Source organism: Microbacterium sp. NPDC059771 (assembly GCF_042732495.1).
Lineage (GTDB): Bacteria > Actinomycetota > Actinomycetes > Actinomycetales > Microbacteriaceae > Microbacterium > Microbacterium sufflavum.
On sequence record NZ_JBHWHK010000001.1, the window covers coordinates 1350845 to 1463856 of the forward strand.

101 protein-coding genes, 1 pseudogene and 1 riboswitch (2 of these 103 running past the window's edge) are annotated in these 113012 nt (G+C 72.4%); of the genes and pseudogenes, 43 read left to right on the top strand and 59 right to left on the bottom strand.

All coding sequences use genetic code 11. The features are described from left to right. Positions 1-2071 carry the 3' portion of an NADP-dependent isocitrate dehydrogenase gene (locus ACFV3I_RS06480; RefSeq protein WP_136030999.1) on the top strand. 149 nt of this gene lie to the left of the window's left edge, so the window shows 2071 of its 2220 coding nt (coding positions 150-2220); the start codon falls outside the window, past its left edge; the stop codon is at positions 2069-2071. A gap of 66 nt (positions 2072-2137) precedes the next feature. Here the strand turns inward: ACFV3I_RS06480 and ACFV3I_RS06485 are convergent, their stop codons facing one another. Beyond that, positions 2138-3628, bottom strand: a complete 1491-nt coding sequence (locus ACFV3I_RS06485) for a L,D-transpeptidase family protein (RefSeq protein WP_247638477.1) — start codon at positions 3626-3628, stop codon at positions 2138-2140. A gap of 121 nt (positions 3629-3749) precedes the next feature. Next, complete coding sequence (locus ACFV3I_RS06490; RefSeq protein WP_136030997.1) at positions 3750-4154, bottom strand: RidA family protein; 405 nt, start codon at positions 4152-4154, stop codon at positions 3750-3752. Between the two features lie 25 nt (positions 4155-4179). Between ACFV3I_RS06490 and ACFV3I_RS06495 the strand changes: the two genes are divergently transcribed. The 5 genes from ACFV3I_RS06495 (at position 4180) to nagB (ending at position 11693) form a co-directional block, all read left to right on the top strand. Then, positions 4180-5397: an alanine racemase gene (locus tag ACFV3I_RS06495; protein ID WP_136030995.1), complete on the top strand. Its 1218-nt coding sequence runs from the start codon at positions 4180-4182 to the stop codon at positions 5395-5397. After that, on the top strand, positions 5388-8657 hold the full coding sequence (locus ACFV3I_RS06500) for a family 20 glycosylhydrolase (RefSeq protein WP_378822574.1): 3270 nt from the start codon (positions 5388-5390) through the stop codon (positions 8655-8657). The genes ACFV3I_RS06495 and ACFV3I_RS06500 overlap by 10 nt, the downstream gene beginning before the upstream one ends. Before the next feature lie 79 nt (positions 8658-8736). Then, on the top strand, positions 8737-9924 hold the full coding sequence (locus ACFV3I_RS06505) for an ROK family protein (protein WP_378822575.1): 1188 nt from the start codon (positions 8737-8739) through the stop codon (positions 9922-9924). A 31-nt stretch (positions 9925-9955) separates the two neighbouring features. Continuing rightward, a complete protein-coding gene (locus tag ACFV3I_RS06510) occupies positions 9956-10921 on the top strand; it encodes an ROK family protein (protein WP_378822576.1) in 966 nt (321 codons plus the stop codon). Further along, positions 10914-11693, top strand: coding sequence for a glucosamine-6-phosphate deaminase (gene nagB / locus ACFV3I_RS06515; RefSeq protein ID WP_378822577.1), 780 nt, complete (start codon positions 10914-10916; stop codon positions 11691-11693). The genes ACFV3I_RS06510 and nagB overlap by 8 nt, the downstream gene beginning before the upstream one ends. 7 nt (positions 11694-11700) lie before the next feature. Here the strand turns inward: nagB and ACFV3I_RS06520 are convergent, their stop codons facing one another. The 6 genes from ACFV3I_RS06520 to ACFV3I_RS06545 all read right to left on the bottom strand — a co-directional run bounded on the left by ACFV3I_RS06520 (position 11701) and on the right by ACFV3I_RS06545 (position 19184). Further along, the gene (locus ACFV3I_RS06520; protein WP_378822578.1) at positions 11701-12108 is read right to left on the bottom strand and encodes an NUDIX domain-containing protein; all 408 of its coding nucleotides are present in this window, start codon (positions 12106-12108) and stop codon (positions 11701-11703) included. After that, complete coding sequence (locus ACFV3I_RS06525; protein ID WP_378822579.1) at positions 12101-13465, bottom strand: FAD-binding oxidoreductase; 1365 nt, start codon at positions 13463-13465, stop codon at positions 12101-12103. Before ACFV3I_RS06525 ends, ACFV3I_RS06520 begins: the two co-directional genes overlap by 8 nt. Positions 13466-13489: 24 nt before the next feature. Then, on the bottom strand, positions 13490-13861 hold the full coding sequence (locus ACFV3I_RS06530; protein ID WP_136030984.1) for a YrdB family protein: 372 nt from the start codon (positions 13859-13861) through the stop codon (positions 13490-13492). Between the two features lie 9 nt (positions 13862-13870). Beyond that, on the bottom strand, positions 13871-15910 hold the full coding sequence (locus ACFV3I_RS06535) for a sigma-70 family RNA polymerase sigma factor (protein ID WP_378822580.1): 2040 nt from the start codon (positions 15908-15910) through the stop codon (positions 13871-13873). Between the two features lie 593 nt (positions 15911-16503). Next, complete coding sequence (locus tag ACFV3I_RS06540) at positions 16504-17676, bottom strand: N-acetylglucosamine-6-phosphate deacetylase (protein ID WP_378822581.1); 1173 nt, start codon at positions 17674-17676, stop codon at positions 16504-16506. After that, a complete protein-coding gene (locus ACFV3I_RS06545; protein ID WP_378822582.1) occupies positions 17673-19184 on the bottom strand; it encodes a beta-N-acetylhexosaminidase in 1512 nt (503 codons plus the stop codon). Before ACFV3I_RS06545 ends, ACFV3I_RS06540 begins: the two co-directional genes overlap by 4 nt. Before the next feature lie 116 nt (positions 19185-19300). Further along, positions 19301-19385: riboswitch (ZMP/ZTP riboswitch) on the top strand. A 35-nt stretch (positions 19386-19420) separates the two neighbouring features. Between ACFV3I_RS06545 and glyA the strand changes: the two genes are divergently transcribed. After that, the gene (gene glyA / locus ACFV3I_RS06550) at positions 19421-20695 is read left to right on the top strand and encodes a serine hydroxymethyltransferase (RefSeq protein ID WP_136033951.1); all 1275 of its coding nucleotides are present in this window, start codon (positions 19421-19423) and stop codon (positions 20693-20695) included. A 117-nt stretch (positions 20696-20812) separates the two neighbouring features. Further along, positions 20813-21691: a bifunctional methylenetetrahydrofolate dehydrogenase/methenyltetrahydrofolate cyclohydrolase gene (locus ACFV3I_RS06555; RefSeq protein WP_136033953.1), complete on the top strand. Its 879-nt coding sequence runs from the start codon at positions 20813-20815 to the stop codon at positions 21689-21691. A 122-nt stretch (positions 21692-21813) separates the two neighbouring features. Here the strand turns inward: ACFV3I_RS06555 and ACFV3I_RS06560 are convergent, their stop codons facing one another. Genes ACFV3I_RS06560 through ACFV3I_RS06595 form a run of 8 tightly spaced genes read right to left on the bottom strand, consistent with a single transcriptional unit; the run spans position 21814 to position 30319 of the window. Next, entirely contained in the window at positions 21814-22533 is a 720-nt protein-coding gene (locus ACFV3I_RS06560; protein WP_136044387.1) for a DUF6882 domain-containing protein, read from the bottom strand. Between the two features lie 22 nt (positions 22534-22555). Further along, a complete protein-coding gene (locus ACFV3I_RS06565; protein ID WP_378822583.1) occupies positions 22556-23806 on the bottom strand; it encodes an MFS transporter in 1251 nt (416 codons plus the stop codon). Between the two features lie 59 nt (positions 23807-23865). Beyond that, on the bottom strand, positions 23866-24666 hold the full coding sequence (locus ACFV3I_RS06570) for an HpcH/HpaI aldolase/citrate lyase family protein (protein WP_136036959.1): 801 nt from the start codon (positions 24664-24666) through the stop codon (positions 23866-23868). Continuing rightward, complete coding sequence (locus ACFV3I_RS06575; RefSeq protein ID WP_247638483.1) at positions 24651-25436, bottom strand: fumarylacetoacetate hydrolase family protein; 786 nt, start codon at positions 25434-25436, stop codon at positions 24651-24653. Before ACFV3I_RS06575 ends, ACFV3I_RS06570 begins: the two co-directional genes overlap by 16 nt. A gap of 9 nt (positions 25437-25445) precedes the next feature. Further along, positions 25446-26612, bottom strand: a complete 1167-nt coding sequence (hpaD, locus tag ACFV3I_RS06580) for a 3,4-dihydroxyphenylacetate 2,3-dioxygenase (RefSeq protein WP_136036961.1) — start codon at positions 26610-26612, stop codon at positions 25446-25448. Positions 26613-26640: 28 nt separating this feature from the next. Beyond that, complete coding sequence (gene hpaE, locus ACFV3I_RS06585; protein ID WP_136033965.1) at positions 26641-28140, bottom strand: 5-carboxymethyl-2-hydroxymuconate semialdehyde dehydrogenase; 1500 nt, start codon at positions 28138-28140, stop codon at positions 26641-26643. Then, on the bottom strand, positions 28137-28823 hold the full coding sequence (locus ACFV3I_RS06590; RefSeq protein ID WP_136033966.1) for a GntR family transcriptional regulator: 687 nt from the start codon (positions 28821-28823) through the stop codon (positions 28137-28139). The genes hpaE and ACFV3I_RS06590 overlap by 4 nt, the downstream gene beginning before the upstream one ends. Next, a complete protein-coding gene (locus tag ACFV3I_RS06595; RefSeq protein ID WP_378822584.1) occupies positions 28820-30319 on the bottom strand; it encodes a fumarylacetoacetate hydrolase family protein in 1500 nt (499 codons plus the stop codon). Before ACFV3I_RS06595 ends, ACFV3I_RS06590 begins: the two co-directional genes overlap by 4 nt. Positions 30320-30444: 125 nt before the next feature. Here ACFV3I_RS06595 and ACFV3I_RS06600 point away from each other — a divergent pair, with 125 nt between their 5' ends. Next, the gene (locus tag ACFV3I_RS06600; protein WP_136036963.1) at positions 30445-31824 is read left to right on the top strand and encodes an MFS transporter; all 1380 of its coding nucleotides are present in this window, start codon (positions 30445-30447) and stop codon (positions 31822-31824) included. Positions 31825-32173: 349 nt separating this feature from the next. Here ACFV3I_RS06600 and ACFV3I_RS06605 read toward each other — a convergent pair whose 3' ends face one another. Further along, on the bottom strand, positions 32174-32884 hold the full coding sequence (locus tag ACFV3I_RS06605; RefSeq protein ID WP_378822585.1) for an IclR family transcriptional regulator: 711 nt from the start codon (positions 32882-32884) through the stop codon (positions 32174-32176). A gap of 149 nt (positions 32885-33033) precedes the next feature. On the opposite strand from ACFV3I_RS06605, the gene ACFV3I_RS06610 reads away from it, so the two are divergent. The 6 genes from ACFV3I_RS06610 (at position 33034) to ACFV3I_RS06635 (ending at position 39071) form a co-directional block, all read left to right on the top strand. After that, the gene (locus tag ACFV3I_RS06610) at positions 33034-34905 is read left to right on the top strand and encodes an FAD-dependent monooxygenase (protein ID WP_136028479.1); all 1872 of its coding nucleotides are present in this window, start codon (positions 33034-33036) and stop codon (positions 34903-34905) included. Positions 34906-34987: 82 nt separating this feature from the next. Further along, positions 34988-35986, top strand: coding sequence for an ABC transporter ATP-binding protein (locus ACFV3I_RS06615; RefSeq protein ID WP_378822586.1), 999 nt, complete (start codon positions 34988-34990; stop codon positions 35984-35986). A 2-nt stretch (positions 35987-35988) separates the two neighbouring features. After that, positions 35989-36744 (top strand): ABC transporter permease, encoded by a 756-nt coding sequence (locus tag ACFV3I_RS06620; protein ID WP_378822587.1) that lies wholly within the window; start codon positions 35989-35991, stop codon positions 36742-36744. Positions 36745-36773: 29 nt separating this feature from the next. Then, the gene (locus tag ACFV3I_RS06625; protein WP_378822588.1) at positions 36774-37970 is read left to right on the top strand and encodes a sensor histidine kinase; all 1197 of its coding nucleotides are present in this window, start codon (positions 36774-36776) and stop codon (positions 37968-37970) included. Then, positions 37964-38599, top strand: coding sequence for a response regulator transcription factor (locus tag ACFV3I_RS06630; RefSeq protein ID WP_136028503.1), 636 nt, complete (start codon positions 37964-37966; stop codon positions 38597-38599). Before ACFV3I_RS06625 ends, ACFV3I_RS06630 begins: the two co-directional genes overlap by 7 nt. A gap of 91 nt (positions 38600-38690) precedes the next feature. Next, on the top strand, positions 38691-39071 hold the full coding sequence (locus tag ACFV3I_RS06635; RefSeq protein ID WP_136045970.1) for a VOC family protein: 381 nt from the start codon (positions 38691-38693) through the stop codon (positions 39069-39071). A gap of 121 nt (positions 39072-39192) precedes the next feature. Here ACFV3I_RS06635 and ACFV3I_RS06640 read toward each other — a convergent pair whose 3' ends face one another. Both ACFV3I_RS06640 and ACFV3I_RS06645 read right to left on the bottom strand, forming a co-directional pair. Then, positions 39193-40041: a PhzF family phenazine biosynthesis protein gene (locus ACFV3I_RS06640; RefSeq protein ID WP_247981371.1), complete on the bottom strand. Its 849-nt coding sequence runs from the start codon at positions 40039-40041 to the stop codon at positions 39193-39195. Between the two features lie 25 nt (positions 40042-40066). Further along, complete coding sequence (locus ACFV3I_RS06645; RefSeq protein WP_378822589.1) at positions 40067-41791, bottom strand: thiamine pyrophosphate-binding protein; 1725 nt, start codon at positions 41789-41791, stop codon at positions 40067-40069. Positions 41792-41956: 165 nt separating this feature from the next. Between ACFV3I_RS06645 and ACFV3I_RS06650 the strand changes: the two genes are divergently transcribed. After that, positions 41957-42466 (top strand): phosphoribosyltransferase, encoded by a 510-nt coding sequence (locus ACFV3I_RS06650; protein WP_136035815.1) that lies wholly within the window; start codon positions 41957-41959, stop codon positions 42464-42466. A gap of 1 nt (position 42467) precedes the next feature. On the opposite strand, the gene ACFV3I_RS06655 is transcribed toward ACFV3I_RS06650, so the two are convergent. From ACFV3I_RS06655 to ACFV3I_RS06690, 8 genes are all read right to left on the bottom strand, one after another. Then, complete coding sequence (locus tag ACFV3I_RS06655) at positions 42468-43991, bottom strand: ATP-dependent DNA ligase (RefSeq protein ID WP_378822591.1); 1524 nt, start codon at positions 43989-43991, stop codon at positions 42468-42470. A gap of 75 nt (positions 43992-44066) precedes the next feature. Continuing rightward, positions 44067-44837 carry an enoyl-CoA hydratase/isomerase family protein gene (locus ACFV3I_RS06660; RefSeq protein WP_378822592.1) on the bottom strand — a complete coding sequence of 257 codons (771 nt, stop codon included), beginning with the start codon at positions 44835-44837 and terminating at the stop codon, positions 44067-44069. Positions 44838-44850: 13 nt separating this feature from the next. Further along, positions 44851-46011 (bottom strand): 1,2-phenylacetyl-CoA epoxidase subunit PaaE, encoded by a 1161-nt coding sequence (gene paaE / locus ACFV3I_RS06665; protein WP_378822593.1) that lies wholly within the window; start codon positions 46009-46011, stop codon positions 44851-44853. Further along, positions 46011-46511, bottom strand: coding sequence for a 1,2-phenylacetyl-CoA epoxidase subunit PaaD (gene paaD, locus ACFV3I_RS06670; RefSeq protein ID WP_136035818.1), 501 nt, complete (start codon positions 46509-46511; stop codon positions 46011-46013). Before paaD ends, paaE begins: the two co-directional genes overlap by 1 nt. After that, positions 46508-47362 (bottom strand): 1,2-phenylacetyl-CoA epoxidase subunit PaaC, encoded by an 855-nt coding sequence (gene paaC / locus ACFV3I_RS06675; protein ID WP_366627194.1) that lies wholly within the window; start codon positions 47360-47362, stop codon positions 46508-46510. Before paaC ends, paaD begins: the two co-directional genes overlap by 4 nt. Beyond that, positions 47359-47664, bottom strand: a complete 306-nt coding sequence (paaB, locus tag ACFV3I_RS06680) for a 1,2-phenylacetyl-CoA epoxidase subunit PaaB (RefSeq protein ID WP_042539384.1) — start codon at positions 47662-47664, stop codon at positions 47359-47361. Before paaB ends, paaC begins: the two co-directional genes overlap by 4 nt. After that, positions 47664-48641, bottom strand: a complete 978-nt coding sequence (gene paaA, locus ACFV3I_RS06685) for a 1,2-phenylacetyl-CoA epoxidase subunit PaaA (RefSeq protein WP_136030268.1) — start codon at positions 48639-48641, stop codon at positions 47664-47666. Before paaA ends, paaB begins: the two co-directional genes overlap by 1 nt. Positions 48642-48729: 88 nt before the next feature. Further along, positions 48730-49149 (bottom strand): pilus assembly protein CpaE, encoded by a 420-nt coding sequence (locus tag ACFV3I_RS06690; protein ID WP_378822594.1) that lies wholly within the window; start codon positions 49147-49149, stop codon positions 48730-48732. An 89-nt stretch (positions 49150-49238) separates the two neighbouring features. Here ACFV3I_RS06690 and ACFV3I_RS06695 point away from each other — a divergent pair, with 89 nt between their 5' ends. The 4 genes from ACFV3I_RS06695 to ACFV3I_RS06710 all read left to right on the top strand — a co-directional run bounded on the left by ACFV3I_RS06695 (position 49239) and on the right by ACFV3I_RS06710 (position 53323). Continuing rightward, positions 49239-51422, top strand: coding sequence for a DEAD/DEAH box helicase (locus ACFV3I_RS06695; protein ID WP_378822595.1), 2184 nt, complete (start codon positions 49239-49241; stop codon positions 51420-51422). 103 nt (positions 51423-51525) lie between these two features. Next, on the top strand, positions 51526-51879 hold the full coding sequence (locus ACFV3I_RS06700) for a 4-fold beta flower protein (RefSeq protein ID WP_378822596.1): 354 nt from the start codon (positions 51526-51528) through the stop codon (positions 51877-51879). 118 nt (positions 51880-51997) lie between these two features. Further along, entirely contained in the window at positions 51998-52147 is a 150-nt protein-coding gene (locus ACFV3I_RS06705; protein WP_247638492.1) for a hypothetical protein, read from the top strand. Positions 52148-52513: 366 nt separating this feature from the next. After that, positions 52514-53323 (top strand): hypothetical protein, encoded by an 810-nt coding sequence (locus ACFV3I_RS06710; protein WP_247638493.1) that lies wholly within the window; start codon positions 52514-52516, stop codon positions 53321-53323. Between the two features lie 31 nt (positions 53324-53354). Here ACFV3I_RS06710 and ACFV3I_RS06715 read toward each other — a convergent pair whose 3' ends face one another. Continuing rightward, entirely contained in the window at positions 53355-54314 is a 960-nt protein-coding gene (locus ACFV3I_RS06715; RefSeq protein ID WP_378822597.1) for an IclR family transcriptional regulator, read from the bottom strand. A gap of 147 nt (positions 54315-54461) precedes the next feature. Here ACFV3I_RS06715 and dhaK point away from each other — a divergent pair, with 147 nt between their 5' ends. From dhaK to ACFV3I_RS06755, 8 genes and pseudogenes are all read left to right on the top strand, one after another. Then, on the top strand, positions 54462-55454 hold the full coding sequence (dhaK, locus tag ACFV3I_RS06720) for a dihydroxyacetone kinase subunit DhaK (RefSeq protein ID WP_136030276.1): 993 nt from the start codon (positions 54462-54464) through the stop codon (positions 55452-55454). Then, positions 55454-56095 (top strand): dihydroxyacetone kinase subunit DhaL, encoded by a 642-nt coding sequence (dhaL, locus tag ACFV3I_RS06725; protein ID WP_247638494.1) that lies wholly within the window; start codon positions 55454-55456, stop codon positions 56093-56095. Before dhaK ends, dhaL begins: the two co-directional genes overlap by 1 nt. Further along, positions 56095-56904 (top strand): annotated as a pseudogene (locus ACFV3I_RS06730) (HPr family phosphocarrier protein); the annotation flags it as partial. The gene dhaL and the pseudogene ACFV3I_RS06730, both read left to right, overlap by 1 nt. Before the next feature lie 267 nt (positions 56905-57171). Next, entirely contained in the window at positions 57172-58824 is a 1653-nt protein-coding gene (gene ptsP, locus ACFV3I_RS06735; RefSeq protein ID WP_378823205.1) for a phosphoenolpyruvate--protein phosphotransferase, read from the top strand. 180 nt (positions 58825-59004) lie between these two features. Continuing rightward, positions 59005-60288, top strand: a complete 1284-nt coding sequence (locus tag ACFV3I_RS06740; protein WP_136044817.1) for a sensor domain-containing protein — start codon at positions 59005-59007, stop codon at positions 60286-60288. A gap of 114 nt (positions 60289-60402) precedes the next feature. Continuing rightward, a complete protein-coding gene (paaI, locus tag ACFV3I_RS06745) occupies positions 60403-60831 on the top strand; it encodes a hydroxyphenylacetyl-CoA thioesterase PaaI (RefSeq protein WP_136035418.1) in 429 nt (142 codons plus the stop codon). A 24-nt stretch (positions 60832-60855) separates the two neighbouring features. After that, positions 60856-62181, top strand: coding sequence for a phenylacetate--CoA ligase PaaK (paaK, locus tag ACFV3I_RS06750; protein ID WP_378822599.1), 1326 nt, complete (start codon positions 60856-60858; stop codon positions 62179-62181). A 62-nt stretch (positions 62182-62243) separates the two neighbouring features. Next, positions 62244-62858 (top strand): TetR/AcrR family transcriptional regulator, encoded by a 615-nt coding sequence (locus tag ACFV3I_RS06755; protein WP_136032119.1) that lies wholly within the window; start codon positions 62244-62246, stop codon positions 62856-62858. Between the two features lie 37 nt (positions 62859-62895). On the opposite strand, the gene paaZ is transcribed toward ACFV3I_RS06755, so the two are convergent. The 8 genes from paaZ to pdhA form a co-directional block, all read right to left on the bottom strand. Further along, positions 62896-64977, bottom strand: a complete 2082-nt coding sequence (gene paaZ / locus ACFV3I_RS06760) for a phenylacetic acid degradation bifunctional protein PaaZ (RefSeq protein WP_136032117.1) — start codon at positions 64975-64977, stop codon at positions 62896-62898. Between the two features lie 14 nt (positions 64978-64991). Then, entirely contained in the window at positions 64992-65891 is a 900-nt protein-coding gene (locus tag ACFV3I_RS06765) for a 3-hydroxyacyl-CoA dehydrogenase family protein (RefSeq protein ID WP_378822600.1), read from the bottom strand. Further along, a complete protein-coding gene (locus ACFV3I_RS06770; RefSeq protein ID WP_378822601.1) occupies positions 65888-66655 on the bottom strand; it encodes an enoyl-CoA hydratase/isomerase family protein in 768 nt (255 codons plus the stop codon). Before ACFV3I_RS06770 ends, ACFV3I_RS06765 begins: the two co-directional genes overlap by 4 nt. Next, entirely contained in the window at positions 66652-67845 is a 1194-nt protein-coding gene (locus ACFV3I_RS06775; protein WP_136045811.1) for an acetyl-CoA C-acyltransferase, read from the bottom strand. Before ACFV3I_RS06775 ends, ACFV3I_RS06770 begins: the two co-directional genes overlap by 4 nt. A 123-nt stretch (positions 67846-67968) precedes the next feature. Beyond that, a complete protein-coding gene (locus ACFV3I_RS06780; protein WP_206251595.1) occupies positions 67969-69288 on the bottom strand; it encodes an MFS transporter in 1320 nt (439 codons plus the stop codon). Between the two features lie 134 nt (positions 69289-69422). Beyond that, entirely contained in the window at positions 69423-70988 is a 1566-nt protein-coding gene (locus tag ACFV3I_RS06785; protein WP_378822603.1) for a dihydrolipoamide acetyltransferase family protein, read from the bottom strand. After that, entirely contained in the window at positions 70985-71956 is a 972-nt protein-coding gene (locus ACFV3I_RS06790) for an alpha-ketoacid dehydrogenase subunit beta (RefSeq protein ID WP_378823207.1), read from the bottom strand. The genes ACFV3I_RS06785 and ACFV3I_RS06790 overlap by 4 nt, the downstream gene beginning before the upstream one ends. Before the next feature lie 131 nt (positions 71957-72087). Further along, positions 72088-73206, bottom strand: coding sequence for a pyruvate dehydrogenase (acetyl-transferring) E1 component subunit alpha (gene pdhA, locus ACFV3I_RS06795; RefSeq protein ID WP_378822604.1), 1119 nt, complete (start codon positions 73204-73206; stop codon positions 72088-72090). A 150-nt stretch (positions 73207-73356) separates the two neighbouring features. Between pdhA and ACFV3I_RS06800 the strand changes: the two genes are divergently transcribed. The 4 genes from ACFV3I_RS06800 to ACFV3I_RS06815 all read left to right on the top strand — a co-directional run bounded on the left by ACFV3I_RS06800 (position 73357) and on the right by ACFV3I_RS06815 (position 78787). Continuing rightward, positions 73357-73794 carry an Lrp/AsnC family transcriptional regulator gene (locus tag ACFV3I_RS06800; protein ID WP_205812604.1) on the top strand — a complete coding sequence of 146 codons (438 nt, stop codon included), beginning with the start codon at positions 73357-73359 and terminating at the stop codon, positions 73792-73794. A gap of 204 nt (positions 73795-73998) precedes the next feature. Continuing rightward, entirely contained in the window at positions 73999-75576 is a 1578-nt protein-coding gene (locus ACFV3I_RS06805) for a DUF222 domain-containing protein (RefSeq protein WP_378822605.1), read from the top strand. 47 nt (positions 75577-75623) lie between these two features. After that, positions 75624-77102: an aldehyde dehydrogenase family protein gene (locus tag ACFV3I_RS06810; protein WP_247981381.1), complete on the top strand. Its 1479-nt coding sequence runs from the start codon at positions 75624-75626 to the stop codon at positions 77100-77102. A 218-nt stretch (positions 77103-77320) separates the two neighbouring features. Beyond that, a complete protein-coding gene (locus tag ACFV3I_RS06815; protein ID WP_378823209.1) occupies positions 77321-78787 on the top strand; it encodes a GMC family oxidoreductase in 1467 nt (488 codons plus the stop codon). 20 nt (positions 78788-78807) lie between these two features. Here the strand turns inward: ACFV3I_RS06815 and ACFV3I_RS06820 are convergent, their stop codons facing one another. Then, positions 78808-79419, bottom strand: coding sequence for a TetR/AcrR family transcriptional regulator (locus tag ACFV3I_RS06820; RefSeq protein ID WP_136045854.1), 612 nt, complete (start codon positions 79417-79419; stop codon positions 78808-78810). A 151-nt stretch (positions 79420-79570) separates the two neighbouring features. Between ACFV3I_RS06820 and ACFV3I_RS06825 the strand changes: the two genes are divergently transcribed. From ACFV3I_RS06825 to ACFV3I_RS06845, 5 genes are read left to right on the top strand one after another with little or no spacing between them, the layout of a single operon-like run. Then, positions 79571-80581, top strand: a complete 1011-nt coding sequence (locus tag ACFV3I_RS06825; RefSeq protein ID WP_136035329.1) for an ABC transporter substrate-binding protein — start codon at positions 79571-79573, stop codon at positions 80579-80581. 5 nt (positions 80582-80586) lie between these two features. Further along, positions 80587-81366 carry an ABC transporter permease gene (locus ACFV3I_RS06830; protein ID WP_136029132.1) on the top strand — a complete coding sequence of 260 codons (780 nt, stop codon included), beginning with the start codon at positions 80587-80589 and terminating at the stop codon, positions 81364-81366. Then, positions 81366-82202, top strand: a complete 837-nt coding sequence (locus tag ACFV3I_RS06835) for an ABC transporter permease (protein WP_136029135.1) — start codon at positions 81366-81368, stop codon at positions 82200-82202. The genes ACFV3I_RS06830 and ACFV3I_RS06835 overlap by 1 nt, the downstream gene beginning before the upstream one ends. Further along, positions 82199-82984, top strand: coding sequence for an ABC transporter ATP-binding protein (locus ACFV3I_RS06840; protein WP_136029137.1), 786 nt, complete (start codon positions 82199-82201; stop codon positions 82982-82984). The genes ACFV3I_RS06835 and ACFV3I_RS06840 overlap by 4 nt, the downstream gene beginning before the upstream one ends. Further along, entirely contained in the window at positions 82985-85297 is a 2313-nt protein-coding gene (locus tag ACFV3I_RS06845) for an arylsulfatase (protein WP_378822607.1), read from the top strand. Positions 85298-85431: 134 nt separating this feature from the next. On the opposite strand, the gene ACFV3I_RS06850 is transcribed toward ACFV3I_RS06845, so the two are convergent. From ACFV3I_RS06850 to ACFV3I_RS06870, 5 genes are read right to left on the bottom strand one after another with little or no spacing between them, the layout of a single operon-like run. Next, positions 85432-85803, bottom strand: coding sequence for a DUF202 domain-containing protein (locus ACFV3I_RS06850; RefSeq protein WP_136029140.1), 372 nt, complete (start codon positions 85801-85803; stop codon positions 85432-85434). 16 nt (positions 85804-85819) lie between these two features. Beyond that, complete coding sequence (locus tag ACFV3I_RS06855; RefSeq protein ID WP_136029142.1) at positions 85820-86176, bottom strand: YidH family protein; 357 nt, start codon at positions 86174-86176, stop codon at positions 85820-85822. A gap of 28 nt (positions 86177-86204) precedes the next feature. Continuing rightward, on the bottom strand, positions 86205-87848 hold the full coding sequence (locus ACFV3I_RS06860) for an amidohydrolase (protein ID WP_378822608.1): 1644 nt from the start codon (positions 87846-87848) through the stop codon (positions 86205-86207). Position 87849: 1 nt separating this feature from the next. Next, positions 87850-88692 carry a molybdenum cofactor biosynthesis F family protein gene (locus ACFV3I_RS06865; protein WP_378822609.1) on the bottom strand — a complete coding sequence of 281 codons (843 nt, stop codon included), beginning with the start codon at positions 88690-88692 and terminating at the stop codon, positions 87850-87852. 38 nt (positions 88693-88730) lie between these two features. Then, entirely contained in the window at positions 88731-90185 is a 1455-nt protein-coding gene (locus tag ACFV3I_RS06870; RefSeq protein WP_136029148.1) for an APC family permease, read from the bottom strand. 177 nt (positions 90186-90362) lie between these two features. On the opposite strand from ACFV3I_RS06870, the gene ACFV3I_RS06875 reads away from it, so the two are divergent. Together ACFV3I_RS06875 and ACFV3I_RS06880 are read left to right on the top strand one after the other, a co-directional pair. Next, a complete protein-coding gene (locus tag ACFV3I_RS06875) occupies positions 90363-91190 on the top strand; it encodes an SDR family NAD(P)-dependent oxidoreductase (RefSeq protein ID WP_247638504.1) in 828 nt (275 codons plus the stop codon). A gap of 58 nt (positions 91191-91248) precedes the next feature. Further along, positions 91249-92064: an SDR family NAD(P)-dependent oxidoreductase gene (locus ACFV3I_RS06880; protein WP_136034199.1), complete on the top strand. Its 816-nt coding sequence runs from the start codon at positions 91249-91251 to the stop codon at positions 92062-92064. A gap of 35 nt (positions 92065-92099) precedes the next feature. Here the strand turns inward: ACFV3I_RS06880 and ACFV3I_RS06885 are convergent, their stop codons facing one another. The 8 genes from ACFV3I_RS06885 to ACFV3I_RS06920 all read right to left on the bottom strand — a co-directional run bounded on the left by ACFV3I_RS06885 (position 92100) and on the right by ACFV3I_RS06920 (position 99916). Beyond that, positions 92100-92750, bottom strand: a complete 651-nt coding sequence (locus ACFV3I_RS06885) for an HAD-IA family hydrolase (RefSeq protein WP_136034197.1) — start codon at positions 92748-92750, stop codon at positions 92100-92102. A gap of 29 nt (positions 92751-92779) precedes the next feature. Next, positions 92780-93472, bottom strand: a complete 693-nt coding sequence (locus tag ACFV3I_RS06890; protein ID WP_378822611.1) for an ABC transporter ATP-binding protein — start codon at positions 93470-93472, stop codon at positions 92780-92782. Then, positions 93469-95241 (bottom strand): ATP-binding cassette domain-containing protein, encoded by a 1773-nt coding sequence (locus tag ACFV3I_RS06895; RefSeq protein ID WP_136034193.1) that lies wholly within the window; start codon positions 95239-95241, stop codon positions 93469-93471. Before ACFV3I_RS06895 ends, ACFV3I_RS06890 begins: the two co-directional genes overlap by 4 nt. After that, positions 95228-96088: a branched-chain amino acid ABC transporter permease gene (locus ACFV3I_RS06900; protein WP_136034191.1), complete on the bottom strand. Its 861-nt coding sequence runs from the start codon at positions 96086-96088 to the stop codon at positions 95228-95230. The genes ACFV3I_RS06895 and ACFV3I_RS06900 overlap by 14 nt, the downstream gene beginning before the upstream one ends. An 81-nt stretch (positions 96089-96169) precedes the next feature. Next, positions 96170-97339, bottom strand: coding sequence for an ABC transporter substrate-binding protein (locus ACFV3I_RS06905; protein ID WP_136034190.1), 1170 nt, complete (start codon positions 97337-97339; stop codon positions 96170-96172). A gap of 50 nt (positions 97340-97389) precedes the next feature. Next, positions 97390-97779, bottom strand: a complete 390-nt coding sequence (locus ACFV3I_RS06910) for a nuclear transport factor 2 family protein (protein WP_136034188.1) — start codon at positions 97777-97779, stop codon at positions 97390-97392. Positions 97780-97794: 15 nt separating this feature from the next. Beyond that, positions 97795-98583, bottom strand: coding sequence for a MoaF C-terminal domain-containing protein (locus ACFV3I_RS06915; RefSeq protein WP_136044488.1), 789 nt, complete (start codon positions 98581-98583; stop codon positions 97795-97797). Positions 98584-98959: 376 nt separating this feature from the next. Beyond that, positions 98960-99916: a helix-turn-helix domain-containing protein gene (locus ACFV3I_RS06920; protein WP_136034184.1), complete on the bottom strand. Its 957-nt coding sequence runs from the start codon at positions 99914-99916 to the stop codon at positions 98960-98962. Positions 99917-100019: 103 nt separating this feature from the next. Between ACFV3I_RS06920 and ACFV3I_RS06925 the strand changes: the two genes are divergently transcribed. Continuing rightward, entirely contained in the window at positions 100020-101210 is a 1191-nt protein-coding gene (locus ACFV3I_RS06925; protein ID WP_378822612.1) for a DUF998 domain-containing protein, read from the top strand. A 15-nt stretch (positions 101211-101225) separates the two neighbouring features. Here ACFV3I_RS06925 and ACFV3I_RS06930 read toward each other — a convergent pair whose 3' ends face one another. Next, positions 101226-102083: a MurR/RpiR family transcriptional regulator gene (locus tag ACFV3I_RS06930; RefSeq protein WP_136034182.1), complete on the bottom strand. Its 858-nt coding sequence runs from the start codon at positions 102081-102083 to the stop codon at positions 101226-101228. Between the two features lie 135 nt (positions 102084-102218). On the opposite strand from ACFV3I_RS06930, the gene ACFV3I_RS06935 reads away from it, so the two are divergent. Beyond that, the gene (locus ACFV3I_RS06935; protein ID WP_366626952.1) at positions 102219-103112 is read left to right on the top strand and encodes a BadF/BadG/BcrA/BcrD ATPase family protein; all 894 of its coding nucleotides are present in this window, start codon (positions 102219-102221) and stop codon (positions 103110-103112) included. After that, positions 103102-104037 (top strand): N-acetylmuramic acid 6-phosphate etherase, encoded by a 936-nt coding sequence (murQ, locus tag ACFV3I_RS06940; RefSeq protein WP_378822614.1) that lies wholly within the window; start codon positions 103102-103104, stop codon positions 104035-104037. The genes ACFV3I_RS06935 and murQ overlap by 11 nt, the downstream gene beginning before the upstream one ends. Before the next feature lie 38 nt (positions 104038-104075). Here murQ and ACFV3I_RS06945 read toward each other — a convergent pair whose 3' ends face one another. Beyond that, on the bottom strand, positions 104076-106064 hold the full coding sequence (locus ACFV3I_RS06945; protein ID WP_205828207.1) for a primary-amine oxidase: 1989 nt from the start codon (positions 106062-106064) through the stop codon (positions 104076-104078). A gap of 94 nt (positions 106065-106158) precedes the next feature. Next, positions 106159-106743, bottom strand: coding sequence for a TetR/AcrR family transcriptional regulator (locus ACFV3I_RS06950; protein ID WP_136029017.1), 585 nt, complete (start codon positions 106741-106743; stop codon positions 106159-106161). 65 nt (positions 106744-106808) lie between these two features. Here ACFV3I_RS06950 and ACFV3I_RS06955 point away from each other — a divergent pair, with 65 nt between their 5' ends. Next, positions 106809-107348, top strand: coding sequence for a hypothetical protein (locus ACFV3I_RS06955; protein WP_378822615.1), 540 nt, complete (start codon positions 106809-106811; stop codon positions 107346-107348). Positions 107349-107388: 40 nt separating this feature from the next. Here the strand turns inward: ACFV3I_RS06955 and ACFV3I_RS06960 are convergent, their stop codons facing one another. From ACFV3I_RS06960 to ACFV3I_RS06985, 6 genes are all read right to left on the bottom strand, one after another. Continuing rightward, positions 107389-108567: a multidrug effflux MFS transporter gene (locus ACFV3I_RS06960; RefSeq protein ID WP_366626950.1), complete on the bottom strand. Its 1179-nt coding sequence runs from the start codon at positions 108565-108567 to the stop codon at positions 107389-107391. 29 nt (positions 108568-108596) lie between these two features. Further along, positions 108597-109580, bottom strand: a complete 984-nt coding sequence (locus tag ACFV3I_RS06965) for an alpha/beta hydrolase (protein WP_136029021.1) — start codon at positions 109578-109580, stop codon at positions 108597-108599. Continuing rightward, positions 109577-110575: an alpha/beta hydrolase gene (locus tag ACFV3I_RS06970; RefSeq protein ID WP_136045575.1), complete on the bottom strand. Its 999-nt coding sequence runs from the start codon at positions 110573-110575 to the stop codon at positions 109577-109579. Before ACFV3I_RS06970 ends, ACFV3I_RS06965 begins: the two co-directional genes overlap by 4 nt. Positions 110576-110656: 81 nt before the next feature. Further along, positions 110657-111616 (bottom strand): aldo/keto reductase, encoded by a 960-nt coding sequence (locus ACFV3I_RS06975; protein WP_378822616.1) that lies wholly within the window; start codon positions 111614-111616, stop codon positions 110657-110659. A gap of 8 nt (positions 111617-111624) precedes the next feature. Further along, positions 111625-112740 carry a zinc-binding dehydrogenase gene (locus ACFV3I_RS06980; protein ID WP_136029027.1) on the bottom strand — a complete coding sequence of 372 codons (1116 nt, stop codon included), beginning with the start codon at positions 112738-112740 and terminating at the stop codon, positions 111625-111627. A 94-nt stretch (positions 112741-112834) separates the two neighbouring features. After that, positions 112835-113012, bottom strand: partial view of an SDR family NAD(P)-dependent oxidoreductase gene (locus tag ACFV3I_RS06985; RefSeq protein WP_378822617.1) — the 3' portion only. The gene runs 557 nt beyond the window's last position; the window shows 178 of its 735 coding nt (coding positions 558-735); its start codon lies off the right edge, out of view; the stop codon is at positions 112835-112837.

A 113012-nucleotide genomic window follows, 5' to 3' on the forward strand; every position in this document is an offset into this window, starting at 1 on the left:
CGCCTTCCCGCAGAAGCTCGCGCCGGAGCAGCAGGTCGGCGACGCGCTGGCCGAGCTGGGTGGCCTGGCCACTCTTCCCGAGGCCAACATCATCAAGCTGCCGAACATCTCGGCGTCGATCCCGCAGCTCAAGGCCGCCATAGCCGAGCTGCAGCAGCAGGGATACGACATCCCCGACTTCCCCGACGAGCCCACGTCGCTCGAGGAGAAGGACGTGCGGGCGCGGTACGACCGCATCAAGGGTTCCGCGGTGAACCCGGTGCTGCGCGAGGGCAACAGCGACCGCCGCGCCCCGCTGGCCGTGAAGAACTACGCCAAGAAGCACCCGCACCGCAACAAGCCGTTCGCGGAGGGGTCGAAGACTCGTGTGGCCACGCTCGGTCACGACGACTTCAAGCACAACGAGCGCTCGTGGGTCGCCGCCCACGACGACGTCCTCTCGTTCCGTCACACCGCGAAGGACGGCACCGTCACGGTCCTGAAGGAAGGCCTCAAGGTCCTCCCGCGCGAGATCATCGACGCCACCTTCCTGTCCGCGAAGGAGCTCGACGCCTTCCTCGCCGAGACGCTCGAGGCCGCCAAGGCGGACGACGTGCTGTACTCGGTGCACCTCAAGGCCACCATGATGAAGGTCAGCGACCCGATCATCTTCGGCCACGTCGTGAAGGCGTTCTTCAAGGACGTCTTCGACCAGTACGGCACGCAGCTGGCCGAGGCGGGCCTCAGCGCGAACGACGGCCTCGGCTCGATCCTCGCGGGGCTGGCCGACGTCGCGAACGGCGACGAGATCGCCGCCGCGTTCGACAAGGCCATCGCCGAGGGGCCGCGCCTGTCGTACGTGAACTCCGACAAGGGGATCACGAACCTCCACGTGCCGAGCGATGTCATCGTCGACGCGTCCATGCCCGCGCTGGTCCGCAACGGCGGGAAGCTGTGGGGCAAGGACGGCGAGGAGGCCGACACGATCGCCGTGATCCCCGACTCCTCCTACGCCAGCGTCTACCAGGCGGTCATCGACGACGTGATCGCGAACGGCCCGCTCGACCCGGCCACGATCGGCACCGTCCCGAACGTCGGGCTCATGGCGCAGGCGGCCGAGGAGTACGGCAGCCACGACAAGACCTTCGAGATCGCGGAGGACGGCATCGTCCAGGTGCTCGACAGCGAGGGCACCGTGCTCATCGAGCACGAGGTCGGCAAGGGCGACATCTGGCGCGCGACCCAGACGAAGCACATCCCGGTCATGGACTGGGTGAAGCTCGCGGTCTCTCGCGCCCGTGCGACCGGAGCGCCCGCCGTGTTCTGGCTCGACGCCAACCGCTCGCACGACGCGCAGATCATCGCGAAGGTGCACCAGGGTCTGGCGACGCTCGACACCAAGGGGCTCACGATCACGATCCTCGCGCCGGAGGAGGCGACGCGCTACACGCTCGCCCGCATGCGTCATGGCCTGGACACCATCTCGGTGACCGGCAACGTGCTGCGCGACTACCTGACCGACCTGTTCCCGATCCTCGAGGTCGGAACGAGCGCCAAGATGCTCTCGATCGTCCCGCTGCTCGCGGGCGGCGGGCTGTTCGAGACCGGCGCCGGCGGCTCCGCCCCGAAGCACGTGCAGCAGCTCGTCGAGGAGAACTACCTGCGCTGGGACTCGCTGGGCGAGTTCTTCGCGCTCGCGGCCTCGCTCGAGCACTTCGCCGACCGCACGGGCAACGAGAAGGCCCGCGTGCTCGCCGAGACGCTCGACGCCGCGACCGGTACCTTCCTGGAGGAAGACCGTTCGCCCGGTCGGGCGCTCGGCACGATCGACAACCGGGGCAGCCACTTCTACCTCGGCCTGTACTGGGCGCAGGAGCTGGCGAAGCAGACGAAGGACCCCGAGCTGGCCGCGGCATTCGCCCCGGTCGCCGAGAAGCTCGCCGCGAACGAGGAGGCCATCGTCTCCGAGCTCAACGCGGTGCAGGGCAAGCCGGCCGAGATCGGCGGCTACTACCGTCCGGACGAGAAGCTCGTGGCCGCTGTCATGCGCCCGTCCGCGACGCTGAACGAGATCGTCGACGCCCTGCGCTGAGATGACGAGAAGGGGGCGGATGCTGCGGCATCCGCCCCCTTCTCGTATCCGCCGGCCCGAGGTGCGTCAGTTGTGGACGGAGACCTCGAGGCCCACGGGCGACCAGTCGTAGACGTACTTCGCGAGGTCGATCGGCAGGTTCACGCAGCCGTGGCTCATGCGGTTGCCGAAGTTGTTGTGCCAGTACGTGCCGTGGAAGCCGATGTTCGTGGTGAACCAGGTGATCCACGGGACGTTCTCGGTGCAGTACGGGGCGCCGGGGTAGCAGCCCATGTCCTGCATGCGCGTGTGGGCGAAGACCTTGAAGTTGCCCGTCGGCGTCGGAGTGCCGGGCAGCCCGGTCGAGACGGCCCACGACTTCACGACCGCATTGTTCTCGTACAGCGTGGCCCGCTGCGAGCTCAGGTCGATGTCGATGCGACGGAACAGGTTGACCGTCTCGAACGGCGTCTCGGTGACGGTCAGCGCGAACACACCGTCGCCGGCGGCGAGCTGGGTCGCGAACTGCTCCGCGATCTGGGAGGTGTCACCCAGCGCGCGTCCGGTGACGCCCTCCTGCTCGGCGCGCAGCACGGTGCCGGCCGAGTCGACGATGACGGTCGCATTGACCGGGGCGCGGTCGACCGCGGCCGGAAGCGCGTCGACGGTCGCCTGGATCGCCTGCGGGTCGGCCTGGATGCGCAGCTGACCTTCGTCGTCCACGACGGTCAGCCAGGAGGCGGCCGTGGCGGGGTCGATCGGGACCGTGCGCTCCTCGCCGACGTAGAAGCCGATCGTGGCGAGCATGGTGTTGAGTTCGCTCGCCGTGGCGGTCGCGTCGGCGTCGCTCACGGAGGGAAGGGCCTCGGCGGGGCCGCCCGGATACTCGAAGGAGGTGCGACCGTCGCCGACCGCGTCGACGAACGCCGTGCCGAGGTCGCCGAGGTCGATGCCGGTGCCGGCTTCCGAAGGCGTGATCGTGTACGCGCCGGTCGCGGCGTCGAACACGACTCCCGCATCGACCGGGTCGACGAAACTCGCGGGAACGGCGTCCCGCAGGGCGGCCGTGGCCTTCTCGGGGTCGAGGGTGATGTCGGCCGGTACCGGGTCTCCCATCCAGGACCCGAGGTTCCAGAGCGGGTGGGCGGCGAAAGCGGCATCGGCCAGGGCGGTGGCATCGGCCGTGGCGCCCAGGTCGGCGCCCGTGAGGACCGCGCCGTCGCCCTCACCCGTGAGCGTGACCTCCGTCTGCGCCAGGTGCGTGCTGATCGCGTCGGCGGCGGCGCCCGGCGTCATCCATCCGACGGGGATGCCCGCGACGGTCGTCCCCGGTGCGATGAGGATCGCGGAGGCCGCTCCCGCGCCGAGCAGGACGACTCCGACGCCGAGACCGATCCACAGGCCGAGGCGGCGCTTCTTGGGAGACGGTTCGATCGGAGCCCAGGCCAGGGGCTGCTCACCGGTGTGCGGCGGAACCGTCTCGGTGGGCGCATCCGCGGGCGCGAGCACGCTGGTGGGCGTGCCGTCGTCGGCAGGAGCTCCCGTCGCAGCGCCCGGTACGGAAATCACATCGGTCACGAACTACACCCCCCGCGGTTCTGACGCATCCAGTCTCTCAATGGTACGGGATGGCAGGTAACGGGGAGGCAACGGTCTGCTACCCTGCCTCCCCGTTCTCCGGACACGTCCGGCTGCGCGGTCAGTCGATGACGGCGAGACCGTCGATCTCGACGAGCATCTCCTCGCGCGGAAGGCCGGTGAAGACGGTGGTGCGCGAGGGCAGGACCCCGCTCGTCGTGTGCGCCTCGACGAACGCGCCGTAGGCCTCGTTCATGATGGGGAAGTCCTCGCGCTTGGTCAGGTAGACGCGGAGCATCACGACGTCGTCGAACGTGGCGCCGGACGCCTCGACGATCGCCTTGACGTTCTCGAGCGTGCGGGTGGTCTGTGCCGCGACATCGCCGGGGTGGAGGTACTCGTTCGTGACGGGGTCGACCGGGCCCTGGCCGGAGACCTGCACGATCGGGCCCTTGCGCACTCCCTGCGAGAAGGTGTGGGCGGGGGCGGGGGCGGCGTCGGTCGAAACTCGTGTCTTCGCGGTCATGCCGCCAGCCTAGTAGCCTTGTTAGATGCCTCTACAAATTCCGGATCCCGTTCTCGGCGCCTGGGCGAAGGGGTTCCCGGCGCGCGCCGCAGGGCTGCGGCTCTCCGAGGTCGGGCAGGCCGGACTGCACCTCTCCGACCTGGTCACGCCGGTGCTCACGGTGCACGCCGACGCGCTGACGCACAACGAGCAGACCGTGTTCGCGTGGGCCGCACAGCAGGGCGTGGGCCTGGCCCCGCACGGCAAGACCACGATGGCCCCCGCGCTGTGGCAGCGGCTGCTCGACGCGGGCGCCTGGGGCATCTCCGTCGCGACGCCCTGGCAAGCGGAAGTGGCCGTGACCGCCGGAGTGCCGACCGTCCTGATCGCCAACGCGGTCACGGATGCGGCCGCCGCCCGTCGCCTCGGCGAACTGCTCGCCGCCGACCACGACCTGCGGATCCTGTGCTGGGCGGACGCGGTCGACGGCGTCCGCATCCTCGCCGATGCCCTCTCCGATGCTGCCCGCCCCCTCGACGTGCTCGTGGAGCTGGGCGGCGCGCACGGACGCACGGGTGCCCGCAGCGTGGAGGAGGGCGAGCGCATCGCCGCCGCGATCACTGCCGCACCGGGCCTGCGCCTCGCCGGAGTGACCGGATACGAGGGGCCGTTCGGGCCGGATCGGTCCGCGGCGTCGGTCGCCGCGGTCGACGCCTACCTGGACACCCTGGTCGAGCTGCACCGCCGACTCGACTACCCGGAGGGGCCTCGTCCGGTCGTGAGCGCGGGCGGGAGCTCCTTCCCCGACCGGGCCGCCGCCGTGCTGTCGCCGCTCGCTCCCGAAGCCGACGTGGTGCTGCGCTCCGGAGCGTTCCAGATCCACGACGACGGGTTCTACGCCCGCATGTCGCCCTTCGGCCCGCTGACCGGTACGGCACCGCTGCGGTCGGCCATGCACGCCTGGTCGCGCGTGGTCTCCCAGCCCGAGGACGCCCTGGCGCTGCTCGACGCCGGACGCCGTGACGTGCCGTTCGACCTCGACCTGCCGGTGCCGCAGAGCGTCGAGGGCGAGATCACGGCGCTCAACGATCAACATGCTTTCCTGCGGCTCGCGGACGGCGCCGCGGTCGCGGTCGGCGAGGTCGTGCGGCTCGGGCTCTCGCACCCGTGCACCGCGTTCGACAAGTGGCGGGTGGTCGCGGTGATCGACGATCCCGACGCGGACGACCCTCGAGTGATCGGAGCGGTGGCGACGTGCTTCTGAGTGCGGAGAAGGCAGCGGCCGGGCTGGTCAGGGTCTACCGCTCGGCCACGGTCGTCGACGGCTCCGGTGCGCCGCGGTTCACGGCCGACGTGGCGGTGGAGGGCGCGCGGATCGTCGCGGTCGTGCCCGAACGGGAGGACGCGCAGCTCGAGCTGCCCGAGGGCGGCGTGGAGGTGGAGGCCTCCGGCCTCGTGCTCGCGCCCGGCTTCATCGACATGCATGCGCACAGCGACCTCGCGGTGCTGAGCGGTGCCGCGCACGACGCGAAGATCCGTCAGGGCGTGACCTGCGAGGTGCTCGGTCAGGACGGCCTCGGGTACGCGCCGCTCGACGACGCGACAGCCGCGGTGATCCCCGCGCAGATCGCGGGGTGGAACGGCCTGCCCACCACGGTGCCGTGGCGCTCGATGAGCGATCTGCTGGCAGAGATCGACGCCGCCGCGGTCGCGAACGCCGCGGTGCTCGTTCCGCAGGGGAACCTCCGGATGATGGTGGTCGGGCACGAGAACCGCGCGGCGACCGCGGAGGAGATCGAGGCGATGGCCGCGCTGCTCGGCGAGGCTCTGGACGCGGGGGCGTTCGGCATGTCGAGCGGCCTGACCTATACACCGGGCATGTACGCCGACACCGCGGAGCTCGAGGCCCTGTGCCGTGTGGTCGCCGAGCGCGGGGGATACTGGGCGCCGCACACCCGCAGCTACGGCGCGGCCGCGTTGGATGCGTACCGCGAGGCCGTCGAGATCGGCCGTCGCACGGGTTGCCCGGTGCACCTGACGCACGCCACGATGAACTTCGCCCCCAACCGCGGCCGGGCCGACGAGCTGCTCGAGATCGTCGACGCGGCGATCGCGGACGGCGTCGACGTGACGCTCGACACCTATCCGTATCTCCCCGGCGCGACCACGCTCTCTGCCCTGTTGCCCAGCCGGCTGGCGGCGTCGGGCGACCTGCTGGCCGCCATCGCCGGACTGGATGCCGAGGGGCGCGAGGCCGTCCGCGTGGAGCTGGAGGAGCTCGGCTGCGACGGCTTCCACGGGGAGCGTGCCGACTGGTCGGCCATCCAGATCTCCGGCACCGCGAATCCGGCTCTCGCGGGCCTCGTCGGCCGCACGGTCGCCGAGATCGCGAACGACTCGAGGCGGCGGGCCGTCGACGTGGTGCTCGACACGATCCTCGAGGACGCCGGGGCGACCGGCGTGCTGATGCACATCGGCGACGAGGACAACGTGCGCGCGATCATGCGGCACCCGCGGCATTCCGGCGGCAGTGACGGCATCCTGATCGGGGCCCGTCCGCACCCTCGCGGCCGCGGCACGTTCGCGCGCTACCTGGGGCATTACGTGCGCGAGCTCGGGGTGCTGACGCTGGAGGAGGCCGTGCGCCACCTCTCGGGCAACCCCGCGGCTCGTCTGGGACTCGACCGCGGCGATGCGCCTCGCGGCATCATCCGCGTCGGCGCCACCGCAGACCTGGTGCTGTTCGATCCGCTCACGGTCGCCGCGGGCGCCACGTTCGAGGAGCCGCATCGGCCGCCGATCGGCGTCCACGAGGTGCTGGTGGCGGGCGTGCCCGTGGTCCTGGACGGCGTCGTGACCGGTGCCGTCGCCGGACGGGCCCTGCGCCTGCCGCCGCCCGCGCACCGGGCGACCCTGCCGGCGATCGCGGCGCACGTCGATGCCGCGGCGGCTCGGTTCGCGTGGCGGCCGGACACCCCGATCGACGCGGTGCCCGAGCTGTCCGCGTCCGTCGACTGGCTGGGCGGGGGAGGCCAGGCGACCGCTCAGGGCATCCGTCTCACGCTGGATGACGCCCTCGGGGCCGCGGCCGCTCGCGCCGGCCGCGTGGGGGACGAGGCGTTCCGCGTGACCGTGTCCGCCGACGGGGTCGAGATCCGCGGTGCGAGTCCGCTCGGGGTCTTCCGCGGCGCCACCGTGCTGCGGCAGCTGCGCGACCCCGACGCCCCTGCGCAGGCCGAGGTGCTGCTTCCGGCCGGTGTGTGGGAGGGGGCGCCGGCGTACGGCTGGCGCGGCGTCATGCTCGACGTGGCGCGGCACTTCCGCCCGGTCGACGACGTGCGGCGCCTGATCGACCTGCTGGCGCTGCACCACCTGAACATCCTGCAGCTGCACCTCACCGACGATCAGGGCTGGCGGTTCGAAGTGCCCGGCTACCCGCGGTTGACGGAGGTCGGCGCGCGACGGGAGGCCACCCAGCGCGGGCACGGGCCCGAGGCCACGGTCGAGCCCGGCGTGCACGAGGGCTTCTACACGACGGACGAGCTGCGCGACCTCGTCCGTTATGCGGCGGAGCGCGGCGTGACCCTGGTGCCGGAGGTCGAGCTGCCCGGGCACATCCAGGCCGCGCTGGCCGCGTACCCCGAGCTCGGCAACACCGATGTGGGCGTGCCGGCGAGCGGCCCGTGGGAGCGGTTCGGCGTGAACGCGCGTACGCTCGCCCCGACGGAGGCGGCGTTGGCCTTCGGCCGTGCGGCGATCGATGCCCTCTGCGACGTGTTCGACGCGGAGTGGATCGGGATCGGCGGGGACGAGGTGCCCGTGACGGAGTGGGCGCAGAGCGAGGCGGCAGCGGAGCGGATGCGCGCGCTGGGCCTGGCGACGCCGCATGACGTGCAGCCCTGGTTCACCGCGCACTTCGTGGCGCACGTGCGCGCGCGGGGGCGCACGGCGCTCGCGTGGGACGAGGTGCTGGAGGGCGAGGTGCCGGAGGGCGTGCGCATCCTCGCGTGGCGCGGACCCGTCGCGATGCGGGAGGCACTGAGCCGCGGGATCCCCGTGGTGGCGTGCCCCGACCTGGAGGTCTACCTCGACTATCCGCAGTCGGAGTCGCCCGAGGAGCCGATCAGGGTGGGACCCCCGCTGCCGCTCGCCCGCGCGTACTCGCTCCGGATCGAGGTTGGTGCGGTGGGCGGTCAGGCGAACGTGTGGAGCGAGCACCTGCCCAGCCGGGACCGCGTGGACTTCGCGATGTTCCCGCGGCTCGCCGCGATCGCCGAGCGGCTGTGGGAGGGCGGGGAGCCGCGGCCGTTCGCGGACTTCATGCGGCGGCTTCCGACGCATCTGCGTCGCCTGGCGGCGGCGGGGGTGCGGTATCGTCCGCAGGATGGCCCGTCCCCGGATCAGCGCCGCCCCGGCGTTCCGGGAAAGCCGCTGACGGTGGAGGCGCGCGAGGCCATCGTCGCGGGGCTGGTGGAGCGGCTCCTGGACGGCTCTGCGGCACGGGCCCGCGCGGCTCGAAAGTAATGTAACGTTTCGGTAACCCTGGCCGCGGCCTCGCGGGCAGAGGTTGCGCAATTTTTGTTCGTAAGGTCTACTAACAAACATGTCCGTTTCGGATGATCAGCGCCGCGCGGCGACGACAGACTTCGTCGCCGCGAACGCGCACGCCTTCGGGCCCGCGCGGCACCTGCGCTCGCGCACCAAGGTGCTCCCCGAGCACGCCCGCGGACACAACCGCGCCCTCGTGCTGCAGACGCTGTACCACTCCGGAGCGATGAGTCGCGCCGACCTCTCCCGGGAGACCGGACTGACCCGGGTCACGATCTCCGACCTCGTCGCGGAGTTCATCGCCGACGGCATCGTGATCGAGATGGGCGTCCGCGAGGCGGTGGGTCCGGGGAAGCCGCCGATCCTCATCGACATCGACCGCGCCGGGCACCAGATCGTCGGCCTCGACCTGTCGGGTCCGAACGCCTTCGAGGGAGCCGTGCTGAGTCTCGACGGCGACGTGCTGGAGCGCCGCCAGGTGCCTCGCCCGGAGCGCCCGGACGGGGAGGCCGCCTACGCCGCGCTCCGCGAGCTCGCACAGAGCCTCGTCGACGCCGCCACGCGCCCCGTGCTCGGCGTCGGCATCGGCACGCCGGGCGTCGTGCGACCGGACGGTCTGGTGCTGAGCTCGCCCAACCTCGGCTGGACCGACTTCCCGCTCGAGGCGAAGCTCGGCGCCGAGCTCGACCTGCCCGTCCTCGCGCGCAACGACGCGAACGCCGCTGTCCTCGCGGAATACACCTTCGGCGAGGCGAAGGCCGACTTCATGCTCATCAAGATCGGCCGAGGCGTGGGTGCCGGCCTCATCACGGGCAGCCAGCCGCTGCTGGGCAGTCGCTTCGCCGCGGGGGAGATCGGACACGTGGTCGTCGGCACCGATGGCGGCCCGCGCTGCGCCTGCGGCAAGATCGGCTGCCTGGAGGCCTGGCTCAGCGTCAGCCGGATGCGGGAGGCCCTCGACGCCGACCCCTCGGCGCGCGAGGACATCCTGCGCGACGCCGGCACGCGCATGGCCATCGCCATCGCCCCGATCGTCGCCGCGCTCGACCTGTCCGAGGTCGTCCTCTCCGGCCCGGCGGAACTGCTCGACGGCACGCTGATCGACGCCGCGGTCGAGACCCTGCACGCGCGCACCCTGGAGGGCGTGTTCGAAGACGTGATGGTGCGGCTCACGCATCAGGACGACATCGTGCTCCGCGGAGCCGCGGTCATGGTGCTCTCCGGGCAGCTGGGGGTGTCGTGACCTCCGCGACCACGACCGAGACCGGCATCCGATGACCGGAACCGCTGCCGCCGACCTGTCCGGTCGGCCGATTCGTGTTGGCCTGGATGTCGGCGGAACCAAGATCGACGCCGTCGCCGTCGACCCCGCCGGTGAGATCCTCGGACGCCTGCGCCGCGCCACGGGCTGGGGCGAGGACGCCGTCGTCGACAGCATCGTGTCGACGGTCGTCGCCCTCGCCGATGAGACCGGGGTCCCGCTGTCGGCCGTCGGGTCCGTCGGTGTGGGCATCCCCGGGCTGGTCGATGCGGACGCGGGGCGCGTCGTGCACGCCGTCAACCTCGGGGTCGAGTCGCTCGACCTGGCCGACCGGGCGGAGCGAGCGCTCGGCGTGCCGTTCCGCGTCGAGAACGACGTGAAGGCGGCGGCGCTCGGAGCCGCCGTGCTCAGCGGCGTGAGCGGTTCGATGGCGTACCTGAACCTCGGCACCGGTGTGGCCGCGGGCATCGTCGTGGACGGTCGCATCTGGCGAGGATCGCGCGGGACCGCCGGCGAGGTCGGTCACATCTCGGTCGACCCGCACGGACGCCTGTGCGGGTGCGGACAGCGCGGTTGCGTGGAGACGTTCTGCGGCGGCGGCGCACTCGCCAAGGCCTGGGGTCGACCCGGCGCGCTGCCGGTCAGGGACATCTTCGACGCCGCCGATGCGGGCGACCCGCTGGCGCTCGCGCTGCGTGACGACCTCTTCTTCGGCGCGGCCGCCGCGGTCCGCGTGCTGGTGCTGTCGGCCGACGTCGAGACGGTGGTGATCGGGGGCGGCCTCACGGCCATGGGAAGCCGCCTCGACGAAGGCATCAGGGCTGCACTGCACGCCGGCGCCGAGGCGTCACCGTTCGCGAGGTCTCTGCGCCTGGATGAGAGAATCGAACTGCTCCCCGCGGGTTCCCCCGCCGCCGCACTCGGCGCCGCTCTGGTGGGCGCATCCATTTCTGAGAAGGAGATCGTTCCGCATGGCTGAGGTCGTCATCGTCGAGAGTCCCGAGGCCGCCGGTGCGCTGGTCGCCACCGAGATCGTGGAGCTGATCGACCGTCGTCCGGACGCCGTCCTCGGCCTGGCCACGGGCTCCACGCCGCTGCCGGTCTACCAGGCCCTGCGCGCGCAGCTCGCCGGGCGCGACGTCTCCCGGGTGCGCGGCTTCGCCCTCGACGAGTACGTCGGCATCGACCCCGCCCACCCCGAGAGCTACCGCTCCGTGATCACCCGTGAGGTCGTCGAGCCCCTGAGCCTCGACCCGCAGCGCATCCACGTGCCCAACGGCGCGGAGGCGACCATCCAGCACGCGGGTGAGGACTACGAGGCCGCGATCCAGGAGGCGGGCGGCGTCGACCTGCAGATCCTCGGCATCGGCACCGACGGGCACATCGGCTTCAACGAGCCCGGCTCCTCCTTCGCGTCGCGCACCCGGGTGAAGACCCTCACCGAGCAGACGCGCGAGGACAACGCCCGCTTCTTCGACTCGATCGACGATGTCCCCATGCACTGCATCACGCAGGGCCTGGGCACGATCCTTCAGGCCAGGCACCTCGTGCTCCTCGCGTTCGGTGAGGGCAAGGCGGAGGCGGTCGCCGGAGCGGTCGAGGGTCCGCTGACGGCCCTGCTGCCCGGCTCGGCGATCCAGCTCCACCCGCATGCGACGATCGTGGTCGACGAGGCGGCGGCCTCCCGGCTGCAGCTCGCCGACTACTACCGGTACACGTTCGCGAACAAGCCGGCCTGGCAGGGGATCTGACCCCGACTCACCGGGTCGCGGCCGGCCAGGCGAGGGGGAGCAGGTGCTCCACGCTCAGCGGCGCCAGCGGCAGCGTCTCCGCGTCTTCCGGGGTGATCCATCGCAGCTCCGCGAGCTCGGCCTGCACCCGTACCCCGGCCGGATCGATCGCTGCGGTGAAGGCATCGGCGACGACCCGGTGACCCGGTTCGTTCGCGGCGGCGGACACGAACCGTCCGAGCGGACGGAGGTCGCTCTCGCGCAGTGCCACGCCGAGTTCCTCGTGCAGTTCGCGGATGAGGGTCTGCGCGGCGCTCTCGCCGGGCTCCGGCTTGCCTCCGGGCTGCATGAACCTGGTCGTGCCGCGCTTGCGGACCACCAGCACGCGGCCCTGGTCGTCGACGATCACCGCCGCGCTCACGTGGATGTCAGGCATCGGGGACGAACACCTTCCCTGGGTTGAGGATCCCGAGCGGATCGAAGACGGCGGCGATGTCGCGCTGCAGCCGCCACTGGTCGTCGCCGAGCTCCTCCGCAAGCCAGCGCCGCTTGAGCACCCCGATGCCGTGCTCGCCCGTGAGCGTGCCGCCCAGGCGGATCGCCGCGCGGAACAGCTCGTCGGCGGCGGCCCAGACGTGTGCCGGGGTCTCCGGTCCCTCGAACACGAAGTTCGGGTGCAGATTGCCGTCCCCCGCGTGCGCGACCGTGGGGATCACGAGACCGTACTCGCGCTCGATGCGGGCGATCTCGTCGAACATCGCCGGCATGGCGCTCCGCGGCACGGAGACGTCTTCGATCAGGGTGGTGCCGAGGGAGGCCATCGCGGCGTGCATGGACCGGCGGATCGCAAGCAGCCGCTCGCCCTCCGCGCGATCGTGCGACACCTCGGTGACGCCGTCGTTGGCGCGCAGGATGGCGTCGATCGCGTCGGCCTCGGCGGCCGCCGCGGGCCCGTCGGTCTGGATGGTCAGCTGCGCCGTGCCGGGCGTCGGCGCCGGCAGGCCGAGCAGAGCGTGCACGGCCGCGAGGCTCGGGGCGTCCATGAGCTCCATGATCGCGGGCTGCACCCCGGCGGCGGTCACGGCGGCTGAGGCGGCGGCCGCGGCGCGGACACCGGGGAACAGAGCCGTCACGGTGCAGCTCTCGCCGGGGACGAGCCGCCGGAGCTTGAGCGTCGCGCCGACCACGACGCCGAGGATGCCCTCCGAACCCACGACGAGAGCCGTCAGGTCGAGGCCCGTGACGCCCTTGACGCTGCGATGCCCCAGGTGCAGAAGCCGCCCGTCGGCCAGTACGAGGTCGACGCCGAGGACGGCATCCCGCACGACGCCGTACTTCGCGCAGAGCAGTCCTCCCGCGCCCGTGGCGATGTTGCCGCCGACCGTCGAGATGTCGCGGCTCGCGGGGTCGGGTGCCCACCACAGGCCGAAGGACGCGAGGTGGGCATTGAGCTCGGCGTTGAGGATGCCGGGCTCGACCACGGCCAGCAGATCGTCGGGGCGGACCTCGTGGATCGCCGTCATGCGTCGCAGCGACAGCACGATCTCACCCTCGCCCGCGTTGGCCGCCCCGGCGAGGCCCGTGCCGGCGCCGCGGACCACCACGGGCGTGCGCGTCGCCGAGGCGATGCGCAGGGTCTCCTGCACGTGCTCCACGCGCTCGGCATGCACGATCGCCAGCGGGCGCCCCGCGGCGGCATGGCCGGAGCGGTCGGAGCGCGCCCGTTCGAGCGCGTCCTCGTCGGTGTCGACGAGCGCGCCGAGCGCCTGCTGCAGCAGCGGGACGACGCTCACGACGGGATGCTCACGACGGCGAGTTCACGTCAGGGCGCGGCGACCGCTCAGAACACCGGCGACCACGGCGACGAGGGCGAAGGCGGTGCCGATCAGGGCCTGGCCCATGGACCACCACGCGATCGTCACGCCCACGTAGATGAGCAGTTCGACCAGCGCACGCAGGAACGGGTGCACGCGCAGCACGGGGCGGGGCGACAGGAACAGTGCCCACAGCAGCAGGGCCGTGACCGGCGCGCCGATGCCGATCACGATGTTCCACGGCAGGTCCCAGCTCGCGAAGCCCCACAGGGCGAGAGAGGCGATCGCCGCGATCAGGACGACGACGCGCACGAGGTCGAGCGCGGTCAGCGCCTGACGTTCGACGCCGGGGACGGGGGCGGGATCCGGAGTCATGACTCCAGTCTATTCGGCGATCGTCGAGCCCTCTGCCGCCGCAGCGACGGGCTCGGAGAGGGTCGCGACGGCCTCGACGGGAGCCGGTGCAGCCTCGGCTGGTGCAGCCTCGACCGGGGCCGGAACCGACGCGGGCTCGACGGGGGCCGGTGCGGGCTCGACGGGGGCCGGAGCGGGCTCGGCCGGAGCGGCCTCCGCGTCGGCCGGTGCCGGAGCGGACGCTGCCGCGTCGGGGACGACGGCCGCATCCGCCGCGGCCGTCGTGTCGCCGACGGGCGCGGTGTCCTCGGCGGGCTGCTCCGGGACGACGGGCGTCTCGAGCGCGAGGGACAGCAGCGTGGTGTCTGTCGAGGCCCCCGGTCCGTCCGGGAACACGTAGCGGAAGGTGACCGTGGTGGTGTCCGCGTTCCACAGCTGACGCGCGGTCGGGCGGAGATCGATGGTCCCCGTGCCGGCATCATCCAGCGTGATGCTGTCGCCGCCACCGGTGGCGCCGTCGATCAGCGCCTCCACCTGGAGACCCGGGGCTCCGGAGACGGGCACCGTGTAGTGCAGCTGGATCCCGGTGAAGGAGATGGTCGCGGCGCTCCACTGCGGCCCCTCCGTCGGCTTCGCGGGCTCGACCGGGTCCGTGGGATCGGTCGGGTCCGTGGGATCGGTCGGGTCCGTGGGGTCCGTGGGATCGGTCGGGTCCGTGGGGTCGGTCGGATCGGTCGGGTCGGTCGGGTCCACCTGCTCGGGCGGCGCGATCGGTGCGACGGGTTGCGCCGACGGGACGACGACGGTGCCGGACTGCTCGGTCGGCTGCGGTGTCGGCACCTCGGCGGCCGGAGGAGCGGGAGGTTCCTCCGCGGGCGCCTCGATCACGATGGGCTCGTCGAGCCCGAGCGACGTGTCGGGCGCGATGTCGGTCGTGATCGAGGAGTCGCCGTCCGCGGCGCTCGGGAGCGACGTCGCGGGGCTGGCGCCGGCGAGACCGGGAACGATCGCGGCAGCGGTGACGACCCCGGCGACCACCAGCGCGGCCGACCCCGCGCCGACCAGCGCTCCCATGCCCGTGAACGCCCCTCCGGTGCTCGCGCTTCCACCGCCGGCGCTGCTGCCCCCCGCGGAGCCGGACCCACCGGACGCGCCGGAACCGGACGCGGCGACACCCGTTGCCGCGTGCCCCGCCCCGCCATCGCCGACCAGCACGCCGCCGGCGATGCTCGACGGCATGGCCGCCATCGCGACGATCGGAGCGCCACCGCCCTGCAGGGTCGCGAGGTAGCCACCGGCACCCGCGACGCCGAGCACCAGCGGCAGCATGACGAGCGCGAGGCGCATCGAGACGTCCTTGGCCTCGGCGGCGACGATCATGCAGCGCGCGCACTCGTCGAGGTGGAGTTCGAGGCGCTTGTGGTCGCGCGTGCCGAGGTTGCCGCGGGAGTACGCGCCGAGGTGCTCGATCGTCCACTGGCAGTCCGACCCGGGGGTCGCGCTGCGCAGGTGCGCCTGGATCCACGCCTCGCGCAGACCCTCGCGCGCGCGGAACGCGAGCTGGGAGACGGCGCCCGCCTTCATGCCGAGCAGCGGTGCGACCTCCTGCGGCTTCATCTGCTCGATCTCGGTGTACCAGAGCACTTCCTGCCAGCGCGAGGGAAGGCTGCGGAATGCCTGCGCCGTCAGGCTGCGGTCGAGCGCCTCGTTGGAGGCGTTCTCGGTGCTGCTCGGGTCGGCCACCGTGTCGAGCTCGTCGATCGCGGTCTCGCGGCGCGAGCGTCCCCACGCGGCGGCGGTGTTGCGGATGCTCGTGAACAGGTAGGCGCGGAACGACCCGTTGGGCCCACCGCCCTTGGCGATCGCCTGGTAGATGCGGGTGTACGCCTCCTGCACCAGATCGTCCGGGTCGATCGACGAGGTCACCGATCGTGCGACGGCGATGCCGGACGGGTAGTGACGCTTCCAGAGTTCGCCGAACGCCGTCGTGTCGCCGGAGCGGGTGCGGAGGATCAGGTCGGCATCGCCGATGGGCTCGTCAGGTGTGGTGTTCTCTCGGTGCACAATCATCCATCTGTCCCGGGGCGCGGATCGGCCCTCAGGGGAAGAGACGCGCGAGCGCGCGTCTTATTACGCGGTACGACGATTGTCCCGCGAAAGTCCTGATAAGGCCACCCCTTCGTGCTCTGTTCGAAGGAGATCCATCGGGTTCTGTCATTCGGCATCCAGCCCCGAAAACTTTTTCCGAAGTCGCGTAATGAACTGGAGATCGCTTCGTCTCATCCCGTAGAGACAGCCATGCGAACTCCACCGGGGGGCGGAGTTCAGGCTCTGATGCGGGGGGTTCTGCATCAGGGGAAGGGTCGAGGTCCTCGGGGGAGGAGCCCTCGGCCCCGCCCGCTCGACACGGGAGGGAACGGGCCGCCGATCTGGGGAGAACGGCGGCCCACCATCCCGCTCTACGGGAGAGACAGTCGCCGATCTGGGGAGTCCGGCGCCGGTCTTTCCCGCTCTATGGGAGAGGGGCCGCCGATCTGGGGAGAACGGCGGCCCACCATCCCGCTCTACGGGAGAGACAGCCGCCGATCTGGGGAGTCCGGCGGGTGTCACGACCTGTTCGATCGGAGGCCGCAGCGCTGCGCGTCGCGCGGAGTGCTGTCCTTCTAGGCGGACAGTGCGTGGCCCGTCCAGACCCGCGCGACGCGCAGCCTCGCATCGAGCAGCACGGCGTCGCCGAGCATGCCCGCGCGCAGCGCGCCGAGACGCGTGTGCCGTCCGACGGCCCTCGCCGGTGTCTCGGTGAGCGCGCGCACCGCCTCGGTCAGGGGCACCCCCGCGCGTACGGCGCGCTGCAGTGCCACATCCTGCGTGAGCGTCGACCCGGCGATCGAGCCCGTGTCGTCGGCGCGCGCCACCCCGTCGAGGACCGTCACGCGAACGGCGCCGAGGTCGTACTGCCCGTCGGCGCTGCCCGCGGCGGCCATGGCGTCGGTGATCAGCGCGACCCTGGTCGGCGCCGCGTCGAACACGAGCTTCACGACAGCGGGGTCGAGGTGGATGTCGTCCGCGATCGCCTCGAGGATCACCCGGTGATCGGCGGCCGCGGCGAGCACGGGGCCAGGGGCGCGGTGGTGGATGCCGTTCATCGCGTTGAACGCGTGGGTGAGGATCGACGCTCCCGCCTCGAACGCCGCGATCGCCATGTCGGCGTCGGCGTCGGTGTGCCCCACGGCGGCCGCCGCTCCGGAGGCGACGATCTGCCGCACGGCGTCCAGCCCTCCCGGCAGCTCCGGCGCGATCGTCACCTGGCGCACGGTGCCGCGCCCCGCGTCCAGCAGCCGGGCGACGTCCCGCTCGGAGGGGTGGCGCAGCAGCGACGGCTCGTGCGCGCCGTGGTGGCCGGGGTCGAGGAACGGGCCCTCGAGGTGCGAGCCGAGCACGTCGACGTCGGTCTCGGTGAGGTCGGCGATGGTCGCGACGCTCTCCGCCAGTGCGTCCAGCGTTCCGGTCACCAGCGAGATGACGGCGCGGGTCGTGCCGTGCGCGCGGTGCAGGTCGCGCCCGGTCCGGATCGCGTCGATGCCGTCGTCGTACGCGGCACCGGCGCCGCCGTGGCCGTGGATGTCGATGAAGCCGGGGGTCAGCACGGCGTCGGGACCTGCGGCCTCCGCCGCGTCGACCACCTGGTCCGCGGACTCCCACTCCGACCCGGTGCCGCGCGAGACGACGACGCCGTTCTCGATGCGGACCCATCCCTCGTCGGTGACCTCACCGCGGTCGACGATGCGGGCGGAGTGGACGACCAGCGAGCCGGTCGCGGAGGAGTGGGTGGTCAACGTTCGCTCCAGGGGATGTCAGCGGCGGGGTGGAAATCGACCCCCTCAGCCTTCCACAGCGGCGCGAGTCGTCCGACCCGCGCCCGGAACGACTCCCAGCTCCGACCGGCACCCTCGCGCGGGGACCACGCGACCTCGGCCTGGGCCGCCGCGCGGGGGAACACCAGCTGCTCGACCTCGTCGAGCGTGCGGGTGGTCTCCGACCACAGGGGCGCCTCCACGCCGAGGATCGCGGACTCCGGCACGTCGAGCACCGCGGTCGGCTCCCACTCGTAGGCGGAGCGGACGTCGATGATCGCCGCCCACGTGAGCCCCAGCGGGAAGTCCTCGGTGTACTTCATGTCGAGGTAGGTCACGTTCGCGGCGGACATGATCAGCGCGCCACCGCGCTCGACGAAGTGCGCGGCCTCCGCCGCGTGCGTGCCCTCCGGCGTGGTCTTGCCCCAGTACTGTCCGACGGTCCCCTCGGCGATGTTCGCGGCGGAGCCCATCTCGTGCCAGGCGACGGGGGTCTTGCCCTCCGCGACCACGATCGCCGTCGCGCGCTCGGCGAACAGGTCGAAGTCGGCCTGCGGGGTGCCGAGCGACTCGTCGCCGCCGATGTGGATGTACGGACCGGGCGTCATCTCGGCGAGCTCCCGGACGACGTCGCGCACGAAGTCGTAGGTGCGCTCCTCGTGGATGCGCACGCTGGAGTGGCCGACGCCCCATCCGAGATACGTCTCGCCGGCGACCGGGAGCGGCTGCCCGAGCCGCTCGGAGTCGGCGACGAGGGCGTCGTTCAGCACCGGCTCCTCGACGAGTTCCGGATAGGCGACGCCGATCGCGTGCGTGTGTCCGGGCAGGTCGATCTCGGGGATCACGATCATGTGCCGCGTCGCGGCGTAGGCGACGATCTCGCGGTAGTCGTCCTTCGTGTAGAAGCCGCCGGGGTGACCGTCGACCGAGGTCGTGGCCGCACGCTCGGTCAGCAGCGGCCAGGCGTCGATGTGTACCCGCCAGCCCTGGTCGTCGCTCAGGTGCAGGTGGAGGTGGTTGTACTTCAGGGCGCTCGTGCTGTCGATGAAGCGCTTCACGTCGTCGACGCCGAAGAAGTGGCGCGCCACGTCGAGCATCACGCCCCGGCGCGCGAACCGTGGGGCGTCGGCGATCTCCACGTGCGGCAGCGCCCAGCCTCCGGCGTCCTCGCGCAGCAGCTGCAGCAGCGTCTGGACGCCGTAGAACAGCCCGGCCTCGTCGGTGCCGGTGACCACCGCGCGGTCGTCGATCCGCAGCGTGTACCCCTCGGCAGCCGCGACACCGCTGTCGAGGCGCAGCTCGATGTCGGCCGGCCCTTCGGCGGCCGTTTCCAGCCGCAGGCCGGTGCGGCGCTCGACCGCGGCGGCGAGCTGCGCGGCGGCGGGGGAGGAGCCCTGGATGCGGGACGTGGAGGTGATCGCGAGGCGGCCGTCGCCGACGGTGGCGGAGGCGGGGGCGGGCACGAGGGGGAGCTCGAGAGGAAGGACCATGAACAAAACCTATCGGCCGCGGACGCCCAGGGGAACAGCGGAATCGAAACGATTCTGCGTGGCCGGTCGGGCACCCGCCGGCAGCGCGCTGTCCCGCTCCGCCGATCCGCTATGCTCGTAATCGTCGCGACTGGCGTCTGGGTGGACTACCACCGGGGAGCGACTGACCACGGAATTCGACCGCGCGCCTGGGCCGATGCGAACACCCCTCGAATCCGTCGTCAAAGGAGCACGTCATGACCGACCGTTACTTCAACGCCCCGCTCGCCGAGGTCGACCCGGAGATCGCCCAGGTCCTCGACCGCGAGCTGAAGCGTCAGCAGACCTTCCTCGAGATGATCGCCTCGGAGAACTTCGTCCCCGTCTCGGTGCTGCAGTCGCAGGGCTCCGTGCTGACCAACAAGTACGCCGAGGGCTACCCGGGCCGCCGCTACTACGGCGGGTGCGAAGAGGTCGACGTCGCCGAGTCGCTCGCGATCGAGCGGGCCAAGAGCCTCTTCGGTGCCGAGTTCGCCAACGTCCAGCCGCACTCCGGCGCTTCCGCCAACGCGGCCGTGCTGCACGCGATCGCCCGCCCCGGCGACACGCTCCTGGGCCTCTCGCTCGACCAGGGCGGGCACCTCACGCACGGCATGAAGATCAACTTCTCCGGCCGCCTGTACGACATCGTCGCCTACGGCGTGAACCCCGAGACCTCGACCATCGACATGGACGAGGTGCGTCGCCTCGCGCTCGAGCACAAGCCGAAGGTGATCATCGCCGGCTGGTCGGCGTACCCGCGCACGATGGACTTCGCGGCCTTCCGGGCGATCGCCGACGAGGTCGGTGCCGTGCTGTGGGTCGACATGGCGCACTTCGCCGGCCTCGTCGCCGCGGGTCTGCACCCCAACCCGGTCCCGCACGCGCACGTCGTCTCCTCGACCGTGCACAAGACGATCGGCGGCCCGCGCTCCGGCTTCATCCTGACGAACGACGCCGACATCGCCAAGAAGATCAACAGCGCGGTGTTCCCGGGCCAGCAGGGCGGTCCGCTCATGCACGTGATCGCCGCCAAGGCCACCGCGTTCAAGCTCGCCGGCACCCCCGAGTTCAAGGAGCGGCAGGAGCGCGTGCTCCGCGGCGCCGCCCTCATCGCCGAGCGCCTGTCGCAGCAGGACGTGCAGGACGCGGGCATCGCCGTGCGCTCCGGCGGCACCGACGTGCACCTCGTGCTGGTCGACCTGCGCGACGCGGAGATCGACGGCAAGCAGGCGGAAGACCTCCTGCACGACATCCACATCACCGTGAACCGCAACGCCGTGCCGAACGACCCGCGTCCGCCGATGGTGACCTCGGGCCTGCGCATCGGCACCCCGGCGCTCGCGACGCGCGGCTTCGGCGACGCGGAGTTCACCGAGGTGGCCGACATCATCGCGCTCGCGCTGCTGCCCGGCGCCGACGTGGAGGCCCTGCGCGCCCGTGTGGACGCGCTCGCCGCCGCCTTCCCGCTCTACCCCGACCTGCAGCAGTAGTCCCTCGCGCCGAGCGCACCGGATCCTGCCGAGTGCACGGCCTGCTCACGCGAGCGGGGCGTGCACTCGCCGGGAAGCCCTGCACCCGGCGGGAGGGGAGAGAAGAAGAGGAATCACATGACCGCGAAGATCCTGGACGGGAAGGCCGCCGCGGCCGAGATCCGGGCCGAGCTGACCGAGCGGGTCGCCGCACTGAAGGAGCGCGGGATCACGCCGGGCATCGCGACCGTGCTCGTCGGTGCCGACCCGGCCTCGCAGCTGTACGTCGGCATGAAGCACCGGCAGTCCGAGGCGATCGGCATGAACTCGATCCAGCGCGAGCTGCCCGCCGACGCGACCCAGGAGGACGTCGAGGCGCTGATCGACGAGCTCAACGCCGACCCCGCCTGCCACGGCTACATCGTGCAGCTCCCGCTGCCGAAGCACCTCGACACCGACGCCATCCTGGAGCGGATCGACCCCGCGAAGGACGCCGACGGCCTGCACCCGACCAACCTCGGCCGGCTCGTGCTCAACGTCAACGCGCCCATCCACACGCCGCTGCCGTGCACGCCGCGCGGGGTGATCGAGCTGCTGCTGCGCAACGACTACGACCTGAAGGGGAAGCACGTGGTGGTGGTCGGCCGCGGCGTCACGATCGGCCGCTCGATCGGGCTGCTGCTGACCCGCCGCGACCTCAACGCCACCGTCACGCTCACCCACACCGGCACGGTCGACATGCCGCGCTACCTTCGGGAGGCCGACGTGATCGTGGCCGCCGCGGGCGTGAAGCACCTCATCCGCGCCGAGGACGTGAAGCCGGGCGCCGCCGTGCTCGATGTGGGCGTGACCCGCGAGACCGACCCGGAGACGGGCAAGAGCCTGGTGTTCGGCGATGTCGCGCCCGATGTGGCGGAGGTCGCCGGCTACCTGTCGCCCAACCCCGGCGGCGTCGGACCGATGACGGTGGCGCTGCTCATGACCAACGTGGTCGAAGCCGCCGAGCGCGCGGTCTGACACCGGCGGCCCGTCACCGCGGGATCGAGAAGGCGCCCCACCCGGCCGGGAGGGGCGCCTTTTCCATCCCGCGGCGGGACGAGGCGGTGCGAGGAGACGGTGCAGGCGGGAGGAGACGGGGCTCAGCGACCGTGCAGCGAGCTCTCGACGCCGCTGATGCGCGCCTGCTCGTCGAAACGGAACGTCGCGGTGCCGCTCGTGTCGACCACGGTCGCACCGGAGAACGCCTCGTCGGTCCACGTGAGCGTCCAGCCGGCCAGACGGGCGAGGTCCCACACCGACGTCCGGGCGTCGGGCAGCGCCGCGCCGGAGAGCACGCGGGGGAGCGCGACCACGGCGTCGGCCACCGTGAGCGGCGCCAGCGGTGCGTCGAGGAGGAACACCGCGCGCGTGCCGCCGTCGACCGGCGCGGAGTAGTACGGGGAGCGCCCGGTCAGCTCGACCGCGACCCCGCCGATCGTGTGCGCCGCCTGCGCGATCCAGTCCGCGTCGCCCGAGGCCTCGGCCGGGAACGGCACCTCGGGGGAGGTCAGCTCGGCGACCCCGTGCTCGGTGCCGTACGCGCGCAGCTGGGCCGCGACACCCTGGGGGTCGCCCTGCGGGTGCGCCCATGCCCACAGCAGCGAGCGCGGCCCCGGGGCGATCGTCGCGATCAGGTGGGCGCGGGTCACCAGCTGCCGCGTGGGATCCGCGTTCGCCGTGAACGTGAGCGTGCCCGCAGTCAGGTCGGCATCCCAGCGGTGCTCGCCGAGCGCATCGGCAGCCGCGGAGAGGGCGTCCTGGCGGAGCGCGGTGAACAGGGCGGCACGGTCGGCGAGCGGCTGGAGGGCGGCGAAGGTCATGCCCCCAGTCTCCCCGTGATTGCTATGAATCCGCCACCTCGGCGCGGGCCGGGGCGACCGCTGCCGCCGGTCGTCCCATCCGCCAGACGCTGGGGACCGCGAGCGTCGCGAGGGCGATCGTGCCGTACACCGCGCCGGACGCGATCAGCACGGTGGCCGGATCGGCCTGGGTGATCAGCCAGCCGTACACGAGCGTGCCGATCGGCATCACCACGAAGCTGCCCAGCATGTCGTAGCTGGCGACGCGCGAGAGCTTCTCGCCGGGCACGTTCTCCATCATCGCGAGGTTCCAGCCCGTCGCGAACACCTCGGCTCCGGCCCCCGCGAGGAACGCGGCCATCGCCAGCAGCACCACCCCGGGGTGCACGCCGAGCACGGTGAGCGGGATCGCGAACGCGGCCATCCCGATCATCCCGTAGCGCAGCGGACGCCGCAGCGGCACCCACATCAGCAGCAGCGTCATCAGCAGCACGCCGACGCCCTCCGCGCTGAGCACCCACCCCCAGCCGGTGATGCCGAGCCGGTCGTCGTTCTTCGCGATGTAGGGCCCCACCACCCCCCACGCCCCGACGTGGATCGCGTTCATGATCATGAAGGCCAGCACGATGGTCCACAGCCAGCTGCGGCTCCAGAACTCGTGCCACCCGATCCGCAGGTCGTGGAACATCGTGGTGCCGCCCTCCGCGGCGGGCGGAGGCAGCTTCACGAGCGCGAGGACCGGGATCGCGACCAGCCAGCCCGCAGCCTGCACCACCATGGCCCACGCGGGGCCGGCGGCCGCGACCACGACACCCGCGATGACCGGTCCGCCGATCGTGACGGCCGACCGCACGAACGACAGCATCGCGTTCGCCTGCTGCAGGTGCTCCGGGGTGGTCAGCTGCGGGATGATGCCCTGCATCGCCGGGAGCACGAACGCGGTGGAGGCGCCGTTGACCACCGACAGGATCGCCAGCAGGGGGACCGTCGCGGTGCCGGTGAAGAGCAGGGCGGCCATCGCGCCGATCGACAGGATGTCGACGACGTAGCAGGACTGGATGATGAGCGCGCGTGGCAGGCGGTCGGCGACGACCCCGCCGAACAGCACGAACACGATGTTGCTGACGGTGAACGCGGCCAGCACGATCGACAGCGACCGGGCGTCGTTGTCGATCTCCAGCACCGCGAAGGCCAGCGCGATCGACGACATCGAGCCGGTGATCATCGTGATCGCCCGCGCCAGGAAGAACCAGCGGAAGTTGCGGTCCTGCATCGCCGCGAGACCGCGGATCATCGGGACGCCTCGCTGCTGTGCACCGAGTCATCCTGCCACGGATCACGCGGCGCGGCGGGTCAGTAGCTGGAGCGCGGTGTGCCGTCCGTGCCGATGAAGCGCGTGGCCAGGGCCTCGGACGCCCGGGCGAGCAGCGCCACGTCGGCGCCCACCGCCACGAAGTCCGCGCCCGCCGCGAGGTAGGCGTCGGCCGCGGCGGGGTCGAACGCGTTCACGCCCACCGGCTTCCCGGCGTCGTGCACGGCCGTGAACACCCGCTCCACCGCGGCGACGACGTCGGGATGCGTCTGCTGGCCGAGCAGCCCCATCGACGCGGACAGGTCGGACGGGCCGACGAACACGGCATCGACGCCGTCGACCGCCGCGATGTCGGCCGCGGCCTCCACCCCCGCGGTCGTCTCGATCTGCACCGTGAGCGAGGTGTGCTGCGCCGACTCCTGCAGGTACCGCTCGACGCGGTTCCACCGGGCGCTGCGGGCCAGGGCGCTGCCGACGCCGCGCACCCCCTCCGGCGGGTAGCGGGTCGCGGACACGGCGGCGCGGGCCTCCTCGGCGGACGAGACCATCGGCACGATCAGATTCTGCGCGCCGAGGTCGAGGATCTGCTTCAGCGCGACCGCATCGTTGAAGGGAGCTCGCACGAGCGGGGTGACCGGGTACGCCGCGACCGCCTGGAGCTGGAGGAGCACCGACTCGAGCGTGTTGGCGGAGTGCTCCATGTCGATCAGGAGCCAGTCCAGGCCGGAGCCCGCGGCCACCTCGGCGAGCAGCGGGCTGCCGGAGCACACCCACATCCCCACGAACGGCCGGTCGGACTCCGCGAGCTGTGCGCGGAACGACGGGGCTAGACGAAGCGGCATGTGATGGTTCCCATCGGTCCGTAGTCGCACAGCACCTCGTCGCCGCGCGACACCCACATCGGGCGCGTGAACGATCCTGCCAGGATGATCTCGCCAGGCTCCAGCCGCGCGCCGTGCTGGTGGAACTTGTTCGCGAGCCACGCGACGCCGGTGGCGGGGTGCCCGAGGACGCCGGCGGCCACGCCCGTCTCCTCGATCTCGCCGTTGCGCGACAGCACACCGGGCACCCAGCGCAGATCGACCTCATCGGGGCGCTTGCGCACGGTCCCCAGCACCATCGCCCCGTAGGCGGCGTTGTCGCTGATCGTGTCGACGATCGTGCGGCCCTCCAGCTCGATGTGCGAGTTGAGCACCTCCAGCGCGGGGACCGCGTAGTCGATCGCGGCCAGGGCGTCGTCCAGCGTGCAGTCCGGACCCTCCAGGGGTTCCTTCAGCACGAAGGCGAGCTCGACCTCGATGCGCACGTTCGAGAAGTGCGCGGTCGGGATCTCGGCGCCGGACTCGTAGACGGTGTCGTCGAACATGACGCCGTAGTCGGGCTCGGTGATGCCCGTCGCCTGCTGCATGGCCTTCGAGGTCAGCCCGATCTTGCGGCCCACCAGCCGGCGCCCCGCCGCGACCTGCGAGTCGCGCCACACACCCTGGATCGCGTACGAGTCCTCGACGGTGGCCTCCGGATACCGCGCGGTGATGCGCGGGATCACGCCGTGCGTGCGGTCGGCCTCGGCGAGCTCCGCCGCGATCTGCGCGATCGTCTCCTCAGACAGCATCCGTGCCCCCTAGAGCTGGTGGCCCAGCTTGTACTCGCCCTGCTTGTACTCGGGCATCGAGCCCTCGCCCTCGTCGGCGCGCGTGTACGAGAAGCCGTCGGCGCCGATCGTGACCGCCATCTCGCTGGAGTCCGTGCGGGCGACGACCGGCTGCGGGTTGCCGTCGAGGTCGAGCACGAGCGACGCGTCGGTGTACCAGGACGGCACAACCGGGGTGCCCCACCAGTCGCGGCGCTGGTTGTCGTGCACGTCCCACGTGACCACGGGGTTGTCGGGGTCGCCCGTGTAGTAGTCCTGCGTGTAGATCTCGACGCGGTGGCCGTCGGGGTCGCGCAGGTAGAGGTAGAACGCGTTCGAGACGCCGTGACGGCCGGGGCCCCGCTCGATCGCGTCGGAGCGGCGGAGCGCGCCGAGCTTGTCGCAGATCGCGAGGATGTTGTGCTTCTCGTGCGTCGCGAAGGCGACGTGGTGCATGCGCGGGCCGTCGCCGCCGGTCGCGGCGGTGTCGTGCACGGTGGGCTTGCGGCGCATCCACGCGGCGTACACGGTGCCCTCGTCGTCCTGGATGTCCTCCGTCACGCGGAAGCCGAGGTCCTGGTAGTGGCGCACGGCGCGCGGCACGTCGGGGGTGACCTGGTTGAAGTGGTCGAGGCGAACGAGCTCACCCGGGGTGTGCAGGTCGTACCGCCAGGACAGGCGCTCGACGTGGTCGGTGGCGAAGAAGAACTCGTACGGGAAGCCGAGCGGGTCGACCACGCGCACGGAGTCGCCGATGCCCTTCACGAACCCGTCCTCCTTGCGGCGCACGTCGCAGCCGAGCTCGGTGTAGAACTCCACGGCGCGGTCGAGGTCCTCGGCCGAACGCACCCGGTACGAGAACGCGGCCACCGCGGCGATCGGGCCCTGGCGCAGCACCAGGTTGTGGTGGATGAACTCCTCGGTGGAGCGCAGGTAGATGGCCTCGTCGTCCTCCTCGGTCACGTACAGGCCGAGGATGTCGACGTAGAACTGGCGCGAGGCGGCCAGGTCGGTCACCACGAGCTCCATGTACGCGCAGCGCAGGATGTCGGGCGGGGTGCTCTTCGGCGTCGCGACGGGGTTGTCGGACTCGATCGGAGCCTCCTGGCTCACGTAGTACCCCGAGGAGGTCAGCGTCTTCTTGGTCTTGTCGGTCATGTCAGCGTCCTTGCTCGTGCGACGGGTGTCAGTTCTTGCCGAAGGTCGGGTTGTGGGGCGTGGAGGCGAGCGTGATGTGCACGCTCTGCTGGTCGGTGTAGAAGTCGATCGAGCGGTAGCCGCCCTCGTGGCCGAGGCCCGACGCCTTCACCCCGCCGAACGGGGTGCGCAGGTCGCGCACGTTGTTGCTGTTCAGCCACACCATGCCCGCCTCGACCGACTGCGCGAACGTGTGCGCGCGCTTGAGGTCGTTGGTCCAGATGTACGCCGCGAGCCCGTACTTGGTGTTGTTCGCGAGCGCGAGCGCCTCCTCGTCGGAGTCGAACGGGGTGATGGCGACCACCGGGCCGAAGATCTCCTCCTGGAAGATGCGGGCGTCGGGGGAGACATCGGCGAACACGGTCGGCGCGACGAAGTTGCCCTCCTCGAAGCCCTCGGGGCGGCCGCCACCGGCGACCAGACGCCCCTCGGACTTGCCGATCTCGACGTAGCTCATCACCTTGTCGTAGTGCTCGGGGTGAACGAGCGCGCCGACCTCGGTCGCGGGGTCGTGCGGGTAGCCCACCTTCACGCGCTTCGCCTGGGCGGCGTAGCGCTCCACGAACTCGTCGTAGATCGACCGCTCGACGATGATGCGCGACCCGGCGGTGCAGCGCTCGCCGTTGAGGGAGAAGACGCCGAAGATGGTCGCGTCGACCGCGGCCTCCAGGTCGGCGTCGGCGAACACCACGGCGGGCGACTTGCCGCCGAGCTCCATCGACAGTCCCTTGAGGAACGGAGCGGCGTTGCCGAAGATGATCTGCCCGGTGCGGCTCTCGCCCGTGAACGAGATGAGCGGCACGTCGGGGTGCTTCACGAGGGCGTCACCCGCGTCTTCACCCAGGCCGTTGACGAGGTTGAACACGCCCTGCGGCAGCCCGGCCTCCTCGAAGATGCCCGCCCACAGCGAGGCGGACAGCGGCGTGAACTCGGCCGGCTTCAGCACGACCGTGTTGCCGGTCGCGAGCGCGGGACCCAGCTTCCACGACTCGAGCATGAACGGCGTGTTCCACGGGGTGATGAGCCCGGCGACGCCGATCGGCTTGCGGTTGACGTAGTTCATCTGCTTGCCGGGCACCTTGAACGCGTCGTCGGCCTGCGCCACGATCAGGTCGGCGAAGAAGCGGAAGTTCTCGGCGGCGCGGCGGGCCTGACCCAGCGCCTGCGTGATCGGCAGACCCGAGTCGTACGACTCCAGCTCGGCGAGGCGGGCGTCGCGCGACTCGACGATGTCGGCGATGCGGTGCAGAACGCGCGAGCGCTCGCGAGGGAGCATGCGCGGCCAGGGCCCCTCGTCGAACGCGCGCTTGGCGGCGGCGACGGCGAGGTCGATGTCGGCCTTCTTGCCGGCGGCGGCCGTGGTGTAGGTCTGGTTCGTCACCGGGTCGAGCACGTCGAACGTGTCGCCGTCGACCGAGTCGACGAAGGAGCCGTCGATGTAGTGCTGGATGTGGTCGGGCAGGTCGGCGGGGATGCGGGAGTCGGTCATGATGCTTCTCCTTCGGCGGGGACGGAACGGGTGTGCAGCGCATCGAGGAACGCGTCCCTCGTGCGCCAGCGGTGGTTGCGGGCGGCGAGCTCGATCTCCAGCGGCTCGGCGCCGTCGCGGATCAGCTCGAGGATCTGGGCGTGCTCGTCCACGGAGTGGTGCGCACGGCCGGGCACGTAGGCGAACGTGGAGTCACGGATGCCGGACAGCCGGGCCCAGCCGCGGTGCACGAGGTCGAGCAGGTGCGGGTTGGGGCACGGCTCGAACAGCACCGAGTGGAACTGGCGGTTCAGCTCCGTGAACGCGTGCGGGTCGAAGTGGTCGAGCAGCCGGGCCATGCGGTCGTTGACCTCGGCGGCCTCGGCGAGGGCGTCGGCGTCGAGCAGGGGAGCGGACAGCGCGGTCGCCGCGCCCTCCACCAGCCCGAGCGTCTGCATCGTGTGGGCGTACTCGCCCTCGTCGACGAGGGTCACCCGGGCGCCCACGTTCCGCTCGAACGTCACGAGCCCCTCGGCCTCCAGTCGGCGGATGGCCTCGCGCACCGGCACCACGCTCATGCCCAGCTCGTCGGCGATCGGGCCGAGCACCAGGCGGTAGCCAGGGCCGTAGGTGTGCGCGGAGATGCGCGAGCGGATCCAGGCGTACGCCTGCTCCGACTTGCTCGCGCTCTCGACCGTGCTCACCGCTGGTCCTTCCCGGCCCCGGTGGCCTGCTCGTAGCGGGCGCGCCACTCGGCGTTCAGCGGGAAGAGACCGTCGACCGGGTGGCCGGCGGCGACCTGCTCGGCGATCCAGGCGTCCTCGACCTCCTGCGCGATCGCGTCGGCGGCGACCTCGGCCGCCAGAGCCGGCGGGATCACGATCACGCCGTCGCCGTCGCCCACGATGATGTCGCCGGGCTGCACGGTCGCGCCGCCGCACGAGATGGTCACATCGACGTCCCACGGCACGTGCTTGCGGCCGAGCACCGAGGGGTGCGCGCCCTGCGAGAACACGGGGAGCCCGATCTCGGCGACCGCGTCGAAGTCGCGCACGCCGCCGTCGGTCACGACGCCCGCGGCCCCGCGATTCTGCGCCCGCAGCGCGAGGATGTCGCCCAGCGTGCCGGTGGTGGCGTCGCCCCGGGCCTCGATCACGATGACCTCGCCCTCGGCGACCGCGTCGAACGCGCGCTTCTGGGCGTTGTATCCGCCGCCGTGCGAACGGAACAGGTCTTCGCGGAACGGCACGAAGCGCAGCGTCTTCGCGGTGCCGACGATCTTGGTGCCGGGGAGGTTCGCCGAGACGCCGTCGATGAAGCAGGAGAGGTGGCCGCGCTTGCGCAGCTGAGCCGACAGCCCGGCGGTCGGAGCCTCGAGCAGCTGGGAGCGCAGCTCAGGCGTGAGCGTGGGTGTGTCCTCTTCCGGCGGCAGGCCCGCCTCCTCGCGGGAGCCCCACGCCTCGGTGCGCTGCAGGTCGTCGACGGCGGGAAGGGAGCCGAGGTCGCGGTCGAACGGCACCTCGCCCTGCGTCACCGTGGTCACCAGGCGGCCGGAGCTCGGAGCGCCGGGCGCGTCCGGCGCGTCGACCTCGACCTCGACCACGTCGCCCGGCACGATCACGGACGAGCCCGCCGGGGTGCCGGTGAGGATCACGTCGCCGGGCTCGAGGGTGAAGTGCTGCGACAGGTCGGCGACGAGCTGGGCGAGCGGGAAGATCAGTCCGGCGGTGGTGTCGTCCTGCCGGAGCTCGCCGTTGACCCAGGTGCGCACGCGGAGAGCGGCGGGATCGACCGTGCGGGCGTCGATGAGCTCGGGGCCCAGGGGCGTGTAGCCGTCGCCGCCCTTGGAGCGGACGTTGGAGCCCTTGTCGTTCGCGCGCAGGTCGTACAGGCCCAGGTCGTTCGACGCGGTGACCGCGCCGACGTGGTCCCACGCATCGGCGAGCGAGACGTGGCGCGCCGCGGTGCCGATCACCAGAGCGATCTCGCCCTCGAAGGCGAGCAGCTCCGTGCCGGCCGGGCGCTCGACCGTGCCGCCGGAGACGCCGACCGAGCTGGCGGGCTTGAAGAAGTAGGAGGGAGCGGCGGGGCGGCGGCCGCGCTGGTCGGCGCGGGACGCGTAGCTCAGGTGGATCGCGATGATCTTGCCGGGGCGGGTGATGGGTTCCGTCACGGGGGCGCCTCCTCGCGCTCGGTGCATGTCGTGCCGGACGCGTTGTGCGTCGTATCCGAAATCATATATCATCGTGTCACCCCTCGGCAAGCACATCGGATTCACGTCCGCGCACGCCGTGACAATGCGGTCACAAGCAAAGGAGACACCCCATGAGCGGGCAGTCACAGGATGGGTTCACGCCCACCGGAACCATCGCGACGGCGGCCGATCGGCGCCGCGTCGTGTTCGCCACCGTCGTCGGGACCACCGTCGAGTGGTACGACTTCTTCATCTACGCCACGGCGGTCGGGCTCGTCTTCGGACAGCTCTTCTTCGCGCCGCTCGGCGCCAACAGCGCCCTGGTCGGCTTCGCCACGGTCGGCGTCAGCTTCCTGTTCCGTCCGCTCGGCGCGTTCCTCGCCGGCCACTTCGGCGACAAGCTCGGGCGCAAGGCCGTGCTCATGTGGACGCTCATCCTCATGGGCGCCGCGACCGCGCTGATCGGTGTGCTGCCGACCTACGAGACCATCGGCGTGATGGCACCGATCCTGCTCGTGCTGCTGCGCATCGTGCAGGGCATCTCGGCCGGTGGCGAGTGGGGCGGCGCAGTGCTGATGGCCGTCGAGCACGCCCCGCGCAAGAAGCGCGGCATCTTCGGCGCCTCGCCGCAGATCGGTGTGCCGCTCGGACTGCTGCTCGCCTCCGGCGTCATGGCGCTCATGACGGCGATCGCCCCCGGCGACCAGTTCCTCGCGTGGGGCTGGCGCGTGCCGTTCCTGCTCAGCGTGGTGCTGATCCTCGTCGGCTACTACGTGCGCCGCCGCGTGGAGGAGAGCCCGGTCTTCGCCGAGCTCGCCGAGCGCAAGGAGAAGGCGAAGATGCCCATCGTGCAGCTGTTCCGCAAGCACGCGCTGCTCGTGATCATCGCGGCGCTCGTCTTCGCCGGCAACAACGCGGTCGGCTACATGACCACGGGCGGCTACATCCAGGGCTACGCCACCAACCCGGAGGGCCCGATCGGCCTCGAGCGCGGACCCGTGCTGTGGGCCGTCACCGGCTCGGCGGTCACCTGGCTGCTCACGACGCTGCTGGCGGGCTGGGTGTCCGACCGCCTCGGCCGTCGCACGACCTACCTCATCGGCTGGGTGCTGCAGCTGGTCGGCGTGTTCACGCTCTTCCCGCTCGTGAACACCGGCGAGATCGGCCTGCTGTTCGCCGGGCTCGCGATCCTCACGATCGGGCTCGGCTTCACGTACGGTCCGCAGGCCGCGCTCTACACCGAGCTGTTCCCGGCGAGCATCCGCTTCTCCGGCGTCTCGATCTCGTACGCGATCGGGGCCATCGCGGGCGGCGCGTTCGCGCCCCTGATCGCCACCGCGATCGTCGCGGAGACCGGTTCGACCGCGGGCGTCACCTGGTACCTCGTGGGCATGACCCTGCTGGGTCTGATCGCGACGCTCCTGCTGCGCGACCGCTCCGGCATCCCGCTGGGGCCGGATCACGAGGAGGAGCAGGCGGTCAGCCCGATCCGCGGTCTCGCGAAGGCCTGACGCGGGTCGGCTCGCCGCCGAGGGCGCCCGGCTGCCGGAGGGCGGCCGGGCGCCCTCTTATGTGTGCCCGGTGCGGCGCGCCCGTCCCCGTGCGCGGTGCGGCGCGCCCGTCCGCGTGCGCGGTGCGGCGCCCGTTCGGGTGTGCCCGTGCGGTGCGCCCTTGCGTGGACCGCGGCGATCGCGCCAGCGCCCGGCGCCGTGCGCCCACGCGCGGGTGCGCTCCCCGCGAGGCTCAGGGCGCCATCGCGTGCCCGGTGCCGTGCGTTCTCCCTCGCGGGGCGAGGGTGCCATCGCGCGCCGGTGCGCGGCGATCGATCCGAGGATGCGGCGGGCGTGAGCCCGGGTGGGATCAGCCGTCGAGGGCCTCGCGGATCACGGCGGCGGAGCGTTGCAGGCGGGCGGCGATGTCGGCGTCGACGAGGTCGGTCGCCACGTGCACGACGGCGATCGCGCACGGGCGCTGCCCGCGCAGCACCAGCGGCACGGCGACGGCCTGCACGGTGGGGATGACCTCGTCGTGGCTCGTGGCGTACCCGCGCTCCGCGGCGGCCTCGACCTCGCGTCGCAGCGCGGGGGAGATGCCGTCCGGCCGCTCGGTGACCGGGAGCTGCGCCAGGATCGCCTTGCCGGGGGCGCCCACCGTCACCGGGTGCCGGGCGCCGGGGCGCTGAGCGACGCTGGCCACCGCGTGCCGCGGCTCGACGCTCGCGAGGGTGATGCAGTCGGTGCCGTCGAGCACCGCGAGGAAGCACGTCATGCCGAGCTCGTTGGCGATCGCGGTGAGCTCGGGCAGCGCCTCGGCCTGCAGGTCGTGCGCCACGCCGGCGGCGAGGGCGGCCATGCGGGCGCCGAGGCTGACGGCGCCCGCCGCGTCGCGGTTGACGAGCCCGTGGTCCTCCAGGGTGCGCAGGAGGCGGTAGGCGATCGAGCGGTGCACGTCGAGCCGCGCGGCGATCTCGTCGATCGTGAGCGCACGGCGTGCGTCGGACAGCACCTCCAGGATGCGGATCCCGCGGCTGAGGGTCTGCGAGGCGGGCGCGGCGGTCGGGCTCTCGGACATGCGGCTCCTTGCGGCGCGCGCGGCGCCGGTTTAGGCTGTGTTCAATAGTAGAACGGTGTGTTCGAATATAGAACACGCTCGTCTCGGACGCAAGACCCCAGCACCCGACAGCGACACCCGACAGCGACGTCCGGAAGGAATCGACGACGATGCAGTTCCACCACCACGGCTACGTGTCCGGAGACCCCCGCGTGCAGGACGCCGCGGGGATCGGCACCGACCGCCCCGCCGACCTCCCCGACGAGATCGACGTGCTCATCGTCGGGTCCGGCCCCGCCGGCATGCTCCTCGCGGCACAGATGTCGCAGTACCCCGACGTCTCCACGCGCCTCATCGAGAAGCGCGAGGGGCGACTCGTGCTCGGCCAGGCCGACGGCATCCAGCCGCGCAGCGTCGAGACCTTCCAGGCGTTCGGGTTCGCCGAGCGCATCATCGCCGAGGCCTACAACATCGGCTGGATGAACTTCTGGGGTCCCGACCCCGAGCACCGCGATCGCATCGTGCGCACCTCCCGCACCGCCGACTACGCCTATGACATCTGCGAGTTCCCGCACCTGATCGTCAACCAGGCGCGCGTGCTCGACTACTTCGCCGAGGCCGCGGCGAACGGGCCTGGCCGCATCACGCCCGACTACGGCGTGGAGTTCACGGGGCTCACCGTGCACGACGAGGGCGAGTACCCCGTCGAGGTCGGGATCCGCTACGTCGCGGGCGACCGCGCCGGCGAGGAGCGCACGATCCGCGCGAAGTACGTCGCCGGCTGCGACGGCGCCCGCAGCGGTGTGCGCCAGGCGATCGGCCGCACGCACGTCGGCGCCAGCGCCGCCCACGCCTGGGGCGTCATGGACGTGCTGGTCAACACCGACTTCCCGGACTGGCGCACCAAGTGCGCCATCAACTCGGCCGCGGGCAACATCCTCCACATCCCGCGCGAGGGCGGCTACCTCAGCCGGATGTACATCGATCTGGGAGAGGTCGCCGCCGACGACGACCACCGCGTGCGCCAGACGCCCATCGAGGAGATCATCCGCAGGGCGAACGAGATCCTGCACCCCTACACGCTCGACGTGCGCGAGGTCGCCTGGCACAGCGTCTACGAGGTCGGGCACCGCGTGACCGACGGCTTCGACGACGTGGACGAGGGCGAGTCGCGGACCCCGCACGTGTTCCTCACCGGCGACGCCTGCCATACGCACAGCGCCAAGGCCGGCCAGGGCATGAACGTCTCGATGCAGGACGGCTTCAACCTCGGCTGGAAGCTCGGCTCCGTGCTCACCGGCCGCGCGCCCGAGTCCCTGCTCGCCACGTACGGCGCCGAGCGGCGGCCGGTCGCGCAGCAGCTGATCGACTTCGACCGCGAGTGGTCGAGCCTCATGGCGCGCAAGCCCGAGGAGATCTCCGACCCGAACGACCTGGCCACGTACTACCTCGCGACGGCCGAGTTCCCCTCCGGGTTCATGACGCAGTACACAGGCTCCATGATCACGGGCACCGATGCGCACCAGGAGCTCGCGGTCGGGTATCCGCTGGGCAAGCGCTTCAAGTCCGCCGAGGTCGTGCGGGTCGGGGACGGCAACGTCGTGCACCTCGGACACCACGCGAAGGCCGACGGCCGGTGGCGCGTCTACGCCTTCGGCGACCGGACGGGCGAGGCGCTCACGGCCTGGGCCGAGGCCGCGGCACCCGTGTTCGCGCGGTTCACCCCGGCCGACGGCGACGAGGACGCGGTGTTCGACGTGAAGGCCGTGTACCCGCAGCCGTTCGAGGAGGTCGAGGTGACCTCGGCCCCCGCGCTGTTCCAGCCGAAGACGGGTCCCCTCGGGCTCACCGACTGGGAGAAGGTGTACGCCGCCGGTCCCAGCAAGTGGTGCGCGACGGACATCTTCGAGGCGCGCGAGTTGTCCCGCGACGGCGTCGTGGTCGTGGTGCGCCCCGACCAGTACGTGGCCGCGATCTTCCCGCTCGACGGGGTGGCGGAGCTCGAGGGCTTCCTGGAGGGCGCCTTCCTCCCCGCGCGCTGAGGTCCGCCGCATGACACGTGTCATGTCGAGGAGATGACACCGGGCTCCGGCGCCGCGGCCGGGCGGACGCGAGGCTGGAGGCATGAACGACACCTCTGCGGGCGCGATGGCGATGCGGGTCGCCCCTCGCCCGGCACCCGGACCCGACACCGAACCCGCGGCCGCTCGCGCGGACGCCCCGATCGTGCTGGAGCTGCGCGACGTGCGCCGACACTACGGCTCGGGCGACCGCCGCGTGCAGGCCGTCGACGGCGTTGACCTGTCGATCCGCCGCGGAGAGGTCGTCGCACTGCTCGGGCCCAACGGCGCGGGCAAGACCACGACGCTCGACATGCTGCTCGGCCTCACGGCCCCGAGCAGCGGGACGGTGCAGGTCCTCGGCATGACCCCGGAGCGGGCGACCGCGAGCGGAGCGATCGGCGCGGTGCTGCAGACCGGCGGGCTGCTGGGCGACCTCACCGTCGGCGAGACCGTGCGCCTCATCGCCTCGCTGCACGGCGGAGAGGCGATCGCGCGGGTGGGCGACGTGATGGCCAGGGCCGACCTCACGCGCCTCGCGCGCCGCCGGGTCGCGAAGTGCTCGGGGGGAGAGCAGCAACGCGTGAAGTTCGCCCTCGCGATGGTGTCCGACCCGGACATCCTCGTGCTGGACGAGCCGACCGCAGGGATGGACGTCACCGCGCGCCGGCACTTCTGGGACGTGATGCGTGCCGACGCGGACGCCGGGCGCACGATCGTGTTCGCCACGCACTACCTGGAGGAGGCGGAGCAGTTCGCCCGCCGCACCGTCGTGATGCACCGGGGCACCGTCGTCGCCGACGCCCCCACCGCCCTGCTGCGCGCGAGCCTGGGGGAGCGCACGGTCGCCGCGACCGTCGCGCCGGGGACCGCGGAGGCGCTCCTCGCCGCGGTGGCCGCCGCCGAGGGCGTGACCGGGGTGCGCCGGGACGGGGACCGCCTCAGCCTGCGCGCGACCGACTCCGACGCGGCCGCCCGGATCCTGCTCGACGGCGGTGCGCACGACCTGGAGATCGCCGCGCCCACGCTCGAGACCGCCTTCACCGCTCTCACGGAGGACTGACCATGCTCGTCTCACCCACCATGCTGCGCATCGAAGGCGTCCGCCAGCTGCGCAACCCGTACACCCTCGCGTTCACCCTGGCGATGCCCGTCGCGATGTATCTGCTCTTCGGGGCGGGCATGGGCTACGGCACCCTGTCCGCGGGGAACGGCAACGTCTCCTTCTACGTCATGACGTCGATGGCCGCCTACGGCACGGCGGTCGCGATGAGCTCGCTCACGTCTCTCGCCGCCACCGAGGCCAAGCAGGGGTGGGGGCGCCAGCTGGCGATGACCCCGCTCACCACGGCGGGGTACGCGCTCACGAAGCTGCTGACCGCGGTGTCGTTCGCGGCTCTGGCCCTCGTGGCCGTGTTCGTCGCCGGCATGCTCACCGGCGCGGAGGTCGAGGACGGGTGGCGCTGGGCCGCGACCGCCGGCATCATCCTCGGCATCGGCCTCATGTACGGGCTGTTCGGTCTCGGTGTCGGCCTGTTCTTCAGCTCCGACTCGGCCGCCGCCCTCGCGTCCATCTCGATGACGTTCTTCGCGTTCTTCGGCAACGTGTTCATGCCGCTCGACGGGCTGATGCTCGACATCGCCCGCTTCACACCGCTGTACGGCTTCGTCGCGCTGAGCCGCTGGCCGCTCACCGAGGGCGTGCTGACGACCGGGCAGACCGACCCGCTGTGGATGCTCTTCCTCAACGTGGCCGTGTGGCTCGCGGTGTTCGCGGTGCTGGTCGCGATGGGCATGCGGCGCTCGCGGGCTCGGCAGTGACCCGCGCCGGCCGACAGTAGGTTGGACGGATGACGCAGCGCACGCAGCGGGAGCGCTCCGGCAGCTCTCGAGCCTCCCGCGACGCCGTCCGGTCCGACGCGGCCGGAGCTCCGGTCGCGTCGCCGCCTCCCGGCGCCGCGGACGGCTCCGGGAAGGAGCCGTGGGCACGGTTCGGATGGCTGATGGCCGTCATCTGGCTGGTGTTCCTGGTGTACCCGGTGATCGCCCTGCTGCACTCGACCGCACCGCTCGGGTGGGTCGTCACCGGCTGGGTGGCGCTCGTCGCCTTCATCGTCCTGTACGTCACGGGGTTCCTGCACGGCATGCGTGGCGGCGGAGGGCTCGGGCGGCCCCCGACGCCGCGCCAGTGGATCACCTTCGCGCTGCTCATCGCGTGCGCACTCGTGACCGTGCCGGCGGTCGGCGGTTCGGCGCTGAGCTTCCTTCCGTTCATCATGTCGTTCGCGTCGTACGGCCTCACCCGGCTGTGGCACTGGATCGCGACCGTGGCGGCGGTCGTGGTCGCGGCGGGGTGCGTGCTGCTCATCCCCGGCAACCTGACGTACGCGTCGGTCCTGGCGATCGTGGCGCTGCTCGGGGTCGTCAACACGGTGTCGACCTGGCTGATCCTGCGCTCTGCCGAGGCGGAGCGCCTCGGACTGGAGCTGGCGACGAGCGAGGGGCGCGAGGCGGTCGCACGCGACGTGCACGACCTCATCGGCCACTCGCTGACCGTCGTCGGCCTCAAGGCCCAGCTCGCGCGACGCCTGATGGACACGGACCCCGTGCGGGCGCGGGCCGAGCTCGCCGACATCGAGCGCCTGACCGCGGAAGCCATCGCGGGCGTGCGGCAGACCGTCTCGGGGGCGCGTGCGACCACGCTGATCGAGCAGCTCGCCGCGACGGGGGACTCCCTGCGCGCGGCCGACATCCGGCTCGAGACCACGGGCGGGCCCGAGGCGCTCTCGCCCGCGCAGGCCATCACCGCGAGCTGGATCCTGCGCGAGGCGACCACGAACGTCCTGCGTCACGCGCGGGCCGACACGGTTCGGGTGCTGTTCGCGCCGGGGCGGGTGGTCGTGGAGGACGACGGCATCGGCTGCGCCTCCCGCGCCGTCGACGGCAACGGCGTCCGCGGGATGCGCGAGCGCGCCGCGGCCGCGGGAGCGTCGTTCTCGATCGGACCCGCGGGGGCGTCGGGCACGCGGGTGGAGGTGACGTGGTGAACGCGGACACGGGAGCGGGCGACAGCATCCGGCTGCTGATCGCGGACGATCAGGCTCTCGTGCGCGGCGCGCTCGCGGCCCTTCTCGACCTGGAGGCCGACCTGACCGTGAGCGGCATGGCGTCGGACGGAGCGGAGGCGGTGCGGCTGGCGGCCGAGGTGCGTCCCGACGTGTGCCTGATGGACATCCAGATGCCGGGCGTGGACGGGGTCGAGGCGACGCGGCGGATTCGTGAGGTCAGCCCGGGCACGCGGGTGCTCGTGGTGACCACGTTCGCCAGGCCCGGGTACCTGCGGTCGGCCCTCGACGCGGGCGCGAGCGGCTTCATCGTGAAGGACACTCCCGCGGAGGATCTCGCCGAGGCCGTGCGCCGCGTGCACTCCGGGCTGCGGGTGCTCGACCCCGCGCTCGCCGAGGAGAGCCTTTTCGACGGGGCGAATCCCCTCAGCGACAGGGAGCGACAGGTGCTGCGGCTCGCCGCGGACGGCCGATCCGCCGCCGCCATCGCCGCGGAGGTCTTCCTGTCGGCGGGCACGGTGCGCAACCATCTGTCGGCTGCGATCGGCAAGACCGGTGCGGTCAACCGGGCGCAGGCGGTGCGCATCGCCTCGGACAAGGGCTGGATCTGACGCGGACCCTGCCGCGGCGGTGGCGGGTGTCGGTGCCCCGGCGTACCGTGAGCCGCGACGGGCGAGGGAGCCCGGACAGGAGGAGTGCGTGATGGAGTGGAAGATCGAGCTCATCTTCGTGCCCGTGTCGGACGTCGACCGGTCGAAGGAGTTCTACGAGAGGGTCGGCTTCCACGCCGACTGGGACCACACGCCGACGGAGGGGCTGCGGTTCGTGCAGATGACGCCGCCCGGGTCGGCCTGTTCGATCGCGTTCGGCACGGGCCTCGGGGTCGCGCTGGAGCCCGGGCAGCAGAACTCGATCCAGGTGGTCGTGCCGGATGCCGACGAGGCGCTGGCTCATCTGCGCGGCCTCGGCGTCGAGGCGCGCGGGGTGCAGGAGCTCGACTGGGGGCGGTTCGTGTCGTTCGACGACCCCGACGGCAACACCTGGACCCTGCAGGAGCTCCCGGACTACAGCGCGCAGGGCTGAGGGGCACGCGCGTCTCGGCGCGTGCACGGGATCGCGTCGGGGGCACGGGACGCCCGCGCGGCCGACCCGTGCCCTCGACAGCACGTTGAACGCTCGAAGCGCGCCGGGCGGGGAGAGGGCGTCACCCGATCCGCACCGCGCCGCCGGAGACGAGGATGCCGCCCGTCGCGGGCACGGCGACGCGCAGTTCGCTGGGGCGTCCGACATGGGCGCCCTGGCGGATGCGCACGCTGTCGCCGGGGAAGCCCTGGGCGCGCAGGTACGCGCCGACCGAGGCCGCCGCGGAACCCGTCGCCGGATCTTCCGTGATGCGCCCGACCGGGAACAGGTTGCGGGCCTCGATGTCGGCCGGATCCTCGGCGTGCAGCACGGTCACCGTGCCGAGCCAGCCCTGCTCGCGCATGAGGGCGGCGACCGCGGCCGGGGCGAAGCGGAACTGGTGGAACAGCTCACGGTCGGCGACGAAGACGATCGGGTGCCAGTTGCCCGCGAACGCCTCCCGCACGGGGAAGCGGGGGTCGACGTCGTCCGCGGTCATCCCGAGCAGCCCGAGCAGCCGGTCGCGCACCGCCGGGTCGAGGTCGCGCACCTGCGGCTCGACGCTCGTGAACGACACCGTCACCTGCCCGTCCGCGTCGGCGAACGACTCCATCGTCACGGCACCGGCGGCCGTCTCGAACACCACCGTGCCCGGGCCGTCGCGCTCCGCCAGTGCCACCGCCGTCGCCACCGTCGCGTGACCGCAGAAGGGGACCTCCGCGGCCGGCGACCAGTACCGCACCCGCAGCCGTGCCCCGTCATCGGAGGCGCCGGTCACGAACGCGGTTTCGGAGTACCCGACGTCGGCCGCGATCCGCTGCATCTCCGCATCGTCGAGGCCTCCGGCGTCGAGCACCACCCCCGCGGGGTTGCCGCCGTCCGGCGTCGCCGCGAACGCGCTGAAGCGGAGGATCTCGGGGGCATCCGTCATGGGGCGAGCCTAGCGGCGGGCCCTGTCAGGAGTTCACGCGGATGATCTCCTGCTGATACGGGGCGATCACGTCGCCGGAGATGCGCAGGTCGACGACGAGGAAGCGGCGCGTCGCCGGATCCTCGGCGGTCCACGCGGCGAGCCGGTCGAGGTCGGCCAGCGTGCGCACCACCAGCCCCTCCGCCCCGACCGCGGCACCGAACGCCGCGAAGTCGACCTCGGGGATGCGCATCGGCGCCTCGGCGAGTCCCTTCAGGCCGTAGAGGTTGACCTCGGCGCCGTAGGCCGCGTCGTTCCACACGACCGCCAGCCCGCGCCCACCCGCCGCGCGGACGGCCGACTCCAGGTCGGCGATCGCCATCAGCCCGCCGCCGTCGCCCGAGGTCAGCACGATCGTGGAGTCCCGGCGGGCCAGGGCGGCGCCCACCACGCTCGGCCAGCCCTGACCGATCGACTGGAACGCCGTGCCGACCATCATCATGCGGTCGGGCGCCGCGACAGGCCAGTACATGTTCGCCCAGCCGATGAAGTGCCCGCCGTCCGACACCACCACGCGGTCCTCCGGCAGCAGCTCGGCGATGCGACGCGCGGCCGAGCGGGGGTCGAGGCGTCCGTCGGGCGCGAGCTCGTCACCGGCGTCGTACGTGCGCGCGGCTGCGACATCGACGCTCTCGCGCCACGGACGGGCCGGCGTCGCGTGCTCCACCGCGGAGCCGGTGCCGGAGTGCCGGCTCTCGTCGCCGAGGTCGTCCCCGGCGGTCGGGGGAGTGGCGCCGGTGAGCCGTGTCACGAGCGCCTCGGCGGCGAGCCGCGCGTCGGCCCGCACGAACCCGCCGACGTGGGCGTGCGTCGCGGCCGGGGCGACGTCGATCTGGAACACCCGCGTGCCCGGGGCGAACAGCTCGCCGAACCGCATCGTGAACTGGTTGAGCGAGGCACCGAAAACCACGGCGACGTCGGCCGTGCGCACGAGCTGCATGGCCCCGTCGGCACCGAACCCGCCCGTCACGCCCAGGTCGTACCGCGACTCGGGGAAGACGCCGCGACCGAGGGCGGACGAGGCGGTGAGCGCACCGGTCAGGGCGGCCAGCTCGCCCAGGGCGGCGCCCGCTCCGGCGAGCCACGCGCCGCGGCCGGCGAGGAGGAACGGACGCTCGGCGCCGCGCAGCGCCTCCGCGATCTCGTCGAGCATGCCCTCCGCGAACTCGCCACGGGGCGCGAGGGGAGCGGGCAGCCGGGGCGCGGGCACCGTCGGGACCTCCCCGGCCTCCAGCGCCGCCACGTCGTAGGGGATCGCGAGCACGACCGGCACGCGGTACGTCAGTGCGTGCTCCACCGCGATGACCGTGGTCGCCGCGGCGTCCGCGCGGCCGACGGTGTAGGTGCGGGCGCCGACGGCCGAGGCGAGCGCGATCTGATCCACGTCCCACGGGCGGGGGCCCGACGTGGGCTCGTCGCCCACCACGAGCACGAGCGGGACGTGCGCCTGCACGGCCTCGGCCAGCGCCGTGATGGTGTTCGTGAAGCCCGCGCCATAGGTCGAGGTGCCGGCGGCGATGCGCCCGGAGGCGCGGAAGTGCGCGTCCGCGGCGACCACGGCGCCCTGCTCGTGCCGCACGGCCGTGAAGACGGCGTCGGTGTGCTTCTCGATCGCGTCGAGGAAGTAGGCGTTGCCGTTGCCCATCACCCCGAAGACGGCATCGACGTGCTGGGCGAGGGTGAGGGCGACGTGCGCGGAGACCGTGGGCATGGGGGTGCCTTTCGAGAGACAGGGACGGAGGGACTGCGGGATCCGTATGTGTCTCGCCTCCGCGACATCGCGAAGCGCTTCGTGCCTCTTTTTCAGGCACCGGCCGGGCCGGACCAGCCCAGTCTAGCGGCGGCTCCTGCCTCGCGGATGCGCGAGAATGGATCGATGACGGATGCGGCGATCGAGCGCGAGACGCTCACCTGGGACGGCTTCGGCGCGGCGACGCGCGACCTGGCGCGGAGCATCCTCGCCAGCGGCTTCGAGCCGGAGGTGGTCGTCGCGATCGCCCGCGGGGGACTGCTCCCCGCCGGTGCCATCGCCTACGGCCTCGGCGCGAAGAACTGCGGCGCGATCAACGTCGAGTTCTACACCGGCATCGGCACGGTGCTCGACGCCCCCGAGGTGCTGCCGCCCGAGCTCGACATGGCGTACCTCGACGGTCGCCGCGTGCTGCTCGTGGACGATGTGGCCGACTCCGGCCGCACCCTCGCCCTCGCGGTGCAGCTGCTGAAGGACAAGGGCGCCGACGTGCGGTCGGTGACGATCTACACCAAGCCGTCCACGATCATCCAGCCCGACTACGCCTGGAAGGACACCGATCTGTGGATCAACTTCCCGTGGTCGTTCCAGGGCACCGTGCGCGAGGAGGACGAGGGCCTCGCGCCCTCCGCCTGACTCAGCCGCGCAGCAGCGCCCGCAGCGTCTGGATCGTGTCGGCCTCGGCCGGGGTCTTGTCGTCGCGGTAGCGCTTGACCCTGGCGAACCGCAGCGCCAGTCCCCCCGGGTAGCGCGGCGACCGTTGCACGCCGTCGATCGCGATCTCCACCACCAGCTCCGGTCGCAGGAACACGGTCGAGGCGGTGCGATGCGACTCGTGCGCCGGGAACTCCTCGGTCTGCCACTCCAGCAGCGCATCGGTCAGGCCCTTGAACGTCTTGCCCACCATCACGAACGAGCCGGGGTCGCCGAACTCGCCCTCCGGATCGCGGGCGCCGAGGTGCAGGTTCGACAGCCACCCGCGGCGACGGCCGGAGCCCCATTCGGCCCCGAGCACGACCAGGTCGTACGTGAGGACGGGCTTGACCTTGACCCAGGACTTGCCGCGGCGGCCGGCGGCGTAGGGGGCGTCGACGGCCTTGACCACCACGCCCTCGTGTCCGGCCGCGAGGGCCTCGCGCGACAGCTGCTCGGCGGCCTCGGGGTCGTCCGTCACGATCCCGGGCATGCGCCAGTCGCCCGCGACGGCCGCGAGTACCTCCTGGCGCACGGACAGCGGCTCGTCGAGCAGGTCGCGGCCGTCGAGGTGCAGCACGTCGAAGAACCACGGTCGCAGGGCGAGTTCGCGCGCGGCGTCGGCCCCGAACCGCGACATGGTCTCCTGGAACGGTCGCGGCCCGCCGTCTTCGTCGAGCGACAGCGTCTCGCCGTCGAGGATCACGTCGTGTGCGGGCAGCGCCCGCACTATCTCGACGATCTCCGGCAGGCGGTGCGTGACATCGGCGAGGCTGCGGGTGTAGATGCCCACGTCGTCGCCGTGCCGGTGCACCTGGATGCGGGCGCCGTCGAGCTTGTACTCCACGGAGGCGCGGCCCGTGATCTCGAGCGCGGCGGTGGGCGTGGCCGCGGTCGCCGCCAGCATGGGCAGCACCGGGCGGCCCACCCGGAGCCCGACCTCCTCCAGCGCGCCCTCGTCTCCGGTCAGCGCCAGACGGGCGGTCTCGCCGAGGTCGCCCGAGAGCATCGCCGCGCGTCGCACGAGGGCGATGGGCTGATCGGACGCCCGGGCGATCGCGTCGAGCAGCACGCCGCCGAGCGCCCCCGTGCGCAGCTCGCCCAGCATGGCCCTGGCGAGGAAGTCCCACTCCGCGGCGGTGGACCGCGTGGCCAGGGCGCGCAGGAGGTCGCTGCGGACCCCGGCGGATCCGGCGCCCGACGCCGTGGACAGCTCCTCGAACGCGTGGTCGACCTCGGCGATCGTGAGACTCGACTCCGCGGCGTGCGCGATGTCGAGTGACGACAGCCCGCGCCAGCCCACCCCCAGTCGCCCCTGCCGCGGGGAGGCGAGCAGGAGACCCACGAGCGCGGGCACGACGGCCTCGTCCGCACCGCGCAGCAGCTCGGCGATCGCGTCGATCTTGGCGAGGCGCGACGAGGTGGACGCGACCTTCTCGGTCGTGGTGACGAGCTCGGAGAGCAGCATCCCCGCATCATGCCACCGGCCGCGGACACCGCGGAAGGAGCTTGACACCGCCCGCCCCGGGGCGGGGTCGCTCGTTCAGCGCCCGCGGAACTTCGGCCTGCGCTTCTCCTGGAACGCGGCGAAGCCCTCGCGGTAGTCGTCGGTGTCGCACAGGGCGGCCTGCGCCGCGTTCTCGATGCCGACCGCGTCCCACAGCGTCAGCCTCTCGTCGCGGATCCGCGCCACGAGCTCCTTGCTCGCCAGGAACGCTGCCGTCGCGCCCCGGGCAGCAGCGGCGGCGGCCTCCGCGGTCGCCGACACCACCTCGTCGTCGGGGAACACGCGGGAGAACAGGCCCGACTGCACGGCCTCGGTTCCGCTCATCAGGCGCCCGGTATAGATGAGGTCGAGCGTCTTGTGCGCGCCGAGCCGGTCGAGGAACAGCGCGTGACCACCGGAGTCGAGCGTGGCCCCCAGGGCCGCGAACGGGGAGCCGATCTTCGCGGACTCGGCCACGTACACCACGTCGGTCGCGATCAGCAGTCCGAGTCCGACGCCCAGACAGGCCCCGTGCGCGACCGCGAACGTCGGTGCGGGGAACCGCGCCATGCGCTGCAGCAGCGGGGTCACCGCGCCGCCGAGGTAGCCGAGCACGTCGTCGTCGCGCGGGTCGACCGCCGAGATGTCGCGACCGGCGCAGAACGCCCTGCCCTCGCCGCGCAGGACGAGCGCCCGTACCCCGGCGTCCTCCGCCGCGTCGTAGGCGGCGTCGAGCTCGTCGAGCGCGGTATCGTCGAGGGCGTTGAGCTTCGCGGGCGCGTTCAGGACGACCGTGGCGACGTCGTCGGCGATGGTGAGGTCGATCATGGGGCCCTCCGGATCAGACGTCGTAGTCGACGACCAGGCGGTCGCTCGTGGGGTGGGACTGGCACGTCAGCACGTAGCCGCGCTCGAGCTCGTCGGGTTCCAGCGCGTAGTTCTCCGTCATGGTGACGCTGCCCTCGATCACCCGCGCGCGACACGTGCCGCACACGCCGCCCGCACACGCGAACGGGGCGTCGGGGCGCACCCGCAGGGCCGCGTTGAGCACCGACTCGCGTGCCGCCACGGGGCTCTCCACCGTCGAGGAGACGCCGTCGAGGTTCACCTCGATGCGCACCGTCTTCTCCCCGGCGCTCACCGTCACGGGGCGCGCGGCCCGCACCGGCTCGTCACCCGTGGTGAACAGCTCGAACCGGATGTGCTCGCGCGGCACGCCCACGTCGGCGAGCACCGCGCGGCACAGGTCGACGAGCGCGAGCGGCCCGCACAGGAACCACTCGTCCACATCGGAGGGGTCGATCAGCGATCCGAGGATCGTGCGCAGCTTGGGCTCGTCGAGGCGGCCGGACAGCACGGGGGCCGTGCGCTGCTCGCGCGACAGCACGTGATGCAGCGTGAGCCGGGTGGGGTAGCGGTCCTTCAGGTCGGCGAGGTCCTCCAGGAACATCACGTCGAGGGTCGAGCGGTTCGTGAACAGCAGCGTGAACCGCGAGGTCCGCGACCGCGTCAGCACGGTGTGCGCGAGAGCCATCAGCGGAGTGATGCCCGATCCGGCGGCGATGCCCACCACGTGCTTCTGGTCGAGGTCGTCGAGCCCCGAGGTGAAGGTGCCCTGCGGGCTCATCACGTCGATGCGGAAGCCGGGGTGCAGACCCGTCTGCGCCCACGTGGAGAAGAGCCCGCCCTCGTCGCGCTTGACCGCCACGCTCAGGCGCGTCGGCCGTCCGTCGGTGCGGTGCTCGGGAGCGCGGCACAGCGAGTACGAACGCCGCACCTCCTCGCCGTCGAGGGTCGTGCGCAGCGCCACATACTGGCCCGGCAGATGGTCGTAGTCGTCGGCGAGCTCGGGCGGCACCGTGAAGGTGACCTCGACGGAATCCTCGGTCAGCGGACGCACGTCCTCGACCTCGAGCGTGTGGAACCGCGCGCGCGTGCGCTCGCGGGAGACGGGTGCGGCGGCCGCGGGCGGCGTCGCCCGCGCGGGGGAGAACAGCGACATCAGTGCACCTTGAAGTGGTCGAAGGGTTCCAGGCACGCGCGGCACTCGTACAGCGCCTTGCACGAGGTCGAGCCGAAGCGCGACACCTCACGGGTGTCGAGCGAGCCGCAGCGCGGGCACCGCACGCTCAGCGCGAGCCGGATGGGCCCCGACGACACCGCGGCGCGGCCGCTGGGCGGGGCGATGCCGTACTCCCGGAGCTTCTGCGCGCCGGCGTCGCTCATCCAGTCGGTGGTCCACGCGGGGGACAGCACGAGCCGCACCTCGACCTGCGCCCAGCCCGCCGCGGTGAGCGCCAGCACGACGTCGTCGCGGATGGTGTCCATCGCCGGGCAGCCGCTGTACGTCGGGGTGATGTCGACCCGCACCGTGTCGCCGTGCACCTCGACCGCGCGCAGCACGCCGAGGTCCTCGATCGTGAGCACGGGCACCTCGGGATCGGGCACGGCCGCGGCGATCCGCCACGCCTCGGCCCGCGACCCGGCCGCTGTGCCGGTCACCACGACGCCCCCGGGTGCCGTCGCGCCAGCACCTGCATCTCGGCGAGGAGGTGGCCCAGCGGGGTCGCATGAGCGCCGCGGCGGCCGCCCGCCGACGACGCCGACACCGCGGGGACGGCGAGGTCGGCCTCGGCGAACACGGTGTCCACGACCGCGTCGAACCCCGGGCGCAGCGCGGAGGGGCGCACGGCCGCGTCGCCGAGTCGATCGATGAGCGGCTCGTCGCGGAACAGCTCGTCGACATACGGCCACACGTCGGTCAGGGCCCGGATCATCCGCGCGCGAGACTCGTCCGTGCCGCCCGCGAGCCGCAGCACCCACTGCACGGCGTGGTCGCGGTGGTAGTCGACCTCCTTGAGGGCCTTTTCCGCGATCGCCGCCAACGTGGGCTCCGAGCTCGCGCGCAGGGCGGCGTACAGCTCCACGAGGTACACCGACACGACGAACTGCCGCGCGATGGTCTGGGCGAAATCGCCGTTGGGCTGCTCCACGATCCAGGCGCTGCGGAACTCGGGCTCGTCGCGGAAGTAGGCCAGGTCGTCCTCGGAGCGGCCGTCCCAGGATCCGGCGAAGTGCAGGAACGAGCGGGCATGCCCGAGCAGGTCGAGCGCGATGTTGCCGAGCGCCACGTCCTCCTCCAGCTCCGGCGCGCGGGAGATCCACGCGCCGAGCTGCTGCGACAGGATCAGGGCGTCGTCGCCCAGCCAGAGCGCGTACTCGGCGAGGTCGGCGCTGGTCGCGGTGGTGCCGGCGCCCGCCAGCTCCTCGCTCAGCCGCAGTTCGTCGACCGAGACGTCTCCGTGCACGTCGGTTCCGTGCACGTCGGTGTGCCCGTGCTGCTGCGCGCTCACAGGTGCGGCACCCCCTCGGAGGCGGTGTAGTACACCGCGTGCCGGTAGTTCTTGCCGGCCGGGCTCTCGAAGTAGGCCCCCTTGGCGTCGGGGTCGCTGGTGGTGATGGCGTCGGCCGGCACGGCCCAGATCGACACGCCCTCGCCGCGCCGGGTGTAGAGGTCGCGGGCGTTGCGGATCGCCATGTCGGCGTCTGGCGCGTGCAACGAGCCGACGTGCACGTGGCTCAGGCCGCGGTTCGCGCGCACGAAGATCTCCCACAGGGGCCAGGGCTCGCGCTCGTCGGCGCCGGGGGTGGCCATCACGCGACCGCCTTCGTCTTGAGGGCCTGCTTGCGGGCGTACTCGGCGGCGGCCTCGCGCACCCAGGCGCCCTCCTCGTGGGCGGTGCGGCGGCGCTCCAGCCTTTCCGCGTTGCACGGTCCGTTGCCGCGCAGCACCTGGAAGAACTCGTCCCAGTCGATCTCGCCCATCTCGTAGCGGCCGGTCTCCTCGTCGAAGCGCAGGTCGGGGTCGGGCAGGGTGACGCCGAGGATCTCGGCCTGGGGCACGAGCATGCTCACGAAGCGCTGGCGCAGCTCGTCATTGGAGAAGCGCTTGATCTTCCAGGCCATCGACTGTGCGGAGTTGGGGGACTGGTCGTCGGGCGGGCCGAACATCGCCAGGCTCGGCCAGTACCAGCGGTCCACGGCGTCCTGCGCCATCTGCCGCTGCTCCTCCGTGCCGCGCATGAGGGTGAGGAGGATCTCGAAGCCCTGCCGCTGGTGGAACGACTCCTCCTTGCAGATGCGCACCATCGCCCGGCCGTAGGGGCCGTAGGAGGCGCGGCACAGCGGCACCTGGTTGCAGATGGCGGCGCCGTCGACGAGCCAGCCGATCGCCCCCATGTCGGCCCAGGTGGGGGTGGGGTAGTTGAAGATCGACGAGTACTTGGCCTTGCCGGAGATGAGCTGGTCCATCATCTCGTCGCGCGTGATGCCGAGGGTCTGCGCCGCGGAGTAGAGGTAGAGCCCGTGTCCGGCCTCGTCCTGCACCTTCGCCATCAGGATGGCCTTGCGCTTGAGGCTGGGCGCGCGCGTGATCCAGTTGCCCTCCGGCTGCATGCCGATGATCTCGGAGTGCGCGTGCTGGGAGATCTGCCGGATGAGCGTCTTGCGGTATGCCTCCGGCATCCAGTCGCGCGGCTCGATGCGCTGCTCGTTCGCGATGAGCTCCTCGAACAGGCGCTCCTCCGCGGAGGCCTCGTCCGTCACGAGGGACAGGTCTGCAGGACTGGTCATCGTCGACTCCTCGCCATCCGGCCTTCTTTACTGACCGATCGTTAGGTAATTCTGACACAGCGATCGTCGGTATTCAACCGGCGCCGGATCAGAGCGAGCGCGACACGAGCGCGAGCAGGGCCCGGCCGTAGGCCTCCGCGGGGTCGGGGTGCTCGAACGTCAGCGGCTCCCCGGCGATCTCGATCTCCACGCGGAACGTGTCTGGCAGCCGGACGAGGGCGCGGAACGTACCGCGGAGAAGTTCGCGCAGCTGATCCTCGCGGGGCAACCACACCGCATCAGCCAGGGTCACCGCATCGAGCGCCCACTCGGTCGTGCCGTTGAACGCCAGGTCGGTGCCGCTGGGGGACTGCCGCGCCTCGATCGTCATCCCGCTCACGGTGAACACGTCGGCCTCGGCCTCCAGCTCCACCTCGTCGGGGAGGTCCAGCTGGAAACGGTCGCCCTCCGCGGGGTGCCAGGTGAGTCCCGCATCGCGCAGGGCGACGGCGAGTTCGCGCGTGATCATCCCTCCACGCTAGACGCCATGCGGCAGCCGTCCCCCGATCGCGGGCCGCGACGACCGGGCTGTCGGCGGTGTGCGGCAGAGTGGAGGACATGACCTCCGCACCCGCCGACACCGCCCGCGACACCGCCCGCGCCGCCCTCGCCGAGCTGGTCGGGCGCGCCGACGTCGACTTCCACGACGGGCAGTACGAGGCGATCGAGGCCCTGGTGGAGGGGCGCCGCCGCGCGCTCGTGGTGCAGCGCACCGGCTGGGGCAAGTCCGCGGTGTACTTCGTCGCGACGCTGCTGCGCCGACGGCAGGGCGCGGGCCCCACCGTGCTGGTGTCGCCGCTGCTCGCCCTCATGCGCGATCAGATCGCGGCCGCCGAGCGCGCGGGCGTGCGGGCGGTGGCGATCAACTCCACGAACGCGCACGAGTGGGCGGAGGTGGAGGGGCGGCTCGCGCGCGACGAGGTCGACGTGCTGCTGGTGTCGCCCGAGCGGCTCAACAACCCCGCCTTCCGCGAGCAGCAGCTGCCCGCGCTCGTGGCCCGCCTCGGCATGCTCGTCATCGACGAGGCGCACTGCATCAGCGACTGGGGGCACGACTTCCGGCCCGACTACCGCCGCCTGCGCGACCTGATCGGCCAGCTCCCGACCGACGTGCCGGTCCTGGCCACGACCGCGACCGCCAACAGCCGCGTGGTGGCCGACGTCGCCGAGCAGCTCGGAGCGCTGCCGACCGGGGAGACCGGTGGGGCTGTGGCGTCCGCTGCACCGGGTGCGGGTGCGGGTGCGGATGCGGGTACCGGTGCGGGAGCCGTGCCGGTGCTGACGATCCGCGGACCCCTGGCCCGCACGTCGCTGCGGCTCGGCGTGCTGCGCCTGCGCGACTCGGCCAGCCGCCTGGCCTGGCTGCTGAGCCACCTCGACGACCTTCCGGGCTCCGGCATCATCTACACGCTCACGGTCGCCGCGGCCGTCGACACCGCGCGACTGCTGCGTGAGCACGGGCATGAGGTGCGCGCCTATACCGGGCAGACCGATGCCGAGGAGCGCGCCGAGTCGGAGGGCATGCTCAAGCGCAACGAGGTCAAGGCGCTCGTGGCCACCAGCGCCCTGGGCATGGGCTTCGACAAGCCCGACCTCGGCTTCGTCGTGCACCTCGGCGCGCCGTCGTCGCCCGTCGCGTACTACCAGCAGGTGGGCCGTGCGGGCCGAGCGAGCGACAACGCCGACGTGCTGCTGCTGCCCGGGGTCGAGGACCGCGACATCTGGCACTACTTCGCGACCGCGTCGATGCCCGACCGTGAGCGCGCCGAACGGGTGATCGCCGCGCTCGGCGACGCTCCGATCTCGACCCCGGCGCTGGAGGCCCTGGTCGACATCCGCCGCACGCCGCTGGAGTTGCTGCTCAAGGTGCTCGACGTCGACGGAGCCGTGCGGCGCGTGCAGGGCGGCTGGATCGCGACGGGAGCGCCGTGGACCTACGACGCCGAGCGCTACGAGCGCATCGCCGCCGAGCGGGTAGCCGAGCAGCAGCACATGCTCGACTACGAGCGGACCGACGGCTGCCGCATGGAGTTCCTGCAGCGGGCGCTCGACGACGAGACCGCCGCACCCTGCGGTCGCTGCGACACCTGCGCGGGCGTCTGGTTCCCGACCGAGGTGGCGTCGACGGCCAGTGCGCAGGCGGCGGAGTCGCTCGACCGCGTGGGCGTGCCGATCGAGCCGCGGCGCGCCTGGCCGACCGGCGCCGACCGCCTCGACGTGCCCGTCAAGGGCCGCATCCCCGCGGACGAGCAGGCCGAGGAGGGGCGTGCGCTGGCGCGGCTCACCGATCTGGGCTGGGGCGGCGCGCTGCGCGACACCTTCGCCGCGGGCGCCCCCGATGCCGCGGTGACCCCGCAGCTGGTGCAGGCGTGCGTGCGCGTGCTCGCCGGGTGGGGGTGGGCGGAGCGGCCCGTCGCCGTGGTCGCCCTGCCCTCGCGGTCGCGGCCGCTGCTGGTGGACTCGCTGGCGCGAGGACTGGCCGACATCGGGCGACTGCCGTACCTGGGCGCTCTGGAGCTGCGCGGCGGGGGACCGTCCGGCCAGTCGGGAGGGAACAGCGTGTTCCGGCTCGCGGGCGTGTGGGACCGCTTCGACGCGTCGCACCTCGAGGTGCCAGCGGGCCCCGTGCTGCTGGTCGACGACCTCGTCGACAGTCGCTGGACCATGACGGTCGCCGCGCGCACCCTCCGTCGTGCCGGGGCCACCGCGGTGCTCCCGTTCGCGCTCGCCCTCCGCGGCTGACGCCGGGGCCCCGGGCTCGGTTCGGGCCTCTCGCGCTGTGCGGGATGCATAAATCGGACGCGGGACGTTGCACGGCGTTGCTCCGCGGTGATTGGCTCAACCCATGGAAACGCTTTGGGACCGGAATGGACGTGTCGTGGGATGGATTGACGATGACCGACTGCGCTCGCTTGACGGGCGAGTGATTGGCTGGCTGGTATCTGATGAGCTCGTTTACTCGCTTCGAGGGCAGCACGTTGGTTGGTTCGAGGAAGGACAGTTCTGGGATCTGAAGGGACACGTAGTGACCTTCGCGCAGAACGCGACGAGCGGCCCGTCGAAGCCGGAACTCTCCGATGTTCCTGCCGTGCCCGCGCTCTCTGCGGTTCCGGGAACGCCTGGTATGGGGGGCGTTCACGGGAAGCCAGCGTTCAGTGGGTCATGGAGTTCGCAGGATTGGCAGTCCTTCCTCGACTAGCAGTCGACGCGGTGTCGGCGGCTGTCCCTAGGCTAATCGCCACCCGTGCATTGAACTCGGGTAGAGAGAGAGGGGGAGCGTCATGGCGATAGCTCACGAGGAAGCATTCAAGGCGGTCATGGACGCGATCAAGGAGCAGGCCGAGGAGGTGAAGACGTCCGAACATTTGAACGTCAATGCCAAGGCTGCGGCACTGCGCGATCTGGCAGCTGCGTACCGTCATCTGCGCGGCGGGGCGCAGCCAGGCGGCTTCAGCCTGGAGAAATAGATCACTCCTGATCGAAGCCCCGGTGGCCCTCTCGGCGCGACCGGGGCTTCGTTGGGCGGACTGGCCCACTATCTATGCTCTGGGTTGGCGGCTTCGGGACTTGATGCACGATTGGCCTGCCGGCCAGTTAGCAGAGTCGGGCTGCGAGTGGTTCGGATTTCCAGAGGCATGGATCCGAGCGCTGCGACTTTCTTCGCGGTCATCAACTTCTTCGACTCGCCTATCGCGTGCTTCGTCGTGCTTCAGCTGCACCTTCAAGACTGCTGAGGGCGCTCGACGCCCGTTCTGTGATTGGGTTCTTCCATGTGGCTTAGCCCTCTCGTCTCGTTGCACGCATCGATTACGTCGGATTCGGGATGGTGGGACATGTCTTCTTTCTGGCCGGATCTCATCGTCGGTGTGGTAACTGGTGCCCTCGTGGCCGCCGCAGTGCTGTGTGCGGAGAAGCGATCTGTACGCCGAGCAGCCGCGGAGGCGGTCGGTCGGCAGCAGGAGAACGCAATTGAGGTAGCTCAACTGGCGCTCCGTGGGGTGCACCTGTTCCCGAGCAGCGGCGCCGCGTCGCTGTTGCCCGCCGGCGAAAACATGGACCGCTTGCGCGCTGCTGTCCAAGCGGTTGCCCCCGGACCCACCGCCCGACCTGTTTTCGGATACCGGTGGGTTGAGGGTGCGGTCGAGGCCTTCGAGCGCGTGGAAGTCCTCGCCGACAGCATCACGGCGCAGGTCAATAAGTACGACGGATGGGACGCGGGCGGTGGGATCGCTGACGCACTGTTCAATCGCATCGCTGTTATCGCGGACATCAACGAGAAGTATGCGCCCTTTCCGATTACCGAGCCTCCGTTTCTGGATAGGTGGGGAGATGGCACCAGCGCCACTGCGGCTCTCAATCCGGTGGCCGGGACCCTTGAAGACGACTACGCATTCAGGGAGGACGTCAATCAGTACCTCGCCGAGAGATGGCGACTCGAGCGCTTTCGGCGTGCATTCTTCGTGGCGTACGGCGGACTTCGCGCGGACGCACAGGCGATAAACCGCCGGGCATTCGATGCTTCCCGCGGCCTCATAGGGCGATGGTTCGCAGAACAGCGACGGCGCCGGGAGCATTCGACCGCGATGATCGAACGCACAAGAGAGGCAGAGCAGATAGTCGCGCCCACAGCCACGGATCGCTAAGCGAGAGTGTTGCCCGCCAGCCGCCGGGGCTTCACACGGGCCGCGGTTGGCAGTGGACATGCGGGTCGCGGTCTTCTCCAGTTCTTCGTATCCGACCGGGTTCAGCACGTGCTGGCACTCGTCGTTGGAGCACTTCACGGTCTCGTGGCCCTGGTGCAAGGCAGGCGGGTGACAGATCCGCGGGGCGATGTCCGCCCTGCGCGGCTGAGCCCGGGGCCCCGGGCTCAGTCGTCGGCGGGGGAGATCGCGGGGGCCAGGAGGTCGCGCCGAGCTCGCGGGAGATGTTCCTCGCGGTCTCGCGCAGAGCGTTCACGACGGCGTCCGAGGCGGGGGTCTGCGAGGTCGGCAGGACCACGGCGACCGCGGCGACGATCGCGTCGGAGGCATCGGCGACGGGCGCCGCGAGCGACGACTCACCGAGCACGGCCTCGTCGAACTCGCCCGCCATGCCCCGCTCGGCGATCGCGGGCAGCTCCAGCGTCAACCGCGCGACGTCGGTGACCGTGTCGCCGGTGAGGCTGCGCAGCGGTGCGTCGAACACCGTCCGCTGGAACCCCTGGTCGTACGCGAGCAGCACCTTGCCCATCGCGGAGGCGTGCGCGGGGATCGCCATACCGGTCTCGAGCATCTGCTGGCTGTCGTCGGGGCGCAGGTTGTGATGGATCACCAGCACGTCGGTGAAGTGCGGCGCTCCCAGGCGCACGGAGAGGTGCGTGCGGCGGGCGAGCTCCTGGGTCCAGCGCATGGACCGCGCCCGCACGTCGAGGCTGTCGAGGTACACGTTGCTGAGGCGCAGCAGGGTGGGGCCGAGCATGTAGCGCTGCCCTCCGCGCTCCTTGGCGACCAGGCCGTGCGCGCGCAGCGACTTCACGATGCCGTGCACGGTCGACGGCGGCAGGCCGAGCGCGCTCGACAGGTCGGTGATGCCGAGGTGGCGCGCCCCCTGCAGCAGGTCGAGGATCTTCGCCGCACGGTCGATCGCCTGGATCATCCGCGTCTCCTTCCGGTCGTCGTCGACCCGGTCGCGCCGGTCGCCTGAACGATCTTGACAAGCCGGCAGGCTCCGAGCATATTCGACATTAACGAATTCCTTTCGGATTTTCGGGACAGCGCACGATGCATCAAAGGAGATCGCACGATGAAGAAGCTCATCAACGCCCCGGAAGACGTCCTCGTCGAATCCCTGCGGGGCGTCGCCGCCGCTCATCCGGAGCTGTCGGTGGATCTGGAGAACCACGTCATCACGCGGGCCACGCCCAAGGCGCAGGGCAAGGTCGCCGTCGTGTCCGGTGGCGGGTCGGGACACGAGCCCCTGCACGGCGGCTACGTGGGCACGGGCATGCTCGATGCGGCCGTCGCCGGGGAGGTCTTCACCTCGCCCACCCCCGACCGCGTGCAGGTGGCGACCCAGGCCGTCGACCGTGGCGCCGGCGTGCTGCACATCGTGAAGAACTACACCGGCGACGTGCTCAACTTCGAGATGGCCGCTGAGCTCGCGTCGATGGAGGGCATCGAGGTGGGCACGGTCGTGGTCGACGACGACGTCGCGGTGCAGGACTCGCTGTACACGGCGGGACGCCGCGGGGTCGGGCTCACGGTGCTGCTGGAGAAGCTCGTGGGCGCCGCCGCCGAGGAGGGCCGCGACCTCGCGTCCGTCGTCGAGCTGGCGAAGCGCATCAACGGACAGGGGCGCTCGATGGGCATGGCGCTCACGAGCTGCACCGTGCCCGCCGCGGGCAAGCCCACGTTCGACCTCCCGGACGACCAGATGGAGATCGGCATCGGCATCCACGGCGAGCCGGGCCGGCACCGCGAGCCGCTCGCGCCCGCGTCCGACATCGCCCGCCAGCTCGTCGAACCCATCCTGGGCGACATCGACGCGGCCGGTCCCGCGATCGTGATGCTCAACGGCATGGGTGCGACCCCGCTCATCGAGCTCTACCTCATGTACGGCGAGGTCGCCGCGATCCTGGAGAAGTCGGGCGTGCAGATCGCCCGCAACCTCGTCGGCAACTACATCACCTCGCTCGACATGGCCGGCTGCTCGGTCACGGTGCTGAAGGCCGACGACGAGCTGCTGCGGCTGTGGGACGCACCCGTGGTCACCCCCGGCCTGCGGTGGGGCGCCTGATGGCGGCCGTCGGCACCGCGCAGCTCGCGGACTGGATCACCCGCTACCGCGACGCGGTCACCGCGCAGCGCGACTGGCTCACCGAGCTGGACTCCGCGATCGGCGACGCCGACCACGGCGCCAACATGGCCCGCGGCTTCGCGGCCGTGGGAGACAAGCTGGCCGCGGGGACCCCGGCCACGGTCGACGAGCTGCTGAAGACGGTCGGCATGACGCTCGTGAGCTCGGTGGGCGGAGCGAGCGGCCCGCTGTACGGCACCTTCTTCCTGCGCATGGGCATGTCCGCCGGAGCGGTCTCGGAGCTGGACGGCCCCGCGCTCGCCGCGGCCCTGCGTGCCGGACTCGAGGGCATCGTCGCCCGCGGCAAGCCCGAGGCGGGGGACAAGACCATGTACGACGCGATGGCGCCGGCGGTCGATGCGTTCGACGCGGCGCTCGCCGACGGGTCCTCGGTGGGCGACGCCGCCCGGGCGGCGGCCGACGCGGCGGCCGCGGGGCGCGACGCCACCCTCGACCTGGTGGCGCGCAAGGGGCGCGCCAGCTACCTGGGCGAACGCAGCGCGGGGCACCTCGACCCGGGCGCGGCCTCCACCGCGATCCTGTTCGACACGCTCGCCGCCGCGATCGCGGACAGCGCCTGATGATCGGCATCGTCGCCGTCTCTCACAGCGCCCGGCTCGGGGAGGCGGCGCTCGAGCTCGCCCTCCAGATGGTGCCGGGGGGAGGCGTGCGCGTCGAGGTGGCGGCGGGCGCGGGGGTCGACGCCGACGGTGCCCCGGTACTCGGGACCGACGCCGTGGCCGTCGCGACCGCGATCGATGTGCTCGCCGCGGACTGCGACGGGGTGCTGGTGCTGATGGACCTCGGGTCCGCGGTGCTGAGCGCCGAGCTCGCGCTGGAGCTGCGGGCGAGCGACGTGCCGGTGCGCCTGGTGCCCGCGCCGTTCGTGGAGGGCCTGCTCGCCGCGGTGGTCGCCGCCGCGGCCGGGGCCGACCTCGACGCCGTGGCCGCGGAGGCGACCGGAGCACTGGTGGCGAAGAGCGGACAGCTCGGGGAGCCCGAGGCGGAGGCGGGCGCCGCCGGGAGCACGGGGGCGGGAACGGGTACGACGACCGGGTCCGCGGCCGTGCCGGAGCCGGAGCCAGGGACGCGGGGGGACTCGCCGAGCGGGTCAGGATCCGCGGCCGTGTCGGAGCCGGGCGCGCATGGGGAGGGCGCGAGTGTGCGTCGCGTGCGGGTGCGCAACCCGCTGGGCATCCACGCGCGCCCGGCCGCCCTGATCGCGGAGGCCGCCGGTGGCGCGGACGTGCGCCTGCGACGGCTGCCCGATGGGATCGAGGCGGCGGCGCGCAGCCTCACGCGCCTGCTCGCGCTCGGAGCGCGGCAGGGCACGGAGTTCGAGCTGATCGGCCGCGGTCCCGATGCCGGGGCCGCCCTCGACCGGCTGGTCGCCCTGTTCGACGACGGCTTCGGTGAGGGCACGGAGGACGCACAGCGCGACGACACCCGAGCCGCGGACGGTGCCGGCGGAGAGGGCGCTCGCGCCGCCGTCGGGGGTCCGGATGCGTCCGGCGTGGCGGACAGCCCGGGTGCTGCCGCCGCCGCGGAGACCGGGGGCCGTGGCGCCGGCGCGGAGACGAACGACGCCCGCGGGGCGAGAGCGGGTTCGGCTGCGGACGCAGCGGGTGTGGACGGCGATGCGAACGGACCGGTGCCGATCGAGCCCGGGGCCGTGCTGCGGGGGCGCGGGGTGAGCCCGGGGAGGGTCGCGGCGCCGGTGGTGCACGTGGCGCCGCCGCTGCCGGAGCCCGACGCCGAGACGGTGGTCGCGCCGGACGAGCGCGAGGCCGAGGTGTCGGCGATCGAGTGGGCCGCGGTGGCCGTGGCCGACCAGTTGCGCTCGCGCACGGCTCAGGCGACCGGCGAGGCCCGCGCGATCCTCGATGCGTCCCGGCTCCTCGCGTCCGACCCGGAGCTGGTGTCGGAGGCGACGGAGCTCGTGCGCGCGCAGGGACGCACGGCCGCGCGCGCCGTCTGGGAGACGTCCGCGACGCACGAGAAGGCCCTCCTCGCGCTCGGCGGCCGGATGGCCGAGCGCGCCGCCGACATCCGCGACGTGCGCGATCGCATCATCGCGGAGATCCTGCGGGTCGACCTGCCCGGTGTGCCGGAGCGCGACGAGCCGTTCGTGCTGGTGGCGACCGACCTGTCGCCGGCCGACACCGCCACCCTGGACGGGGGGCGGTGCGTGGCGCTGGTGACGGAGCAGGGCGGCCCGACCTCGCACACCGCGATCATCGCGCGGTCGCTCGGGCTCCCCGCGGTGGTGGGGCTCGCCGGCGCCCTCGGGATCTCCGAGGGCACCACCGTGCTGGTGGATGGAGAACGCGGCACCGTCACGGTCGATCCGGATGAGGTCGACGTGGCGTCCGCGCGCGCAGCGTCCACCGTCGTGACCTTCGACGGTCGCGGGCGCCTGGCGGACGGGACGCGCCTCCCGCTGCTCGCCAACGTCGGCGGTGCGAGCGATGCCGCGTCGGCGGCGGCCGCGCAGGCGGAGGGCGTCGGCCTGTTCCGCACCGAGTTCTGCTTCCTCGGCCGTGTCGATGCGCCGACGATCGACGAGCAGGTCGAGGCGTATCGCGGAGTGCTCGCCGCGTTCCCCGGCCGCAAGGTGGTGGTGCGCACGCTCGATGCGGGCAGCGACAAGCCGCTGCCCTTCGCGAACGCCGATCACGAGGACAACCCTGCCCTCGGTGTGCGCGGACTGCGCATCGCCCGGCGGAACCCCGCCCTGCTCGACGATCAGCTGCGGGCCCTCGCGCGCGCGGCGGATGCGGAGTCGGCCGAGGTCGAGGTGATGGCGCCGATGGTCGCAACCGTCGAGGAGGCGCGGGAGTTCGCGGAGCGGTGTCACGCCGCCGGGCTGGACCGCGTCGGGATCATGATCGAGACACCCGCTGCCGCCCTGCTGGCGGCCGAGCTGTTCGAGGTCGTGGACTTCGTGAGCCTCGGGACGAACGACCTCGCCCAGTACACGCTGGCGGCCGACCGCCTGCTGAGCGACCTCGGCGAGCTGAACGACCCGTGGCAGCCCGCAGTCCTGCGCCTGATCGGCATGGTGGGTGCGGCGGGTCGCGCGGCGGGGAAGCCGGTCGGGGTGTGCGGTGAGGCCGGGGGCGATCCAGCCCTCGCTCCCGTGCTGGTCGGGCTCGGCGTGACCTCCCTGTCGATGACCCCGCGTGCGCTCGGACGGGTGGCCGCGGCGCTGGACGCGGTCACCGTCGAGGACTGCCGTCGGATGGCCGAGGCCGCGGCCGGCGCCCCCACGGCGGCCGAGGCGCGGGCGGCCGTGACGCGCGCCGGGTGACGGCGCCCGACGCGGGCTTCTGCGGTCGGGGCGCGGTGTATGCCGATGCGGGCATGCGATCCGTATCGTTCTCGTCACGGTGGTCGGCTGGCCAGTATTTTGGTGGGCCGGACCACTACGCTCGCGGCAGGGGACGCGCCGTCGGCGCGTGAGAGACCACCGGAGGGTCGAATGTCCAGCATGTCGTTCGTGAAGAGATCGATCGCGCGAGGCGGCCTCGCGGCCGTCCTCGTGGGGGCGCTCGCGGGGGTGTCCGCGTGCGCACCGACTCCCGAGCCCGCGTCGAGTCCTTCGGCCGCGCCGTCGACCTCGGCGCCGGAGCCGTACGACGGGCCGCTGCTCTTCGTCGGCGACGAGCTGGAGTCGTTCGCACTGACTCCGCAGGAGGTCGCCGGCCTCTTCCCGGGGGCACCGCCCGCGACCGCGATCACGGACACGCTCGTGCAGTACGCCGACGGCGGCGGTCCCGACTTCGCTCCGGCCGTCTGCAGGCTCCTGATCAGCGAGACGTCGATGCGCAGCGTCGGCGCGCGCACGGTGCCGTGGGTCGATGGCGCAGACGCCGGGAACAGCGGAAGGCAGGAGATCCTGCAGTTCGCCTCGGAGGAGAACGCGTCCGCTCGGATGGACGACCTCGTGTCGACGGTCGAGAGCTGCGCGCAGTTCGACGCCCAGGGGCCGGGGTCCTTCACGGCCTCCGTGGCTCCCGACGGCGATGGTGTCCGCGCCTTCGCCGGGACGCTGGAACTCGACTCCTCGGGGAGCCCGTGGCGTGCACACCACGCGTTCGCCGCGGTCGGCAACGTGATCGTGCACGCGTGGCAGCCGGCACAGGACGGTTCCGCGTTCGACGCGGAGGCCGCTGCGCTCCTGCTGCGCGACCGTGCGGTGGAGGCGAAGACCGCGCTCGTGGACGAGCTCACCGCGCAGCCGCCCGTCACGCCGACGCCGTCCGCGCAGGATCCCTCCGCCGACTGGAGCACGTGGGAGCTGACGCCGACGGGCGTCGGTCCTCTGATCTTCGGTGCCGACCGCGCCGCCGCGCTCGCCGCGGTCCCCGGCGCGACGGCCGAGGAGTTCACCTGGACGGACACGGCCGCGCGCCTGGTGAGTCCGGACGGACAGTCCTCGCTCATCCTGCACTTCACCGAAGACGGGGCGCGGCTCAGCGGCGTGACCGCCGGCATCGCGAACCTGGACGGTGACGTCGAGCCGAACGGCGACCTGCTCCCGGCGGCCCAGGGCGTGCGCATCGGGGCGCCGCTCGCCGACGCCGTCGCCGCATTCCCCGATGGCACGTTCCTGCAGATCGTCTCGTCCGGCGAGGACTTCTATCAGTGGGCGACGAGGGAGGGCGGCGTGGTTCGCTTTCGCGCGGACCGCGACGCCGCTGATCCGGCGGCCGTCATCACCGGGATCACGGTGGAGGACGCGACGCTGACCCCGCCCCTCACCGTCGACTGACGCACGCTCTGCGTCGGGCCGCGGTCCCGCTCTGTCTTACTGACCGATCGTTCAGTTAGTATGGGCCGAGCGGGACCGCGGCGTCCCGTCCCCAGCGCGACGAGGAGGTCGGCGATGACGGATGTGACGACGGAGACGGCGGAGGCCGTGCAGCCCAATCGCGCCATGATGCAGCGCGACCGTGCGTCCGCGATGCTCGGGCTCACGGTCGAGCGCGACGACCCCGGTCATGCGGTCGTCTCGATGCGCGTGCGCGACGACATGACCAACGGCTTCCGCATCACCCACGGCGGGTTCGTGTTCGCGCTCGCCGACACGGCCTTCGCGATCGCCTGCAACGAGGACGACCGGGTCACGGTCGCGGCCGGAGCCGACATCGCCTTCCTCAAGCCGACCGTCGCCGGGCAGACCCTCACGGCCACGGCCGTGCGACGCACCCGCACTGGGCGCTCCGGCATCTACGACGTCACCGTGGTCGACGAGCAGGGCGACACCGTCGCCGAGTTCCGCGGCCGCTCCCGCACCACGCCCCAGACCCACTGACCCGCCGAAACCCGAGGAGCCCCCGTGTCGACGACGACCGCCCCCGCTTCCGCCCTCCGCCCGCCCGCCGCCGAGGAACTCGACCCCGAGGAGCGCCTGAGCCGTGCGGAGCTCGAGGCCCTTCAGCTGGAGCGGCTGCAACGGACCGTGCGCCACGCCTACGCGCACGTGCCGCTCTACACCCGCAAGTTCGACGAGGCGGGCGTGCACCCCGACGACATCCGGTCGCTCGACGACGTGCGCCGCCTGCCCTTCACGACGAAGGACGACCTGCGCGAGACCTACCCGTTCGGGATGTTCGCGGTGCCGATGGACGAGGTCGCCCGCATCCACGCCTCCAGCGGAACCACGGGCCGCCCGACCGTGGTCGGCTACACCCGGGGCGACCTCGACCGCTGGGGTTCGCTCGTGGCGCGGTCGCTGCGGGCCAGCGGCATCCGGCGGGGCATGAAGGTGCACAACGCCTACGGCTACGGCCTGTTCACGGGCGGCCTCGGAGCGCACGCGGGCATCGAGGCCCTGGGCGCCACGGTGATCCCGATGTCGGGCGGGCAGACGGCACGGCAGGTGCAGCTGATCCGTGACTTCGAGCCGGACGCCATCCTGTGCACGCCCAGCTACCTGCTCACGATCGCGGATGCGATGGCCGCGCAGGGCATCGACCCCCGGTCGACGTCGCTGAAGGTGGCGGTGCTCGGTGCCGAGCCGTGGACGAACGAGATGCGGCACGAGCTCGAGCAGCGCCTCGACCTCGACGCGCTCGACATCTTCGGGCTCAGCGAGGTGATGGGGCCCGGGGTCGGGAACGAGTGCCTGGAGACGAAGGACGGGCCGCACCTGTGGGAGGACCACTTCCTTCCCGAGGTGATCGACGGCGACACGCTCGAGGCGCTCCCCGACGGGGAACGCGGCGAGCTCGTGTTCACCTCGCTCACCAAGGAGGCCTTCCCGGTGATCCGCTACCGCACGCGTGACATCACGCGCCTGCTGCCGGGCACCGCGCGGCCGGGCATGCGGCGCATTGAGAAGGTGACGGGTCGCAACGACGACATGATTATCCTGCGCGGCGTGAACCTGTTCCCGACGCAGATCGAGGAGCTGGTGCTGGGCATCGAGCAGCTGACCCCGCACTTCATCCTGGAGCTGACGAAGGAGGGGCGGATGGACGCCCTGACCGTGCGCATCGAGCGTCACCCCGACCTCTCGGTGGACACGTGCGCGGCGGCGGCGAAGGTGCTGGCGCAGCGCATCAAGGTGTTCGTCGGGTCGACGGTCGCGGTGCGGCTGGAGGAGCCGGGTGCCCTGCCCCGCAGCGAGGGCAAGTACAAGCGCGTCTACGACCTGCGCTGACACGGCGCCGAGATCGCGCCGCCTGCACGGCGCGGGGGCGCCGCGATGGGAGACTGTGGGGGATGTCAGAGATGCAGACCACGCGGCGCGGCCGCCCCGGGTACGACCAGCAGGGGATCCTCGACGTCGCGGTCGCCGCGTTCAACGAGCACGGCTACGACGCGACCTCGATCGGCAAGCTGGCCGAGCGCCTCGGCCTGTCGAAGTCGGCGATCTACCACCACTTCGCCTCGAAGGACGACATCCTCGACCGGGCGCTCGACGCTGCCCTGAGCGGCCTGGAGGCCGTTGTCGACGACCCGCTGCCGCTCACGGACGGCGGCCAGGCGCCCGACGCCGTCGCGCGCCTGGAGCACGTGCTGCGCGGCGCCGTGCACGTGCTCGTGTCGCAGCTGCCCGCCGTGACCCTGCTGCTGCGGGTCCGCGGGAACACCGACGTGGAGCGGCGTGCGCTCACTCGCCGTCGCGCGTTCGACCGGCGCATCACCGCGCTCGTCGGAGAGGCGCAGGCGGAGGGGTCGCTGCGCTCCGACATCGACGCGGCCGTCGTGGCCCGCCTCACGTTCGGCATGATCAACTCGATCGTCGAGTGGTACCGCCCCGGAGGGCGTGAGGGCGCGGACCGGCTCGCCGACGACGTGGTCGCCATCGCCCTCGACGGCCTGCGCCGCCGCTGAGGCGCCGGACACCCCGCCCGCCCGGCGCCCCGCGCTTTCACACGGCGGCGAGCTCCTTGGCGACGAGCGTGAGCACGTCGTAGGTCGCGACGATCTCGTCGTCCTGGTTCTTCAGCACCGCATCCCACCGCACCTCGCCGTACTCGTCGGTCTCGCGCGGGGTGATCTGCTTGGCGGTGAGCTCGACCCGGATCTCGTCGCCGGGTGACACGGGCGTCACGAAGCGCAGGTTCTCCAGGCCGGAGTTGGCCAGCACGGGTCCCGGCGCCGGGTCGACGAACAGCCCAGCGGCCCACGACACCAGCAGGTAGCCGTGCGCGACCCGTCCGGGGAAGAACGGGTTCGCGGCCGCGGAGGCCTCGTCCATGTGCGCGTAGAAGGTGTCGCCCGTGAACGCCGCGAACGTCTCGATGTCGTCGAGGGTCACGGTGCGCGAGGGGCTTGCGACCTGATCGCCGATCCGCAACTCGGACAGCGACTTGCGGAACGGATGCACGCCGTCGTTCGCCTCGAACGGGCGGGCCGTCGCGCCCTGATGCCACACGCCGGTGAGCGCGGTCATCATCTCGGGGGAGCCCTGCACGGCCGTCCGCTGCATGTGGTGCAGCACCGCGCGGATGCCGCCCAGCTCCTCGCCGCCGCCCGCCCTGCCCGGCCCGCCGTGCACGAGGTTGGGCAGGGGGGAGCCGTGACCGGTCGAGCTGCGCGCGTCGTCGCGGTCGAGGAACAGCACCCGGCCGTTGTAGGCGGCGATGCCGGCCGCCAGGGTCGTCGCGACCTCGGGGTCGTGGGTCGCGACACTGGTGACGAGGGAGCCGCCGCCGCGGGCCACGAGTTCCGACGCCTCGGCCAGCGACCGGTACCCGACGATGCTCGACACCGGGCCGAACGCCTCGATCTCGTTCACGGCGGGGCTGGTCGCGTCGGCGAAGCGCAGCAGCATCGGGGCGACGAAGGCGCCGTCGGGGGCGGTCGCCTCGCTGCCGTCGGCGTGACGCACCGCGGGGTCGTCGGTCGAGCCGATCACGAGCTCGCCGCCCCCCTCCTGCAGCCGTCGCACCTGGCGGCGCACCTCGTCGCGCTGTGCGAGGGAGGCGAGCGGGCCCATCGTGACGCCCTCGGCCCGCGGGTCGCCCACGACGATCCGCTGCTCCAGGCGCGCGCGCACGGCGGCGATCACGTCGTCAACCGCGTCCTCAGGCACGATGGCGCGGCGGATCGCGGTGCACTTCTGCCCGGCCTTCGACGTCATCTCGGTCACGAGCTGCTTCACGTAGGCGTCGAACTCGGGGGTGCCGCTCACGGCGTCGGTGCCGAGGATCGACGCGTTGATCGAGTCGGTCTCGCTCGTGAAGCGCACACCGCCGGTCTGCACCGCGTCGTGCGCACGCAGGCGCTCCGCGGTCGAGGCCGAGCCGGTGAACGCCACGAGGTCGCCCAGGCGCAGATGGTCGAACAGATCAGGCACACTGCCCGACACCAGCTGCAGCGAGCCGTCGGGCAGCAGCCCGGACTCGACCATCACGCGCACCATCGCCTCGGTGAGGTAGCCGGTGGGCGTCGCGGGCTTCACGACCGTGGGCACCCCGGCGAGGAAGGCGGGCGCGAACTTCTCCAGCGACCCCCACACCGGGAAGTTGAAGGCGTTGATCTGCACGGCCACCCCGGGCAGGCGCGTGTAGATGTGGCGGCCGAGGAACGAGCCGTCGCGCGAGAGGTTCTCGACGGCGCCGTCGACGTAGACCTTCGCGTTGGGCAGCTCACGGCGGCCCTTGCTGGAGTAGGCGAAGAGCACGCCGATGCCGCCGTCGATGTCGACCCAGGAGTCCTGCGCCGTGGCACCCGTGCGGCTCGACAGCGCGTACAGCTCCTCTTTGCGTGCGGTGAGGGCGAGCGCGAGCTTCTTCAGCAGCACGGCCCGCTGGTGGAAGGTGAGCGCGCCGAGAGACGCCTGCCCGACCGTGCGCGCGTGGTCCAGGGCGGCGCCCAGGTCGAGCCCGGTCGTGGAGACGCGCGTGACCACCTCGCCCGTGGAGGCGTCGCGCACCTCGGTGGCCTCGGTGTCGGCGGACGGGGTCCACCACGCGCCCTGCACGTAGCTGGGGAGGATCTCGGTCATGGGGGTTCCCTTCATCAGTCGTCCCAGTCGTAGAAGCCGCGTCCGCTCTTGCGGCCGAGGTGGCCCTCGGCGACGAGACGGCGCAGCAGAGCGGGGGGTTCGAAGCGCGGGCCCAGGTGCGCGGCCAGGTACTCGGCGATGCCGAGCCGCACGTCGAGCCCCACGAGGTCGGTGAGCCGGAGCGGGCCCACCGGATGCTTGTAGCCGAGCGTCATGGCGGCGTCGATGTCGGCCGCCGAGGCGACGCCGTCCTCCAGCATCCGGATCGCCTCCAGGCCGAGCGCGACGCCCAGTCGTGAGGAGGCGAAGCCCGGCGCGTCGGCGACCACGATCGGCGTCTTGCCGAGGGCGTGCACCCAGCCGCGGGCCGCGTCGGTCAGGGCCGCGTCGGTCGCCGCGCCGCGCACGATCTCCACCAGGGTCGAGGCGGGCACCGGGTTGAAGAAGTGCAGGCCGAGGAAGCGCGCCGGGCGGTCGAGCACGGCGGCGAGCTCGTCGATCGCGATGGAGGAGGTGTTGGAGGCCAAGGCGGCGGAGGGGGAGAGCTGCGCCTCCACGCGGGTGAGCGCCTCGATCTTCAGGCTCAGGTCCTCCGGCACGGCCTCGACGACGAGGTCGCAGTCGGCGAAGAGGGCCGCGTCGGTGCCGGTCGCGAAGCGTGCCCGATACGACGCGACCGTGTCGGTGGCGGAGCCGCGGGCGATCGAGGCGTCGACGGAGCCGAGCACGCGCGCGGACGCCGCCTCCGCCGCCGCGTCATCGCGTTCCACCACGGTCACGCGGGAGCCCGCGAGCAGGAAGGCGTGCGCGATGCCGGCGCCCATGCGCCCGCCGCCGAGCACGCCGACGCGCGCCGGGGCGGTGGGCGGGGCCGTCGCGGCGGCCGCGGAGGGGGAGGGTGAGGTGGTCGTCATCGGTCTCTCCGCTCCAGGAAGGCGGTCATGCGGCGGAACTTCTCCGGGCTCTCGAAGAGCACGGACTGCTCCTCCAGGTCGACGGCGGGGTGCCGGTCGCGCGGGGCGCGCAGCACGCGCTTGGTCGCCATCGTGGCCGCGGGGTCGTTGCGGGCGATGCGGTCGGCCACGGCGTGGGCGGCGTCGAGCAGCTCGTCCGGCTCGTGCAGAGCGGAGACGATCCCGAGGCGCAGCGCCTCGTCGGCGAGCACCGTGCGACCGGTGAGCAGCAGCTCGGCGGCCCTGGCCTCACCCACGATCTCCTTCAGCCGCCACGATGCCCCGGCCGCGGCGATGATCCCGAGACCGGTCTCGGGGTTGCCGATGCGGAGCGCGGGCGTGGCGAGGCGGATGTCCGCGGCGTAGGCGAGCTCGGCCCCACCGCCCAGGGCGTAGCCGTCGATCGCGGCGATCACGGGCATCGGCAGCTCCGCGAGGCGCACGAACGCGTGGGCGTTGATGCCGCGCAGCGCGTCGGCGGCGCGGCGCTCCCGCAGCTGGGCGATGTCGGCACCCGCGGCGAACACGCCCTCGGCCCCGGTGAGGATCAGCGTCTTCGGCGTCTCCTCCAGCTCCGCGCACAGGGCGTGCAGCGCGTCGATCGTGGCCTGGTCGATCGCGTTGCGCTTGTGCGGACGATTCAGGGCCGCGATCACCCGGTCCTCGCGGTGCTCGACCAGCAGCGGCGTCGCGGGCGGGGTCTCGGCGGTCGGGGCCGCGGTCATCGCACGGCCTCCAGGATCGTGGCCGCCCCCTGCCCGACGCCGACGCACATCGTCGCCAGGCCGTACTGCGAGCCCTCACGCTCCATGCGGCCCATCAGCGTGACCAGCAGCCGCGAGCCCGAGGAGCCGAGGGGGTGGCCCAGCGCGATGGCTCCGCCGTCGGCGTTCACCCGGTCCTCGTCGAGCCCGAGGCGGCGGATGCACGCGAGCGACTGCGACGCGAAGGCCTCGTTCAGCTCGATCGACCCCAGGTCGTCCAGCGACAGCCCCGAACGGTGCAGCGCCTTCTCAGTCGCGGGCACTGGCCCGAGCCCCATGACCTCCGGGGCGAGTCCGGCCGAGGTGCCCACCACGATGCGCGCGCGCGGCGTGAGGCCGTAGCGCTCCACGGCCGCGGCGCTCGCCACCAGCACCGCGGACGCGCCGTCGTTGAGGGCGCTGGAGTTGCCCGCGGTCACGACCTCGCCGCCCGCGACCACGGGGCGCAGCCGGGCCAGGACCTCGAGGGTCGTGTCGGGGCGGGGGCCCTCGTCGACGAGCACCTCGCCGTCGCGCACGGGCACGCCGACGATCTCGGGGGCGAAGCGGCCGGCGCTGATCGCGGCGGCGGCGCGCTGCTGCGACCGCACGGCGAACGCGTCGGCCTCCGCGCGCGTGATGCCGTCGACGCGGGCGACCTCTTCCGCGGTCTCCGGCATCGTGAACGTGGCCTTGTCGCGCGCGAGCAGTCGCGGGTTGGGGAAGCGCCAGCCGATCGAGGTGTCGAACGCGGCTCCGGGCTTGGCCCAGGCCTTCTCGGGCTTCGCCTGCACCCAGGGCGCGCGGGTCATCGACTCCACGCCGCCCGCCACGATGAGGTCGGCGTCGCCGGCGCGGATCGCCTGGGCGGCCATGGTCACGGCCGACATGCCGGAGGCGCAGAGCCGGTTGACGGTGATGCCGGGCACGGTGTCGGGGAGCCCCGCGAGCAGCACCGCCATCCGGGCGACGTTGCGGTTGTCCTCACCGGCCTGGTTCGCCGCGCCGAGGATGACCTCGTCGAGCTCCGCGGTCGCGGGGTCGAGCCCGGCGCGCCGCACGGCCTCGCCGACGACGAGGGCGGCCAGATCGTCGGGGCGGACCGTGGCGAGGGTGCCGCCGTAGCGCCCGACCGGCGTGCGCACGCCTCCGACGAGATAGGCCTCTGGCATGCGGATCTCCTGACATCGTCGTCCTGCGGGTGGTCCGGGGAGCGGCCGGCCGTGAATTACTGACCGATCGTAAGGTAATTATGGCACAGGCGCACGGCCGGCCGCGATCCCGGATCCCGCGCGTCAGACGGAGAGGTCCACGCCCTTTGTCTCCTTCACCAGCGACACCCCGATGAGCGAGATGACCGAGGCGATGGCGATGTAGAGGCCGATCGTCCACGCCGCGTGGAACTGGTTCAGCAGCGACTCCGCGATCATCGGCGCGAACGCCCCGCCGAGGATCGCGCCCAGCGCGTAGCCGATCGAGACGCCCGAGTAGCGCACGTTCGCCGGGAACATCTCGGCGTACAGCGCTGCCTGCGGGCCGTACGACAGCCCGAGGGCGAACGTCATCACGAACAGCGCCACGAAGTACCAGACGATGTTCGCGGTGTCGATCAGGAACCACATCGGGATCGCCCACACCGCCAGGGCGACGTACCCGATCTGGAAGGTGCGGATGCGCCCGAGCCGGTCGGAGAGGTGCCCGCCCCACAGCGTGAAGATCAGCCAGCCGAACGAGGCGAGCGTGGTCGCCAGGAGCACGGGCGGACGCTCCATCCCCAGCGCGGTGACCGCGTAGGTGGCGAAGAACGCGATGAGCAGGTAGCCGGCGGCGTTGTTTGCGATGAAGATGACGGCCGTCAGCACGACCTGCTTGGTGTTCGAGCGGAACAGCTGCCCGAGCGGGGCCGAGGCCTCCTTGCGGCGGCGGCGCAGGTCTTCGAACACGGGGCTCTCGTCGACCGCGCGGCGGATGACGTAGCCGACCGCGATCAGCACGATCGACAGCAGGAACGGGATGCGCCAGCCCCACTCCAGGAACGCCTCGGGCGACATCGAGCTGGTCAGCGCCCACAGGGTGAACGTCGCCAGGATCATGCCGACCGGCACGCCGATCTGCGGGAAGGCGCCGAACAGGCCGCGTCGGCCCGTCGGCGCGTGCTCGACGGCCATCAGAGCGGCGCCGCCCCACTCGCCGCCCGCGGAGAAGCCCTGCAGGATGCGGAGGAGGATGAGGAGGATCGGCGCGGCGACACCGATCGCCGCGTACGTCGGCAGCAGGCCGATCAGCGAGGTGGACAGGCCCATCATGACGAGCGTGAAGACGAGCATCTTCTTGCGGCCGAGCTTGTCACCCAGGTGTCCGGCGACGATCGCGCCGAGCGGGCGGAACAGGAACGAGATGCCGATCGTGGCGAACGACAGCACCTGGGCGAGCCCGGGGCTGGACTCCGCGATCGGGGCGAGGAAGAGCGGCGCGAGCACGAGGCCGGCGGCCTGTGCGTAGATGAAGAAGTCGTACCACTCGATCGAGGTGCCCACGAGGGTGCCCGCGAGCACCCGGCGCTCTTCGGCGGGCATCCTTCCGGTGGACGAGGCGGCAGCGGTGGCTGAGGTCATGCGAACTCCGTTGTTCTGCGTCGGGTCGGGCGGCGCGGGGGACGCCGTCGATTACTTACCGAATGATCGGTCAGTAATCGCCGAGCGTAGCGCATCGTCCGCCGCGCCACGAGAGTGCGCAGCAGGTTGCGGCCTCAGACCCTCCCGAACGCACGCAGCGGATGCTCGATCAGCTCCGTCACCCGGCGCAGGAACCCGGCCGCATAACCGCCGTCGCAGACCCGGTGATCGAACACGAGCGACAGCTGGGCGATCCGCCGCGGCACGATCGCTCCCTCCACGACCCACGGGCGTTCGATGATGCGACCGATGCCGAGGATCGCGACATCCGGATGGTTGATGATCGCCGCGGAGCCGTCGACCCCCAGGCCGCCGTAGTTGTTGAGCGTGAAGGTCGAGCCGCGCAGGCGCTCGGGCGGCATGGACCCGGAGCGGGCGGTCGCGGCCAGTTCGCGCAGCGCCGTGTCGAGCTGGGCCACCGTGAGCGCGTGCGCCCGCGGGACCACCGGCACCAGGAGGCCGCGCTCGGTGTCGGCCGCGACGCCCAGGTTCACGCCGTCGAACGAGATCAGCTCGCCGCCGTCCTCGCTCAGCCGCGACGCGAGGACCGGATAGTCCTCCAGCGCCAGCAGCACGAACCGCGCCAGCAGTGCCGTGATCGACGGCGGCCGCTCGCCCTCCGGGGCCATCTGCCCGCGGAGGTCCCACAGTTCCGTCGCATCCACGTCGACCCAGACCGTGGCCTCGGGGATCTCGGAGCGGCTGCGCGCGAGCTTCGCGCTCACGGCGCGCCGCAGCGGCGACAGGCGCTCGCGGGACCGCACGGGGAGGCCGTCGAGCTCGCCGGTGCCGGTCGTGGAGGTCGGGGCTGCGGCGCCGGAGGCCGAGGTGGCGCCTGCCGTCGTGCCGAGGGCCGCGGAGTCGGAGGCCGTGTGATGCGGCGCGGTGACGCCGTCGACCGCGTGGTCCACGGCGGCGCGCAGGACGTCGGCCCGGGTGATGGCGCCGTCGGCTCCGCTCGGGGTGATGGTGTGCACGTCGAGCCCCAGGTCTCGCGCGAGGCGTCGCACGAGGGGCGAACGGACGGCCACGGGGCGCCGCGGCGCGGAGGGGGGAGCGTCGACGGAGCCCGAGCCGCCCGCGGCCGCTCCGGTGTCGGGGGTGGGAGCGCCGGGAGCGCCGGGAGCACCGGGCTGCGGTTCGGCAGGCGCGGCTGCGGGGCCGGCGGATCCGGCGGAGGCGTCGCGGGGAGCGGCCGCGCCGACGTGCGCGGGTCGGGCAGCGGGGCGGCGGCGCCGGCCCTTCGTGGTCGACGCCGAGGTGCCGTAGCCGATGAGCACGTTGCCGGAGCCGGCGCGCTCCTCCTGCCGGTACGCCTCCTGCTCGGTCGTCGCGGCGGGGTCGGCGTCTGGCGTGCCCGCGGCGTCGTCCGGCACGTGTCCGGGGTCGGCGACCTCCAGGACCGGGGCACCGACGTCGATCGTGTCGCCCGGGGTGCCGTGCAGCGCCGTGATCACACCAGCGAACGGCGACGGCAGCTCCACGACGCTCTTCGCGGTCTCGACCTCGGCGATCGCCTGATCGGTGACGATCGTGTCGCCCACCGCGACCAGCCACTGCACGAGCCCGGCCTCGGTGAGCCCCTCGCCGAGATCGGGCAGGCGGAACACGCGGACGGCGGTCTTCACGGGAGTGCTCATGCGTCCTCGTCCCAGTGCAGCGTGTCGATCGCGTCGAGCACGCGGTCGACGTCGGGCAGATACCAGTGCTCGAACTTCGGCGGCGCGTACGGGGTGTCGAAGCCCGTCACGCGGCGCACGGGCGCGGCGAGGTACTCGAAGCACCGCTCGAACACCCGCGCCTGGATCTCCGAGGCGACGCTCACGAAGCCCGGCGCCTCGGCGATCACGACGGCCCGCCCGGTGGAGCGCACGGCGGCGGTCACGGTCTCGTCGTCGAAGGGAGACAGCGACCGCACGTCCACCACCTGCACGCTGCGCCCCTCCGCCGCCGCGACCTCGGCCGCCTCCAGGGCGAGCGCGACGGAGGCGCCGTAGGCGAGCAGCGTGACATCGGTGCCGTCCCTGGCGACGCGCGCGGAGCCGATCTCGGCCGTGACGGTGGTGTCGACCTCGCCCTTCGACCAGTAGAGCTTCTTCGGCTCCAGGAACACCACGGGGTCGGGCGAAGCGATCGCCGCGCGCAGCAGCGAGTACGCGTCTTGCGGGGTGGATGGGCTGACGACCGTGAGCCCCGGGGTGTGCGCGTAGTAGGCCTCGGACGAGTCGCAGTGGTGCTCGACCCCGCCGATGCCCCCGCCGAACGGGATGCGGATCACGAGGGGCATCCGGATGCCGCCGCGCGTGCGGTTGGCGAGCTTCGCGACGTGGCTGACGATCTGCTCGAACGCCGGCAGGGCGAACGCGTCGAACTGCATCTCGACCACGGGGCGCAGGCCGTTCATGGCCATGCCGACCGCCGTGCCGATGATGCCGGACTCCGCGAGCGGGGTGTCGAAGCAGCGGTCCTCGCCGAAGCGGGCCGTGAGGCCGTCGGTGATGCGGAACACGCCGCCCAGCGCGCCGACGTCCTCGCCGAACACGACCACATCGGCGTCGGAGGCCAGCGCGTCGGCGAGCGCGAGGTTGAGGGCGGCCGCCATCGTCATCGTGGCCGGTGCGGGGGCGGCGTCCGGTGCGTCGGTGCCGCCGGTGCCGGTGTTCGCGGTGTCGGTGTTCGCGGTGTCGGTGTTCGCGGTGTCGGCGGGGGCCGCGGGGCGGGTGTCGTGCTCGGCGATGCTCATCGCTGTCCTCCGTTCGTCGCGGCTGCGGCGTGGGCGAGCCCGTCTCGTTCGAGTTCGCCGTGCAGCAGCTGCCACTGTTCCTCGAGCTGAGGCGACCGGCTCGTGGTCACGAAGCGGAACAGGTCTTCCGGGTCGAGATCGGCGTCGGTGTTGAGCGCCTCGCGCATCGCGGCGGCGATCTCCTCCGCTCCGGCGGCGAAGCGCTTCTCGGTGTCCTCGTCGAGCGCGCCAGCGGCGGTCAGGTGTGTGCGCAGTCGCAGCAGCGGGTCACGGGCGATCCACGCCTGCACCTCGTCGCGCTCGCGGTAGCGGGTGTCGTCATCGGCGTTCGTGTGCGCCTGCATGCGATACGTGTGCGCCTCGACGAGCGACGGCCCGCCGCCCGCCCGCGCGCGATCCACGGCCTCGGTCAGCACCGCCAGCACGGCCGCGACGTCGTTGCCGTCGACGCGCTGGCCCGGCATGCCGTAGCCGATCGCCTTGTGGGCGAGCGAGGGAGCGGCCGTCTGGCGCGACAGGGGCACCGAGATGGCGAACTCGTTGTTCTGCACGAAGAACACGACCGGCACGTGGAACACGGCGGCGAAGTTCATCGCCTCGTGGAAGTCGCCCTCGCTCGTCGCGCCGTCGCCGCACAGGGCCAGCACGACCGTGTCCTCCCCGCGGTGTTTCGCCGCCTGCGCGAACCCCACCGCGTGCAGCAGCTGCGTGGCCAGGGGTGTGGCCTGCGGTGCGACCCGGTGCGCGCGGACGTCATACCCCGAGTGCCAGTCGCCCTTGAGAAGCACCAGAGCCTCGGCCGGAGCGACACCGCGGGCGATCACGGCGACCGAGTCGCGGTAGGTCGGGAACAGCCAGTCCCGGTCGCCGAGCACCATGGCCGCCGCGACCTGGCACGCCTCCTGCCCGTGCGAGGACGGGTACACGGCGAGGCGCCCCTGTCGCACGAGCGCGTTGGCCTGCTCGTTGATGCGGCGGCCCTCGACCAGACCCCGGTAGGCGGTGAGCAGCGTGTCCGCGTCAGGCAGCGCGTAGGCCTCGTCGTGGACGGTCGTGCCGTCCGCCGTGATCAGATTCACCGCGGTGTCCCGCGGCAGCAGGTCCGTGTGCAGCATCGTCCGCCTCCCTCGCCGAACTCGATGAGGACAGCATGCCCCGGTCGCGACAGTCATCCAATATCCCCGGTCAGATCGTGGACAATTGCTCGATGGTTGCGGATCTGGCGTTCACAATGTCAGGATTCAGATCGGGATGAGAGGGGTGCCATGACGGCCCTGGATGACACGGATCGCGCGATCCTCGCCGAGCTCCGACGGGACGCGCGGGCGTCGATGACCGCGATCGCCGAGGCCGTGCACATCTCCCGTGCCGGGGCGCACGCGCGCATCAAGAGGCTGACGGACGCGGGGGTCATCACCGGCTACACCGTGCGCACCGACCCCGTGCTGCTGGGTCACCACGCGAGTGCCTACGTGACCCTCGCGATCGAGCAGGCCACGTGGCAGGACGTCCGGGCCCGGCTGCGGGCGATCCCCGAGATCGAGCACATCGCCCTGGTCGGCGGAGACTTCGACGTGCTCCTGCTCGTGCGGGCCAACGACGCCCGCGACCTCCGCCGCATCGTGCTCGAGGACATCCAGGCGATCCCCTCGATCCGGTCGACCCGCACGATCCTGATTTTCGAGGACGACGACCGCACCTGAGGCTCGAGCCACGGCGACGTGGTGCCCGGGTGAACGACGTGGAGACGGGGCGGGCGGTTGATCGTGCGCCCGTCGTGCGCTGCCGTCGAGGGCTGTCCGCGAGCCCGCGCTGGTACGGGATGTGTCGCTCGCGTGTTCCGGAATATCTCTCTGGCCTGGGGTTATCCGGCTCCGAATGTCGGTGGCCCCCGATGGAATCGTCCCATGGAGAGCACATCGGCAGCGGTTCTGGGCGACACGGTCGTCGCCCTCGATGCGGTGCTGCGATCCGGCACCCTGAGTGCTCTCGCCGCGGGGGACATGATGGAGCTGCTGCGGGTGGCGGGCGAGATCCAGCGACGGGTGGAGGCCGTGGTCGTGGAAGCGGTCGCGAACGTCGATCAGCGTCCTGCGGGGTCGGGGGAGCCGGCGTTCTGCGGGCGGTTCGGCTGCCGGTCGATGAACGAGCTCCTGCAACGCGTCCTCCGGGTGGACGCGGCGACCGCCGCACGGACACTGAAGGCCGCGCGGCTGGTGCGCCGCGAGCTCGACCTCTCCTCCGGGGAGTGGCTCCCGGCGCGGTGGCCGGCGCTGCGCGACGCCCTCGTCGAGGGGGCGATCGGCGTGACGGGGCTGCTGGCCGCGACCGGGCCGATCGAGCAGGGCGGCGCCCGCGTACGCCTCGAAGACCGGTGGCAGGCCGACGCGTATCTGGCTGAGGTCGCGCGCGGCGCGGAGACCTGTGAGGGCGTGGCGGCCGGCGAGGGCGGGCACGAGGCAGGCCCCGTGCCGACTCCCGAGGATCTGCGGGTGCGGGCACAGGTGATCCTGCAGTATCTCGATCCCGATGGCGCGGAGCCTGCGGAAGACATCGCGATGCGAGCTCGGGGCGTGGTGCTCGCACGCGCCAAGGACGGCGTCATCCCGATCCGGGGCGCGCTGCTCCCCGAGGTCGCGGGGCAACTGCAGCGGATCTGGGACGCGTACCTGAACCCGAGGGTCGAGGGACCGCCGGTTCCCGGCGTCCACTTCGTGCCGTCCGCAGATCTCGATGACGCCTCCGCCGGCGACCTGCCGCTCTCTCCGGAGGACGACGCGCTCCCGTCCGGAGATGCCGGAGGGATGGTCGATGGGCGGACCCGCGCGCAGAAGCAGCACGATGCGCTCGCGGCGGCCCTGGGGATCGCGGCCCGCCACGACGACATGCCGCGGTTGGGTGGCGGCGCCCCGACCCTGGTGGTCACGGTCGCCGCCGAGGACTTCGCCCGAGGACGAGGCTGGGCGCAGGTCGAGGGCGTCGGCACACCGGTCTCGACCCGGGTCGCCGCGCACGCGGCCTGCGGCGGCACGGTGCAGCGTGTCGTCTTCGGAGCGGGCGGAAGGATCATCGGGCTCGGGTCGAGCGAGCGGATCTTCACGACCGCGCAGCGCCGGGCGATCTGTGCGCGGGACCGCGAGTGCCTCATCCCCGGGTGCCACGTCCCCGCCGCCTGGTGCGAGATCCACCACGTCACGGAGCATGCCCGCGGGGGCCCGACCCACACCGACAACGGCGTCGCGCTGTGCTGGCACCATCACCGCACGCTCGACACGTCCGGCTGGCAGATCCGCACGCGAGGGGGAGTGCCCCAGGTGCGAGGACCGGCCTGGTGGGATCCCGCGCGACGATGGCGCACCCCACCGCCGAGGGGGCCGCGCCCCGGTGCGGAGCCGCCGCACGCCCGCCGCGCGCGCATCCTTCGCGCGGAGACATCTGCGGCGCGCTCCGCGACAAGTGCCGTCGAAGGGGCCGACCGACAATGAGAAGAAGACCGGCGTCCGCGCCGTGACCCGCCGAAGGAGAGACACCGATGTCCGATTCCGCCGTTCCCGTAGCCGTCGACTCGGGATCCACCGATTCCGCCGCGTCCGCAGCCGCCGCTCTGCTCGACCGCATCCAGGCGCCGGAGGGTGCCGGCCGGGAGATCCCGGACGCCGCGACCCGGGAGGTCATCGGCCGCGCCCCCGTCGCGACGGTCGCCGACCTCGACGATGCGATCGCCCGCGCCAAGGCAGCGCAGCCCGCATGGGAGGCCCTCGGACACGAGAAGCGCAGCGAACTCCTCCTGGCCGCGGCCGACGCGATCGACGCCAACGCGGAGGGCCTCGCCTATCTGCTGTCGCGCGAGCAGGGCAAGCCGCTCAACGGCCCGAACGCGCGCTTCGAGCTGGGGGCCTGCTCCGCGTGGCTGCGCACCAACGCCACCACCGTGCTCGAACCGCAGGTGCTGGTCGACGACGAGACCCTGCACGCCGAGCTCGTGTACAAGGCGGCGGGCGTCGTCGGCGCGATCGGCCCGTGGAACTGGCCCCTCATGATCACCATCTGGCAGATCGGGCCGTCGCTGCGCATGGGCAACACGGTCGTCGCGAAGCCCAGCGAGTACACGCCGCTGAGCGTGCTCGCGATGCTGGCCGTCATGAACGAGGTGCTGCCTGCGGATGTGCTCATCGGCATCTCCGGCGACCGCGAGGTCGGTGCGCGACTGGCCTCCCACCCCGACATCGACAAGATCATGTTCACCGGCTCCACCGCGACCGGCCGCCGCATCATCGAGAGCTCCGCCGGCAACCTCGCCCGCCTCACCCTCGAGCTGGGTGGCAACGACGCCGGCATCGTGCTCCCCGGCACCGACGCCGCCGCGATCGCCGAAGACCTGTTCTGGGGCGCCTTCATCAACACCGGCCAGACCTGCGCCGCCATGAAGCGCCTCTACGTGCACGACTCGATCTACGACGACGTGGTGAACGCACTCGCCGCGATCGCCGAGCAGGTGCCCATGGGCAACGGCCTCGACGAGGGCAACGTGCTCGGGCCGCTGCAGAACCGCCCGCAGTTCGACATCGTCAGCCGGCTCGTGGAAGACGCGAAGAGCCGCGGCGCCCGGATCGTCACCGGCGGCGAGCCCGCATCCGACCTCGGCGAGCTGTTCTACCGCCCGACGATCGTGGCCGACATCGACAACGACGCCGCGCTCGTGCAGGAAGAGCAGTTCGGCCCGGCGCTGCCCGTCATCCGCTACAGCGACGTGGACGAGGCGTTCGACCTCGCCAACGCGCTCGACGTCGGCCTCGGCGCGTCCGTGTGGTCGAGCGACCCCGAGGCCGCCCGCGAGGCCGCGTCGCGCATGCAGTCCGGCACCGTGTGGATCAACTCGCACGGCGGCCTGCACCCGATGGTGCCGTTCGGCGGCGTCAAGAGCTCCGGCTACGGTCTGGAGTTCGGCGTCGAGGGCCTCAAGTCGGTCGCGGTCACCCAGGTCGTGTCCGGCCCCGGGCGCAAGGCCTGACCGTGGCAGCCGAGAACCCGGGCGTGACCGAGGACCCGGGCGCGGCCGAGAACCCGGGCGCGGCCGAGAACCCGGGCGCGGCAGTGAACCCGGGCGCGGCAGTGAACCCGGGCGCGGCAGTGAACCCGGGCGCGGCAGTGAACCCGGGCGTGACCGAGGACCCGGGCGTGACCGTGAACCCGGGCGCGGCCGTGAACCCGGAGTCGGAGCAGCCCGCGATCCGGTCCGCGATCGTCGTGGGTGCCGGCACGTCGGGCGCGATCGTCGCGCGGCGCCTCAGCGATGCGGGCGTGGCGGTCACGCTGATCGAGGCGGGCGGCTACGACACCAACCCGGCCATCCACGACCCGTCCCGTGCGGGGGAGCTGTGGCACTCGGCCGAGGACTGGGACTTCTTCACGGTGCCGCAGCCCCGTGCGGGAGGCCGTCGACTGCACCTGCCCCGCGGCAAGGTCACGGGCGGGTCGCACGCGCTCAACGCGATGATCTGGGTGCGCGGCGCCGCGTCCGACTACGACCGCTGGGACCGCGAGGGCGCCACGGGCTGGAGCTGGGCCGACGTGGAGCCGGTGTTCGCCGCGATCGAGAACGACCTGCTCCCGGTCACCGACGACTATCCGCTCTCGCCGATCCAGGCGTCGATCATCGAGGCGGCCGTGCAGGAGGGCCTGCCGCACAACCCGAACTACAACGGCGGTGTGCTCGACGGGGTCTCGCAGGAGCAGGTGACGATGCGCGACGGGCGCCGCGTGAACACGTGGACCGCGTACGCGCAGCCGATCGCCGAGCAGCTCACCATCCTCACCGGCCGCGAGGTGCACTCCGTGATCGTGCATGACGGCCGCGCGGTCGGCGTGCGGCTGGGCGAGGGGGAGGAGACGGAGGAGGTGCGCGCCGACGAGGTGATCCTCGCGGCAGGCGCGATCGGCACGCCGGTGATCCTGCTGCGCTCCGGCATCGGCCCGGCCGACGAGCTCGACGCACTCGGCATCCCCGTGGTGCTCGACGCGCCCGGCGTGGGCAGGAACCTGCACGACCACCTGCTGTCGCCCGTGATCTTCGCCACCGGGAAGAAGCCCGTCGGCCCGCCGCAGCCCGGTGTCTCCGTGACCCAGAGCCACCTGTTCTGGCGGAGCCGCGAGGGCCTGCCCGAACCCGACACCCAGCCCATCCACTTCTCCGTGCCGATGTGGGGCGAGCTGGAGCCGCGCGGCAGCGACGGCTTCACCCTCATGGCCGGTCTCGTCACGCCGTACAGCCGCGGGTCGCTCCGGCTCACCGGGCCGGGGCTCGCCGACCCGCCCGCGATCGACCTCGCCGCCCTCGAAGACCAGCGCGACGCCGACGCCCTCGCCGCCTCCGTGCGCCAGTGCCGCCGCATCGGCACCCGGCCGGCGCTCGCCGAGGAGTGGGGCGCGACCGAGGTCTACCCGGGGCCGGACGTGCCCGACGACGCGGTCGAGGACTGGGTGCGCCGCACCGCCATCACCTACCACCACCAGGTCGGCACGTGCCGCATGGGCTCCGACGCCGAGGCCGTGGTGGATCCGCAGCTGCGGGTGCGCGGCATCGACGGCCTCCGCGTCGTCGACGCCTCGGTCATGCCCACGGTCCCAACCGGCAACACGAACGCACCGGCCGCCATGATCGGGGAGCGCGGCGCGCGCTTCGTCCTGGCGGGCTGACGGGGGAGGGCGCGGTGCGATCAGCGGGAGGGCGGGGCGGCCGGGCGGCGCAGCATCGACAGCAGTGCGCCGAGCGCGTCGTTCAGCCGTCCGTCCCCCGCGGAGTCCGGCATCAGCACCGAGATCATCTGCCAGCCGGCGTTGCGGGACGCGATCTCGTTGACCGCCGTCTCGATGTCGACGTGGTCAGCCAGCTCGCCGTCGTCGCGCGCCTCGATCAGGCACTGGCGGAACAGGTCGCGCCAGTGCAGGTTGTTCACGCGGTGGATGCGCGTGACCTCCTCGTCCTGCGAGGCGTGGTCCCAGAAAGCGATCACGACCTTCGCGTACAGCGGGCCGTTCGGGCTGTAGGGCAGGATCTCGCGGCACATGCGCTCCAGGGCCTCCAGCCCCCGCACGCCCTCGATGCGCGCGTGGATGCGGTCGTTCGCGAGCGTGTACAGCCGGAGGAACGCGGCGGTGAGGACGCTGCGCTTGTCGGGGAAGTACCGGGCGATCGCGCCGTGCGCGTACCCCGCCTCGGTCGCGATCTCCCGCATGGTGAGCTTGTCGAATCCCACCCGGATGATGACCTGTGTGGCGGCGTCGGCGATGTGGTCGCGGCGCTCGTCGTGGTCGACGATCTTCGGCATCGATATCCCCCTCTGCATCAACCCTCATCTGCATGACCTTTTTCGTCACCATTCGGTGACTAATGTAACCCGATCGTAACCGCAGCCCTGCAGGGCACGAGTACGATCTTTAAAATCACCAGCCGGTGACTAACTCGAAGAGGAGTTCTCCATGAACATGAATCGACTCGCACGACGGGCGGCCGGAGTGGTCGCCGCGGCGGGAGTGCTCGCGCTGGCCGCGTGCACGTCGTCCCCGGCCGACTCCGGCTCCGGCTCGGGCGCGGGCGGCGAGCTGACCACCCTCAAGGTCGCCACCATCGGACTCGTCTCCGACGGGGCGCTGCTGCTCGGACAGGAGCAGGGCTTCTTCGAGGACGAGGGCCTGGCGATCGAGACGTCGGTGGTCGCCAACCCGCCCGCGGGCCTCGCCGCCGCGCAGAGCGGCCAGGTCGACATCGCCTACGCCCCCAGCATCCCGCTGCTCAACGCGCTCGCGAGCGGGGTGCCGCTCAAGGTCGTGGCTCCCGCCGACGGCTACGTCGACGGCGCGGCCGACGCCGAGGACCCGGCCGAGGTCGACGACACCGGCCTCTACGCCTCCGCGGCGAGCGGCATCACCGACGTCGCCGACCTGGAGGGCGCGACCATCGCCATCCCGGCCCGCAAGGCGCAGCTGGAGGTCGTGATCACCGATGCCCTCGACCGCGCCGGCGTCGATCCCTCCTCGGTCGAGTGGGTCGTGCTCGACTTCACCTCCGCGGTCGCGGCGCTCAAGAGCGGCACCGTCGACGCGGCGGGCCTCGTGAGCCCGTTCACCGGCGAGGCCGCCGCGGCCGGGGCGACGTTCGTCTCCGCCCCGTCGGTCGGCTTCTTCGAGGAGGGTGCCGTCGGACTGTGGACCACGGGGGAGAGCACCCTCTCGGGCAAGGCCGATGCGATCGCCGCGTTCCAGCGGGCCATCGCCAAGAGCAACGCCTACGCGAACGAGCATCCGGAGGACGCGATCCAGGCCGGCATCGACGCCACCGGCTCGACGCTCACGGTCGACGAGGTCAAGCTCCCGTTCTGGCCCGCCGAGGTCGCCCCGATCGACCTCGAGCGCGTGAACGAGAAGCTCGGGAAGCTCGGCTTCCTGCCGTCCCCGGTCGACCTCGAGGGCGTCGTCGTCGCCGCGGAGTGAGCACCATGACCCGTTCCCCCCTCGTCCCACCCCTCGTCGGAGCGGTCGGCGTCCTCGCGGCGCTGGCCCTCTGGGAGTGGTCCGCGACCGCCGGACCCCTCGCCGACTCCCCGCTGCCGCCCGCGACCGCCGCGATCGGCGAGGCCGTACGCCTGCTCGGCACCCCCGCGACCTGGACCGCGCTCGGCGACACCCTCACCATGGCGCTCGTCGGGCTCGTGCTCGCCATCGTGATCGGCGTGGTGCTGGGCGTCGCGATCGGCACCTCGCCCCTGGCGATGCACGCCACCCGCGTGCCCCTCGAGTTCCTCAAGCCGATCCCGCCGATCGTGATCCTGCCCGTGGTGGTGCTCGTGCTCGGGCCCACCCTGGGCATGGGGATCTTCCTGGTGTTCTTCGGCTGCTTCATCGCGATCGCCGTGCAGGCCTCCGCCGGCGTCTTCGACACCGATCCGGTGGCCAGGGCGACCGGGCGTTCGTACGGCATGGGGCGCGGCGAGATCCTCGGCCGCATCGTGCTGCCCAGCGCCCTGCCCTACATCGGCACCGCGATCCGCGTCGCGGCGCCCACCTCGCTCGTGGTCGCGGTCGTGGCCGGGCTGCTCGGCGGCGGACCCGGTCTCGGCCAGAGCCTGCTGCTGTCGCAGATCAGCGGCAACCAGGCGCAGCTGTTCGCCTACGTGCTCCTCCTCGGCGTGCTCGGCCTGCTCGTGCAGGGACTGAGCCAGTGGGGCGAGCGGCGGCTGCTGCACTGGCACCCCCAGTACCGGAAGCAGGTCGTGTGATGACCCTGACCACCTCGATCCAGACCCCCTCGCGCCTGTCCAGGAGGCGCGGCCAGGGCGGCCTCCCGCGGGGCGTGCTGATCGGTGCGGAGATCGCCGTGCCGGTGCTGCTGCTCGTGCTGTGGTGGGTCGCCTCCGCAGCCTCGACCAACGCGTTCTTCCCGCCGCTGCAGGTGATCCTCCAGCGCCTGTGGCAGCTCGCGCAGACGCCGGCGTTCCTGGTCGACGTCGCCTCCTCGGTCGGCAACCTCGCGCTGTCGTTCGTGCTGGCGACCGTGATCGGCGTGCTGCTCGGCCTGGTGCTCGGGCTCATCCGTCCGCTCAGCTGGCTGGTGGAGCCGACCGTGCACTTCTTCCGCGCGATCCCGCCCGTCGCGCTCGTGCCGATCTTCGTGTCGCTGATCGGCTTCGGCACCGAGACCCGCATCCTCTCGATCACCCTCGCCGCGGTGTTCCCGATCCTCATCTCGACCATCGACGGGGTGCGGGCGGGGGAGCCGACGCTCGACATGGTCAGCCGCGTCTACCGGCTGACCGGCCCCGAGCGGCTGTTCTCCGTGATGCTGCCCGCCGCGGGGCCGCGCATCCTGTCCGGCATGCAGGTCAGTCTCATCACCGCGTTCGTCGTGATGATCGCGAGCGAGATGCTCGGCTCCTCCACCGGACTGGGAGCGGCGACCCTGCTCGCGCAGCAGTCGTTCGCGATCCCCGACATGTGGGCGGGCATCCTCGTGCTCGGCATCATCGGCTACGCCGCCACCGCCCTGTTCACCCTCTTCCGGCGCCGCGTGCTGCGCTGGTACATCGCCTCCCAGCAACAGGAGAAGAACGCATGACCACCATCGAGAGCGCCCCCGTGCGCCTGCGCGTCGACGGACTCGCCAAGTCGTACCAGACCCGCAACGGCCTCGTGCCGGTGATCGCCGACCTCACGTTCGACGTGCGCGCCGGCGAGGTGTGCTGCATCGTCGGCCCGTCCGGCATCGGCAAGACCACGCTGCTCAAGTGCCTCACCGGGCTCCAGGGCATCACCGCAGGCAGTGCCGCGATCGACGGCGTGCCCATCGACGGCCCGCCGCAGGAGATGGCCCTCGTGTTCCAGGAGTACACGCGCTCGCTCATGCCGTGGCTCACCGTGGAGAAGAACGTGCGGCTGCCCCTGAAGCACCTGCGTCTGCCCGCCGCGGAGCGCGAGGAGCGGATCGGCGCCGCGCTCGCCGCGGTCGGCCTCTCCGGTGCCGAGGCGAAGTTCCCGTGGCAGCTGTCGGGCGGCATGCAGCAGCGCGTCGCCATCGCCCGGGCGATCGCCTACCGGCCCGAGGTGCTGGTGATGGACGAGCCCTTCGCCTCGGTCGACGCGCAGACGCGCTTCGAGCTGGAGGACCTGTGCCTGCGGATCCGCGAGCAGTTCGGCATGACCATCGTGATCGTCACCCACGACATCGACGAGGCCGTGTACCTGTCCGACCGGGTCGTGGTGCTGGGCGAGCGGCCGGCCAAGGTCACCGAGATCATCGACATCGACCTCGGCCCGCGCGACCAGCTGACCACGCGGGCGCTCCCGGCGTTCGCGGAGCTGCGCACGCGCATCTTCGAGCTGATCCGGAGGGCCGGCTGAATGGCGGCCGCAGATGCCCGCGGCTATGAGGGCTTCGAGGGCACGGCGGCGGAGTTCACGTCGGAGTCGGAGCCGTGGTGGCCCGAGCCGCGGCGGGCGCGGCCGGGGGCGCCGAACGTGATCGTGATGCTGATCGACGACCTGGGTTTCAGCGACCTCGGCCCGTTCGGCAGCGAGATCGACACGCCCCACATCGACGCCCTCGCCGACGACGGCTGGGTGTTCACGAACTACCGCACCGCGCCGATGTGCTCCCCGGCGCGGGCGGCGCTGCTCACCGGGCTCAACCCGCACCGCGCGGGGTTCGGGTTCGTGGCGCACGTCGACCCCGGCTACCCCGGCTTCTCGTGCGAGCTGCCCGCGGCGGCCCCCACCCTCGCGGAATCGCTGCGCGCCGGCGGCTACGCGACCTTCATGGTCGGCAAGTGGCACCTGACGCTGGAGTCGCGGCTGCACGACGGCGCCGACCGCCGCACCTGGCCGCTGCAGCGCGGGTTCGACCGGTACTTCGGGAGCATGGACGGCTTCACCTCGCTGCACCACCCGCACCGGCTCGTGCAGGACAACTCCGTGGTGGACGTGCGCGAGTTCCCCGACGGGTTCTTCCTCACCGACGAGCTGACCGACCGTGCGATCGGCATGATCGACGACCTGCGCGTGAACGAGCCCGACCGCCCCTTCTTCCTCTACTACGCGCACACCTCGGTGCACGGGCCGATCCAGGCCAAGGAGGCCGACATCGAGAAGTACCGCGGCCGCTACCAGGACGGCTGGAACCGGATGCGCGAGCAGCGGTTCGCCCGGCAGCGCGAGCGCGGCATCGTGCCCCCGCACGCCGAGCTGCCGCCCGACCCGCTCGCCGACGGCGCGAGCATCCCCGCGTGGGACGCGCTCGACCCCGAGGAGCAGCGGCTGTTCGCCCGGCACATGGAGGTGTACGCGGCCGCGGTCGACGAGATCGACCAGAGCGTGGGGCGGCTGCGCGCGCGCCTGGAGCGCAGCGGCGAGTGGGACAACACCCTCGTGGTGCTCGCGAGCGACAACGGCGGCACCGCGGAGGGCGGCCCGACGGGCACCCGCAGCTACTTCGCCCAGTTCGGCGCCTCCGGGGCGATGCCCGACGGCTGGGTGCGCGACGTGCCGCGCGACGTGGACGACATCGGCGGCCCGCGGCTGTTCGGGCAGTACCCGACCGGATGGGCGCGCGTGTCGAACACGCCGTTCCGCTCGTTCAAGGCCACGACCTACGAGGGCGGGGTGCACGCGCCGCTGATCGTGTCGTGGCCCGACGCCCCCATGACGGGCGGCCTGCGCGATCAGTTCGTGTTCGTGTCGGACCTCGCCCCGACGATCCTGGAGCTGTGCGGCGTGCCCCCGCTCGACGAGCGGCACGGACGGCCGGCACTCGAGATGGACGGCGGCAGCATCGCGTCCGTGCTCGCCGACCCCGCGGCCGACGGCCGGGAGGCGCAGTACTTCGAGTGCGTCGGACGGCGGGCGATCGTCGAGGGCGGCTGGAAGGCGCTGTCGACCGTGCCCCCGACGCGCGACGAGGGGCCGGAGGGCGGGGTGTGGGAGCTGTACGACCTCGCCGCCGACCCCACCGAGACCCGCGACGTGGCGGCCCTGCACCCGGAACGCGTCCGGGCCCTCGCGGCGCGGTGGCACGCGGAGGCCTGGCGCAACACCGTGTTCCCGCTCGACGACGAGGGCGCCCTGTTCCGGCTGCGGCCCGACACCGAGGAGCCCCTGTCGGCTCCGGTCGACCTCATCCCGTTCCGCCCCCCGCTGGAGCGGTTCCGGTCGTCCAAGCTCACCGTGCTGCGGTCGTTCCTGGTCGAGGTCGACGTGCTCGTGCGCGACGATGCGGAGGGCGTGATCGTGGCGCACGGCGACCAGGGCGGCGGTTACCTGCTCGCGCTCGACGACCGCGCGCCGCTGCTGGCGTACAACGCGTACGGGGCGATGCACCGGGCGGACGGCCCCCGGCTCGCTCCGGGGTCGCACGAGCTGGTGTTGCGCGTGGACGAGCGGCCGGGACTGCGGTGGCGGGTCGCGCTCGACGTGGACGGCGCCGAGGTCGCCCGCATCAACGACGTGCCGATGCTGCTCGGGATGGCGCCGTTCACGGGCATCAGCGTCGGCTACGACTACGGCGGCCCGGTCGACTGGGAGCTGCACGAGCGGCACCGTTCCTTCCCGTTCCGCGGCGGTGAGCTGCGGCGGGTGCGCTACGTGCCCGGGGAGCGGTCGACGCATGACGCGACCGAGCTGCGAGCCGTCGGACGGGCCGTGCTGGCGGTCGCCGACTGACCGGGACCGCGGTCGGCGCCGGCGTCTGAGGGGTCGCCGGAGCCGATCGCACCGGGTGCGTCCGGGACGCCCGCACCGGACCGACCGCAGGCGGGAGGGGCGCGACCCGGGCCGACCGCACCGGTGCCCGGGGCTCAGGCCGTGAGCTGCGCGACCGCGACGAGCACGAGCGCCACCACGCCGAAGCCGCTCGCGAACACGGTCAGCAGCAGCGGCAGCCCTCCGCCGGGCAGGGGTCCGGTCGCGCGTTCCGTCAGCACCGCGGTCGTACGCGCCTGACGCCGCCGCGCCGCGACCCACAGCACGCAGGCCGTGGCCACCCCGAGGATCCCCGGCACGACCCCCCAGGCCCCCGCGGCCGGGGGCAGCACGAGAGGGAACACCCGCAGCGACAGCAGCGAGCCGATCGCGATCGCCAGGGCCGTGCGCCGCCAGGCGAGCTCCGTGCGCTCGGGCTGCAGCCCCGGGTCGTACAGGCGATCCGGTTCCGCCGCCCCCCGCCGCATCAGGGCCGCCGCCCCGTCAGCGCCACAGCACGCCCGCGAGGACGAGCAGGCCGACCGTCACCACGACCACCGCGAGCAGCACGGCGGAGAGCGCCCCGGGCAGCGGCCGCGACTGGCGCAGCGCCCGCTCGGCCCGCATCCACTCGAACCACGCGAGGGGAGCGACCGCGGTGCCCGCGACCATCAGCAGCAGCGACGCCGCGAGCCGGAATCCCGGGTGCAGGTCGAGCCCCAGCACCTCCAGGGCCACACCGCCCGCGATCAGCGCGAGTCCGGTGCGGGTCCAGGCCAGGAACGTGCGCTCGTTCGCGAGCGAGAACCGCGGATCGGGCTCCTCGCCCACGCGGTAGACGGAGGCGGGGAAGCGGCGCATGGCCTCATCGTAGCGGCGCATCCGCCGCTCAGCGCTCGTGCACGGGACGCCCGGCGAACCAGGTCGACACGACCTCCGTGTGCACGATCTCCTCGGCGGGCCCGGCGATCGCGTCGCGCTCCAGTACCACGAAGTCCGCGGACTTGCCCGGCGTGAGGGAGCCCGTCTCGGCGCCGAGACCCATCGCGGTCGCGGCGTTGATCGTGAACACCTCCAGCGCCTCCTCGGCCGTGAGCGCCTGCTCCGGCCACAGCGTGCCCGGCGCGCGTCGGAGCGGATCGGCGCGGGTCACCAGACCCTGCAGTCCCTCCAGGGTGTTCGGCGACTCGCTCACCGGCCAGTCCGAACCGCCGGCGACGAGGGCGCCCGCGTCGAGCAGCGACCGGTTGGGCTGCGAGTGCTCGGCCCGCGCACCCAGCACGTCGGCCAGCGCCTGCGGGATCACGCCCGGGTACCAGATGAAGGGCGAGATGTCGGCCGAGACGTCGAGCGCCGCCAGCCGCGGGATGTCGCTCTCGGCGAGGAACTGCCCGTGCGCGATCTGCACGGGCGTGGTGAACCCCTCCGCCCTGAGCTGCTCCGCGGCGTCGAGCACGAGCCGCGCCGAGCCGTCGCCCGTGCAGTGCACCTTGGCGCCCAGGCCGCGGGCGGCGACCGTGCGCAGCCAGCCGGTGAGCTCGTCGAGGGTCATGGTCGTCTCGCCGTGGAAGTGCGCACCGTGCACCGGGTCGGCGGGGTACGGGTCGAGGAACGAGGCGGTGCGCGCGGGCGGCACGCCGTCGAGGAAGATCTTCACGAAGTCCGGCCGGTGGTGGGCGGTGCGATACTCCTCGCCGCGGTCGAGCAGGGGACTGCCGATCGGGTCGAAGCCGAAGATCTCGTCGTTGATGAGCAGCGACGACACCACCCACGCGTGCAGCTCGTCCGCGCGGTCGAGCCCGGCGAGCGCGGCCAGGATGTCGACCGAGACCCCCGCGTCCTGGAAGGCCGTGATCCCGAACGAGTTCAGCAGCTCGACGCCGCGGCGGGAGGCGGCCGCGTGCTGCTCCGGGGTGAGTCCGCCGCTGCGGTCGTACGCTTCCTGCACCGGGATGCCCGCCGCCTCCAGCAGCACGCCGGTCGGGGTGCCGTCGTCGGGGTCGAGCAGCGTGACGCCGCCCGCCGGGATGCTGCCGGCGGTGATGCCCGCCAGCTCCAGCGCCCGGCTGTTCGCCCAGCGGTTGTGCCGGGAGTCCTCCATGAGCGCGACCGGGCGCCCGCCCGCCGCCTCGTCGAGCCGCCGCCGGGTCGCGGTGTTCGCGAGGCTCGGCAGCAGGGTGGTGGCCACGGCGCCGCCGACGATCCACGCGTCCTCCGGCAGCGTCGCCGCCTTCTCGCGCACCCGGTCCAGGATCTCGTCGAGGCTCAGCGACGGCGCCAGCGACAGCTCGAACAGCTCGGTGCGTCCGGCGAGCGCGTGATGGTTGTGCACATCGACGAAGCCCGGATACACGGCGGCGTCGCCGACCTCGAGCGTCCGTGTGCGGCGCCCGCGGAGGCTCTCCACGTCGGCACGGTCGCCGATGGCGAGGATCCGCCCGTCGCGCACGGCGAAGGCCTCGGCGCGGGGCCGCGTCCGATCGGCCGTGCGGATCGTGGAACCGGTGACGATGAGGTCGGCGACGTCGGTCATGTCATGCGTCTCCGAAGGTCGCGGGCTCGAGCTCGGGCGTGTGGTGCGTGGTCGACAGCAGTCGTCCGTATGCGCCGAACGTGAAGTGCGTCGGCACCTCGCCCGACTCGTCGAGGCCGAACAGCACGCCGTGCGAGCGGATCGCGTTCACGTCACGGTGGTCGGCGATGGTCACCGAGGCGCACGGGATGACCTTCTCGCGCCACGCGAACACGTAGATGCCCCGTCGCACCTCCCACACGCTGTTCTCGTCGGTGTCGGCCAGGCCGCGCTCCGGGCCCGCCAGGCACTGCCACGAGTACCACCGCGGCGACAGGTACACGTGCTCGTAGGCGTGCTCCTCGCTGTACACCCACTCCACGCGACGTCCGATGAGCGTCGTGGTCGGGGCGGCCTCGGCGCCGGTCACCTCCGCGCCCTCGATGGTGCCCGGCGCGAAGTGGTGCTGCACGCGCGTGCGGCCCTGCTCGGGGGCGGGGAGGATGTCGGAGATCACGGCCAGCGAGCGCCCGTGCCGCAGGTCGAGGATCAGCGACACGGCCTCGTTCGGCAGGTAGCGGTGGTGGAACTGCACGAAGTACAGCTCGTCGTCGACCTCGAACGCCTCGTAGTCGTCGGTGTCGCTCGCGGCCTCGGTGCTGTCGTCGGCGCCGGGGCGGTAGTCCCACGTGACGGTGGAGTCGTCGAAGCGGTGCACGATGCGGGTGCCGCGGCCGTCGACCACGGTGATCTCGCGGCCGCTCAGCGCCGTGCTGTGCGGGGCCTTGTTGGCGTCGAAGCCGGGGGCGAGTCCCTCCAGCGGCAGCCACGTGGAGGTGTCTGCGGGGTTCAGCGTCGTCGTCATGGGGTTCCTTCCTTCGGAGGGCGGGGGAGCGGAGCGGATCAGCGGGCGCTGACCCTCTCCAGGTCGGTGGCGAGCCCGTCGTACACGGCGGGCCGGGAGCGCTTGAGGTAGGCGGCGTAGACGATGCCGCCGATCAGCGCGAGCACGAGCAGCAGCGGCATCAGCCGGATCGCGAGCTCCTCGGAGCCGGCGACGATGTTGAAGTTCACGATCGCGAGGATCGAGATCGCGGCGATGCCGAGGAAGCCGATGCCCGGCGCGATGAACGTGCTCCACCAGCGCGGGTCGCCCTGGCGGCGGAAGTACACGACGATCGAGATCGCGGCGAGCCCCTGCAGGATCAGCACGCTCAGGGTGCCGAAGCCCAGCATCGCGGGCACGAGCGTGAGGATGGGGTCGGCGCCGGCGATCGCGAACAGGATCGCGACGATGCCGGCGAACCCGGCCTGCACGATGCCCGCGAGCTGCGGGGCGCCGTTCGCGCGGGTGCGGGCGAGCGCCTGCGGCAGGATCTTCGCCCGGCCCAGCGAGTACAGGTAGCGGGTGGCGGAGTTGTGGAACGCGAGCATCGCGGCGAACAGGCTCACCAGCAGCAGCACCATCATGACGGTGGTCAGCGGGCCGCCCAGGTACTGCTGCGACAGCGAGAAGATCAGGTCGCCGGTGGGCAGGTGCTCCAGTGCCGTGGCCTGCGCCTGCGCCACGCCGGTCGCGCTCACCACGGCCCACGTGGTGACGCCGAGGATCACGCCGATCGCGATGATCGAGGTGTAGGTGGCGCGGGGGATCGTGCGCAGCGGCTGCTTGGCCTCCTCGCTGAACAGCGCGGTCGCCTCGAAACCGAGGAAGCCGGTCGCCGCCAGCAGCAGGCCGATGGGCAGCGATCCGGAGAACACGGCCTCCGGGCTGAACGCCGACACGTCGTAGCCGGTCTGCACGAGCACCGAGACGTCGAAGATCACGAGCATCAGCACCTCGAGCACGAGGCACACCCCGAGGATCTTCGAGCTGAAGTCCACGCCGATGCGCGCCAGCACGAAGCACACCACGATCGACAGCAGACCCCACACGAGCCAGTTCACGTCGAGGCCGGTGAGGTCGCGGATGATCGTCTGCATGAAGAAGCCGCTCGTGCCGATCGTGCCGACCACGAAGAAGTTGTAGCCCAGCGTGGCGATGAGTCCGGCGACCAGACCGCCGGTGCGGCCGAGGCCCTTCACGACGAACGCGTAGAACCCGCCGGCGTTGACCAGCTGCTTCGACATCTGCGCATAGCCCACCGCGAACAGCAGCAGGATCGCCGCGACGAGGAAGAAGGACATCGGGGTCCCTCCGCCGTTGCCGAGGGCGATCGCCAGCGACGCGACGACCACGATCCCGGTCAGCGGGGCGACCGCGGCCAGGACGAGGAAGACGATCCCGGCGACGCCGAGGGCGCCCGGTCGGAGGGAGGTGTGGTGCGGCGTCGTGGACGCGGACAGCTGCTCTGCCACGTCGGCTCCTTTGCTCGGTGACGGCCGTGCGGACACGGCATCGACGACGAGGGGAATCGTCGATAGAGCGAGTCTGCTCGTCGGCCCGGCGCCGCACTTGACCGTGAGCGAAGGACGATGGTGCCACCGTGCACACCCCGCAGATGCCTGTGCTGACGCCGTGGCGCGGGGAGCAGGATGACCGGGACGACACCGCCGCCGTTCCCCGCGCACCGCCGGGCACCGGGCGGCAGGGAGGACCACATGGAGCTGCGGCTGGACGGGACGACGGCCCTCATCACGGGCGCGGGCAGCGGCATCGGCCGGGCCGTGGCGCTCGCGCTCGCCGCGGAGGGGGTGCGTACGGCCCTGCTCGACCGCGACGCGTCCGCCCTGCGCGACACCGCCCGCGGCTGCGTCGAGCGCGGGAGCGCCGACCCGGTGCTGCTGGCCGCCGACGTGACCGACGAGGAGCAGGTGTCCGCGGCGGTCGCGGCCGGAGTCGCGGCGCTCGGCGGGCTCGACGCGGTCGTGTGCTGCGCCGGGGTCTCCGGCCCCGTCGGCACCGCGGTCGAGGACACCGCGCTCGCCGACTGGAACCGCGTGCTCGCCGTCAACGTGACCGGCGCGTTCCTCGTGCTCAAGCACGCCCTGCCGACGCTGAGGGCCGCCCGCTCGGCCTCGGTCGTGCTGCTCGCGAGCGACTCGGCCGTCGTCGCCTCGCCCGGCATGGCGCCGTACTGCGCCTCGAAGGCCGCGCTGGTGCAGTTCGGCCGGGCGCTGTCGGTCGACCTGGCCGGCACCGGGGTGCGGGTCAACGCGGTCGCCCCCTCCGTGGTCGACACCCCGATGAGCCGCGGCGACCTGGGCGCCGACGCCTTCGACGACCCCGCCTTCCCCGTGCAGACCGCCGAGGAGGTGGCGGCGCACGTGACCTACCTGGTGTCGCCGCGCAGCAGGGCGATCAACGGCACCACCCTGCTGAGCGACTTCGGCTTCACCGCCCGTTCGGGTTTCCCCGCCTGACGCACCCGCGTCCGGCCCCGCGGCGCCCCGCGCGCCAGAACACACAACAGGAGCACACATGGCAACCGTGGTCGGATCGAGCGTCTCCGGACGCGTCGTCGTCATCACCGGAGGCGGCACGGGCATCGGTGCCGCCGTCGCGGAGCGCTTCGCGGCCGAGGGCGCGCACGTGGTCGTGGTCGGCCGTCGTCCCGAACCGCTGCAGGAGGTCGAGCGGGCGGTCGGCGCCCTGCCGATCGTGGCGGATGCGGCCGACACCGCCTCCGCGAAGGCCGCGGTCGCCGAGGTGCTCGCGCGCTTCGGCCGCATCGACGTGCTGGTCGCGAACGCCGGCGGCCACGGCTTCTCGCCCGTCGCCGAGACCGACGACGCGAGCTGGGAGGCCGCGATCCGCGCGAACCTCACGACCGCGTTCACGATGGCCCGCGAGGCCCTGCCGGCGCTCATCGAGGCGAAGGGCCAGGTGGTGGTCGTGTCGTCGCTCGCCGGGCTGTTCGCGGGGCCGTCCGTGGCCGGATACACGGTCGGCAAGCACGCGCTGATCGGCCTCACCCGCACGCTCGCCCGCGACTACGGGCGGCACGGGGTGCGCGTCAACGCCATCTGCCCCGGGTGGGTGCAGACGCCGATGGCCGACGAGGAGATGGACGAGTTCGCGTCGCACGCGGGTCTCGGCTCCCGCGAGGAGGCCTATGCGACGGTCACGGCCGACGTGCCGCTGCGGCGTCCGGCCCGCCCCGCGGAGATCGCCTCGGTCGTGCGGTTCCTCGGCTCGGGGGAGTCGTCGTACATCACCGGTGCCGTGATCGTCGCGGACGGCGGCTCGCACGTGGTCGACGTCCCCACGATCGCGTTCGACCACGCCGGCATGTGACCAGGGGCGCGGCGGCGGGTGCCGTCGCCGCGTCGTCAGCCGATGCGCAGCTCGAAGCCGTCGTCGAGGTGCGTCAGGGTCACGGCGGTGAGGTCGTCGACGTGCACGGTCGGCGCGTGCGCCCCCGCGTGCCGGCCCACCCCGACCACGCGCATGCCCGCGGCGAGCCCGGCCTGGATGCCCGCGCCGGAGTCCTCGAACACGACGCACTCGGCCGGAGCGACGCCGAGCATGCGGGCCGCCAGCAGGAACCCCTCGGGGTCGGGCTTCGACGCCGACACGTTCTCCGCGGTCACCGCCAGCTCGGGCACCGTCAGCCCCGCGGCCTGCATCCGGGCGGTCATGAGCGCCACGTTCGCCGAGGTCACGATCGCGTGCGGCACCGTCTCCAGCGCCGCCAGCAGCCGGTCGGCCCCGGCGATGCCGACCACGCCGTCCACGTCGCCGGCCTCGGTGGCGAGCATGATCTCGTTCTCGTGCAGGTTGATCGCGTGGTCGCGCTCGGGCAGCAGGATCGCCATGCTCTGATGGCCCTGGCGTCCGTGCACCACCCGCAGCACCGTCTCGGGGTCGAGCCCGTGCGGTTCCGCCCACGCCAGCCACAGGCGCTCCACCACGGCGGTCGAGTCGACGAGGGTGCCGTCCATGTCGAGCAGGGCGGCGCGGGCGCGGAGGATCTCGGTCATCCGCTCAGGCTAACCCCCGGCAGCCCCTCTCAGCCGCCGAGGTAGGCGCGGTGCAGCAGGGCGGGGTCGTCCTGCAGCGCCTGCGGGTTGCCCTGGAACGACACCCGTCCGCCGGCCACGACCACCGCCTCCTGCGCGAGCCCGAGGGCCAGCTGCGTGAACTGCTCCACGAGCAGCACGCCCACCCCGGACTGCGCGATGGCCTGCACGATCGGCATGAGCCGCAGGAACACGACGGGGGCGAGGCCGAGCGACATCTCGTCGATCAGCAGGATCCGCGGTTTCGCGGCGAACGCCCTCGCCAGGACGACCATCTGCTGCTCGCCGCCGGAGAGCAGCGCGGTGGGGGCGTCGATGCGCTTCTCGAGCTCGGGGAACTGGGCGAGCACGGCGTCCACCTCGGCCGGGGTGCGCGCGGTGAGCGAGAGGTTCTCGCGCACGGTCAGTGACGGGAACACGGCCCGCCCCTGCTCGATGTGCACGATGCCGCGGCGGGCCCTGGCCACCCGGGACAAGCGGTCGATGGGGTCGCCGTCGAGCGTGATCGTCCCGGCCGAGTGCGGCGTCACACCCGACACCGACTCGATCAGGCTGGTCTTGCCCGCGCCGTTGGGGCCGACCAGGGCGAGCACCTCGCCGCCGGACACCCGCAGCGACACGTCGGAGATCACCGGTCCGGCGCCGCGGCTCACCGTGACGCCGTCGAGCACGAGTTCGCTCATGTCAGCAGCTCCGTCTCTCCCATGTACGCCTTCACGACGTCGGGGTTCGCGAGGACCTCGGCCTGCGGACCGCTCGCCAGCACGCGCCCGAAGTCGAGCACCGTGAGGGTCGGGCACACGGAGCGCACGAGGTCGAGGTCGTGTTCGATGATGATGAGTGCCACGCCGTAGCGGGCGGGCAGCTCCCGCAGCCGCGCGGCGAGCGCGAGATGCTCCTCGTGCGACAGCCCGGCGGCGGGCTCGTCGAGGATGAGCAGCCGCGGACGGGCGGCCACGTTCGCCGCGACCTCCACCAGCCGCCGCGTCCCCACGTCCACGCTCGACAGGCGGGAGCGCGCGGGCGGGCAGCCGAAGAACGCCAGCACCTCGTCGATGTCGGCCGCCGCCAGCCGGCGTCGCGCGACGAAGCGCACGTACGCGCCCACCGTGAGCGCGGGCGGCACGCGGTCCTGCTGGAACGTGCGGCGCAGTCCGAGCCGGGCGCGCCGCGTGGGGGAGAGCCCGGCGAGGTCGCGGTCGCCGAGCAGCACCCGGCCGTCGTGCTGCGGCAGGAACCCGCTGATGGCGTCGACGAACGTGGACTTGCCCGCGCCGTTCGGCCCGATGAGACCCATGATCGACGCGGCGGGCACCGTGAACGACACGTCGTCGAGGGCCTTGAGTGCCCCGAACTGCACCGTGAGGCCGTCGACCGTGAGCACGGGCGCGCCGTCGAGGGCCGCCTCGTCGACGGTCGCGGTGGTCGTGGTGGTGATGGCGGCCGCGTCGGCGGCGGCGTCGTCGGGCAGCGCGGTGAGGTCGGCGTTCGCCGTGCGGCGGTCGGCGCGGCGGTAGATCAGGTTGCGGATGCCCTGGCCCAGGTTCGTGCCGCTGGTGAGGGCCTGCACGCCCAGCACGCCGAACACCACGAAGCCCCAGTCCTGGGGCACGCCCCAGCGCTTGAGCAGCTCGGGCACCAGCACCCACAGGAGCCCGCCGAAGATGGCCATGTCGATCAGGTGCGCCCCCGACATGATCGCCAGCACGTACAGCGCGAGCGACTGCAGCGGCGTGAAGCTCGACGCGAACGGCAGCTGCACCTGCCCGGCGAGCAGCCCGCCGGAGATGCCGCCGAGGGCCGCCGAGACCGCGAACGCGGTGAGCTTGGCCGAGCGGACGCTCTGACCGGCCGCGGCGGTGCCGCGCTCGGAGAACGCCACGGCCTTCCAGCTCGCCCCCCAGCGGCCGCGCTGGAGGAAGAACACCCCGAGCGCGCACACCGCGAGCACGATGATGGAGAGGAAGAAGAACTGCCGGTCGTTGGAGAACAGCCCGGGGCGCTCGACCGCGATGCCGTCGGCCGATCCGGGGAACTGGATCTGCACGAGCGTCACGTCGGCGGCGGCCGCGAAGCCCAGCGTGACCACCGCGAGGTTCACCCCCCGCAGGCGCAGCGCCGGCAGCCCGACGAGGATCCCGACGAGGCCAGCCGCGACCCCGCCGCACACGAGCCAGACGAGGAAGCCGCCCGGCGCCTGCATCACGTTCAGCAGCGACACGATCCACGCGCCGACCGCGGCGAACGTGAGCTGGCACAGGGCGATCATGCCGGCCGAGCCGGTCACGATGCCGAGTCCGAGGATCGCGATCGCGGCGGTCACCGCGCTGATCGCGAGGAAGACGAAGTACCCGGGCAGGGCGGCGCTGAGGATCGCGCCGGCGCCGATGCCGAGGGCGGCCACGGCGAACGGCCAGGTGGTACGGAACCAGGGGCGGTCAGCGAGCGGCATCCCACACCTCCTTGCGCTGCGTCCAGAGCAGCAGGACGACGATGAACAGGAACGGGAGGAAGTTGCGCACGAGCGCGACCTCGTCGATCTGGGCGACGAGCCCGCCGAGCACGCCCAGCACGAGGCCGCCGACGACGGCGAGGTCGAGACGGCGGAACCCGCCGAGCAGCGCGGCGGCGGCCGCGGGGACGATCAGCATCGACAGGCTGGTGGCGTCGTTGGACTGCGAGGGCGCGACGATGATGATCGCGATCGCGCTGATCACCCCGGTCACGAACCACACCGCGATCGACAGCGGACGCGAGCGGATGCCGAGCAGCTCGGCGGTGGTGGGCCGCTCCGACAGGGCGCGCAGCTGCGTGCCCACCCTGGTGCGGCGCAGGACGACCCGCACGACCACGGCCGTGACGATCGCCATGAGCACGGTCGCGACCGTGACCTGGCTGATCACGACACCCCCGAGGGAGAAGGCGGGACCGGCGATGATGGGCGTGAACGGCTGCGGCTTGTTGCCGAACAGGATGAACGACAGCGAGATAAGCAGCAGCAGCGGGCCCACGGTCATGGCGGAGCGCGTGGTGGTGGAGGCCTCGGAGAGCCAGGTGGCCGCGATGAAGCCGATCGCGGCGGACAGCAGCCCCGCCACCAGCACGCCCAGCACGGAGCCGAGCCAGATGGGCAGCCCGAGCTCGCGCACGAACCAGACGGCCGTGAACGCCCCGAACATGCCGGTCGCGGCCTGCGCGAAGTTCACGACGCGCACGAGCCGCGACATGAGGGTGAGACACACGCCGAGCACGGCGTAGAGGCCGCCGGCGGCGAGACCGGCGATGGCGCCTTGCAGCATCAGGCGTCCTTTCTGGTGAGGGGGAGGGGTGTCCGACGGGCTCGGCGACCGGGCGGGTCGCCGAGCCCGTCGACGCGGGGACTACTCGCCGATGCGCAGCCAGTCGTCCGCGACCTTCTCCCAGGCGTTGGTGCCGGACTTCAGGATGATCGGCCAGCCCGCGGTGTTCTGCGTGCCGAAGGCGTAGGGCGTGCCCACCATCGGGTTCTCGATCGGCTCCATGCTCTTCAGGGCCTCCGAGACGCTCTCGCGGGTGATGTCGCCGTCGATGCTCTTGAGCACCTCGATGAAGTACGTCGCCGCGAGGTAGCCGCCCTGGCTGAACGAGGTGAGCGGGATGTCGTTGGCCTCCATCAGCTTCCGCCAGTCGGCGTTGATCTCGTTGTCGTCGGTGAACGGGTAGAACTCCGCGGGGACGTAGATGCCCGCACCGGCGTCGTCGATCGCGTCGGCGAAGTTCTCGCTGTACACGCTGGTGAGGTACAGCCAGGTCACGTCGTCCCAGCCCTGCGCGTTCGCGGCCTTGACCTGCCCGATCGCGTCGGGCTCGACCGGGTTGATCGCGAGGGCCTTGCAGCCCTGGTCGCGCGCCTTGACGATGTAGGGCGTGTAGTCGGACGCGCCGTACGGCACGGTGTCGTCGATGTACTTCGGCTCCTTGCCGGTGATCTCGGTCCACTTGTCGATGGCCGCCTGATACGTGGGGCGGGTGGATCCGGCGATCTCCAGCAGGATGCAGATGTCGTCCAGGCCGAGCACCTCGGAGCCGTACTGCAGCGTGAGGGTCATGTCGTTGAACGGCCCGACGTTGGCGGGCGAGATGTTGTCGCTGTCGAAGCAGCCGGTGTCGACGCCGATGCCCGGCAGAGACAGGATGCCCTCCTGCTCGTAGTACTTGGCGTTGATCTCGCACTCGATCAGGCTCGCGGAGCCGACCAGCGCGACGGCTCCGTCGCTGCCGACGATCTCGCGCGCCGAGGCGGTGGCCGTGGCCGGGTCGCCCTTGTCGTCGAGCATCTTGTAGTCGATCTTCCGGCCGTCGAGCCCGCCGTCGTCGTTGAACGCGTCGAAGACGGCCGCGGCCGCCTGCGAGGCCTCGGGGAATGTCGCCGGGCCGCTGATGGTGTTCACGGATCCGACGACGATGGGGGCGCCGTCGCCCCCGCCTGCGCCGTCCCCGCCGGCGCAGCCGGCGAGAGCGAGGGCGGCCACGGCGAGGACTGCCGCGGTGCCGGTTGCTCGTCTGTTCATGTGCTTCCTGCCTCTCGTGTTCGGTGGTGCTGTGTCGCGTTCGTGGGTGGTCAGTCGCGCAGCGCGCGGTTCACGAGCTCGGTGTCGGTGAACTGCTCGAAGGCGACGATCTCGCCGCCCGCCACCCGCCAGACGTGGGCGACGCGGGCGGCGAAGAAGCGCCCGGTGCGCTTGTAGGTGCCGGAGTAGGTGCCGATCCCCACCACGACGTCGCCGCCGTCGACCACCTCGTCGATCGCGACGGTGTAGTCGTCCCACTCCTCCTGGATGCGGCCGAACACGTTCTCGGCCACCGCCTCCGGGCCGATGTAGGTGCCGGCGTAGGGGAAGCCGGCGGCCTCCGTCCACTCGATGTCGGCGGCGAACGGGGCCAGCATGCCGTCGAGGTCGCCGCGGTCGTTGGCGGCGTAGTGCTCGCGCACCAGGTCTGCATCGCTCATCGGGGTCTCCTCGGGTCAGACGGGCTGCACGTCGGGGTAGGCGACGGCGCCCAGCGGGTAGATGTGGCCGCCGGCGCGGGAGTGCTCCGACTCGCCGTCGCCGTTGAGGCCCAGGAAGATGCCCGTGGTCATCAGCTGATAGCCGAGGTCGTGCAGCCACACGCTCGCGACCGCGATGCGGAACTCGCGGAAGCAGAACAGGTACAGGCCGTCGGCGAACTTCCACACGGTCGACAGGTCCATGTCGCCGTGGCCGCGCTGCACACCCTCCAGGCACTGCCAGGCGTAGCGCTGGCTCGACACGTACACGTGCTCGTACAGGTGGTGCGGGCTGTAGCGGTAGACGTTGCGCTTGCCGATCAGGTCGCGGCTGGGGCCCGGCACCTCACCCGTCGCCTCGCCGCCGTCGATCGTCGCGGCCCAGAAGTCCTGCCCGACCTGGGGCGTGCCCTCCACGGCCTCCGCGGCGATGCGGGAGCGGACGACGGTCGCGCGACGGGTCGAGGTGCAGAACACGATCGTGAGGGCTTCGCGCTCGCGGCTGGTGAGCGGCAGGTTGACGAACACGACGTCGTCGCGCACGCGGACCGCGTCGTACGGGTCGCGGCCCGAGGCGCCGAGGCCGTCCCAGTGCGCCGACTCCTCGTCGAAGCGGAGCGCGAGGCTGCCGCCGTCGTCGAGGGTGAGCGTGAACGCGGTGCCGGCGAGTCCGGTGTTCGGCAGCCGGTACGTGTCGATGCCGGCGGCGAACTCGTCGTAGGTGCGCCACTCGTCCAGCGCGGGGTCGGCGGTGATGTCGGTCATGGGGGTCCTGACGTCGCACGCGGCGGGGCCTCCTCGCCCCGGGCACCGCGTCATCGCGGTGCGCTTGCCTCATGCTCGATCCGGGCCCGGCAGCCGCTCAAGCGCGCGCTCCCCATCGCGCGCCGAGAGTCAACCGGCGTGCCCTCCCGGGCAAGTCCGGTGCGGTGCGTCCCGGGGTGGGGCCGCGGGGTGCGGTGTCGTGCGGTGGGGCCGGGTGTGCGGGGTGGAAAAGGGGCCGGGGGTGGGGGCGGGAGGCGCGTTTGTGATCCCGGATGCGGCGGGTGCGGGGCGTCCGCGGGGCCCGGGGTGGGAAACGGGCCGGGGGTGGGGGTGGGAGGCGCGTTTGTGATCCCGCACCGCGGGCCAGCGGACGGGGTCAGTGGGCGGTGCGGTACTCGCTGGGGGAGATGCCGTAGGCGGTCTTGAACGCGCGGCTGAAGTGCGCGGCGTCGACGAAGCCCCAGCGGGCGGCGATCGCGGCGACGGGGCGGTCGGCGAGCATCGGGTCGAGCAGGTCGCGGCGGCACTGCTCCAGGCGGCGCGTGCGGATCCAGGTGGAGACCGTGACACCCTGCTCCTGGAACAGCCCGTGCAGGTGCCGCGTCGAGATGAAGTGCGCGGCGGCGATGGTCGCCGGGCCCAGATCGGTCGAGGCGAGGTTCCGGTCGATGTGCGAGCGGATGCGCTGCATGAGGGCCCGGTGCGGATCGGCCGAGGCCTGATCGAGCCCGAGCTCGCGCGTGAAGACGGTCGTGACCAGGTCGAGCGCGCTGTGCGCGAGGCGGGCGCCGGTCGTGCCGGCGAGCTGGTCGAGGTTGCCCGCGAGCTGCGTGAGGTACGGCACGACCATGCCGCCCAGCCCCTCCTGCCCCGAGATGCGCACGGCCGTGAGCTGCCCGATCATGTCGGCGGGGAGGCTGATGAGGTGCTTCGGGAACATCACCACCATGGTGCGGAAGTCCTGGTCGAACACGAGCGAGTACGGGCGGTCGGTGTCGTACACGGCCAGGTCGCCGGCCTGCAGCACGGCCTCCCGGTCGTCCTGGATGAGCAGCCCGGTGCCGGCGAGCATGAGGCTCACCTTGAAGTACGAGCGGTCACCGCGGGCGATCAGCTCCGACGTGCGCTCGACCACGTGGGAGGTGGCACGGATGTCGTTCACGTGCACCTCGTCGACCGAGGCGCCGCGGATCACGCCGCGGAACTGGTCGGCACCCGCGGTGGTGACCTGGAGGGGGACGAAGGACTCCGAGACGGCGGCGCGGAAGTCGCTGATGTTGCGCGCGACCAGAGTCGACACCGATTCGGCGGGGGCGGCGAGTGCACCGTTCATGACTGATCACCTCGGGCTGGTGGAACGACGACGTTGTATACGATCCGTTCCGCGATGGTATCACCGGGACCGCGCGAAGGGGATGCCTTCTAGGATGTGGACCGTGAGTGACGGGGCGATGAGGATGCTCGCGGATCGAGTCCTGCGGGTGCTGCGCCAGGTGCGCGGACCGGGCACACCGGAAGCGGTGTACGAGGCGACGGCCCTCATCGTGGGCGCGGCGTTCCTGGTGCTCGGGTTCGTCGTGGCGCTGCCGGTGTTCTGGGGCCATCAGCTGTCGATCAGCGGCACCGGGTCGATCGGCGTGTTCGCGGCGTACGGAGGCGCGGCTACCGCGGCGCTCGCGTTCGCTCTGGGGCGCCTGGCGGTGCGGCCGGAGCAGCCCGACCCCACCGCCGTGCGCGACGGCTTCAGCGTGCCGGGCGACCGGCTGCGCTGGTACGACCTGCTCGCGATCGCCTTCGCCCACGCCGCGATCGCCTACCTGGGCTGGCTGGGCATCGCGGAACTGCTGGAGCGCAGCTTCGTGGATGCCCCGGTGTTCCCGTTCCCCGGCGCGATCCTGATGGCGGTGGCCTTCGCACTGACCGCGTACGTGTCGTTCCTCAGCGCGGTGGCCCTCACGCCGATGGTGCTGTCGCTCGTGCTGGCGGTGTTCCTCGTGGTCGGGGCGTTCGCGAGCATGCTGGCGTCGAGCGACGTGCACTGGTGGCGCGACAACCTGTCGGCGCTCGGGATGAGCAGCAACAGCGCCTCGGTCGCGTTCAACGCGACGCTGGTGATCGCGGGGGTGATGGTCACGACCATCGCGCGGTATGCCACGGCCGGGCTGCCCGCCGACGATCAGGCCGAGCGGCGCGGACGCCTCGTGGTGCGCGGCGGCCTGATCCTGATGGGCATCTTCCTCGCGTGCGTCGGGCTCTTCCCGGTGGACGAGTTCTTCCTGCTGCACAACACGGTCGCGACGGGCATGGCCGTGGTGTTCGCCGTGGTCGTGGTCGGGCTGCCGTGGTTCCTGCCCGCCATCCCGCGGGTGTTCGTCGGCCTCGGCTGGGCGTACGTGCTGGTGATCGTGCTGCTCGGGGCGTTCTTCGCGGTGGGGTACTACAACCTCACCGCCGTGGAGCTGATCGCGGCGGTGCTGATCTTCAGCTGGATCATCGTGTTCCTGCGCACGGCGGGCTCGATCGGGCAGGGCGTCACCGGTGCCGGTGCCGGTGCGGGTGCGGGGGAGCGCGTACCGGCAGGACCGGAGGCGGCGATGCCGGCGGAGGCGGAGACCGGACGCGGCTGAGGCGCGACGGCGCGATCAGTCACGCAGGGCGTGCGTGGCCTGGCGGGTGCGACGCAGGGCGTCGACGGTCTCGGCGTAGCGTCGCTTGGCCACGCCGATGAACAGGCAGTCGACCAGGGTGAGCTGCGCGATGCGGCTGACCATGGCCCCGGCGCGGAAGGCCGACTCCCGCACCTCGGTGAACAGCGCGTGATCGGCGGCGTGCGCGAGCGGGGAGTCCTTGGCCGAGGTGACGGCGACGGTCGCGGCGCCGTTCGCGCGCGCCGTCTCCAGGAACCGCACGGTCTCGATCGTCGAGCCCGCGTGCGAGAAGCCGATCGCGACGGTGGGGGCCGCGTGCAGCACGGTCGCCGCGACGGCCTCGTGCGGGTCGGCGAGCACGTGCGCGTTGCGGCCGACGCGCAGCAGCTTGTGCGCGAGGTCCTCCGCCACGAACTGGCTCGCGCCGATGCCGTACAGCAGGATGCGGTCGGCGCCGTCGATCGCGTCGATGGCGGCTTCGAGCACGTCGAAGTCGAGCTGGGCGACGGTCTCCTCGATGGCCAGGAGTTCGAGCGCCGCGAGCTTCGACACCGCCTCCTGCAGCGTGTCCTCGTCGGAGATCTCCGAGCCGAAGGCGCCGCGGGCCGAGAACTGCGCGGCCTCTTTGCCGAGCTCGGTCGCCAGGGCCATGCGCAGCGGGGCGTAGCCGCTGAAGCCGATCGCGCGGCAGAACCGCACGACGGAGGCGACCGAGGTCTGGCACTCCTCGGCGAGCTCGTTGATGGTCTTGTCGATGACGATCGAGGGGTTCTCGCGGACCACGGTCGCGATGCGGGCGAGCGAGGGCGGCAGCGTCGATGCGGCCGCTTCGATCGTCGACTGGATGCTCAATCGGTCCTCCGGGGATGTGGGATTCTCAAGTATGTCGTGACGGGGGTCGTGACAAGAATGGTAAATTCTTTTCAGTGAGTCTACTTCGCATGTAGTCTCTTTTCGTCATATCCACCGCGTCCCCGAGGAGAGCCGATGAGCGCCCCGCCGACCGCCACCGTCGATCTCGGCAAGTCCCGCTGCCGCGTCGTCGTGCACGCGGAACCGCGCGTGGAGCGCTCGGGCCTCGGCGCCCCGGGTCTGGCGTCCGCCGGCGGCGTGACCGCGGCCCTCGACGCCATCCTCCCGCTGCTCGACGGGCTCCCGCGGCTCGATGCGATCGGCGTCGGAGCGGCCGGCGCGTGGTTCGCGCCGGACGCGGCCGTCGAGCTCGCCGGTCTGCTCGCGGCGCGCACCGGGGCCCGCGTCGCGGTCGCCTCCGACGTCGTGACCGCCCACGCCGGAGCACTCGACGGGGGAGCGGGCGTGCTGCTCATCGCGGGCACCGGCGCCGCGGCCCTCGGCATCGACGCGGACGGCGCGCGGCTGATCGACGGCTGGGGCCCGGAGCTCGGCGACCTCGGCAGCGGCTCCTGGCTCGGGCGCGAGGCGCTGCGGGCCGTGCTCCGCGCCGCCGACGGCCTGGCCGGCCCCACCGCTCTCACCGCCGCCGTCGCGGGACCCGTCGGGGCCCCGTCCGACGTGCAGGCCTGGCTCGCGGGCGACGGCGCGCTCGCCCGGCGCCTGGCGACCCTCGCCCCGCTCGTGCTCGACGCCGCCGAAGCCGGAGACGACGTCGCCGCCGCGATCGCGACCGAGGCCGTGCGCCTGCTCACCACCAGCGCGGTCGCCGCCTCCGCCGTCACGACCGACGTGGCCGTGCACGGCGGGCTCGCCGATCACGCCTGGTTCCGCGACACCCTGAGCTCCTCCCTGCGTGCGGCCGGCCGTCGTGTCGTCCCGGCGCGGGGCGATGCCCTGGCCGGCGCGCTGCTGCTGACCCGCCGCGTCGACCTCCCTCACGAAAGGTTCGTGCACCGTGCCGAATGACGACTCCCGCCTCGCCGCCCTCCTCTCCGTCCTGGAGACGCTCGACACCGAGGCGTCGACGACCGAGCGCGGCGACCTCGACCTGCTCGAGACGACCGAGCTCGTGCGCCGCATGAACGCCGAGGACCGCCGGGTGCCCGAGGCCGTCGCCGAGCGGACGGCCGAGATCGCCGCCGCGGTCGACGGCATCACGGAGCGGTTCCGCCGCGGGGGACGCCTGATCTACATCGGCGCGGGGACGGCCGGGCGCATCGGCGTGCTCGACGCCAGCGAATGCCCGCCCACCTTCGGCACCGACCCCTCCATGGTGGTCGGCCTGATCGCGGGCGGCGAGACCGCGATCCGCTCCGCCGTCGAGAACGCCGAGGACGACGAGGAGGCCGCCGGAGACTCGCTGCGCGCGCTCGACCTCACCGAGCGCGACACGGTGGTCGGCATCTCCGCGTCCGGTCGCACGCCGTACGTCGTCGGTGGGCTCGAGTACGCCCGCAGCGTCGGCGCGCTGACCGTGGCGATCGCGTCGAACGCGAACTCGGCGATCGGCGCGGTGGCCGACATCCCGATCGAGGTCGTGACCGGGCCCGAGTTCATCTCCGGCTCCACGCGCCTGAAGTCGGGCACGGCGCAGAAGCTCGTGGTCAACATGCTCACCACGCTCTCCATGATCAAGCTCGGCAAGACGTACCGCGGCGTCATGGTCGACCTGCTCGCCACCAACGAGAAGCTGCACGCGCGGTCGATCCGCACCGTGTCGCAGCTGTCGGGGGTCGGCATCGACGAGGCCGCCTCGGCACTGCAGCAGGCGCAGGGCTCGGTCAAGCTCGCCCTGCTCATGCTCGCCACGGCTGCTCCCGCCGAGACCGCCGCGACCGCGCTCGCCGGTGCCGACGGCATCCTCCGCGACGCGATCTCCGCCCTCGCCTGACCCCGCCCGCGACGGATGCGGGCGGAGGACGCGGCTCGTCAGTGGCCGCAGGTGCAGTCCGCCCCGCCGCCGCAGCACGACGAGGCCGCGGCGCCGCCGTGGGCCTGCGACGACTCGGGCACGTCCATCGCCGGGTTCTGGTCGAGGAAGCCGTAGGGCTTGAACCAGAAGCCCGCATAGTCGACGGGCATGATCGGCCAGTCCTCCGGGCGGGGGAAGTGCGTGAGGCCGAACGTGTGCCACAGCACCAGATCTTCGCCGTCGATGCGACGGTCGCCCGCGCTGTACTCGGGGAGGCCGGAGCCGCCCTGGTGCGCGTTGGGGTAGCGGCCGGCCGGCCAGATCTGCCCGTGCTCGTAGCGCGTCGCCCACAGGTGCTTGGTCGCGAACGTCGCCCGCGCCGCCACCGACGAGGCGGGGTCGGCCATCAGCAGTGCGGTCGGCTCCGGCACCAGGTGATAGGCGGTGGGGCGGCCGACGTGGTTCGTGCGCGAGGCGCTCTGCACCTCCCACACCCGGGCGACCGAGGTGTCGGCCTCGCGCTGTGCGGCGTGCTCGGTCTCCAGCACCGTCTCCGACCAGGAGAACGCGTTGCCGAAGGGGTTCTCCGGTCCCATCGGCACCCGCTGCGCGTCGACCTCGACGAGCCGGTTGTCGGAGCCGTCGATCGCCACGTCGAGCCGGGCGCAGAAGAGGTGCTGGTGCACGGGGGCGAACACCCCTGGCGCGAGCTCGGTGGCGTGCTTCTGCCGCACGCCCGGCTCCCCGGCGCCCGCGAACACGATGCCCGTGGCCTTGGCGACCACCTCGATCGAGCCGTCCAGTCCGAAGTTCCAGTAGAAGCCGTAGTCGTAGTTGCCGATCGTGGAGAAGTACGACACCACGAAGCGCCGGGAGCGCCGCACGTCGGATCGGCCCGCGAGATCGGTGTGCTTCCACAGGATCCCGAAGTCCTCCTCGTGCATGCAGATCACGTTCGGGATGCGCACCGGGTGGCCGTGGTCGTCGGCGACGTAGCCGTCGAGGTAGCGGATCACGCCGAGGCAGTCGCACCCCAGTTCCAGGTGGTTGGCGTTCTTGCCGAGCAGGTACTCGCCCGCGTCGAAGTAGCTGATCCAGAATCGCCCGGGGGCCGTGTCGCCGTAGGGCACCACCATCTCGGGCACGCTCGCGCGGTGCAGCACGGAGCGCCCCTGGAACGAGACGTCGTGCAGCACGAGGCCCTCGCGGGCGTTGAAGCCGACGCGCATCGACCAGCCCTCCCACTCGACGAGCGAGCCGGACACGTGGAAGCTCGTGCCCTGCGGCTGGGTGATCTCGATGGGCATGAGCGTCGTGCGCGCCTCGCCCTGCACCTCGGGGTAGTAGTTGCCGTGACCGGCGGGCACCGGCACATCCCCCTCGTCCTCCACGCGGATCACGCTGTTCGCGGTGAGGTCGATGTGCACGATCAGGCCCTCGACCGGGTGTGCCCACGGCGAGTCGTTCTCGTCGTACTTGAGGAAGGTGAGCGAGCGGATGACGCGGCGGCCTACCTCGTCGGCGCGACCCGTGTAGCCGGGGGCGAGGGGGGAGCAGAACGCGAGGTCGATGTGCTCCGCGAGGCCCCGTCGCTCCATGGCGGCCCGCCACTCGGGCGACGCCTTCGCGATGGCCTCTGCCCGCTCGTACTCCTCGAACAGGTACTGCGGCTGACCGTACGGCGGGGCGTCGTTGGGCACGCGCTCGCTGCGCACGATCTCCCCGCGCGTGATCGACACGATCACCTCGGTGGCGACGCCCGTGGCGGTGTCGAGCAGCGTCACGTCGGCGCGGCGATCGATGGGGGAGCCGGGGCTCCACGCCGCGAGCTCCTCCTTGGTGGCCTCGTCGGGCAGCAGCATCGGCACGCGGGTGGTCTCGGTCATCAGTCCGGCCGCCTCGAGCACCGCGCGGGCGGCGGCGATCTCGGCACCGGTGAGCGGGTCGAGCGGGTGCGGAACCGCGATCTTCTCGACGGAGACGGGCTGCGGGGCGTGGTGGGACATCGTCGACCTCACTATTTTCGAGCGAACGCTCAAGAAACGGGATGGCACGATGATAGGCCGCGCGGACGCGCGTGCACAAGCGCCGGCTCGCGGGTCAGGCGCGCCAGGGGGCGAGGATGCCGTCGAGCACCGCCAGGTGGGCCGCGGCGGGCTGCGGCTCAGTCACCTCGACGATCTGCTGGCCGTACGTGATGGAGCGCAGCAGCGCCATGACCGCCGCGGTGGGCGTCTGCGGCCGCAGCTCTCCGTCGTCGACCGCCTCCTGCAGGGCCTCGCGGATGCTGTCCTGCCAGGTCGCGAGGGTCGGGGAGGCCGCGTCGGGCGCGGGGGCGAGCGTGGCCAGGCGCCCCCAGAACCCCACCACGACGTGCGCCTCGGTGCGGGTGCGCTCGTCGACCGGCAGCACCTCGCGCATCAGGGCGTCGAGGCGCGCGAGGCCGCGCAGTCCCGCGGTGGCCTCGGCGATGCGCTGGTCGGTGCGGCGGGTGACCTCGGCGGCGGCCGCGCGGACGACGTCGTCGAACCCGTCGAAGTAGTGCCACAGCGAACCGGTGGCCACCCCGAGCTCCTTCGCGACCGCGCGGGAGGACACGCTCTCGTGGCCGTCGCGGGCGGCGACGGCGAGCAGCGCCTCGGCGATCTGCCGGCGGCGCTCATCGTGGTCGACGATGCGGGGCACGTGCCCATCCTCTCGTAGACGGTCGGCTCTAGCGATATTGAGCGCTCGATCAATATACTGCGACCGTGGAACCCCTCGTCCCCGCAGCACCGTGGCTGATGGCCGCGGCCGCGCTCGTCTCCGCCGTCGCGTGCGTGGCGGCGTGGCGGGCGGTGCCGTGGCAGGGGAGGCAGTCGGCGCTGGTGATGGCCGCCGGGATGCTCGTGCTCGCGATCCCCGGGGTCGACGCCCTGACGCGGCTCGCGCTCGGCGCGGTGCTCCTGGTCTCCGCGATGCTCGGCACCATGGGCGTGCGCGGCACCGCGGCCGCCGCCACCTGCTGTCACCGGGCGCTGGTGTCGCTCGTGATGGCGGTGTGCGCGTTCGACGGATCCGTCGTGGTCTCCTCGGTCGAGCGCGCCGTCACGCCGAACGGCCACGGCGGGCACGGCCTCGGGGGCGTGCTCTCGGCGCTCGTGATGATCGGGGTCGCCGCGGTCGTGCTGTGGACCGTGGCGGCGGCGTGGTTCGTGCCTCCGCTGCACCACGGTCGCACCGGGCGTCTGCTCGCCACGGAGTCATGGGCGATGGCCGCGGGCGTCGCCGTCATGTGCCTCGGCTTCTGACCGTGGGGCGGGCGGGACCCGGGCGACCCGACCGGGCGGCTCAGGTGCGCGCGGCCGGACGCACGAACGCCCACGCGGCGACCGCCGCGACGGCGGCCGCGAGGGTCATGGTCACGGCCATGGTCATGGCGTTCGTGCCGCCGACGCCCGCCGCGACCGGGGCCAGCACGGGCCCGAACAGGAAGGTGGACATGCCGAGCAGGGCCGATGCGGTGCCCGCGCGCGAACCGTGGTGCGCGAGCGCGAGGGTCTGCCCGTTCGGGCCGCCGACGCCGGAGCACAGCATGAAGCCGACCAGGGCCGCGATCACCCCGGTCACCCCGGTCCCGGCGACGGCCAGCACCAGGAAGGTCGCGGTCGCCAGCAGCGTCGCGGTGCTGCCGCCCAGGTACACGCGGAGGGGGCCCCACCGTCGCACCACCAGCCGGCTCGTCTGGCTGCCCACGATGCTCGCGAGCGCCCCGGCCGCGAACGCCAGGCTGAACGCCTGCGGGCTCAGCCCGAACTCGTCCTGCAGCACGAACGACGACATCGACAGGTAGGTGAAGAACGCCACCCCGCCGCCCGCCGAGGCGCACAGCACCGCGGCGAACAGACGGTCGTGCAGCACGGCGCCCGCGTGACCGCCGAGCGTGCGCAGGCCGCCGCCGTGCCGGTCGTCGGCGTGCAGCGTCTCGGGCAGGGCGAACACGACCACGAGCAGCAGCACGACCCCGACCGCCGCGAGCACGCCGAAGATGCCGCGCCAGTCCATGATCCGTGCGAGCTGGCCGCCCACCACGGGGGCGATGATCGGGGCCGTGCCCGAGACCAGGAACAGCAGCGACAGCATGCGCGACAGCTCCACGCCCTCGAACTGATCGCGCGCGACCGCGAGGCAGATGACGATGCCCGCCGATCCGGCGAGACCCTGCAGGAACCGCGCCACCAGCAGCAGCTCGATGCTCGGGGCGACCGCGCACACGGCGGACAGCACCGCGAACGCGGCCACGCCGACGAGGAGCGGACGCTTCCGGCCCAGCCGGTCGCTGAGGGGACCGGCGATGAGCTGCCCGAGACCCAGGCCGATCATGCACGCCGACATCGTGACCTGCGCGAGCGCCTCGGTCGTGCCGAGCGACGCCGCGAGCTGCGGCAGCTGCGGCAGGTACAGGTCCATCGACAGCGGCCCGAACGCCTCCAGCATCCCGAGCACGAGCATCGCCCGGAGCGTGCCCATGCGGGCGGGCTCCGGGCGCGCCGGGATGCTCATCCGCCCGGGCGCAGCACGCGGCGCAGCCAGCTCTCCCGCGCCGCGACCGCCGCCAGCGACACCTCGGCCTCCGGCGAGAACCCGGAGAAGCCGTGGTACCCGCCGGCCCACACGTGCAGCTCGGCCTGACCGCCGGTCGCCCAGATGCGCAGCGCGTAGTCCACGGCCTCGTCGCGGAAGGTCTCGGCAGCCCCGACCTCGATGAACGCGGGGGCGAGTCCGGACAGGTCGGTGGCGCGTGCGGGGGCCGTGTACGGCGAGACCCGGTCGGTGAAGCGGTCGTCTCCGGCGATGGCGTCCCACGCGGTGTCGTTGTTGTTGCGGTCCCAGGCGCCGAAGCCGTCGTACTGCCGGGCGGACGGCGTCTCGTTGCGGTCGTCCAGCATCGGGCAGCCGAGCAGCTGCCCGGCCAGCCGCGGTCCGCCGCGGTCGCGGGAGAGCAGGGCCACCGCGGCGGACAGCCCGCCGCCCGCGCTCTGCCCCGACGCGATGATGCGGTCGGGGTCGATGCCGAGGTCGTCGGCGTGCGCGGCCATCCACTCCAGCGCCGCGTAGCAGTCCTCCGCCTGCGCCGGGCCCGGATGCTCCGGCGCGAGGCGGTACTCCACCGCGACGCCGACGACGCCGTGCCGGTCGGCCAGATCGATCAGCTCGGCGGTGCCGAAGAAGCGGGTGCCGAGCACCATGCCGCCGCCGTGGATCGACAGGACGGCGGGCGCCGGCCCGGTCGCGGGGGCGGATGGCCGCACGATCGTGACCTCCAGGTCGGGCGCACCGGCGGGGCCGGGGATCACGCGGTCCTCCCACGTCACCGCCCTGCCCTCGGCCTGCACCGCGATGGGCGGGATGATCGTGGCGAAGTGGTCGCGGTTGGCGTGGATGGTGTCGGCGCGCAGCGGGATGCCCTCCACGAGCTGCACGAACGCGTCGAGCCCGGCGACCAGCTCGGGGTCGTACGGCACGGGAGCGGGCGCGGTCATCGGGCGGCCCGCCAGATCCGGCGCAGCCACGACGACCGTGCGGCGAGGGCGGCCCGGGTGATCTCCGCCTCCGGCATGTACATGTCGAAGCCGTGCGCGCCGCCGCCCCACACGTGCAGCTCGGCCTGGCCGCCCGTGGCCCAGATGCCGAGCGCATACGCGGTGTCCTCGTCGCGGAAGGTCTCCGCCTCGCCCACCTCGATGTACGCGGGGGGAAGACCGGACAGATCGGTCGCGCGGCTCGGGGCCGCGTAGGCGGGGGCCTCGTCGCTGAACGCGAGGTCGTCGCCGAGCACGCACGACCACGCCAGCAGGTTCATGTCGCGCTGCCACGTGCCGATGCCGTCGTACTGCAAGCTGGCGACCGAGGTGTTGGTGTTGTCGATCATGGGGCACAGCAGCAGCTGCCCCGCCATGACCGGGCCCTTCCGGTCGCGCGCCAGCAGGGCGACCGCGGCCGTGAGCCCGCCCCCGGCGCTGCCGCCGCCGACGACGAGGCGCTCCGGGTCGATGCCGAGCTCGGCGGCGTGCTCGTGCGTCCAGACGAACGCCGCGTAGCAGTCCTCCACACCGGCGGGGTACGGGTCTTCCGGGGCGAGCCGGTACTCCACGTTCACGGCGACCACGCGGTGCTCCGCGACGATGTCGACCACGCGCGCGGTCTCCCACGAGCGGTGGCCGACGATCATGCCGCCGCCGTGGATGTTCACGAACCCGGGCAGCGCCTCGGTCGCGGAATCCGCGGGGCGGAACACCGTGATCTCGATGTCGGGTGCGCCCGCGGGGCCGGGGATCACGCGGTCCTCCCACACGATCGGGCGGCCCGCGATCACGGTGTCGTTGTCGGGGAACATCCGGTCGACGCCCTCGCGCGGCAGCGTGTCGCGGGTGAGGGGAGGCTGCGGGTTCTTCGCGATCTCGTCCAGCACGGCCTGCACCTCGGGGTCGAACGGGACGGGCGGGACGGTGGGGTGTCCGGCGGCGGTGGCGGTCATGTCTCTCCTCGGTGGGGCGGGGGCGGCGTGGGGCGGGGGCGGCGTGGTGCGGGGCGGGTGTGTGGGGGTCTGCGGACGGTGTCAGGGGCCTTCGGGGTCGACCACGCCGCGGTCGGCCCAGAAGGGTTCGACCAGGCGGCGCAGCTCGTCGGCGCCGATGCGGTCGACGAGGTCGGCGGCGTCGAGGTTCGCGTGCAGCTGTGCCACGCGGGAGGCCCCGAACAGGGTGGTCGTGAGGGCGGGGTGCGTGAGTGTGAACGCGATGCCGAGCTGGGCCGGGGTCGTGTCGAGCGACTCCGCGAGCGCCGTGAACGCCGGCACGTCGGCGATGATCCGCTCCCGGATGTCGCCGGGGTCGCGGCCGATCTGGCGGTCGCCCTTCACGTTCCCCGCGAGCACGCCGCCCTCCAGGCAGTCGGAGGCCTGCAGCGTGAGGCCCTGCTCCCAGAGCCGCGCGAACGGCTCGCCGTCGGGGATCGAGCGCCGTGCCACGCTGTACTTCAGCTGCGCGATCTGCGGCCCGGGCACGCCCTCCGCCGCGGCGAGGTCGAGCAGGCGCTGGATGGACGACGCCGACCAGTTGTTCACGCCCCACGCGCGGATGAGTCCCGCATCGGCGAGGCGCGCGAGGTCGAGCACGAGGTCGCGCAGGTCGAGGTCGTCGCGGCGCAGGTCGCCCAGGATCACGAGGTCGGCGTGCTCCACGCCCACCCGCATCAGGGCGTTCTCGAGCTGCGGGCGGAAGCCTTCGTCGCCGAAGGCCTCCAGCCACAGCTTCGACGACAGCAGCCACTCGTCGCGGCGCAGACCCGCCGCGCGCACCATGGCCGAGAAGATCACGTCGGTGAACACCGGAGGGGCGCCGGGCGCGGAGTACACGCCGACGTCGAAGAGGTTCACGCCGCGGTCGGTCGCCTGGCGCAGCAGCTCGACGGCGTCGGCGAAGTCCATGCGGTCGTAGGTGTGCCACGAGCCGAGCGAGAACAGGGAGGCGTGCAGGCCGCTGCGGCCGATCTCGCGACGGGGGAGAGGGGTGGTCATGGTGCTCCTCAGAGGCTCGGGTCGATGACGGCCTTGACCTCATCGAGGTGGTGCATGTGGGCGATCTTGGCGGAGGCCTCGGCGAGACCGACCGGGGCGCTGAACAGGTCGTCCCAGGGGAAGCGGTCGGCGAACGCGGTGAAGAAGTCGATGGCGCGGGCGTAGTCGGAGATGTCGCCGTTGAGCGAGCCGACGACCGTGAGTTCCTTGCCCATGATCGTGCTGAGGGGGAAGCCGTCGCCCGCGGGGCCGGTGGAGCCGACGATCGCGATGGTGCCGCGCTGCGCCGCCATGCCCACCGCGTCGGGACCCACGCTCGGGGCGCCCGCGAAGTCGAACACGTGGTCGGCGCCGTGGCCGCCCGTGAGCTCCATGACCTGGTCGACGACGGGCCCGTCGCGGAAGTCGACCACGGCGTCGGCGCCGAAGCGGGCGGCGAGCTCCAGCCGGGCGGCGGGGGCGCCGACCGTGATGACCTGCCCGGCGCCCGCGATGGTGGCGACGGCGGTGGCGAAGATGCCGAGCGCGCCCGACCCCTGCACCACGACGCGGGAGCCGGGGCGGATGCGGCCGGCGCGCTCGAACGCGCGCAGCACGGTCTTGGCCGCGCAGCCCGCCATCGACGCCCAGGTGTCCTTCACCGCCGCGGGCAGCAGCAGCTTCGCGGCGCCGGGGGTGACGTAGGCGTACTCCGACAGCCCGGCGGTGGCGTACGGGGGTACGTCGGACCGCTGCAGGAAGCCGTAGCCGCGGCGCGAGCAGGCGACGGGTTCGCGCAGCACGACGCAGCCGTGGCACTCGCCGCACGTGGACTCCGACCAGCCGATGCGGTCGCCGGGGGAGAGCGGGCGGCCGAGGGCGTCGCGCGTGTCGGGTCCGGTGGCCACGATCTCGCCGACCATCTCGTGGCCGAGCACCATCGGGAGCATGCCGGGGAAGGTCATCCGGCCCTCCCAGATCTCGATGTCGGTGCCGCACAGGGTCGTGCAGGCGATGCGCACGAGGGCGGCGCCCGGCTCGATCTCGGTCGGCAGCGGGAGGTCCTGCAGGGTGAGCGGCTCGCCGTGCGCGGTGAGCACGGCGGCGCGGGTCGTGGTCGGGAGGGTCGGGGCGGGGAGGGTCATGCGGTTCTCCTGTCGCGGGACGGGTGGGGGATCGGGAACGCTCCGCGAGGGGCGGGGTGCGGATCCGATCCCGTGACGGATGCGGGCGGACGGGTCAGACCAGGAGCTGGCCGCCGTCGACCGGCACCGAGACGCCGGTGATGTGGCCGGCGGCGTCGCTCGCGAGGAACAGCACGAGCGGCGTGACCTGGTCGACCTCGGCGAGCGTGCCGAGCGGGATGCGCGACTCCCAGGCCGCGCGGGCGTCGGGGTTCGAGGCGAAGTCGGCGGTG

Coding starts and splice junctions, on each gene's coding strand:
- ACFV3I_RS06820 (WP_136045854.1), bottom strand. CDS start 79,419: ATGCCGAAGATCGTCGACCACGACGAGCGCCGCGACCACATCGCCGAC.
- ACFV3I_RS06605 (WP_378822585.1), bottom strand. CDS start 32,884: ATGTCCGAGAGCCCGACCGCCGCGCCCGCCTCGCAGACCCTCAGCCGC.
- ACFV3I_RS06495 (WP_136030995.1), top strand. CDS start 4,180: ATGCCTCTACAAATTCCGGATCCCGTTCTCGGCGCCTGGGCGAAGGGG.
- glyA (WP_136033951.1), top strand. CDS start 19,421: ATGACCGACCGTTACTTCAACGCCCCGCTCGCCGAGGTCGACCCGGAG.
- ACFV3I_RS06845 (WP_378822607.1), top strand. CDS start 82,985: ATGGCGGCCGCAGATGCCCGCGGCTATGAGGGCTTCGAGGGCACGGCG.
- ACFV3I_RS06715 (WP_378822597.1), bottom strand. CDS start 54,314: ATGATCCAGGCGATCGACCGTGCGGCGAAGATCCTCGACCTGCTGCAG.
- ACFV3I_RS06875 (WP_247638504.1), top strand. CDS start 90,363: ATGACCGGGACGACACCGCCGCCGTTCCCCGCGCACCGCCGGGCACCG.
- paaZ (WP_136032117.1), bottom strand. CDS start 64,977: ATGACCGAGATCCTCCCCAGCTACGTGCAGGGCGCGTGGTGGACCCCG.
- ACFV3I_RS06710 (WP_247638493.1), top strand. CDS start 52,514: ATGTCTTCTTTCTGGCCGGATCTCATCGTCGGTGTGGTAACTGGTGCC.
- ACFV3I_RS06635 (WP_136045970.1), top strand. CDS start 38,691: ATGGAGTGGAAGATCGAGCTCATCTTCGTGCCCGTGTCGGACGTCGAC.
- ACFV3I_RS06785 (WP_378822603.1), bottom strand. CDS start 70,988: ATGAGCACTCCCGTGAAGACCGCCGTCCGCGTGTTCCGCCTGCCCGAT.
- ACFV3I_RS06775 (WP_136045811.1), bottom strand. CDS start 67,845: ATGCCAGAGGCCTATCTCGTCGGAGGCGTGCGCACGCCGGTCGGGCGC.
- ACFV3I_RS06780 (WP_206251595.1), bottom strand. CDS start 69,288: ATGACCTCAGCCACCGCTGCCGCCTCGTCCACCGGAAGGATGCCCGCC.
- ACFV3I_RS06545 (WP_378822582.1), bottom strand. CDS start 19,184: ATGGTCCTTCCTCTCGAGCTCCCCCTCGTGCCCGCCCCCGCCTCCGCC.
- ACFV3I_RS06575 (WP_247638483.1), bottom strand. CDS start 25,436: ATGCTGTCTGAGGAGACGATCGCGCAGATCGCGGCGGAGCTCGCCGAG.
- ACFV3I_RS06690 (WP_378822594.1), bottom strand. CDS start 49,149: ATGATCACGCGCGAACTCGCCGTCGCCCTGCGCGATGCGGGACTCACC.
- ACFV3I_RS06905 (WP_136034190.1), bottom strand. CDS start 97,339: ATGAACAGACGAGCAACCGGCACCGCGGCAGTCCTCGCCGTGGCCGCC.
- ACFV3I_RS06945 (WP_205828207.1), bottom strand. CDS start 106,064: ATGTCCCACCACGCCCCGCAGCCCGTCTCCGTCGAGAAGATCGCGGTT.
- ACFV3I_RS06850 (WP_136029140.1), bottom strand. CDS start 85,803: ATGCGGCGGGGGGCGGCGGAACCGGATCGCCTGTACGACCCGGGGCTG.
- ACFV3I_RS06610 (WP_136028479.1), top strand. CDS start 33,034: ATGCAGTTCCACCACCACGGCTACGTGTCCGGAGACCCCCGCGTGCAG.
- ACFV3I_RS06700 (WP_378822596.1), top strand. CDS start 51,526: ATGGAAACGCTTTGGGACCGGAATGGACGTGTCGTGGGATGGATTGAC.
- nagB (WP_378822577.1), top strand. CDS start 10,914: ATGGCTGAGGTCGTCATCGTCGAGAGTCCCGAGGCCGCCGGTGCGCTG.
- ACFV3I_RS06535 (WP_378822580.1), bottom strand. CDS start 15,910: ATGATTGTGCACCGAGAGAACACCACACCTGACGAGCCCATCGGCGAT.
- ACFV3I_RS06655 (WP_378822591.1), bottom strand. CDS start 43,991: ATGCTGCTCTCCGAGCTCGTCACCACGACCGAGAAGGTCGCGTCCACC.
- ACFV3I_RS06885 (WP_136034197.1), bottom strand. CDS start 92,750: ATGACCGAGATCCTCCGCGCCCGCGCCGCCCTGCTCGACATGGACGGC.
- ACFV3I_RS06800 (WP_205812604.1), top strand. CDS start 73,357: ATGACGGCCCTGGATGACACGGATCGCGCGATCCTCGCCGAGCTCCGA.
- hpaD (WP_136036961.1), bottom strand. CDS start 26,612: ATGACCGACAAGACCAAGAAGACGCTGACCTCCTCGGGGTACTACGTG.
- ACFV3I_RS06880 (WP_136034199.1), top strand. CDS start 91,249: ATGGCAACCGTGGTCGGATCGAGCGTCTCCGGACGCGTCGTCGTCATC.
- ACFV3I_RS06960 (WP_366626950.1), bottom strand. CDS start 108,567: ATGGGCACGCTCCGGGCGATGCTCGTGCTCGGGATGCTGGAGGCGTTC.
- dhaL (WP_247638494.1), top strand. CDS start 55,454: ATGGCGGCCGTCGGCACCGCGCAGCTCGCGGACTGGATCACCCGCTAC.
- ACFV3I_RS06865 (WP_378822609.1), bottom strand. CDS start 88,692: ATGACGACGACGCTGAACCCCGCAGACACCTCCACGTGGCTGCCGCTG.
- ACFV3I_RS06900 (WP_136034191.1), bottom strand. CDS start 96,088: ATGCTGCAAGGCGCCATCGCCGGTCTCGCCGCCGGCGGCCTCTACGCC.
- ACFV3I_RS06555 (WP_136033953.1), top strand. CDS start 20,813: ATGACCGCGAAGATCCTGGACGGGAAGGCCGCCGCGGCCGAGATCCGG.
- ACFV3I_RS06765 (WP_378822600.1), bottom strand. CDS start 65,891: ATGACGACCACCTCACCCTCCCCCTCCGCGGCCGCCGCGACGGCCCCG.
- ACFV3I_RS06740 (WP_136044817.1), top strand. CDS start 59,005: ATGTCGTTCGTGAAGAGATCGATCGCGCGAGGCGGCCTCGCGGCCGTC.
- ACFV3I_RS06910 (WP_136034188.1), bottom strand. CDS start 97,779: ATGAGCGATGCAGACCTGGTGCGCGAGCACTACGCCGCCAACGACCGC.
- ACFV3I_RS06755 (WP_136032119.1), top strand. CDS start 62,244: ATGTCAGAGATGCAGACCACGCGGCGCGGCCGCCCCGGGTACGACCAG.
- ACFV3I_RS06530 (WP_136030984.1), bottom strand. CDS start 13,861: ATGACTCCGGATCCCGCCCCCGTCCCCGGCGTCGAACGTCAGGCGCTG.
- ACFV3I_RS06895 (WP_136034193.1), bottom strand. CDS start 95,241: ATGCCGCTCGCTGACCGCCCCTGGTTCCGTACCACCTGGCCGTTCGCC.
- ACFV3I_RS06840 (WP_136029137.1), top strand. CDS start 82,199: ATGACCACCATCGAGAGCGCCCCCGTGCGCCTGCGCGTCGACGGACTC.
- ACFV3I_RS06975 (WP_378822616.1), bottom strand. CDS start 111,616: ATGACCACCCCTCTCCCCCGTCGCGAGATCGGCCGCAGCGGCCTGCAC.
- ACFV3I_RS06505 (WP_378822575.1), top strand. CDS start 8,737: ATGTCCGTTTCGGATGATCAGCGCCGCGCGGCGACGACAGACTTCGTC.
- ACFV3I_RS06615 (WP_378822586.1), top strand. CDS start 34,988: ATGAACGACACCTCTGCGGGCGCGATGGCGATGCGGGTCGCCCCTCGC.
- ACFV3I_RS06830 (WP_136029132.1), top strand. CDS start 80,587: ATGACCCGTTCCCCCCTCGTCCCACCCCTCGTCGGAGCGGTCGGCGTC.
- paaI (WP_136035418.1), top strand. CDS start 60,403: ATGACGGATGTGACGACGGAGACGGCGGAGGCCGTGCAGCCCAATCGC.
- ACFV3I_RS06915 (WP_136044488.1), bottom strand. CDS start 98,583: ATGACCGACATCACCGCCGACCCCGCGCTGGACGAGTGGCGCACCTAC.
- ACFV3I_RS06510 (WP_378822576.1), top strand. CDS start 9,956: ATGACCGGAACCGCTGCCGCCGACCTGTCCGGTCGGCCGATTCGTGTT.
- hpaE (WP_136033965.1), bottom strand. CDS start 28,140: ATGACCGACTCCCGCATCCCCGCCGACCTGCCCGACCACATCCAGCAC.
- dhaK (WP_136030276.1), top strand. CDS start 54,462: ATGAAGAAGCTCATCAACGCCCCGGAAGACGTCCTCGTCGAATCCCTG.
- ACFV3I_RS06920 (WP_136034184.1), bottom strand. CDS start 99,916: ATGAACGGTGCACTCGCCGCCCCCGCCGAATCGGTGTCGACTCTGGTC.
- ACFV3I_RS06660 (WP_378822592.1), bottom strand. CDS start 44,837: ATGATCGACCTCACCATCGCCGACGACGTCGCCACGGTCGTCCTGAAC.
- ACFV3I_RS06645 (WP_378822589.1), bottom strand. CDS start 41,791: ATGCCCACGGTCTCCGCGCACGTCGCCCTCACCCTCGCCCAGCACGTC.
- paaB (WP_042539384.1), bottom strand. CDS start 47,664: ATGGCCACCCCCGGCGCCGACGAGCGCGAGCCCTGGCCCCTGTGGGAG.
- ACFV3I_RS06600 (WP_136036963.1), top strand. CDS start 30,445: ATGAGCGGGCAGTCACAGGATGGGTTCACGCCCACCGGAACCATCGCG.
- ACFV3I_RS06705 (WP_247638492.1), top strand. CDS start 51,998: ATGGACGCGATCAAGGAGCAGGCCGAGGAGGTGAAGACGTCCGAACAT.
- ACFV3I_RS06695 (WP_378822595.1), top strand. CDS start 49,239: ATGACCTCCGCACCCGCCGACACCGCCCGCGACACCGCCCGCGCCGCC.
- ACFV3I_RS06965 (WP_136029021.1), bottom strand. CDS start 109,580: ATGACCGCGCCCGCTCCCGTGCCGTACGACCCCGAGCTGGTCGCCGGG.
- ACFV3I_RS06970 (WP_136045575.1), bottom strand. CDS start 110,575: ATGACCGCCACCGCCGCCGGACACCCCACCGTCCCGCCCGTCCCGTTC.
- ACFV3I_RS06810 (WP_247981381.1), top strand. CDS start 75,624: ATGTCCGATTCCGCCGTTCCCGTAGCCGTCGACTCGGGATCCACCGAT.
- ACFV3I_RS06835 (WP_136029135.1), top strand. CDS start 81,366: ATGACCCTGACCACCTCGATCCAGACCCCCTCGCGCCTGTCCAGGAGG.
- ACFV3I_RS06890 (WP_378822611.1), bottom strand. CDS start 93,472: ATGAGCGAACTCGTGCTCGACGGCGTCACGGTGAGCCGCGGCGCCGGA.
- ACFV3I_RS06770 (WP_378822601.1), bottom strand. CDS start 66,655: ATGACCGCGGCCCCGACCGCCGAGACCCCGCCCGCGACGCCGCTGCTG.
- ACFV3I_RS06620 (WP_378822587.1), top strand. CDS start 35,989: ATGCTCGTCTCACCCACCATGCTGCGCATCGAAGGCGTCCGCCAGCTG.
- ACFV3I_RS06980 (WP_136029027.1), bottom strand. CDS start 112,740: ATGACCCTCCCCGCCCCGACCCTCCCGACCACGACCCGCGCCGCCGTG.
- ACFV3I_RS06640 (WP_247981371.1), bottom strand. CDS start 40,041: ATGACGGATGCCCCCGAGATCCTCCGCTTCAGCGCGTTCGCGGCGACG.
- ACFV3I_RS06855 (WP_136029142.1), bottom strand. CDS start 86,176: ATGCGCCGCTTCCCCGCCTCCGTCTACCGCGTGGGCGAGGAGCCCGAT.
- ACFV3I_RS06595 (WP_378822584.1), bottom strand. CDS start 30,319: ATGCACCGAGCGCGAGGAGGCGCCCCCGTGACGGAACCCATCACCCGC.
- ACFV3I_RS06570 (WP_136036959.1), bottom strand. CDS start 24,666: ATGCCGCTTCGTCTAGCCCCGTCGTTCCGCGCACAGCTCGCGGAGTCC.
- ACFV3I_RS06825 (WP_136035329.1), top strand. CDS start 79,571: ATGAACATGAATCGACTCGCACGACGGGCGGCCGGAGTGGTCGCCGCG.
- paaE (WP_378822593.1), bottom strand. CDS start 46,011: ATGTCGCTGTTCTCCCCCGCGCGGGCGACGCCGCCCGCGGCCGCCGCA.
- ACFV3I_RS06790 (WP_378823207.1), bottom strand. CDS start 71,956: ATGACGATGGCGGCCGCCCTCAACCTCGCGCTCGCCGACGCGCTGGCC.
- paaA (WP_136030268.1), bottom strand. CDS start 48,641: ATGACCAGTCCTGCAGACCTGTCCCTCGTGACGGACGAGGCCTCCGCG.
- ACFV3I_RS06560 (WP_136044387.1), bottom strand. CDS start 22,533: ATGACCTTCGCCGCCCTCCAGCCGCTCGCCGACCGTGCCGCCCTGTTC.
- ACFV3I_RS06565 (WP_378822583.1), bottom strand. CDS start 23,806: ATGATCCGCGGTCTCGCGGCGATGCAGGACCGCAACTTCCGCTGGTTC.
- ACFV3I_RS06650 (WP_136035815.1), top strand. CDS start 41,957: ATGACGGATGCGGCGATCGAGCGCGAGACGCTCACCTGGGACGGCTTC.
- ACFV3I_RS06860 (WP_378822608.1), bottom strand. CDS start 87,848: ATGACCGACGTCGCCGACCTCATCGTCACCGGTTCCACGATCCGCACG.
- ACFV3I_RS06625 (WP_378822588.1), top strand. CDS start 36,774: ATGACGCAGCGCACGCAGCGGGAGCGCTCCGGCAGCTCTCGAGCCTCC.
- ACFV3I_RS06490 (WP_136030997.1), bottom strand. CDS start 4,154: ATGACCGCGAAGACACGAGTTTCGACCGACGCCGCCCCCGCCCCCGCC.
- ACFV3I_RS06520 (WP_378822578.1), bottom strand. CDS start 12,108: ATGCCTGACATCCACGTGAGCGCGGCGGTGATCGTCGACGACCAGGGC.
- pdhA (WP_378822604.1), bottom strand. CDS start 73,206: ATGCTGCACACGGACCTGCTGCCGCGGGACACCGCGGTGAATCTGATC.
- ACFV3I_RS06805 (WP_378822605.1), top strand. CDS start 73,999: ATGGAGAGCACATCGGCAGCGGTTCTGGGCGACACGGTCGTCGCCCTC.
- ACFV3I_RS06935 (WP_366626952.1), top strand. CDS start 102,219: ATGAGCGCCCCGCCGACCGCCACCGTCGATCTCGGCAAGTCCCGCTGC.